Source organism: Pseudooceanicola onchidii, assembly GCF_004959925.1.
Taxonomy (GTDB): domain Bacteria; phylum Pseudomonadota; class Alphaproteobacteria; order Rhodobacterales; family Rhodobacteraceae; genus Pseudooceanicola; species Pseudooceanicola onchidii.
Genome location: NZ_SPUW01000003.1, coordinates 614,662 through 726,766, shown reverse-complemented (window position 1 = coordinate 726,766; position 112,105 = coordinate 614,662). Strand labels below are relative to the sequence as shown.

At 65.9% G+C, this 112,105-nt stretch carries 108 protein-coding genes and 4 tRNA genes (1 of these 112 cut by a window edge); 43 read left to right on the top strand and 69 right to left on the bottom strand.

Going from position 1 to position 112,105, the window contains the following annotated elements; genetic code table 11:
• From mazG to E4S58_RS16450, 5 genes are all read left to right on the top strand, one after another.
• Positions 1-324: the 3' end of a nucleoside triphosphate pyrophosphohydrolase gene (gene mazG, locus E4S58_RS16470; protein WP_136637532.1), read on the top strand. It extends 501 nt beyond the left edge of the window; only the last 324 of its 825 coding nucleotides appear in the window; the start codon falls outside the window, past its left edge; it ends in the stop codon at positions 322-324.
• A 77-nt stretch (positions 325-401) separates the two neighbouring features.
• The gene (locus E4S58_RS16465; RefSeq protein WP_136637531.1) at positions 402-1,415 is read left to right on the top strand and encodes a Fe(3+) ABC transporter substrate-binding protein; all 1,014 of its coding nucleotides are present in this window, start codon (positions 402-404) and stop codon (positions 1,413-1,415) included.
• 160 nt (positions 1,416-1,575) lie between these two features.
• Complete coding sequence (locus tag E4S58_RS16460; protein ID WP_136637530.1) at positions 1,576-2,514, top strand: nucleoside hydrolase; 939 nt, start codon at positions 1,576-1,578, stop codon at positions 2,512-2,514.
• Entirely contained in the window at positions 2,511-2,957 is a 447-nt protein-coding gene (locus E4S58_RS16455; protein WP_136637529.1) for a GNAT family N-acetyltransferase, read from the top strand. Before E4S58_RS16460 ends, E4S58_RS16455 begins: the two co-directional genes overlap by 4 nt.
• Before the next feature lie 40 nt (positions 2,958-2,997).
• The gene (locus E4S58_RS16450; RefSeq protein WP_136637528.1) at positions 2,998-4,404 is read left to right on the top strand and encodes a protein adenylyltransferase SelO; all 1,407 of its coding nucleotides are present in this window, start codon (positions 2,998-3,000) and stop codon (positions 4,402-4,404) included.
• Positions 4,405-4,475: 71 nt separating this feature from the next.
• Here E4S58_RS16450 and E4S58_RS16445 read toward each other — a convergent pair whose 3' ends face one another.
• Together E4S58_RS16445 and E4S58_RS16440 are read right to left on the bottom strand one after the other, a co-directional pair.
• Positions 4,476-5,354, bottom strand: coding sequence for a DMT family transporter (locus tag E4S58_RS16445; RefSeq protein ID WP_240789579.1), 879 nt, complete (start codon positions 5,352-5,354; stop codon positions 4,476-4,478).
• A gap of 40 nt (positions 5,355-5,394) precedes the next feature.
• Positions 5,395-6,039, bottom strand: coding sequence for a DUF2238 domain-containing protein (locus E4S58_RS16440; protein ID WP_136637527.1), 645 nt, complete (start codon positions 6,037-6,039; stop codon positions 5,395-5,397).
• 29 nt (positions 6,040-6,068) lie between these two features.
• On the opposite strand from E4S58_RS16440, the gene E4S58_RS16435 reads away from it, so the two are divergent.
• From E4S58_RS16435 to E4S58_RS16420, 4 genes are all read left to right on the top strand, one after another.
• The gene (locus E4S58_RS16435; RefSeq protein ID WP_136637526.1) at positions 6,069-6,788 is read left to right on the top strand and encodes an endonuclease/exonuclease/phosphatase family protein; all 720 of its coding nucleotides are present in this window, start codon (positions 6,069-6,071) and stop codon (positions 6,786-6,788) included.
• Positions 6,785-7,312 (top strand): DUF1697 domain-containing protein, encoded by a 528-nt coding sequence (locus E4S58_RS16430; RefSeq protein ID WP_136637525.1) that lies wholly within the window; start codon positions 6,785-6,787, stop codon positions 7,310-7,312. Before E4S58_RS16435 ends, E4S58_RS16430 begins: the two co-directional genes overlap by 4 nt.
• A gap of 187 nt (positions 7,313-7,499) precedes the next feature.
• Positions 7,500-8,870, top strand: a complete 1,371-nt coding sequence (locus tag E4S58_RS16425) for a M20/M25/M40 family metallo-hydrolase (protein WP_136637524.1) — start codon at positions 7,500-7,502, stop codon at positions 8,868-8,870.
• Positions 8,871-8,934: 64 nt separating this feature from the next.
• The gene (locus E4S58_RS16420) at positions 8,935-9,342 is read left to right on the top strand and encodes a hypothetical protein (protein WP_136637523.1); all 408 of its coding nucleotides are present in this window, start codon (positions 8,935-8,937) and stop codon (positions 9,340-9,342) included.
• A gap of 22 nt (positions 9,343-9,364) precedes the next feature.
• On the opposite strand, the gene E4S58_RS16415 is transcribed toward E4S58_RS16420, so the two are convergent.
• Positions 9,365-9,441, bottom strand: a tRNA-Asp gene (locus tag E4S58_RS16415).
• A gap of 143 nt (positions 9,442-9,584) precedes the next feature.
• Positions 9,585-9,661, bottom strand: a tRNA-Asp gene (locus tag E4S58_RS16410).
• Between the two features lie 157 nt (positions 9,662-9,818).
• Here E4S58_RS16410 and E4S58_RS16405 point away from each other — a divergent pair.
• The 5 genes from E4S58_RS16405 (at position 9,819) to cydX (ending at position 16,123) form a co-directional block, all read left to right on the top strand.
• A complete protein-coding gene (locus E4S58_RS16405) occupies positions 9,819-11,444 on the top strand; it encodes an ABC transporter ATP-binding protein/permease (RefSeq protein ID WP_136637522.1) in 1,626 nt (541 codons plus the stop codon).
• The gene (cydC, locus tag E4S58_RS16400) at positions 11,441-13,087 is read left to right on the top strand and encodes a thiol reductant ABC exporter subunit CydC (protein WP_136637521.1); all 1,647 of its coding nucleotides are present in this window, start codon (positions 11,441-11,443) and stop codon (positions 13,085-13,087) included. The genes E4S58_RS16405 and cydC overlap by 4 nt, the downstream gene beginning before the upstream one ends.
• Before the next feature lie 104 nt (positions 13,088-13,191).
• The gene (locus tag E4S58_RS16395) at positions 13,192-14,805 is read left to right on the top strand and encodes a cytochrome ubiquinol oxidase subunit I (protein WP_136637520.1); all 1,614 of its coding nucleotides are present in this window, start codon (positions 13,192-13,194) and stop codon (positions 14,803-14,805) included.
• 5 nt (positions 14,806-14,810) lie between these two features.
• Complete coding sequence (gene cydB, locus E4S58_RS16390; RefSeq protein WP_136637519.1) at positions 14,811-15,974, top strand: cytochrome d ubiquinol oxidase subunit II; 1,164 nt, start codon at positions 14,811-14,813, stop codon at positions 15,972-15,974.
• Positions 15,975-15,985: 11 nt separating this feature from the next.
• Positions 15,986-16,123, top strand: coding sequence for a cytochrome bd-I oxidase subunit CydX (cydX, locus tag E4S58_RS16385; RefSeq protein ID WP_136637518.1), 138 nt, complete (start codon positions 15,986-15,988; stop codon positions 16,121-16,123).
• Positions 16,124-16,140: 17 nt separating this feature from the next.
• Here the strand turns inward: cydX and E4S58_RS16380 are convergent.
• Positions 16,141-16,216: transfer RNA gene (locus E4S58_RS16380), tRNA-Val, on the bottom strand.
• 46 nt (positions 16,217-16,262) lie between these two features.
• On the opposite strand from E4S58_RS16380, the gene E4S58_RS16375 reads away from it, so the two are divergent.
• On the top strand, positions 16,263-17,045 hold the full coding sequence (locus E4S58_RS16375) for an HAD-IIB family hydrolase (protein WP_136637517.1): 783 nt from the start codon (positions 16,263-16,265) through the stop codon (positions 17,043-17,045).
• Positions 17,046-17,058: 13 nt separating this feature from the next.
• Positions 17,059-18,279: a glycosyltransferase family protein gene (locus E4S58_RS16370; protein WP_136637516.1), complete on the top strand. Its 1,221-nt coding sequence runs from the start codon at positions 17,059-17,061 to the stop codon at positions 18,277-18,279.
• Positions 18,280-18,282: 3 nt separating this feature from the next.
• Here E4S58_RS16370 and E4S58_RS16365 read toward each other — a convergent pair whose 3' ends face one another.
• Positions 18,283-18,918 carry a TetR/AcrR family transcriptional regulator gene (locus tag E4S58_RS16365; protein WP_136637515.1) on the bottom strand — a complete coding sequence of 212 codons (636 nt, stop codon included), beginning with the start codon at positions 18,916-18,918 and terminating at the stop codon, positions 18,283-18,285.
• 97 nt (positions 18,919-19,015) lie between these two features.
• A complete protein-coding gene (locus E4S58_RS16360; protein WP_205965405.1) occupies positions 19,016-20,761 on the bottom strand; it encodes an alpha-amylase family glycosyl hydrolase in 1,746 nt (581 codons plus the stop codon).
• A 226-nt stretch (positions 20,762-20,987) separates the two neighbouring features.
• On the opposite strand from E4S58_RS16360, the gene paaI reads away from it, so the two are divergent.
• From paaI to paaZ, 9 genes are all read left to right on the top strand, one after another.
• Positions 20,988-21,419, top strand: coding sequence for a hydroxyphenylacetyl-CoA thioesterase PaaI (gene paaI / locus E4S58_RS16355; protein WP_136637514.1), 432 nt, complete (start codon positions 20,988-20,990; stop codon positions 21,417-21,419).
• Positions 21,416-22,708 (top strand): phenylacetate--CoA ligase PaaK, encoded by a 1,293-nt coding sequence (gene paaK / locus E4S58_RS16350; RefSeq protein ID WP_136637513.1) that lies wholly within the window; start codon positions 21,416-21,418, stop codon positions 22,706-22,708. The genes paaI and paaK overlap by 4 nt, the downstream gene beginning before the upstream one ends.
• Complete coding sequence (locus tag E4S58_RS16345; RefSeq protein WP_136637512.1) at positions 22,689-23,540, top strand: PaaX family transcriptional regulator; 852 nt, start codon at positions 22,689-22,691, stop codon at positions 23,538-23,540. The genes paaK and E4S58_RS16345 overlap by 20 nt, the downstream gene beginning before the upstream one ends.
• Positions 23,541-23,785: 245 nt before the next feature.
• On the top strand, positions 23,786-24,757 hold the full coding sequence (gene paaA, locus E4S58_RS16340; RefSeq protein ID WP_136637511.1) for a 1,2-phenylacetyl-CoA epoxidase subunit PaaA: 972 nt from the start codon (positions 23,786-23,788) through the stop codon (positions 24,755-24,757).
• A 4-nt stretch (positions 24,758-24,761) separates the two neighbouring features.
• The gene (paaB, locus tag E4S58_RS16335; protein ID WP_136637510.1) at positions 24,762-25,058 is read left to right on the top strand and encodes a 1,2-phenylacetyl-CoA epoxidase subunit PaaB; all 297 of its coding nucleotides are present in this window, start codon (positions 24,762-24,764) and stop codon (positions 25,056-25,058) included.
• The gene (gene paaC / locus E4S58_RS16330) at positions 25,058-25,798 is read left to right on the top strand and encodes a 1,2-phenylacetyl-CoA epoxidase subunit PaaC (protein WP_136637509.1); all 741 of its coding nucleotides are present in this window, start codon (positions 25,058-25,060) and stop codon (positions 25,796-25,798) included. Before paaB ends, paaC begins: the two co-directional genes overlap by 1 nt.
• Before the next feature lies 1 nt (position 25,799).
• Positions 25,800-26,282, top strand: a complete 483-nt coding sequence (paaD, locus tag E4S58_RS16325; RefSeq protein ID WP_205965404.1) for a 1,2-phenylacetyl-CoA epoxidase subunit PaaD — start codon at positions 25,800-25,802, stop codon at positions 26,280-26,282.
• Complete coding sequence (locus E4S58_RS16320) at positions 26,282-27,349, top strand: ferredoxin--NADP reductase (protein WP_136637507.1); 1,068 nt, start codon at positions 26,282-26,284, stop codon at positions 27,347-27,349. Before paaD ends, E4S58_RS16320 begins: the two co-directional genes overlap by 1 nt.
• A 39-nt stretch (positions 27,350-27,388) precedes the next feature.
• On the top strand, positions 27,389-29,374 hold the full coding sequence (paaZ, locus tag E4S58_RS16315; protein ID WP_136637506.1) for a phenylacetic acid degradation bifunctional protein PaaZ: 1,986 nt from the start codon (positions 27,389-27,391) through the stop codon (positions 29,372-29,374).
• A gap of 384 nt (positions 29,375-29,758) precedes the next feature.
• Here the strand turns inward: paaZ and E4S58_RS16310 are convergent.
• Together E4S58_RS16310 and E4S58_RS16305 are read right to left on the bottom strand one after the other, a co-directional pair.
• Positions 29,759-29,833 (bottom strand) — tRNA-Val (locus tag E4S58_RS16310).
• Positions 29,834-29,846: 13 nt separating this feature from the next.
• Positions 29,847-30,305 carry an HU family DNA-binding protein gene (locus tag E4S58_RS16305; RefSeq protein ID WP_136637505.1) on the bottom strand — a complete coding sequence of 153 codons (459 nt, stop codon included), beginning with the start codon at positions 30,303-30,305 and terminating at the stop codon, positions 29,847-29,849.
• A 244-nt stretch (positions 30,306-30,549) separates the two neighbouring features.
• Between E4S58_RS16305 and E4S58_RS16300 the strand changes: the two genes are divergently transcribed.
• A complete protein-coding gene (locus E4S58_RS16300; RefSeq protein WP_136637504.1) occupies positions 30,550-30,732 on the top strand; it encodes a hypothetical protein in 183 nt (60 codons plus the stop codon).
• Positions 30,733-30,799: 67 nt separating this feature from the next.
• Here E4S58_RS16300 and lon read toward each other — a convergent pair whose 3' ends face one another.
• The 7 genes from lon to E4S58_RS16265 all read right to left on the bottom strand — a co-directional run bounded on the left by lon (position 30,800) and on the right by E4S58_RS16265 (position 40,167).
• On the bottom strand, positions 30,800-33,217 hold the full coding sequence (gene lon, locus E4S58_RS16295; protein ID WP_136637503.1) for an endopeptidase La: 2,418 nt from the start codon (positions 33,215-33,217) through the stop codon (positions 30,800-30,802).
• A gap of 326 nt (positions 33,218-33,543) precedes the next feature.
• Positions 33,544-34,545, bottom strand: a complete 1,002-nt coding sequence (locus E4S58_RS16290; protein ID WP_136637502.1) for an ABC transporter substrate-binding protein — start codon at positions 34,543-34,545, stop codon at positions 33,544-33,546.
• A gap of 13 nt (positions 34,546-34,558) precedes the next feature.
• Positions 34,559-35,407 (bottom strand): ABC transporter permease, encoded by an 849-nt coding sequence (locus E4S58_RS16285; protein ID WP_136637501.1) that lies wholly within the window; start codon positions 35,405-35,407, stop codon positions 34,559-34,561.
• Positions 35,408-35,582: 175 nt separating this feature from the next.
• Positions 35,583-36,500, bottom strand: a complete 918-nt coding sequence (locus tag E4S58_RS16280; protein WP_136637500.1) for an ABC transporter permease — start codon at positions 36,498-36,500, stop codon at positions 35,583-35,585.
• Positions 36,501-36,605: 105 nt separating this feature from the next.
• Positions 36,606-37,388: an ABC transporter ATP-binding protein gene (locus tag E4S58_RS16275; protein WP_338101531.1), complete on the bottom strand. Its 783-nt coding sequence runs from the start codon at positions 37,386-37,388 to the stop codon at positions 36,606-36,608.
• A complete protein-coding gene (hydA, locus tag E4S58_RS16270) occupies positions 37,389-38,849 on the bottom strand; it encodes a dihydropyrimidinase (protein ID WP_136637499.1) in 1,461 nt (486 codons plus the stop codon).
• A 67-nt stretch (positions 38,850-38,916) separates the two neighbouring features.
• Complete coding sequence (locus E4S58_RS16265) at positions 38,917-40,167, bottom strand: Zn-dependent hydrolase (RefSeq protein ID WP_136637498.1); 1,251 nt, start codon at positions 40,165-40,167, stop codon at positions 38,917-38,919.
• A 197-nt stretch (positions 40,168-40,364) separates the two neighbouring features.
• Between E4S58_RS16265 and E4S58_RS16260 the strand changes: the two genes are divergently transcribed.
• Together E4S58_RS16260 and E4S58_RS16255 are read left to right on the top strand one after the other, a co-directional pair.
• Positions 40,365-40,988, top strand: coding sequence for a TetR family transcriptional regulator C-terminal domain-containing protein (locus E4S58_RS16260; RefSeq protein ID WP_136637497.1), 624 nt, complete (start codon positions 40,365-40,367; stop codon positions 40,986-40,988).
• 126 nt (positions 40,989-41,114) lie between these two features.
• Entirely contained in the window at positions 41,115-42,332 is a 1,218-nt protein-coding gene (locus E4S58_RS16255) for an MFS transporter (protein ID WP_240789577.1), read from the top strand.
• A gap of 139 nt (positions 42,333-42,471) precedes the next feature.
• Here E4S58_RS16255 and preA read toward each other — a convergent pair whose 3' ends face one another.
• The 5 genes from preA to E4S58_RS16230 form a co-directional block, all read right to left on the bottom strand.
• Positions 42,472-43,776, bottom strand: a complete 1,305-nt coding sequence (gene preA / locus E4S58_RS16250; RefSeq protein ID WP_136637496.1) for an NAD-dependent dihydropyrimidine dehydrogenase subunit PreA — start codon at positions 43,774-43,776, stop codon at positions 42,472-42,474.
• A 16-nt stretch (positions 43,777-43,792) separates the two neighbouring features.
• The gene (locus E4S58_RS16245; protein WP_169052696.1) at positions 43,793-44,629 is read right to left on the bottom strand and encodes a class I SAM-dependent methyltransferase; all 837 of its coding nucleotides are present in this window, start codon (positions 44,627-44,629) and stop codon (positions 43,793-43,795) included.
• An 87-nt stretch (positions 44,630-44,716) separates the two neighbouring features.
• Complete coding sequence (locus E4S58_RS16240; protein ID WP_136637494.1) at positions 44,717-46,051, bottom strand: NAD(P)-dependent oxidoreductase; 1,335 nt, start codon at positions 46,049-46,051, stop codon at positions 44,717-44,719.
• A 185-nt stretch (positions 46,052-46,236) separates the two neighbouring features.
• Positions 46,237-46,557 (bottom strand): H-NS histone family protein, encoded by a 321-nt coding sequence (locus E4S58_RS16235; protein WP_136637493.1) that lies wholly within the window; start codon positions 46,555-46,557, stop codon positions 46,237-46,239.
• A 214-nt stretch (positions 46,558-46,771) separates the two neighbouring features.
• Entirely contained in the window at positions 46,772-48,928 is a 2,157-nt protein-coding gene (locus E4S58_RS16230; protein ID WP_136637492.1) for an anthranilate synthase component I, read from the bottom strand.
• A 308-nt stretch (positions 48,929-49,236) separates the two neighbouring features.
• Between E4S58_RS16230 and E4S58_RS16225 the strand changes: the two genes are divergently transcribed.
• On the top strand, positions 49,237-50,250 hold the full coding sequence (locus tag E4S58_RS16225) for a ketopantoate reductase family protein (RefSeq protein WP_136637491.1): 1,014 nt from the start codon (positions 49,237-49,239) through the stop codon (positions 50,248-50,250).
• 175 nt (positions 50,251-50,425) lie between these two features.
• Here E4S58_RS16225 and ileS read toward each other — a convergent pair whose 3' ends face one another.
• The 5 genes from ileS to E4S58_RS16200 all read right to left on the bottom strand — a co-directional run bounded on the left by ileS (position 50,426) and on the right by E4S58_RS16200 (position 56,890).
• Entirely contained in the window at positions 50,426-53,341 is a 2,916-nt protein-coding gene (ileS, locus tag E4S58_RS16220) for an isoleucine--tRNA ligase (RefSeq protein ID WP_136637490.1), read from the bottom strand.
• 346 nt (positions 53,342-53,687) lie between these two features.
• Entirely contained in the window at positions 53,688-54,011 is a 324-nt protein-coding gene (locus tag E4S58_RS16215) for a DnaJ family domain-containing protein (protein WP_136637489.1), read from the bottom strand.
• Positions 54,008-55,027 carry a YcjF family protein gene (locus E4S58_RS16210; RefSeq protein ID WP_136637488.1) on the bottom strand — a complete coding sequence of 340 codons (1,020 nt, stop codon included), beginning with the start codon at positions 55,025-55,027 and terminating at the stop codon, positions 54,008-54,010. The genes E4S58_RS16215 and E4S58_RS16210 overlap by 4 nt, the downstream gene beginning before the upstream one ends.
• The gene (locus E4S58_RS16205; RefSeq protein ID WP_136637487.1) at positions 55,017-55,466 is read right to left on the bottom strand and encodes a GNAT family N-acetyltransferase; all 450 of its coding nucleotides are present in this window, start codon (positions 55,464-55,466) and stop codon (positions 55,017-55,019) included. The genes E4S58_RS16210 and E4S58_RS16205 overlap by 11 nt, the downstream gene beginning before the upstream one ends.
• A complete protein-coding gene (locus tag E4S58_RS16200; RefSeq protein ID WP_136637613.1) occupies positions 55,463-56,890 on the bottom strand; it encodes a YcjX family GTP-binding protein in 1,428 nt (475 codons plus the stop codon). The genes E4S58_RS16205 and E4S58_RS16200 overlap by 4 nt, the downstream gene beginning before the upstream one ends.
• Before the next feature lie 197 nt (positions 56,891-57,087).
• Between E4S58_RS16200 and truA the strand changes: the two genes are divergently transcribed.
• The 4 genes from truA (at position 57,088) to E4S58_RS16180 (ending at position 61,650) form a co-directional block, all read left to right on the top strand.
• Positions 57,088-57,855: a tRNA pseudouridine(38-40) synthase TruA gene (gene truA, locus E4S58_RS16195; protein WP_136637486.1), complete on the top strand. Its 768-nt coding sequence runs from the start codon at positions 57,088-57,090 to the stop codon at positions 57,853-57,855.
• A gap of 365 nt (positions 57,856-58,220) precedes the next feature.
• The gene (cobA, locus tag E4S58_RS16190) at positions 58,221-59,081 is read left to right on the top strand and encodes a uroporphyrinogen-III C-methyltransferase (protein ID WP_136637485.1); all 861 of its coding nucleotides are present in this window, start codon (positions 58,221-58,223) and stop codon (positions 59,079-59,081) included.
• A gap of 4 nt (positions 59,082-59,085) precedes the next feature.
• On the top strand, positions 59,086-60,369 hold the full coding sequence (locus E4S58_RS16185; RefSeq protein ID WP_136637484.1) for a cobyrinic acid a,c-diamide synthase CobB: 1,284 nt from the start codon (positions 59,086-59,088) through the stop codon (positions 60,367-60,369).
• A 57-nt stretch (positions 60,370-60,426) separates the two neighbouring features.
• Entirely contained in the window at positions 60,427-61,650 is a 1,224-nt protein-coding gene (locus tag E4S58_RS16180; RefSeq protein WP_136637483.1) for an MFS transporter, read from the top strand.
• Between the two features lie 307 nt (positions 61,651-61,957).
• Here the strand turns inward: E4S58_RS16180 and E4S58_RS16175 are convergent, their stop codons facing one another.
• From E4S58_RS16175 to E4S58_RS16155, 5 genes are all read right to left on the bottom strand, one after another.
• Positions 61,958-62,734 (bottom strand): squalene/phytoene synthase family protein, encoded by a 777-nt coding sequence (locus E4S58_RS16175; RefSeq protein ID WP_136637482.1) that lies wholly within the window; start codon positions 62,732-62,734, stop codon positions 61,958-61,960.
• Positions 62,727-63,701, bottom strand: a complete 975-nt coding sequence (locus tag E4S58_RS16170) for an alpha/beta hydrolase (RefSeq protein ID WP_136637481.1) — start codon at positions 63,699-63,701, stop codon at positions 62,727-62,729. Before E4S58_RS16170 ends, E4S58_RS16175 begins: the two co-directional genes overlap by 8 nt.
• Before the next feature lie 71 nt (positions 63,702-63,772).
• Positions 63,773-65,389, bottom strand: coding sequence for a citramalate synthase (gene cimA / locus E4S58_RS16165; RefSeq protein ID WP_136637480.1), 1,617 nt, complete (start codon positions 65,387-65,389; stop codon positions 63,773-63,775).
• Positions 65,390-65,732: 343 nt separating this feature from the next.
• Complete coding sequence (gene cysS, locus E4S58_RS16160; RefSeq protein ID WP_136637479.1) at positions 65,733-67,145, bottom strand: cysteine--tRNA ligase; 1,413 nt, start codon at positions 67,143-67,145, stop codon at positions 65,733-65,735.
• A 233-nt stretch (positions 67,146-67,378) separates the two neighbouring features.
• Positions 67,379-68,125 carry a metallophosphoesterase family protein gene (locus E4S58_RS16155; RefSeq protein WP_136637478.1) on the bottom strand — a complete coding sequence of 249 codons (747 nt, stop codon included), beginning with the start codon at positions 68,123-68,125 and terminating at the stop codon, positions 67,379-67,381.
• 78 nt (positions 68,126-68,203) lie between these two features.
• On the opposite strand from E4S58_RS16155, the gene E4S58_RS16150 reads away from it, so the two are divergent.
• Complete coding sequence (locus tag E4S58_RS16150; protein WP_136637477.1) at positions 68,204-68,551, top strand: MmcQ/YjbR family DNA-binding protein; 348 nt, start codon at positions 68,204-68,206, stop codon at positions 68,549-68,551.
• 19 nt (positions 68,552-68,570) lie between these two features.
• Here the strand turns inward: E4S58_RS16150 and map are convergent, their stop codons facing one another.
• Positions 68,571-69,317 carry a type I methionyl aminopeptidase gene (map, locus tag E4S58_RS16145; protein WP_136637476.1) on the bottom strand — a complete coding sequence of 249 codons (747 nt, stop codon included), beginning with the start codon at positions 69,315-69,317 and terminating at the stop codon, positions 68,571-68,573.
• A gap of 212 nt (positions 69,318-69,529) precedes the next feature.
• Here map and E4S58_RS16140 point away from each other — a divergent pair, with 212 nt between their 5' ends.
• Entirely contained in the window at positions 69,530-70,348 is an 819-nt protein-coding gene (locus tag E4S58_RS16140; protein WP_136637475.1) for an isocitrate lyase/PEP mutase family protein, read from the top strand.
• A 57-nt stretch (positions 70,349-70,405) separates the two neighbouring features.
• On the opposite strand, the gene E4S58_RS16135 is transcribed toward E4S58_RS16140, so the two are convergent.
• Together E4S58_RS16135 and E4S58_RS16130 are read right to left on the bottom strand one after the other, a co-directional pair.
• A complete protein-coding gene (locus E4S58_RS16135) occupies positions 70,406-71,032 on the bottom strand; it encodes a VPLPA-CTERM sorting domain-containing protein (protein ID WP_136637474.1) in 627 nt (208 codons plus the stop codon).
• A 402-nt stretch (positions 71,033-71,434) separates the two neighbouring features.
• The gene (locus E4S58_RS16130) at positions 71,435-73,207 is read right to left on the bottom strand and encodes a VPLPA-CTERM sorting domain-containing protein (RefSeq protein WP_136637473.1); all 1,773 of its coding nucleotides are present in this window, start codon (positions 73,205-73,207) and stop codon (positions 71,435-71,437) included.
• A 213-nt stretch (positions 73,208-73,420) separates the two neighbouring features.
• Between E4S58_RS16130 and E4S58_RS16125 the strand changes: the two genes are divergently transcribed.
• Positions 73,421-73,849 (top strand): DUF4174 domain-containing protein, encoded by a 429-nt coding sequence (locus E4S58_RS16125; protein WP_240789576.1) that lies wholly within the window; start codon positions 73,421-73,423, stop codon positions 73,847-73,849.
• Between the two features lie 151 nt (positions 73,850-74,000).
• Here the strand turns inward: E4S58_RS16125 and E4S58_RS16120 are convergent, their stop codons facing one another.
• The 5 genes from E4S58_RS16120 to E4S58_RS16100 form a co-directional block, all read right to left on the bottom strand.
• Positions 74,001-75,335, bottom strand: coding sequence for a pyruvate dehydrogenase complex dihydrolipoamide acetyltransferase (locus E4S58_RS16120; protein WP_136637472.1), 1,335 nt, complete (start codon positions 75,333-75,335; stop codon positions 74,001-74,003).
• A gap of 12 nt (positions 75,336-75,347) precedes the next feature.
• The gene (locus E4S58_RS16115) at positions 75,348-76,724 is read right to left on the bottom strand and encodes a pyruvate dehydrogenase complex E1 component subunit beta (protein ID WP_136637471.1); all 1,377 of its coding nucleotides are present in this window, start codon (positions 76,722-76,724) and stop codon (positions 75,348-75,350) included.
• Position 76,725: 1 nt separating this feature from the next.
• Positions 76,726-77,112: a VOC family protein gene (locus E4S58_RS16110; protein WP_136637470.1), complete on the bottom strand. Its 387-nt coding sequence runs from the start codon at positions 77,110-77,112 to the stop codon at positions 76,726-76,728.
• 1 nt (position 77,113) lies between these two features.
• Positions 77,114-78,151, bottom strand: a complete 1,038-nt coding sequence (gene pdhA / locus E4S58_RS16105; RefSeq protein WP_136637469.1) for a pyruvate dehydrogenase (acetyl-transferring) E1 component subunit alpha — start codon at positions 78,149-78,151, stop codon at positions 77,114-77,116.
• A 202-nt stretch (positions 78,152-78,353) separates the two neighbouring features.
• Positions 78,354-78,653, bottom strand: a complete 300-nt coding sequence (locus E4S58_RS16100; protein WP_136637468.1) for an FtsB family cell division protein — start codon at positions 78,651-78,653, stop codon at positions 78,354-78,356.
• Between the two features lie 304 nt (positions 78,654-78,957).
• Here E4S58_RS16100 and E4S58_RS16095 point away from each other — a divergent pair, with 304 nt between their 5' ends.
• Complete coding sequence (locus E4S58_RS16095) at positions 78,958-79,617, top strand: VPLPA-CTERM sorting domain-containing protein (RefSeq protein ID WP_136637467.1); 660 nt, start codon at positions 78,958-78,960, stop codon at positions 79,615-79,617.
• Positions 79,618-79,699: 82 nt separating this feature from the next.
• On the top strand, positions 79,700-80,095 hold the full coding sequence (locus E4S58_RS16090) for a VOC family protein (RefSeq protein WP_136637466.1): 396 nt from the start codon (positions 79,700-79,702) through the stop codon (positions 80,093-80,095).
• 204 nt (positions 80,096-80,299) lie between these two features.
• Here E4S58_RS16090 and E4S58_RS16085 read toward each other — a convergent pair whose 3' ends face one another.
• The gene (locus E4S58_RS16085; protein ID WP_136637465.1) at positions 80,300-81,193 is read right to left on the bottom strand and encodes a fructose bisphosphate aldolase; all 894 of its coding nucleotides are present in this window, start codon (positions 81,191-81,193) and stop codon (positions 80,300-80,302) included.
• Positions 81,194-81,296: 103 nt separating this feature from the next.
• Entirely contained in the window at positions 81,297-82,493 is a 1,197-nt protein-coding gene (locus E4S58_RS16080; protein WP_136637464.1) for a phosphoglycerate kinase, read from the bottom strand.
• 259 nt (positions 82,494-82,752) lie between these two features.
• On the opposite strand from E4S58_RS16080, the gene E4S58_RS16075 reads away from it, so the two are divergent.
• Positions 82,753-83,259, top strand: coding sequence for a peptidylprolyl isomerase (locus E4S58_RS16075; RefSeq protein WP_136637463.1), 507 nt, complete (start codon positions 82,753-82,755; stop codon positions 83,257-83,259).
• A complete protein-coding gene (locus tag E4S58_RS16070) occupies positions 83,252-83,812 on the top strand; it encodes a peptidylprolyl isomerase (RefSeq protein ID WP_136637462.1) in 561 nt (186 codons plus the stop codon). Before E4S58_RS16075 ends, E4S58_RS16070 begins: the two co-directional genes overlap by 8 nt.
• Positions 83,813-83,881: 69 nt before the next feature.
• On the opposite strand, the gene E4S58_RS16065 is transcribed toward E4S58_RS16070, so the two are convergent.
• The 19 genes from E4S58_RS16065 to E4S58_RS18055 all read right to left on the bottom strand — a co-directional run bounded on the left by E4S58_RS16065 (position 83,882) and on the right by E4S58_RS18055 (position 99,820).
• Positions 83,882-84,742, bottom strand: a complete 861-nt coding sequence (locus E4S58_RS16065) for an NYN domain-containing protein (RefSeq protein ID WP_169052695.1) — start codon at positions 84,740-84,742, stop codon at positions 83,882-83,884.
• A gap of 186 nt (positions 84,743-84,928) precedes the next feature.
• Entirely contained in the window at positions 84,929-85,732 is an 804-nt protein-coding gene (gene cysE / locus E4S58_RS16060) for a serine O-acetyltransferase (RefSeq protein WP_136637460.1), read from the bottom strand.
• A 92-nt stretch (positions 85,733-85,824) separates the two neighbouring features.
• Positions 85,825-89,703 (bottom strand): baseplate multidomain protein megatron, encoded by a 3,879-nt coding sequence (locus tag E4S58_RS16055; RefSeq protein ID WP_136637459.1) that lies wholly within the window; start codon positions 89,701-89,703, stop codon positions 85,825-85,827.
• A gap of 3 nt (positions 89,704-89,706) precedes the next feature.
• Complete coding sequence (locus tag E4S58_RS16050; RefSeq protein WP_136637458.1) at positions 89,707-90,144, bottom strand: NlpC/P60 family protein; 438 nt, start codon at positions 90,142-90,144, stop codon at positions 89,707-89,709.
• Positions 90,141-91,022, bottom strand: coding sequence for a DUF2163 domain-containing protein (locus E4S58_RS16045; RefSeq protein WP_205965403.1), 882 nt, complete (start codon positions 91,020-91,022; stop codon positions 90,141-90,143). Before E4S58_RS16045 ends, E4S58_RS16050 begins: the two co-directional genes overlap by 4 nt.
• Positions 91,022-91,654 carry a DUF2460 domain-containing protein gene (locus E4S58_RS16040; RefSeq protein WP_136637456.1) on the bottom strand — a complete coding sequence of 211 codons (633 nt, stop codon included), beginning with the start codon at positions 91,652-91,654 and terminating at the stop codon, positions 91,022-91,024. The genes E4S58_RS16045 and E4S58_RS16040 overlap by 1 nt, the downstream gene beginning before the upstream one ends.
• A gap of 209 nt (positions 91,655-91,863) precedes the next feature.
• Positions 91,864-92,526, bottom strand: coding sequence for a phage tail tape measure protein (locus E4S58_RS16035; RefSeq protein ID WP_136637455.1), 663 nt, complete (start codon positions 92,524-92,526; stop codon positions 91,864-91,866).
• Positions 92,523-92,711: a rcc01693 family protein gene (locus E4S58_RS16030; RefSeq protein WP_136637454.1), complete on the bottom strand. Its 189-nt coding sequence runs from the start codon at positions 92,709-92,711 to the stop codon at positions 92,523-92,525. The genes E4S58_RS16035 and E4S58_RS16030 overlap by 4 nt, the downstream gene beginning before the upstream one ends.
• Entirely contained in the window at positions 92,708-93,031 is a 324-nt protein-coding gene (locus E4S58_RS16025; protein ID WP_136637453.1) for a gene transfer agent family protein, read from the bottom strand. Before E4S58_RS16025 ends, E4S58_RS16030 begins: the two co-directional genes overlap by 4 nt.
• Positions 93,031-93,444 (bottom strand): phage major tail protein, TP901-1 family, encoded by a 414-nt coding sequence (locus E4S58_RS16020; protein WP_136637452.1) that lies wholly within the window; start codon positions 93,442-93,444, stop codon positions 93,031-93,033. Before E4S58_RS16020 ends, E4S58_RS16025 begins: the two co-directional genes overlap by 1 nt.
• 22 nt (positions 93,445-93,466) lie before the next feature.
• Positions 93,467-93,877: a DUF3168 domain-containing protein gene (locus E4S58_RS16015; RefSeq protein WP_136637451.1), complete on the bottom strand. Its 411-nt coding sequence runs from the start codon at positions 93,875-93,877 to the stop codon at positions 93,467-93,469.
• Positions 93,874-94,209, bottom strand: coding sequence for a head-tail adaptor protein (locus E4S58_RS16010; protein ID WP_136637450.1), 336 nt, complete (start codon positions 94,207-94,209; stop codon positions 93,874-93,876). The genes E4S58_RS16015 and E4S58_RS16010 overlap by 4 nt, the downstream gene beginning before the upstream one ends.
• Positions 94,206-94,802 carry a head-tail connector protein gene (locus E4S58_RS16005; protein ID WP_136637449.1) on the bottom strand — a complete coding sequence of 199 codons (597 nt, stop codon included), beginning with the start codon at positions 94,800-94,802 and terminating at the stop codon, positions 94,206-94,208. Before E4S58_RS16005 ends, E4S58_RS16010 begins: the two co-directional genes overlap by 4 nt.
• A gap of 132 nt (positions 94,803-94,934) precedes the next feature.
• Positions 94,935-96,137 (bottom strand): phage major capsid protein, encoded by a 1,203-nt coding sequence (locus tag E4S58_RS16000; protein WP_136637448.1) that lies wholly within the window; start codon positions 96,135-96,137, stop codon positions 94,935-94,937.
• 32 nt (positions 96,138-96,169) lie between these two features.
• Positions 96,170-96,697 (bottom strand): HK97 family phage prohead protease, encoded by a 528-nt coding sequence (locus E4S58_RS15995; protein WP_136637447.1) that lies wholly within the window; start codon positions 96,695-96,697, stop codon positions 96,170-96,172.
• Between the two features lie 45 nt (positions 96,698-96,742).
• Positions 96,743-96,982: a GTA head formation protein, RCAP_rcc01685 family gene (locus E4S58_RS15990; protein ID WP_136637446.1), complete on the bottom strand. Its 240-nt coding sequence runs from the start codon at positions 96,980-96,982 to the stop codon at positions 96,743-96,745.
• Entirely contained in the window at positions 96,975-98,141 is a 1,167-nt protein-coding gene (locus E4S58_RS15985; RefSeq protein WP_136637445.1) for a phage portal protein, read from the bottom strand. The genes E4S58_RS15990 and E4S58_RS15985 overlap by 8 nt, the downstream gene beginning before the upstream one ends.
• Positions 98,142-98,199: 58 nt before the next feature.
• Positions 98,200-99,459, bottom strand: a complete 1,260-nt coding sequence (locus E4S58_RS15980) for a DNA-packaging protein (RefSeq protein WP_240789575.1) — start codon at positions 99,457-99,459, stop codon at positions 98,200-98,202.
• Positions 99,460-99,478: 19 nt separating this feature from the next.
• Positions 99,479-99,820, bottom strand: coding sequence for a hypothetical protein (locus E4S58_RS18055; protein ID WP_136637444.1), 342 nt, complete (start codon positions 99,818-99,820; stop codon positions 99,479-99,481).
• 314 nt (positions 99,821-100,134) lie between these two features.
• Between E4S58_RS18055 and E4S58_RS15970 the strand changes: the two genes are divergently transcribed.
• Complete coding sequence (locus tag E4S58_RS15970) at positions 100,135-100,872, top strand: VPLPA-CTERM sorting domain-containing protein (RefSeq protein WP_136637443.1); 738 nt, start codon at positions 100,135-100,137, stop codon at positions 100,870-100,872.
• A 136-nt stretch (positions 100,873-101,008) separates the two neighbouring features.
• On the opposite strand, the gene mltG is transcribed toward E4S58_RS15970, so the two are convergent.
• The 5 genes from mltG to E4S58_RS15945 all read right to left on the bottom strand — a co-directional run bounded on the left by mltG (position 101,009) and on the right by E4S58_RS15945 (position 107,395).
• Entirely contained in the window at positions 101,009-102,166 is a 1,158-nt protein-coding gene (mltG, locus tag E4S58_RS15965) for an endolytic transglycosylase MltG (protein ID WP_136637442.1), read from the bottom strand.
• Positions 102,167-103,429, bottom strand: a complete 1,263-nt coding sequence (fabF, locus tag E4S58_RS15960) for a beta-ketoacyl-ACP synthase II (protein ID WP_136637441.1) — start codon at positions 103,427-103,429, stop codon at positions 102,167-102,169.
• Positions 103,430-103,785: 356 nt separating this feature from the next.
• On the bottom strand, positions 103,786-104,835 hold the full coding sequence (gene speB, locus E4S58_RS15955) for an agmatinase (RefSeq protein WP_136637440.1): 1,050 nt from the start codon (positions 104,833-104,835) through the stop codon (positions 103,786-103,788).
• A 160-nt stretch (positions 104,836-104,995) separates the two neighbouring features.
• A complete protein-coding gene (locus E4S58_RS15950; RefSeq protein ID WP_009805175.1) occupies positions 104,996-105,229 on the bottom strand; it encodes an acyl carrier protein in 234 nt (77 codons plus the stop codon).
• 348 nt (positions 105,230-105,577) lie between these two features.
• Positions 105,578-107,395, bottom strand: coding sequence for an ABCB family ABC transporter ATP-binding protein/permease (locus E4S58_RS15945; protein ID WP_136637439.1), 1,818 nt, complete (start codon positions 107,393-107,395; stop codon positions 105,578-105,580).
• 78 nt (positions 107,396-107,473) lie between these two features.
• Between E4S58_RS15945 and E4S58_RS15940 the strand changes: the two genes are divergently transcribed.
• Positions 107,474-107,806, top strand: coding sequence for an ArsR/SmtB family transcription factor (locus E4S58_RS15940; RefSeq protein ID WP_136637438.1), 333 nt, complete (start codon positions 107,474-107,476; stop codon positions 107,804-107,806).
• A 30-nt stretch (positions 107,807-107,836) separates the two neighbouring features.
• On the opposite strand, the gene E4S58_RS15935 is transcribed toward E4S58_RS15940, so the two are convergent.
• Positions 107,837-110,131, bottom strand: a complete 2,295-nt coding sequence (locus E4S58_RS15935; protein WP_136637437.1) for a LysM peptidoglycan-binding domain-containing protein — start codon at positions 110,129-110,131, stop codon at positions 107,837-107,839.
• A gap of 124 nt (positions 110,132-110,255) precedes the next feature.
• Between E4S58_RS15935 and E4S58_RS15930 the strand changes: the two genes are divergently transcribed.
• Entirely contained in the window at positions 110,256-110,819 is a 564-nt protein-coding gene (locus tag E4S58_RS15930; RefSeq protein ID WP_136637436.1) for an LOG family protein, read from the top strand.
• A gap of 6 nt (positions 110,820-110,825) precedes the next feature.
• On the opposite strand, the gene E4S58_RS15925 is transcribed toward E4S58_RS15930, so the two are convergent.
• From E4S58_RS15925 to E4S58_RS15915, 3 genes are all read right to left on the bottom strand, one after another.
• A complete protein-coding gene (locus E4S58_RS15925; protein WP_136637435.1) occupies positions 110,826-111,224 on the bottom strand; it encodes an ester cyclase in 399 nt (132 codons plus the stop codon).
• A gap of 146 nt (positions 111,225-111,370) precedes the next feature.
• Positions 111,371-111,820 (bottom strand): host attachment family protein, encoded by a 450-nt coding sequence (locus E4S58_RS15920; RefSeq protein WP_136637434.1) that lies wholly within the window; start codon positions 111,818-111,820, stop codon positions 111,371-111,373.
• Positions 111,820-112,047 carry a hypothetical protein gene (locus tag E4S58_RS15915; protein ID WP_136637433.1) on the bottom strand — a complete coding sequence of 76 codons (228 nt, stop codon included), beginning with the start codon at positions 112,045-112,047 and terminating at the stop codon, positions 111,820-111,822. Before E4S58_RS15915 ends, E4S58_RS15920 begins: the two co-directional genes overlap by 1 nt.
• Between the last annotated feature and the right edge of the window lie 58 nt (positions 112,048-112,105).

The window sequence follows — 112,105 nt, the reverse complement described above, 5'->3', positions numbered from 1 at the left end:
GACTGGCCTTCGACCAACGAGGTGCTGGCGAAGATCCAGGAGGAAGCCGCCGAACTGGTCGAAGCGCGCGACACCCTGGGCCTTGACGAGATCGAGGACGAGATGGGGGATCTGCTGTTCGTCATGGCCAACCTCGCCCGCCACATGAAGGTCGATCCCGAAGCCGCCCTGCGCCGCGCCAATGCGAAGTTCACCCGCCGCTTCGCCGCGATCGAGGCCGGGCTGGCAGCGCGCGGCAAGTCACCCGCCGACAGCACGCTGGATGAGATGGACGCGCTGTGGAACGAAGCCAAGGCTACGGAAAAAGCCCGCACAGGTTCTTGAGCAAAGAAATCAGGTATTGACCCGACAAAAACCGTCAGCTTTAAGCGCCGCAAAGTGTCAACCCTGAGGAGACCTCCATGACCTTTTCGTTGCGCAATTCCGTCTTCGCAGCCACCGCTGCCCTGACCGCCCTGCCCGCCATGGCGCAGGAAGTGAACCTCTATTCCTATCGCCAGCCCGAACTGCTGGCCCCGCTGACCGACGCCTTCACCGAAGAGACCGGCATCAAGGTCAACGTCGCGCACCTTGAAAAGGGCATGGTCGAACGCCTGCAGGCCGAAGGCGACCGGTCGCCCGCCGACCTGGTCTTCACCGTCGACATCTCGCGCCTCTCGGCCGTGGTCGAAGCCGGGCTGACCCAGCCGGTCACCTCGGACGTGCTGACCGCCAACGTGCCCGCCGCCTACCACGACCCCGAGGGCCAGTGGTGGGGCCTGACGACCCGCGCCCGGATCGTCTATGCCTCCAAAGACCGTGTCGCTGACGGCGAAGTCACCACCTACGAAGACCTGGCCGACCCCAAGTGGAAGGACCGGATCTGCATCCGCTCGGGCACCAACGCCTATAACGTCGCGCTGGTCGCGGCGATGATCCACCACCACGGTGAAGAGGCCGCGAAGACCTGGCTGGAAGGCGTGAAGGCGAACCTCGCCCGCAAGCCGCAGGGCAACGACCGCGCGCAGGTCAAGGCGATCTGGGCCGGCGAATGCGACATCTCGGTCGGCAACACCTACTACATGGGCAAGATGCTGGAAGACGAGGAACAGAAGGCCTGGGCCGACAGCGTCCGCATCGTCTTCCCGACCTTCGAAAACGGTGGCGCGCACGTCAACATCTCGGGCGTGGCGATGACCAAATCCGCCCCGAATCGCGACAACGCCCTCAAGCTGATGGAATTCCTTGTCTCGCCCAAGGCGCAGGAGATCTACGCCGCCGCGAACTACGAATACCCGATCGCACCGGGCACCGAAGCCATCGACCTGGTGAAGAACTGGGGCGAATTCACCGCAGACGACACCAACCTGATGGACCTGGCACAGCTGCGCCCGCAGGCGCTGCAACTGATCCAGTCGGTTGATTTTGACGGCTGATCTCGTCGGCTGAGTCCGATCCATCGAGCCCTTGGCAAGGCGCGTGCCCGGCACGCGCCTTTTTGCGTGCCCGGTGGCCCCTTGCCTGACCCGGCAACACCCATGGACATCCGCGCCGCCCCGGGCCACTTTGCAGCCCGCAACTTAAAGAAGGCCGCCAATGCCCCGCAAGATCATCATCGACACAGACCCCGGTCAGGACGACGCCGTCGCCATCCTCCTCGCGCTTGCCAGCCCCGAAGAGATCGAGGTGCTGGGCATCACCGCCGTGGCGGGCAACGTGCCACTGGATCTGACCGAGAAGAACGCCCGCATCATCTGCGAACTGGCGGGCCGCACCGACACCAAGGTCTATGCCGGGTGTGACGTGCCGCTGCAGCGCAAGCTGGTCACGGCGGAACATGTCCACGGCAAGACCGGGCTGAACGGCCCCAAGCTGCCCGATCCCAAGATGGAGCTGCAGGAAAAGCACGGCGTCGACTACATCATCGACACCCTGCGCGACCATGACCATGGCACCGTCACCCTGTGCCCCCTGGGCCCGTTGACGAACATCGCGTCCGCTTTCAAGCGCGCGCCGGATATCATTGAAAAGGTGCAGGAAATCGTCCTGATGGGCGGCGCCTATTTCGAGGTCGGCAATATCACCCCGGCGGCCGAATTCAACATCTACGTCGACCCCGAGGCCGCCGCGATCGTCTTCCGCTCGGGCGCGCCGATCACCGTGATGCCGCTGGATGTGACGCACAAGGCGCTGGTCACACCGGCCCGCAACGATGCCTTCCGCGCACTTGGCACCAAGGTCGGTGTCGCCGTGGCCGAGATGACCGATTTCTTCGAACGCTTCGACAAGGAGAAATACGGATCCGACGGCGCGCCCCTGCACGATCCCTGCGTCACCGCCTACCTGATCCGGCCCGAACTGTTCACCGGCCGCAAGATCAACGTCGAGATCGAGACGATCTCGGACCTGACCCTCGGCATGACCGTCGCCGACTGGTGGGGCGTCACCGACCGCCACAAGAACGCGATGTTCATGGGCGATATCGACGCGCAGGGATACTTCGACCTCCTGACCGAAAGGCTGGCCCGCCTGTGACCGCGCTGACCCTCGCCAAGCCCGACGACCTCGATCGCCTGCTGCCGCTGGTGCGCGCCTTCCACGAAGAAGGCGCCATCGACGTGACCGAAGACGACCGGGTCGCGGGTCTCACGCCCCTGCTGGAAGGCTCGCCCTACGGCGGTGTCTGGCTGATCGGCCCGCCGCGCTCTCCGATCGGCTATATCGTGATCAGCTTCGGCTGGGCGGTGGAATTCGGCGGCATGGACGGCTTCGTGGACGAACTCTACATCCGCCCCTCGGTCCGCGGCCGCGGCATCGGCACCGAGGTGATGACCAACCTGCCGAAACAGCTGTCGAAAAACGGGCTGCGCGCCATCCATCTCGAGGTCTCTCGCGTCGCCGTGCGCACGCAGGAGGCCTACAAGCGCGCCGGTTTCAAGCCCCGCGCCGACTACATGCTGATGACCCGCAAGCTCTAAGGGGCTGGACCCGGGGGTCCTGCGCCCCTACCTCTGGCGCATGACCCTGACCATCCCCTTCGACAACACCTACGCCCGCCTGCCCGGTACGCTCTTCACCCGGCAGGCGCCGACCCCCGTGCCCGCCCCCCGCCTGCTGGCCTGGAACGACGCCCTGGCCGATCAGCTGGGCATCACCGGCACCCCTGACGCAGCCGTCCTGGCGGGCAACACCATCTCCGAGGGCGCCGATCCGCTGGCGCAGGCCTACGCCGGGCACCAGTTCGGCGGGTTCTCTCCGTCGCTCGGCGATGGTCGCGCGGTCCTGCTGGGCGAGGTGATCGACCAGACCGGCCAGCGGCGTGACATCCAGCTCAAGGGCTCGGGCCGCACGCCCTGGTCGCGCGGCGGCGATGGTCGCGCCTGGATGGGCCCGGTGCTGCGCGAATACGTGGTGTCCGAGGCGATGCACGCCATGGGCATCCCCACCACCCGCGCCCTCGCCGCCACCGCGACCGGAGAGGACATCCTGCGCGAAACGCCCCTTCCCGGCGCCGTGCTGACCCGGGTGGCCGCGTCGCACCTGCGCGTGGGCCATTTCGAATACTTCGCAGCCCGTGGCGACACGGACTCGCTGCAGGCGCTTTTCAACTATGCCGTCGACCGCCACGACCCGGGCGCGACCGACCCGCTGAGCTTCCTGAAGGGCGTCATAGCCCGCCAGGCCCGCCTGGTCGCGCAATGGATGGGCGTAGGCTTCATCCATGGCGTGATGAACACCGACAACACGTCGATCAGCGGCGAAACCATCGACTACGGCCCCTGCGCCTTCATGGACGGCTACAACCCCTCAACCGTGTTCAGCTCGATCGACAGAAACGGGCGCTATGCCTATGACAATCAGGCGAAAATCCTGCCGTGGAACATGGCGCAACTGGCCTCGGCCCTTCTGGCGCTGATGCCTGACCCCGAGGCCGCGATCCCACCCTTCACCGAAGCCGTGCACGCCATGCCCGACCTGATCGAGGCCGAACGCCTGCGCACCTTCGCGGCAAAGATCGGCATCGCAAGCCCGCGCGCCGGTGACACCGCCCTGATCGACGACCTGCTGGCGCTGATGGCAGCAGGCCGGTCAGATTTCACCAACACCTTCCGCGCCCTGCCCAGCAACGACGCCAAGGACCATGTCGCGGACCGGGACGCCTTCCTCGACTGGGCCGACCGCTGGCACGCCCGGCTTGAAAGCGAACCCGACGCCGCCGCGCTGATGGCCCGGACGAACCCGGCCGTGATCCCGCGCAACCACCGGATCGAACAGATGATCACCGCCGCCGTGGCGGGCGACATGGCGCCCTTCCAGACACTGATGACCGCTCTGGCCACGCCCTATCAATACCCGGTCGACCAAAGCCTCACCCGGCCTCCGTCACAGGACGAAGTGGTGACCGCAACCTTCTGCGGCACCTGAAAAATCCCGCCTTCTTCTGGTCGAAAATACCTTCGGGGGTCCGGGGGCAGACAGCCCCCGGGCAGCGGGCCTCAGCGCGCCCGGCGGTTGATCAGCAGGATGCCCGCCGACACGAAGCTTAGCGCCAGCAGGACCGACAGGTGCAGCTCCTCGCCCAGCACGGCCCAGCCCATGAAGACCGCCAGGACCGGCGTCAGGAAGGAAAAGCTCGCCACGATGGCGGCCGGGTAGGTCTTCATCAGGTAGAACCACCCCAGGAACCCGAAGCTTGCCACCAGGAAGACCTGGTAGCCCATCAGCCAGATGTGTTCCGTCCCGAAATCGCGCAGCAACGGCCCGAACAGCGGCGCCACGGCAAGCAGGGCGACGGCCGAGAACGACAGCTGCCACAGCTGCTGCGCCTCGGGAGGGGCCTCGGAAATCCGGGTGATCCGCACGATCAGCGCGATGGTGGCCCAGCCGATCGCCCCCAGCCAGGCCAGCAGGTCACCCGCAAGGCTTGCCTCTCCGCCCGGCCGGTCCAGCAGCACGATGACCACACCTGCAAAAGCGCAGATCAGCCCCGCGATCTTCACCGGGGTCAGCCGTTCGCCCGGGATCAGGAAATGCGCCGCCAGGCTCAGATGCATTGGCATCGTGTAGAAGATGATCGAGGCCCGGGCGACGGTCGTCATGTCCAGCGCGTTGAAAAGCCCGATGAATTCCAGCGAAAAGGCCACACCCATGGCCAGCCCGGGCCAAAGGTCACGCCTGAGCGACCCGAACCCGATCCCCCGCACCAGCATCCAGATCAGGATGATCGCGCAGGCAAACAGTGATCGAAGCCCCGCCTGAAACACGGGCGACAGCCCGGTCGAGGTCAGCTTCATCACGATCTGGTTGCCCGCCAGCACGGTGGTAAACAGCAGAAGTCCGGCAAACCCCGGCAGGTCGAGCGCATCTTTTCTCATGCCGCGCAGTCCATGCCCGACCATACGCCACCGTCAACGGCTATCTGCGCCACTTTCGGAAGAACCGGGGATTGCGCCGAACGAAGTCTTCGATCACCCCCGTCATCCCGCCCAGCTGCTGCCCCCTGAGATAGGCGTATCCAGCACCCGCCCCGATCATCGCGCCGATGCAGTCGACGATCAGATCGCCCATGGTGTCCATCAGCCCCGATTTCTGCATGTTCATCCCAAAGAGCTGGTCCATCGTGAACTCGAAGATCTCCCAGATCGCGCCGATCGCCACCGCAAAACAGAAGGCAAAGACCGCGATGGCCGACGGCGGCGCGGCGAACCGGTCACCCTGGAACATCATGAAGACAAGCACGAACCCGATCAGGCCGAACCCCACGGCCGACCCGCCGTGCATCATCATGTCCCACCACCAGAGCTTGTTGTAGAAGTCATAGACCTCGCCCAGGAACACCGTGCCCGCGATGAAGACGACGACGGCCAGCACGAATCCCTTGGGCACCTCGATCGCGGCCCATTTGGCCACCAGCGCCGGCGCCATCGACAGGGCCAGCGTCACCAGCGCGATGAAGGCCAGCGAAAACCGCAACTCGACGATGGCCAAAGTCGCATCGGCGACCAGGGCTATCCATATCGCCTTGGTCAAAAGCGTCTGTTCGCGAAAGAAGGGTGACAAGGGGCGCTCCTGGATCAATCTATACCCTTATGAAAGCGCGCCACCTCACGATAGCAACCTGGAACCTGCAGAAATGTGTCGGCATGGACCTGCGCCGCAATCCAAGCCGCAGCCTTGACGTGCTGGCCGACACCGGTGCCGCGCTGGCCGTGTTGCAGGAGGTCGACAAGCGCCTGCCGCCCCGGCCCGCCGCCCTGCCGCGCGCCATGGCCGAGGCCGCGGACTGGCGGGTTCTGGACGTGTCGCCCCTTGGCCCCGGCGGACCGTCGCTTGGATGGCACGGCAACACCATCCTCGCCCGCCCGGGGATCGACATCGAGACGTTGGATCACATCGACCTGCCCGGCCTGGAACCCCGTGGTGCGATCCGGGCCGACCTGACGACCCCGATCGGCCCGCTGCGGGTGATCGGCACCCACCTGGGCCTGATCCGGCGCGACCGCATCCGGCAGATGGCCACCCTGTCGCGCTGGCTGACCACGATGCCCCCCCGCCCGACGGTGCTGGCGGGGGACCTGAACGAATGGGGCACGATCTCGGTGCTGGCCCATGCCATGCCGCAGCTGCGCGTGCTCGACAGCCCCCGCACCTACCCCGCGCCCCGCCCGCTTGGGCGGCTTGACCGGTTTGCCCTGTCGCCGGAGCTGACGGCTTCCGCGCCGCGCACGCACACCGCGCAACCCGCCCGGATAGCATCGGACCACCTGCCGCTGCTGGTAAAGCTCAGCCAAAGGGACAAGGCACCATGACCCGCTGGATCGTCCTGCTGCGCGGCATCAACGTCGGCGGTCACGGCAAGACCCCGATGGCCGTCCTGCGCGAGGCCCTGACCGAGGCCGGAGCCGAACAGGTCGCCACCTATATCCAGTCCGGCAACCTGGTCTTCGACCACCCCGGCCCCGACCCCCGCGCCATGGCCGACTGGACCTCTGCCCTGATCGAGAAGCACTTCCACCACCGCCCCCCCGCGCTGGCCTTCACGGCCCAAGAGATGTCAGAGATGGACGCCGCAAACCCCTTCCCGGACGACGCCGATCCACGGCGCCTGCACTATCACCTGTTCCGCGATCCGCCCGCAGCGGACGCGCTGTCCAGGCTCACCCCCCTTCTCTATCACGGGGAAGAGCTGCGCCTGTCGGATCACTGCCTCTATCATTGGCCCCCCGCCGGGATCGGCACATCCAAGGTCGCCCAGAAAATCGCCACGGCCCTTGGCGTGACCACGACGGCGCGCAACAGGCGCACCATCCGCGCGCTGTGCGACATGGCGTGATTGGCCTGCGGCCAATGCCTCCGGCGGGGATATTTGAAGCAAAAAGAACTGCGCACCCCAATTCTTCTTGCCGAAAATATCCCGGGGGAGCCGCAGAGCGGCGGGGGCAGAGCCCCCTTTGCATCCGCCCCACTGGACACCGCCTTGGCCGCTGGTACGCTTCGCGCGAAAGATCAAAGGAGCTTCCATGTCCCTCGACGCCACCCTCGCCCGCATCGACGCCGATCTGGGCGCCGCGACCGATCGCCTGATCGACCTGCTGCGCATCCCGTCGATTTCGACCGACCCGGCCTTCAAGGCCGATTGTGACCGTGCCGCCGACTGGCTGGTCGCGGATCTGCAATCGCTTGGCGCCACCGCCGAAAAGCGCCCCACGCCCGGCCACCCGATGGTCGTGGGCCATATCGGCGAAGGCAGCCCGCACCTGCTGTTCTACGGCCACTACGACGTGCAGCCGGTCGATCCGCTGGACCTGTGGGACCGTGACCCGTTTGACCCGCAGCTTGAGGACACGCCGGCGGGCAAGGTCATCCGCGGCCGCGGGTCCTCGGACGACAAGGGGCAGCTGATGACCTTTGTCGAAGCCTGCCGCGCCTGGATCGCCGAGAATGGCCAGCTGCCCTGCAAGATCACCTTCTTCTTCGAGGGCGAAGAGGAATCCGGCTCGCCCTCTCTCATCCCCTTCATGAAGGACAACGCCGACGAGCTGAAGACCGACATCGCGCTGATCTGCGACACCGGGCTCTTTGGCGACAGCACCCCCGCCATCGTAACCATGCTGCGCGGTCTGCTGGGCGAAGAACTGACGATCACCGCCGCCTCCAAGGACCTGCATTCCGGCATGTACGGCGGCCCGGCGATGAACCCGATCCGCGTGCTGTCACGCATCATCGCGGGCCTGCACGACGACCAGGGCCGCATCACCGTGCCGGGCTTTTACGACGGCGTGCCCGAGCTGCCCGACGAGATCCGCGCCCAGTGGCAGAACCTGGCCTTCGACCACGCGTCCTTCCTGGGTGACGTGGACCTGTCGGACCCGGCCGGCGAACAGGACCGCACCCCGCTTGAGATGATCTGGTCGCGTCCCACCTGCGAGGTCAACGGCATCAAGGGCGGCTACACCGGCGACGGCTTCAAGACCGTTCTGCCGTCCAAGGCCAGCGCCAAGATCAGCTTCCGTCTTGTCGGCCAGCAGGATCCCCATGCGATCCGCGAAAACTTCCGCGCCTATGTCGAAAGCCAGTTGCCCGCCGACTGCGAAGTTGACTGGCATGGTCACGGCGCCAGCCCCGCCAGCCAGATGCAGATCGACCACCCGGCCTTCGAAGCCGCCCGCCTGGCCTTGTCGGACGAATGGCCGAACCCGGCGGCCTATGTCGGCTGCGGCGGGTCGATCCCGATCGCGGGCTATTTCAAGTCGATCCTCGACACCGACGCCATGCTGATCGGCTTTGGCAAGGATGACGACCAGATCCATTCCCCGAACGAAAAGTACGACCTGTCGTCCTTCCACAAGGGCATCCGCAGCTGGGCACGAATCCTCGACGCGTTAAGCTGAGGCAAGGCCGGGTTAAGCTCTCTGTGGCATCCTCCCTGACGGTCGCACGCAACGGGAGGGTGCCATGGCCCTTGATATCGAGGCGGAAATTCATGCCCGCATTGCGGCGATGGAGGCCGAACCCCAGGCCTCGGTCGCCCCGGAAGACGTCCGGCGCGAGATCCTGTTCGTGCACGACGCCGTGCACACCACCGGCGTCGAATCGCGCGGTGGCCTGCGGCCGCTGACCCAGATCGAACTCTCCGGCATCGCCACACCGTCGTCTTTCGCCCGGCGCGGCATCCTGCGCTTCCGCGCCACGGCTGACCTGAAACCGCCCTATTACAACGATCTGGACCGCACGATCCGCGTCTGGCTGGACATCAGCCATCTCGATCACGTGCTGTATCAGCTGAACCACCGCAAACGCTATCTGTGGATCGGAATCTGGCCTGACGGCTACACCTATGCCGACCTGCACAGCAGGCCCTGATGTGGGTATGGGGGGGGGAAAGTGGCGCGGTTGACGGGGCTCGAACCCGCGACCCCCGGCGTGACAGGCCGGTACTCTAACCAACTGAGCTACAACCGCGCGTGAGGGGCGGGATAGGCCAAGGCCCCGGCCCCGTCAAGTCAGAAATCACCCCTTGATCGCCAAGATCTTCCGGCACCGGGAAAATCCCCCGGAAACGCAAAAGGCGCCCTCCCGAAGGAAGGCGCCTTTCATTCCGTCAGTGGCGCGGTTGACGGGGCTCGAACCCGCGACCCCCGGCGTGACAGGCCGGTACTCTAACCAACTGAGCTACAACCGCGCATCTGACGTGGCGGTGGTACTAGAAGGGGACGCGGGCCTCGTCAAGCGGGTTTTGCACATCGCGCGCAACTTCCTGTCGATTGGCCGGTGTGACGCATTTGCGCCCGGGGCGGGGCACAGTATCTTCGCCGTGCAGTGCAACGACAGGCCCCCGATTGATCACCCCCCCGACACCCCAGACGCCCTCGGGCCGGGCCGCCCCCTGGGGGCCGGTCTTCGCGGTACTGGCCGGGCTGGTCTGGCCCTGTCAGGCCGCCGTGATCGCCTGGACGCTCGGCGGCTGGATCATTGGCACCGCCGCCCTGTCGCCCTGGGTCGCGGCGCTGGCCGTGGTCGCCCTGACGGGGTTGCGGGTGGTGCTGGACGCCGCCGCGCATCTCCGCCTGTCCGCCCAGGCCGAGGCCCGGATCGCGGCCCTGCGCGAGGCGATCATCACGACGGAAAGCTCGGCGGCCGATGCATCAAACCTGGGCGGCGGTGGCGCGACCGCCGCACTGGCCTGCGAGAAGGCCGAGGCGCTGCGGCCCTACCTGCTTCGCTACCGGCCCGCGCGTTGGCGGGTGGCGGTGGTGCCGCCGGTGATCCTTGGGCTGACGGCCTGGCACAGTTGGGCGATCGGGGTGGTTCTGCTTGTCGCGGGCCCCTTGATTCCGGTCTTCATGGCCCTTGTCGGCTGGGCCGCCCGAAGCGCCAGTGAACGGCAGATGGAGGAGATCGGCAGCCTGAGTGACCTGCTGGCCGACCGGCTGGCGGCGCTGGCGGACTTGCGGCTGATCGGCGCCGGGCCGGCATTGGTCGACGGGTTCGCCGACGCCTCGGACCGGCTGCGCGACCGCACCATGGCGGTGTTGCGCGTGGCCTTCCTGTCGTCGACGGTGCTTGAGCTGTTCTCGGCGCTCGGCGTGGCCATGGTGGCGATCTGGACCGGCTTCACCCTTCTCGGAGAGCTGGACTGGGGCGCCTGGGGCCGCGACCTGTCGCCTGCCGCCGGGATCTATCTGCTGCTGCTCGCCCCCGAATTTTTCCAGCCGCTGCGCGATCTGGCCGCCGCCTGGCATGACAAGGCCGCGGCAGAGGCCGTTGAGGCCGACCTTGCCCGCTGGACCGACCAGTCCAGAGAACAGAGGCTGGGCACCGGGGCTTGCGTCGCGCCCGGCCGAATGCCCCGACTGTCTACGCGCAACCTTACTGCGCGGGGTATCCGTTATCCCGACATCGACCTTGGCCCCGGGCAGTCCCTGGCCATCACCGGGCCAAGCGGCAGCGGAAAGACGACCTTGCTGCGCCTGCTGGCGGGGCTGGAGGGGCCGGACAGTGGGCAGATCCTGCTGGATGGACAGCCGCTTGTTCACGCGACTGCGGACCTCTGGCGCGCGCAGATCGGATGGATGCCGCAAGCGCCGCACTTCCTGAACCAAAGCCTGCGTCACAACGTGACCTTCGGCCCCCCGATTTCGACCGAAACCGCCATAGCGGCCCAGCTGACCACGGTGATCGCCCGCCTTCCCCGCGCCGACCAGACCCTGCTTGGCGCGCGCGGCGCCGGTCTCTCGGGCGGAGAGGCAAGACGCGTGACCCTGGCCCGCGCGCTGCACGGCACCCCCGGGGTGATCCTTGCCGACGAGCCGACCGCAGATCTGGACGCCGAGACCTCCGCCGCCGTCACACGGGCGCTGCTGGGCTACGGCCGTGCCGGCGGGACATTGATCGTGGCCACGCATGACATGCAGCTGGCCAGCCAATTGGACCGGACGGTCCAGCCGATCGGGGACCGCCCATGATCCCCCTTCTGCGCATCCTCAACCGCATTGCGCGGCAGGAACGTCGGGCGCTGCTGCAGGGCCTGGCGCTTTCGGCGCTTGTCCTGGGGATGGGGGTCGCGCTGCTGGGCATCTCGGGGTGGTTCATCACGGCCACGGCGCTGGCGGGGCTCGCAGGCATTGGCATCCTGTTCAACGTGTTCATGCCCTCGGCCGCGATCCGCCTTCTGGCGCTTGGCCGCACCGCCGCACGCTATGGCGAGCGGGTGCAGACCCACGACGCCACGCTCAGGGCCCTGTCGCGGCTGCGCATCGACCTGCTGCGGGGGCTGATGACGCGCCCGCAGCGCCGCCTGGAACGGATCCGCGCCGCCGCCATGATCAACCGGATCACCGCCGACATCGACGCACTGGACGGGGCGCTGCTGCGCCTGATCCTGCCCGCGCTGGCGGGCTGGGGGGTGATCGCGCTCACAACCCTGGTGCTGTGGCTGCTGGTGGATCCGCGCCTGGCGCTGGCGGTCGGCCTGTGCCACCTGGTCCTGCCCACGGTGATCTTCGGCCTTGGGCAACGGCTGGCCCGTCGCCCTGCCCGGCAGACCGAGGCCGCGCTGCAGGCCGGACGCAGCCGCCTGATCGACCTGATCGCGGGGCGGGACGATCTGACGGTCTATGGCCAGCTTCAGCGCAGCGCAGATCATTGCCGCGACGCCTTCCGGCGCCATGCCCTCCACCTGCGCAGGCTGGATCGGCTTGAGCGGCGGATGGGCGGCGCGCTCGACCTGTCGACCGGGCTGGCGGTGGCGCTGGCCATCGGCATCGGCGGGCACCTGGTGACGCAGGGCACGTTGGACCCGGCCCGCGCCGCCATCGCGATCTTTGCCGCCCTCGCGCTTGGCGAAGCCACCGCCCCCGTCCGTCGCGCCCTGTCCGAGGTCGGACGGATGACCCAGGCCGCGCGCCGCATCTGGCCCGACCTGCCCGCGCCGCCCGTCGTATCCTCCGCCCCCTTGCCCACGGGAACCTTGCACCTGCAAGGCGTGACCTACCGAATCCCCGGCTCGGGCCGCGACGTGATCGCCCCAGTAGACCTCACCCTCGCCCCCGGAGACTGCGTTGCCCTGACCGGCCCAAGCGGCAGCGGCAAGAGCACACTTCTGCTGCTTGCCGCGGGGGCGCTTCAGCCGACGACTGGGACGATCACCTTGGGCGGTCGTCCACTGACCGACTGGTCCGCCGATGCCCTGACCGGGCCGATCACCCTGGTGCCGCAGCGCCACGCCCTGATCGGCGGCAGCGTGGCCGACAACCTGCGCCTTGCCGCACCCGGGGTCGGGGACGCCGCGCTTTGGCACGCGCTTGAAATCACCTGCCTCGCCCAGACGCTGCGCGACCGGGACGGGTTGGACACGCGGCTTGGGTTTCGCGGCGCGGGCCTTTCGGGGGGCGAGGCGCGCCGCCTTGTGCTGGCCCGCGCCGTGCTGCGCCGCCCGCAGATCCTGCTGCTGGACGAACCGACCGAAGGGCTTGAGGACGCGCTGGCCGACACCGTCTTGCACAACATCCGCCGCGCCCTGCCCGACGTCGCCATCCTCATCGCCGCACATCGCGCCGCCGACCGGAATGTCGCGGAACGAAGTGTCGCGTTGAAGCCGCCCGTCTGAACCCGCAGGATAATCCATGTGCCAGACTCGCGTTTGGCCTGTTATGGTCCTGACCGCAGACCCGCGCGGTCGGACACGTGGTGAAACCACAAGGGAGCCCCAGGATGGACTTCGACATCGTTGACCTGTCGCGCCTGCAATTCGCGTTGACGGCCATGTACCACTTCCTTTTCGTGCCGCTGACGCTTGGCCTGTCGATCCTCGTCGCGATCATGGAAACCGTCTACGTCATGACGAACCGCCCGATCTGGCGGCAGATGACCAAGTTCTGGGGCACGCTTTTCGGCATCAACTTTGTCCTGGGCGTCGCGACCGGCATCACCATGGAATTCCAGTTCGGCATGAACTGGTCGTATTACTCGCACTACGTGGGCGATGTCTTCGGCGCGCCCCTGGCGATCGAAGGGCTGATGGCCTTCTTCATGGAGGCGACCTTTGTCGGTCTCTTCTTCTTCGGCTGGGACAAGCTGTCGAAGGTCGCGCATATGATCGTCGCCTGGCTGGTCGCCATCGGGTCGAACTTCTCGGCGCTGTGGATCCTGATCGCCAACGGCTGGATGGTGAATCCGGTCGGCGCCGAATTCAACCCCGACACCATGCGGATGGAGATGACGTCCTTCTTCGACGTGGTCTTCAACGAAGTCGCGCAGGCGAAATTCGTGCACACCGTCTCGGCCGGGTACGTGACGGCGGCGATCTTCGTGCTTGGCGTCTCGGCGCTCTACCTGCTGTGGGACCGGCATCATGAACTGGCCCGCCGGTCCATCGCGGTCGCCTCGTCCTTCGGACTGGCGGCGGCGCTGTCGGTCGTCGTTCTGGGCGACGAATCGGGCTATTCGGCCAGCCACACGCAGAAGATGAAGCTCGCCGCGATCGAGGCGATGTGGGAAACCCACCCCGCGCCCGCGCCCTTCACGCTGATAGGCGTGCCCGACCGCGCGGCGCGCGAAACGCACTATGCCATTGAAATCCCTTACGTGATGGGTCTGATCGGCACGCGCTCCCTGACCGAGGTGATCCCGGGCATCAACCAGCTGGAAGAGGAATCGGTCCAGTACATCCGCGACGGCATCATCGCCTATGACGCGCTGATGACCATCCGCGAGAAGCGCGACGAAACACCGGATGAGATCCGCGCCACCTTCGACATCTATTCCGAACACCTTGGTTACGCGCTGTTGCTGAAGAAATACGTCGACGACCCGCGCGAAGCGACCGAGGAGCAGATCCTCATGGCCGCCGAGGACACGATCCCCGGGGTCTGGCCGCTGTTCTGGGCGTTCCGGATCATGGTCGTGCTGGGCTTTACCTTCATCGCGGTGATGCTGTTCTTCTTCGTGCGCGCCAACTTCTACGGAATGCGCTTTCCGCGCTGGTCTCTTTACGGCGCGGTCGCGGTCATCCCTGCCCCCTGGATCGCGGCCGAGATGGGCTGGATCGTGGCCGAATACGGCCGCCAGCCCTGGACGGTCGACAGCGTGCTGCCGACGGCGCTGTCGGCCTCGCACCTGACGGTGATGGACCTGCTGATCACCATCGCGGGCTTCATCCTGTTCTACACCATCCTCTTCGTGATCGAGGTCAGGCTGATGGTGAAATACATCCGCAAGGGCCCGACCCAGGATGTCGAGGAATCCGAAGACTGGATGCGGCGCCACAAGGCGCGGCTGCAATCGATGCCGGGCGAACCCACGGCCTCGGCCACCCCGGCGGAGTAAGCGACATGATCCTGTCCGAGTTCATTGATTTCGACACCCTGCGCCTGATCTGGTGGGTGCTTCTGGGCGTGCTGCTGATCGGCTTTGCCCTGACCGACGGCTTCGACATGGGGGTCGGCGCGCTTTTGCCTTTCGTCGCGAAGACCGACGTGGAACGTCGCGTGGTCATCAACACCATCGGCCCGGTGTGGGAGGGCAACCAGGTGTGGTTCATCCTGGGCGGCGGCGCGATCTTTGCCGCATGGCCGCCACTTTATGCTGTCAGCTTCTCGGGCTTCTACCTGGCGATGTTCGCGATCCTGGCCGCGCTGATCGTCCGGCCCGTGGCCTTCAAGTACCGGTCCAAGCGCGAAGACCCGACCTGGCGCACAAGATGGGACTGGGCGCTTTTTTGCGGCGGTGCCGTGCCCGCGACGCTTTTCGGTGTCGCGGTCGGCAACGTGCTGCTGGGCGTGCCCTTCTACCTGACGCCGGACCTGATGCCGATGTACGACGGCAACTTCGCGACCAAGTTCCTCGGCCTGCTGCGCCCCTTCGCGCTGCTGGCGGGGATCGTGTCGATGTCGATGCTGCTGATGCACGGCGCCGCCTGGCTGTCGGTGAAGACCGAAGGCGTCATCAAGGACCGTGCGCGCCGCATCGGATCCATCGCGGGGCTGGTCGCGGCGGCGGGCTATGCGCTTGGCGGGGTCTGGCTGGCCATCGGGATCGACGGCTATGCACTGGCCAGTGAACCGGTGACCGACGGCCCGTCCAATCCGCTGTATTCGCAGGTCATCCGCGGCGGCAGCTGGCTTGTCGCCTATTCCGACCGGCCCTGGATCTGGGTCGCCCCCATCATGGGCTTTGCGGGCATCGCCCTCGCGGTCCTGGGCCTGCGCGCGGGCCGCGAGGTCACGACGCTGCTCTTCTCGAAGATGGCAATCCTTGGGATCATCTCGTCCGTGGGGCTGGTGATGTTCCCGTTCATCCTGCCGTCGAACGTGGCGCCGGACAGCTCGCTCACCGTCTGGGATGCCTCGTCCTCGCATCAGACGCTCTTCACCATGCTTGTGGCGACGGCGATCTTCCTGCCGCTGATCCTGATGTACACCGCCTGGGTCTACCGCGTCCTCTGGGGCAAGGTGACCGAGGACGACGTGACCGACAACGCCGAAACCCTGTACTAGGAGCCCCAGCCATGTGGTATTTCGCCTGGATCCTCGGCCTGCCCCTCGCCGCGCTTTTCGCCGTGCTCAACGCCATGTGGCTAGAATTGCGCACCGACGCCCACCTGGCCGAAGAAGGCGACAGGGAACGCGAGGCGGCCGGAAAGTAAAGCTAATACTGGGGAGGTGGTGGGTGATGAGAGACTCGAACTCCCGACATCTTCGGTGTAAACGAAGCGCTCTACCAACTGAGCTAATCACCCGTCCGGCTGCCCATAGCAAAAGCCGTGCCATCCCCGCAAGGCCCTAATGCAAAAGCCCCCCCTTATCGTCTTTACCGACCTCGACGGCACGCTGCTGGATCACCATGACTACAGCTGGCAGGCCGCCGCACCCGCGCTGGATCGTCTGAAGGCGCATGGCATTCCGCTGGTCATCGCGTCGTCCAAGACCGCCGCCGAAATCGCCCCCCTGCGGGCCGAGCTTGGCTTTGCCCATTGCCCCGCCATCGTCGAAAACGGCGCGGGGTTCCTGGCGGGCGACAGCAATCCGACGGACGACACGGGCAGCTATCCCCGCCTGCGCGCCGCGCTCGACACCCTGCCCGCGCCCCTGCGCAAGGCGTTCCGGGGGTTCGGGGACATGTCGGATGCCGAGGTCGCCTCGATCACCGGGCTGTCGCGCAAGGCCGCGCGGCTGGCGCAGACGAGAGCCTTTTCCGAACCGGGACTGTTTGAGGGCGACGAACCCGCACTTCAGGCCTTTGTCGAGGCGCTGAGCGCCCAGGGCATCAAGGCTCGGCGCGGCGGGCGGTTTCTGACCCTGTCCTTCGGCGGCACCAAGGCTGACCGCATGGCCGATATCGGCGCGGAGTACGGCGCGCCCTATTCGATCGCGCTTGGCGATGCCCCGAACGATGTCGAGATGCTGGAGGCCGCCGATCATGGGGTCGTCATCGCCAACCCGGCTGGCCCGCCGCTGCTGCCTTTGCCAAGCGAAGCGGCAGGTGGCATCAGCCGCAGCGAAAAACCGGGCCCAAGCGGTTGGAACGACAGCATCCTCAGGCTACTTTCCGATAAAGGACTGACCTGACAGGAGAGCATCGGTGGCGGATTTTCATCAGAACGGCAATATCGCCACCCTTCACAACCTGCGCACCCGGACGACCGAAGACCTGACGAACGAGCTGGTCAGCTTCTCGGCCACCCGCAAGATCAGCCTGATCCTGCCCTCGCTCTATTCCGAACTCGAAGGCGAGGCTCTACCGAAGATCCTCGATGAGCTGGCGCAGGTGCCCTATCTGCACCGCATCGTCATCGGCCTCGACCGCGCGGATGAGGCCCAGTACCGCCACGCGCGCGACTTCTTCTCGGTCCTGCCGCAGAACCATGTCGTCATCTGGAACGACAGCCCCCGGATGAAACAGATCGAGGCGCGGCTGGATGGCCTGGGCCTTGCGCCTTCGGAACCCGGCAAGGGCAAGAACGTCTGGGGCTGCCTTGGTTTCCTGCTGGCCTGCGCCGACAGCGACGTGGTGGCGATCCACGACTGCGACATCGTCACCTATGAAAAGGACATGCTGGCACGGCTGGTCTACCCGGTGGTCAACCCGAACTTCCCCTACCAGGTGGCCAAGGGCTATTACGCCCGTGTCGGCGGCGGCAAGATCAACGGCCGGGTCGCGCGGATGCTGGTCTCGCCCCTGCTGATCGCGCTGAAGAAGGTGATCGGGGACCGCGACTACATCGATTACCTGCGGGCCTTCCGCTATTCACTGTCGGGCGAATTCGCGATGCGGACGTCGATCCTGGCCGACCTGCGCATCCCCTCGGACTGGGGCCTTGAAATCGGCGTTCTGTCCGAAGCCTGGCGCAACCTTGCCCCCAAGTCGGTCTGCCAGGTCGAGATCTGCGATCACTATGACCACAAGCACCAGGATCTCTCGGTCGAGGACAAGTCGACCGGGCTGTCGCGCATGTCCATCGACATCTGCAAGGCGATCTTCCGCAAGCTGGCCGCCGATGGCACCGTCTTCAACGAAGAGGTGTTCCGGACGCTGAAGGCGACCTACTACCGTTCGGCCCTCGACCTGCTGGAAGGGTATTACAACGACGCCAAGATGAACGGTCTGACGGTCGATCGCCACACCGAGGAACGCACGGCCGAACTGTTCGCCGAGAACATCATGGAGGCCGGGCGCGTCTTCCTCGACAACCCGTCCGAGACCCCCTTCATCCCGACCTGGAACCGCGTGCATTCCGCCGACCCCGGCCTGATGACCGACATGCTCAAGGCCGTGGCGGCGGATCTGAAGGATTACGCCTGACCCCTAACCGTCGCGGCGCCAGGGCTTTTCCAGTGTGGCAGGCTGCGGTGTCGCAAGGTACGACTGGATCAACTGGTCGATCGCCCGCCGCGCCAGCCGTCCGTGGTCGGCGGTGTAGCCAAGGGTCGACACAAAGCTCCAGTGCGCGTGCATCATCGACACGAACAGATACGACAGTTCTTCGCAGGCGGCGGGCGACAATTGCGGATGCGTGATCGCCAGCTCGTGCACGATCACTTGCCCAAGCGTCTGATATTGCGTCCGCATCCGGTCACGCACCACATCCGAGCCCACGGAATAGGCGACCATGGAATCATAGGCTTCAAGGTGCGGCGGCATGGGGTGGCCTTCGGTCAGCCCGAAGAAGAAATCGAGGAAGAAATCCAGCCGCTCGACCTCGCGGATCTCGACGATGCCCGACACCAGCATGCGCTGATAGACCGTCGCCAGATGGTCGCACATGTCTGCCATCAACGCATCCATGTCGCTGTAGTAGTACCGCAGCAATTGCCGGGAAATCCCTGCATTCCTTGCCACATTTTCGAATGACAGCGCCTGCAACCCCGACTGCGACAGCACCGTCGCAGCCGCCTCCAGGATCTGCGCTTTCTTCTCCGGCGATTGCGACCGTTTAGCCAACCGTGACCTCCCACTCCGCCAACGGGCGGATAACCCATGGGATCAGACTAGCGTCACTTGGGCATTATGTGAATGAACTTGGGATCCGGGCCGCGCCTCAGCCCCGGTTCGAGATCCACCGGCACTGGTATGGCGCAAAGTGAATGGGCGCGTCCGAGGCCTCGACCGGCTCTCCATTCAGCAGGTCGATCCAGTCTTCACCTTCGATCAGATTGATCGCGAACGGATCGATCACGACCTCCTGGTCCGACACGTTGTGCAGGGCAAAGATCGACTGGTCCCGATCCAGGCTTTGCCGCCACAACCCGAAGATCCGGTCGTCCAGCTGCAGTGTGAACTGCGTCGCGTTCGGATGGAAGGCGCGCTGGCGGCGGCGGATGTCGATCCGGTCCTTCAGCGCCTCAAGCACGATGTGCTGCGGCGTCGTCCTGTCGGCGATCCGCTGTTGCAGCGCGCCGTAGTCCCACCTGTGCCGGTTGATCGCACGGTTGTGGCCCGATTTCTCGACACCGTCGTAATCGTTCGGCGTGGCCAGCAGAGCGTGGATGTAGAAGGCCGGGATGCCTTCCAGCGCCATCACCAGCGTCTGGCTGGCCAGGAACCGGTCGATCTGATGCTGATCCTCGCCCGCGAAGGTGCCCTTCATCGCCTCGAACCAGGTGATGTTCAGCTCATACGGGCTTTCGCCGCCACCGGGCAGCGCCCGCATCGACACCAGACCGCCAAAGGCGCGCACCGTATCGATGACCCTCCCGATCTCCTCGGGCTTCAAGGTGCCTTCGGCGGGGCGCATCCCGATCCCGTCGTGGCTGGCGGTAAAGTTCAGATAGGCGCACCCCAATTGCGCGGGCGGCATCGCCCCCTGCCAGCGGATCAGGTTCTTCGCCGTGCCCGACATCATTGCGTGCAGCACCAGCGGCGGAAGCGAGAAGTTGTAGACCGCGTGTGCCTCGTTCCGGTTGCCGAAGTAGCTCAGGTTCTCGGCATTGGGCACATTGGTTTCGGTCAGCAGGATCACCGGCTCGGACGCGTAATCCGCCAGAAGCCGCATCAGCCGCACGATGGCATGGGCCTGCGGCATATGGATCGACTTGGTGCCCACCTCTTTCCAGATGAAGGCCACCGCATCCAGCCGCAGGATCCGCACCCCGTTGTCGATATGCAACCGCATGACGCGCAGGAATTCCAGCAGCACCTCGGGGTTGGCAAAGTTCAGGTCGATCTGGTCGTGGCTGAAGGTGCACCAGACGTGGCGCGTGCCGTTTGCTGTCTCGACCTCGCGCAGCAGGGGCTGGGTCCGGGGGCGCACCACGTCCGACAGGTCATCCTCGGGAGAGGCCTCGAAGAAGAACCCGTCATAGGGTTCGTGCCCCTGAAGATATTCGGTGAACCAGTGCGAGGCCGAGGACACGTGGTTCAGCACCAGGTCCGACATCAGAAGGAATTCCGATCCGATCCGCCGGATGTCTGCCCAGTCGCCCAGCACCGGGTTGACCGCACGGTAATCGGTCACCGCAAAGCCGTCGTCCGAGGTGTAAGGAAAGAACGGCAGGATATGCACGCCGTTGACCACCCCCGCCATTTCCCGGTGCAGGAAGTCGCGCAGCAGGTCCAACGGCTTGTGCTGCCCGTCGACGATCGAATTGCCGTAGGTGATCAGCAGCGCGTCCCGCTCGGACCACTGGCGGTTGCCCGGCACCCGGCCCCGGCGGCGATGCGTGGTGCCTTCGGGCCAGAAGGCCTCGGCGATACGGTCGGCCAGCGCCTGTGCCTCCGCGTCGGGATAGATCTGCGCGATCAGCGTCAGCAGTCGGGCGCGGAAGGTGGCGTCGATCTCGAACATGGATCCTCGGGCGTTTTCCTCAGTTTTCAGATCACTCGCCCGGGTGCAAGGGCTTGACCCGCCGAAGGTGCCCGGAAATCCCCCTGCCCGCCCGCCTGCCGCGAAAATCCGCGCTTGTCCCGCCCCGGGTCCGCGCGTCGCGATTGACCTGACCCCGGGCTTATGCAAAACATTTTTCCGGCGCACAGCAAAAACCTGTGCCGCTTTGACATCAGGGAGGACACGGATGTCGCAGTCACAAGCCGAACGATCGGCCGCAGCGATGTGGGCCAACGACCGCGCCAGCCAGGGGCTGGGCATGCAGATCGCCGAGGTCACGCCGGGCCGCGCCGTCCTGACGATGTCGGTGCGCGAGGATATGGTGAACGGGCTGGATGTCTGCCACGGAGGCTTCATCTTCACCCTCGCCGACAGCGCCTTTGCCTTCGCCTGCAACAGCTACAACCAGCTGACCTTCGCCCAGCACTGCGCCGTCACCTTCCATGCCCCCGGACGGCTTGGCGACACGCTGACCGCCACCGCGCAAGAGGTCACGCGCCAGGGCCGGTCGGGCCTTTATGACGTCACCGTCACCGATGGCAGCGGCGCGCTGATCGCCACCTTCCGGGGCCATTCGCGCACCGTCAAAGGCCAGCACTACCAGGAGGACACCGAATGACCGCGCTCAGCCCAAGGGGCGTGCCCCTCGACCCGATCGAAACCGCGTCGCGCGATGAAATTTCGGCGCTTCAGCTGGCCCGGCTCAAGACGACCCTCAGCCGCGCCTACGAAGGATCGCCTGTCTACCGCGCCAAGTTCGACGCGGCGGGTGTCCACCCCGACGACCTGCACAGCCTGGCCGACATTGCCAAGTTCCCCTTCACGGTGAAGCAGGATCTGCGCGACAACTACCCCTGGGGCATGTTCTCGGTCCCGCGCGAAAAGCTTGCCCGCGTCCATGCCTCCTCGGGCACGACCGGAAAGCCGACCGTCGTGGGCTACACCCGCAACGACATCGACATGTGGGCCGAGGTCGTCGCGCGATCGATCCGTGCCTCCGGCGGCGCCCCCGGCGACGTCTGCCATATCGCCTATGGCTACGGGCTCTTCACCGGCGGGCTTGGCGCGCATTACGGCGCCGAACGCCTTGGCTGCACGGTCGTTCCGGTATCGGGGGGCATGACAGAACGCCAGATCACCCTGATCGAGGATTTCGAGGCCTCGATCATCATGGTCACGCCGTCTTACATGCTGTCGATCCTCGACGCCTTCCGTGCCGCCGGGAAAGACCCCCGCAAGACCAGCCTCAGGGTCGGCATCTTCGGCGCGGAACCCTGGACCAACGCCATGCGGAGCGAGATTGAGGAGGCCTTCGGCATCGACGCCGTCGACATCTTCGGCCTGTCCGAAATCATCGGCCCCGGCGTCGCCTGCGAATGCGTGGAAACCAAGGACGGGTTGCACATCTGGGAAGACCACTTCTACCCCGAGATCGTGAACCCCGAGACCGGAGAGCCCGTCGCCGACGGCGAGATGGGCGAACTGGTCATCACCTCGCTGACCAAGGAGGCCTTCCCGATCATCCGCTACCGCACCCGCGACCTGACCCGGCTGCTGCCCGGCACCGCCCGCACCATGCGACGGATGGAAAAGGTGACCGGCCGGTCCGACGACATGATCATTCTGCGCGGCGTCAACGTCTTCCCCACCCAGATCGAGGAACAGATCCTCAAGGTGCAAGGCCTTGCCCCGCATTACGAAATCCACCTGGGCCGCGACGGCCGCATGGACACGATGCTGGTGAAATGCGAAGCCCTTGGTGCCGCTGACGGGCTCGACCGCGACCTGGCGCATCACATCAAGTCGGTCATCGGCATCTCGGCCCGGGTCGAGGTCACCGGCCCCGGCACGCTGTCGCGGTCCGAGGGCAAGGCGAAACGGGTCTTCGATGCACGCCCCTCCCGCTGACAGAACAGCCAGTCTGGCACAGGCGCTCAACGTCTCGGCCGGGGCCTTCATCGTCACGCTCTACGGCGATGTCGTGGCCCCGCGCGGGGGTGAGCTCTGGATGGGCAATATCATCGAGGTCTGCGAAGGCGTGGGCATCGGCGAAAGTCGGGTCCGCACCGCCGTCAGCCGCCTAGTGACCGGCGGTCAGCTCGTCGGCGTCAAGGAAGGGCGGCGCAGCTACTACCGCCTGTCCCCTTCGGCAGAACGGGAATTCCAGCGCGCCGCCCGCCTGATCTATGCGCCCCCCCGGGCCGAACCGCTGCGCGGCTGGCACATGGTGATCCTGCCCGTGGGCGAAGACCGCGACCCCCTGCTGGCCCGCCTCGCCGCCCTGCGCTTCGGCCTGGCGCTGCCGCACCTGGCCATCCGGCCCGACCGGGGCGAACCGCTGCCCGACCTCGGCGCGCCGCACTTCCGCGCCACGACCGAAGACGACCTGACCGCGCTGGCCGCCCAAGCCTGGGATCTGCCCGCCCTGCACGACGAGATGACCCGCTTCCTTTCGGCCTTTGACGGGCTGGGCGCCGACGGCCCCGAAGCGCTTGGCCTGCGCCTGCTGCTGGTCCATGCCTTCCGCCGGATCGCCCTGCGCGACCCTGCCCTGCCCCTCGGTATCCTGCCCGAGGGCTGGCCCGCCCCCGATGCGCGCGCGCTCTTCGCCCGGCTCTACCTTGCGCTGTCGCCAGCCGCCGATGCCGCCGTCGCCGCCGGGTTCAAGGACCGCAACGGTCCGCTGGCCGTCGATCAGGCCCGCATGGCCCGCCGCATCGCGGACCTCGCCGAGGCCTGACACCACACCTTTCTTTTTGCCCCAAATATCCCCGCCGGAGGCAGATCCCACCCCGCCGCAAAACCGGACCCCCGGGGGGGGGGCTGCCCACGGTCGACACCACACCGACAATACTCGCCCCAACCCGGGCTCGGCGGATCCGAAATCCATCGGCGACAGATCGCGCAGCCGCCTCAAAGCATCACACAACAATTGACCTGCACTTCAATCTGTGATGTATTGACCCCAGTCGAGGAGGACACCCCATGTACGCCCAGATGGTTGAAAGCGGTCAGGCCGGAACCACCGACCAGGACCGCGCCTTTCAGGACAAGATCGACCGCAACGTGCGGATCGAACCGCGCGACTGGATGCCCGAGGGCTATCGCAAGACCCTGCTGCGCCAGATCGGGCAGCACGCGCATTCCGAAATCGTCGGCCAGTTGCCCGAGGGCAACTGGATCACCCGCGCGCCCTCGCTCCAGCGCAAGGCGATCCTGCTGGCCAAGGTGCAGGACGAGGCCGGGCATGGCCTCTACCTCTATTGTGCCGCCGAAACGCTTGGCAAATCGCGCGACGAGATGACTCGCGAACTGCTGGCCGGGAAGGCCAAGTATTCCTCGATCTTCAACTATCCCACGCTCACCTGGGCCGACATCGGCATGGTGGGCTGGCTGGTCGACGGGGCCGCGATCATGAACCAGGTGCCGTTGCAGCGCTGCTCATACGGGCCCTACAGCCGCGCGATGATCCGCATCTGCAAAGAGGAATCCTTCCACCAACGCCAGGGTTTCGACATCGTCCGCACCCTGATGGAGGGCACCGAGGACCAGAAGAAGATGGCGCAGGATGCCTTCAACCGCTGGTGGTGGCCCGCGATCATGATGTTCGGCCCGCCGGACGGGGACTCGGTTCATTCCGAACAGTCGATGAAATGGGGCATCAAGCTGAATTCAAACGATGAACTCCGCCAGAAGTTCGTCGACCAGACCGTCCCGCAGGCCGAATGGCTGGGGCTCAACGTGCCCGACGCCGACCTGAAATGGAACGAGGAGCGCCAGTCCTACGACTTCGGCACCCCTGACTGGGACGAGTTTTTCGCCGTCATCAAGGGCAACGGCATCTGCAACCGCGAACGGCTGGACGCCCGGAACAAGGCCTGGGACGACGGCGCGTGGTTCCGCGACGGGCTGATGGCCCATGCCGAGAAAAACACTCATAAAATCGCTGCGGAGTAGTTCCATGAGCCCCACATCGAAAACGGAATTTCCCCTCTGGGAGGTCTTCATCCGGGGCCAGCACGGCCTTGCGCATCGCCACGTCGGATCGCTGCACGCGCCCGACGCTGAACTGGCCATGAAGAACGCCCGCGACGTCTACACCCGCCGCAACGAAGGCGTGTCGATCTGGGTTGTGCCCTCGGCGGCGATCGCCGCGTCGGACCCGTCCGAGGCCGAACAGAACTTTGCCCCGTCGGAGTCGAAGATCTACCGCCACCCCACCTTTTTCGACATCCCCGACGACATAGGCGCGATGTGATGACGCCCTTTGCGACCTTCTGCCTGCGGATGGGAGACAATGCCCTGATCCTCGGCCAGCGCACCGGCGAATGGTGCGGCCATGCGCCTGTGCTGGAAGAGGATATCGCCTTTGCCAACATGGGCCTCGACCTGATCGGCCAGACCCAACAGTGGTTCGGGATGATCGCCGAGGAGCTGGGCCAGAGCCCCGACAAGCTCGCGTTTTTCCGGGGTGAACGAGAGTACCTGAACACCCTGCTCGTCGAACAGCCCAACACCGATTTTGCCCATGCGCTGATGCGGCAGTACCTGTTTGACGCCTGGCACCTGCCGATGCTGGAAGGGCTGGTGACGTCCTCAAACCAGCAGATCGCGGAGCTCGCCGCCAAGGCGGTCAAGGAGGTGCGCTATCACATCGACCGCTCGCGCGACCTGATCATCCGGCTGGGCGACGGGTCCGACGAAAGCCACAGGCGGATGCAGGATGCGCTCGACTGGCTCTGGCCCTTCACCGCCGATCTGCTGGCCCGCGACGACGCGGACGCGGCACTGGTGGCCGAGGGGGTGATCCCCGAGGGCGAGCGGATCGCGACGCGGTTCGCGCAGGAGACGGCCGAGACCTTTGCCAAGGCCACCCTGACCGCACCCGAAGGTCCGCGCCGGACCGGGGGCCGCACCGGCAACCATTCCGAACACATGGGCTACCTGCTAGCCGTGATGCAGTCCGTGCCGCGCGCGCACCCGGATGCGCGCTGGTAGGATGCTGGCCCTTTCGGACGCCAAGGCGCTGGTCGCCACCCTGCCCGACCCGGAGATCCCGGCGGTGTCGCTGGTCGACCTCGGCATCGTGCGCGACGTGGCCTATGACGACGACACGCTGGTCGTCACGGTCACGCCGACCTACACCGGATGCCCGGCCACGGCGGTGATCGCGCTGGATATCGAAACCGCGCTGCTGCGACAGGGCGCCGAGAAGGTGCGCATCAACACGCAGATGTCCCCTGCCTGGACCACCGACTGGATCACGGCAGAGGGGCGCGAAAAGCTGCGCGCCTATGGCATCGCGCCGCCCACCATGGCGGCGGCCAATTGCGCCGGCATGCTCTCGGCCCAATCCCCCGACTGCCCGCTCTGCGGCAGCGCCGATACCGCGCTGATCGCGGGGCGCGGATCCACCCCCTGCAAGGCGCAGTTCCGCTGCAACGCCTGCCTGGAACCCTTCGACTATTTCAAGGCGATATGATGGACCAGTTCTACCCCCTCACCGTCACCGACATCCGCCACGACACCCGCGACGCGGTGGTCGTTTCGCTGGCTCCGCGCCCCGAGGATGCCGCGCATTTCGCCTATAGGCCCGGCCAATACCTGACCTTCCGCCGTGACTTCGACGGAGAGGAGTTGCGCCGCAGCTACTCCATCTGCGCCACGCCGACCGAGGGCCTGCGCGTCGGGATCAAACGGGTCGCGGGCGGGGCGTTTTCCTCCTTTGCCAAGGAAGACCTGCACATCGGTGACGTGGTCGACGTCATGCCACCGCAGGGCCGGTTCACCGCGCCAGAGGCGCCGACGGGCCACTACCTGTTGATCGCCGGCGGGTCTGGCATAACGCCCGTTCTGTCCATCGCGAAGACGTTGCTTGAAACCTCGGACGCCCGCGTCACCCTGATCTACGGCAACCGCGACACGGCCTCGATCATGTTCAAATCCGAGATCGCAGAGCTGAAGGACCGCTTCCTCACCCGCCTTTCGATCGTGCATGTCTTCGACGGCGAGGATCAGGAGATCCCGCTGTTCTCCGGCCAGATCACCGAAGCCAAGGCGAAGGACCTGTTCACCGGCTGGGTGCCAGTCGACGGGCTGACCGCCGCCTATCTGTGCGGGCCGAAGCCGATGATGGATGGCGTCGCCTCTGCCCTCGCCGCTGCGGGGCTGTCGAAGGACCAGATCCATTTCGAACTGTTCCTGAGCGACCAGCCCGGCCGCGCCGCCCGCCGTGCCGAGGCCGAAGCCGCGAAGGCCAGCGGCGACATGGTGCAGGCCACCGTCATCATCGACGGCCATGCCCACAGCTTTGACATGCCGCGCCGCGGACAATCCGTTCTGGAGGCCGCGCGGGAACATGGGCTGGACGCGCCCTATTCCTGCAAGGCCGGGGTCTGTTCGACCTGCATGTGCCGCCTGAAGTCGGGCGAGGTCGAGATGATGCAGAACTATGCGCTTGAGGATTACGAGGTCGAACGCGGCCTTGTCCTCAGCTGTCAGGCCATTCCGATGACCGACAAGATCACCGTGGAATACGAGAGCCACTGACACCCGCCGCGCCCTAATTCGCAAACGGGAGGAGACCCCATGCGCCGCCTTGAGCATTTCATCACCGGGGCATGGACCCCGGCCACCGGCACCGGCACGCCCCTGCACGACGCCTATAGCGGCGATATCATCGCGGAAACCGGCGACACGCCCCCCATGGCCCCGGTGCTGGACTATGCCCGCACCACCGGCGGCCCGGCCCTTCGCGCCATGACACCACATGCCCGCGCCCTGATGCTGAAAGCCATCGGGCAAAAGCTGATGGAGCGGAAGGAAGAGCTTTATACGCTGTCGACCTCGACCGGCGCGACGCGGTCCGACAGCTGGGTCGATATCGACGGCGGCATCGGCACGCTTTTGACCTATGCCTCGCGCGCGCGGCGCGAACTGCCGAACCAGAACGTCATGAAGGATGGCGCGCCAGAGGTCCTGTCGAAGGACGGCACCTTCCTGGGCCAGCACATCCGCGTTCCGCGCGAAGGCGTGGCGGTGATGATCAACGCCTATAACTTCCCCGTCTGGGGGATGCTGGAAAAGCTTGCTCCGGCCTGGATCGCCGGAATGCCCGTTCTGGTCAAACCCGCACGGCAGACCTCCCATCTGACGGAACTCTGCGTGCGGATGATGCTGGACACCGGGCTGGTGCCCGAGGGCGCGGTACAGCTGATCTGTGGCGGTGCGGGCGACCTGCTGGATCACCTCACCGCGCAGGACATGCTGTCCTTCACCGGCTCTGCCACCGTGGCGCGGCAGCTGCGTGCCCACCCGACCGTCATCGCCAATTCGGTGCCCTTCAACGCCGAGGCGGACAGCCTGAACGCCGCGATCCTTGGGCCGGACGTGACGCCGGATGCGCCCGAGTTCGACCAGTTCGTCAAGGAAGTGCACCGCGAGATGACCGTGAAGGCCGGGCAGAAATGCACCGCCATCCGCCGTGTCATCGTGCCCGCTGCGGTGCTGGACGCCGTGCAGAAAGCGCTGGTCGACCGGATCAACCTGACCAAGCCCGACGACATGGGGCGGCTGGTCTCGGCCGCGCAATGCGCCGATGTGCGTGCCGCCGTCGATCAGCTGGAAGCCGAGGCCAACATCGTCACCGGCGGCGCCCCGCGCGGCACCTGGCATCCGCCGACCCTGCTGCGCTGCGACACGCCGCTGACCGCCAAGGCCCCGCACGAGGTCGAAGCCTTTGGCCCGGTCGCGACGCTGATGCCCTACGGAACCGGCGCAGAAGCGATCCAGATCGCCAACAAGGGCGGCGGGTCGCTGGTCGCCTCGGTCTTTACCGACGACCCGGATGTTGCGCGCGAGATCGGGCTGGGGATTGCGCGGCTCAACGGGCGGATCCATTTCGGCAACCGGGCGTCCGCCAAATCCTCGACCGGCCATGGCTCCCCCCTGCCCGTGCTGATCCACGGCGGCCCGGGCCGCGCGGGCGGCGGAGAGGAGCTGGGCGGGATGCGCGCGGTGCATCACCATATGCACCGGGTGGCCATTCAGGGCACGCCCGACCAGATCACCGCCGTCACCGGCGTCTGGGCGCCGGGGGCGGCCACACGCGATGACCGGCACCCGTTCCTGAAATCGCTGGCGGAACTTGAGGTCGGTGACACGATCCGCACGGCATCGCGTGTCGTGACGCTGGACGACATCGAACATTTCGCCAACTTCACCGGCGACACCTTCTATGCCCACATGGACGAGGACGCGGCCAAGCGGAACCCGTTCTTCCCCGGCCGCGTGGCCCACGGCTACCTGATCGTCAGCTTCGCGGCAGGTCTATTCGTTGAACCGTCCGAAGGGCCGGTTCTGGCGAACTACGGGCTGGATTCCCTGCGGTTCATGGCCCCCGTGTCACCGGGGGATGCGCTGTCGGTGATCCTGACGGCGAAAGAGATCACCCCGCGCGAGGGCGAGCCCCATGGCGAGGTTCGTTGGGATTGCACCGTGTTGCGCGACGGAGAGGCGGTGGTCGCGCAATACGACGTGCTGACACTGTTGGCGAAAGAGCCTAGGGAGTTGTGAGGCGCGGCGAGTATTAGCGGCGAAGGCGTCGCAGCAGGCATTTCAACAGCGCCCGGCACGGAATCAAGGGCCGCAGGCCCGCCGTGCCAGCGCCGGACCGGCCCCATGGGTCGGCGCTTTGTCGACGCATGGACATAGCTCATTTGGAAGATGTGTTTGGCAGCCATAAAGTGCTCTTGACCAAGGTCAGCAGCGCCGCCCCCGGTCCGGCGCTGGCACTGCTCATCGCTAATTCACGACGCCGGGGTCCCCGCGAAGGGAATTTCTCACCTGCCAAACAAAACCGAAGTCGCCGAAGACCGTAGGGTGCGTGCTGGCACGCACCGCCGAGGACCCGACCCCGCACCGCGAGCCAGAACTGTTCAAATACAGAATGAAGGAAAATGGTGGGTGATAAGGGATTTGAACCCCTGACATCTTCGATGTGAACGAAGCGCTCTACCACTGAGCTAATCACCCATTGGGCCGCTCTTTAGCCCCCCTTGGCGTCCTCTGCAACCCTCTGATTGCCGTCTTCACCGTCCAATTTCTGGCGCAGCCGCAGCTCGGTGATCCGCTGGCCGTTCTTCAACTGGGACCGCTTGATCTTGACCTTGCCCAGCCCCGGCAGATTGACCTCGCGCCCCTGAGCAAGCGCCGTGCCCAGAACCGCCAGGGCGGACTCGATGGCGGCCTTGGCGGCAGGCTTTTTCAGATCGCCGGACCCCGCGGCGACCTCGACCAGTTCGCGCAGTTTCAACGTGTCCAGATCGGTGGCAACGGCAGGCGGCATCGCCCGTACCGGCCCACCCGAGGCCGCGACGGGCACCTGCGCGGCATAGGTTTCGACAATCGCTGCCGCCTGCGCCGCCTTGCGCGCCGCGTCGCGGGCCTTGGCCTGGGGCGTCTGATCGTCAGTGTCGTCACTCGGGTCGGTCGGTATGTTGGCCATTGGGCTCTCTTGCTCTGGGTACCTTCCGACTACAGGAAGGCCCTGCGCATTGCCAGCTTTGGCCGCGACGGTGACCCGTGCCGGTCCAGCCCGGGGCGCACAATTGGACAGACTGCCCATTCTGATATCGCTCAAATTGATTGACCTAAGGTCATCAGCCCGAAAAACTGGCCCGGTTTGCAACACAAGGGCGCGGCGACAGTGACTGCCCTGTCGTCCCCATTTGCCCAAGAGGAGTTATCAGATGAAGACATTCGTACTGGCCGCCTGCACCGCCGGTCTGCTTGGCACTGCGTCCCATGCCGGGTCCTACAGTGAGCCGATGATCGAAGCCCCGGTGATCGTCGAGGAAACCACTTCCTCGTCGTCCGGGATCACGCTGGTGATGATGATCGCGTTGATCGTGGCCGTCGGCGCGGCGGGCTAAGCCCCCGCAGCACGAAAAAGCGCGCCCCGGTGTCCCGGGACGCGCCTGATAGTCGTGCCAGATCGGGTCAGTGAGCCGGACGGCCCGCTGCCACGGCGGCTTCGGCTGCGGCGGCCGCACGGGCGGCGGCTGCGGCGTCCTCGGCCTCCTGATCCCATTCGATCGCCTGCGGCTGGTCGACCAGCGCCAGCTTCAGCACATCGCGGACATGGGTGACCGGGATGATCTCAAGCCCTTCCTTCACGTTGTCCGGGATATCCGCCAGATCCTTCTCGTTCTCTTCGGGGATCAGCACCGTCTTGATGCCGCCGCGAAGCGCCGCGAGGAGTTTCTCTTTCAACCCGCCGATGGCCGAGGCATTGCCGCGCAACGTGACCTCGCCGGTCATGGCGATGTCCTTGCGAACCGGGATCTGCGTCAGCACCGACACGATGGCCGTAACCATCGCCAGACCGGCCGAGGGCCCGTCCTTGGGCGTGGCCCCGTCCGGCACGTGGACATGGATGTCCATCAGGTCGAACTTCGGCGGCTTCACCCCGATCTCGGGCGCAATTGAGCGCACGTAGGACGAGGCCGCGTCGATCGATTCCTTCATCACGTCGCCCAGCTTGCCGGTGGTCTTCATCCGACCCTTGCCCGGCAGGCGCAGCGCCTCGATCTGAAGCAGGTCACCCCCGACAGAGGTATAAGCCAGCCCGGTCACAACACCGATCTGATCTTCCTTCTCGGCCAGACCGTAGCGGTACTTCTTCACGCCCAGGAAATCATCGAGGTTCTCGGCAGTGACCGAAACGGCCTCATCCTCGCCCTTGATGATCTTGGTGACGGCCTTCCGTGCAATCTTGCCCAGTTCCCGTTCAAGGTTCCGGACACCGGCCTCGCGGGTATAGCGGCGCACGATTTCGGTCATCGCCCCGTCGTCGATCGAAAACTCACCCTTGCGCAGCCCGTGGTTCTTGACCTGCTTGGGCAGCAGATGGGTCTTGGCGATCTCGATCTTCTCGTCCTCGGTGTAGCCCGCCAGCGGAATGATCTCCATCCGGTCCAGAAGCGGCCCGGGCATGTTGTAGGAGTTCGCCGTGGTCAGGAACATTACGTTCGACAGGTCGTATTCCACTTCGAGATAGTGATCGACGAACGTGCCGTTCTGTTCCGGATCAAGCACTTCCAGCATCGCCGAGGCCGGGTCGCCACGGAAATCCTGACCCATCTTGTCGATCTCGTCGAGCAGGATGAGCGGGTTCGTGGTCTTCGCCTTCTTCAGCGCCTGGATGATCTTGCCGGGCATGGAGCCGATATAGGTCCGGCGGTGGCCGCGGATCTCGGACTCGTCACGCACGCCGCCAAGCGAGATGCGAATGAATTCGCGCCCCGTGGCTTTGGCGACCGACTTGCCGAGAGAGGTCTTGCCGACACCCGGAGGGCCGACAAGGCACATGATCGGCCCCTTCAGCTTCTTGGAGCGTTGCTGAACCGCCAGATACTCGACGATCCGCTCCTTGACCTTCTCAAGACCGTAGTGATCCGCGTCCAGAACATCCTGCGCAGAATGCAGGTTCTTCTTCACGCGCGACTTCACGCCCCACGGGATCGACAGCATCCAGTCAAGGTAGTTGCGCACCACCGTGGCTTCGGCCGACATGGGCGACATGTTCTTGAGCTTCTTCAGCTCGGCCTCGGCCTTTTCGCGGGCTTCCTTCGACAGCTTCGTCTCGGCAATCTTGGACTCCAGCTCGGCAATCTCGCCTTCGCCGTCCTCGCCGTCGCCCAGTTCCTTCTGAATGGCCTTCATCTGCTCATTCAGATAGTACTCGCGCTGCGTCCGCTCCATCTGCGACTTGACGCGAGTCTTGATCTTTTTCTCGACCTGCAGAACGGACATTTCGCCCTGCATCAGGCCATAGACCTTTTCCAGCCGTTCGCTGACCGACAGCGTCTCAAGAAGCTCCTGCTTCTGTTCGACCTCGATGCCGAGGTGACCGGCGACCAGATCGGCCAGCTTTTCCGGCTCCATCGTCTGGGACACGGCCGTCAGGGCTTCTTCGGGGATGTTCTTCTTGACCTTGGCATAGCGTTCGAATTCCGCGCCGATGGTGCGGGTCAGCGCCTCGATCGTCTCTTCGTCGCCCAGAACTTCGTGCAGGTATTCCGCCCGCGCTTCGAAGTAGTTGGGGTTGTCGAGGAATTCGAGGATCTGCACGCGGCTGGTGCCTTCGACCAGCACCTTCACGGTGCCGTCGGGCAGCTTGAGCAGTTGCAGAACGTTTGCCAGAACGCCAGCGTCATAGATGCCGTCAGCCTGGGGGTCGTCTTCCGCCGGGTCGATCTGGGAAGACAGCAGGATCTGCTTGTCCTCGGCCATGACCTCTTCAAGCGCACGGACGGATTTGTCGCGGCCCACGAACAGCGGCACGACCATGTGGGGGAAGACCACGATGTCGCGCAGCGGCAGGACGGGATACGAAGGGTTCAGAGGCTCTTGCATGCTCTTTCCTTATCTTGGGCAAAGCCCTCGGCCCCAGAATTGGCAGCACATGGACTTTCCTGTTCACGCAAATTGAATCTGGGGTGCCTGTTCACGGATTCAACCACTTCCCGTTAGTGTGACCCTCCGCCCCCCCGACCACAAGCGTGATATCGGATAGGATTGTCGAAAAAGGTGCACAAAACTGTGGATCAAACGCCGTTTTCCGCCAGATTTTAACCCCACGGAAAGCAGAACGGCGCGCCGCCCTGCGACGCGCCGTCGTTAATTAATTTGCCCGTCGATCGGGCAAAGGCACCGGGCGCCAGGGCGCCCGGCCCGTCCGATCACTTCAGCGCTTCGTCCGTGATCTCATGCGTCCAGGCCCCTTCGGGTGCCTTCGAGATCACCGGATCCGACCCGCCACCCAGCAGGGTGTCGACCGTCCGCTGGTAATCCGCCTCGTCGAGCGCGCCGTTGGATCCGGCGGTCAGCTTGGCGATTTCACCCATCATGCGCTTCTGGTGCGCTTCGGTCTGGGCGCCGGTCTCGTCGTACTCAAGCACGATCTCGGCGGCCTCGTCGGGGTTTTCCTCGGCGTACTTCCAGCCTTTCATCGAAGCGCGGACGAACTTGACCATCTTCTCCTTGAACATCGGATCGGCAAGGTTCTCTTCCAGCACATAGATGCCGTCCTCAAGGGTCGCGACGCCCATGTCCTCGTACTTGAAGGTCACCAACTCGTCCTCGGACACACCGGCATCCAGCACCTGGCCATATTCGTTGTACGTCATGGTCGAGATGCAGTCGGCCTGCCGCTGGATCAGCGGATCGACGTTGAAGCCCTGCTTGAGAACCGTGACGCCGTCCTCGCCACCTTCGGTCGAAATGCCTTCCTGGCTCATCCAGGACAGGAAAGGATATTCATTGCCGAAGAACCAGACGCCGATGGTCTTGCCCTTGAAATCCTGCGGCCCGGTAATCCCGGTGTCCTTCCAGCAGGTCAGCATCAGGCCGGACGATTTGAACGGCTGCGCGATGTTCACCACCGGCAGACCCTTTTCCCGCGCGGCCAGCGCCGAGGGCATCCAGTTCAGCATGGCATCGGCGCCACCACCGGCCAGAACCTGCGGCGGTGCGATGTCGGGACCGCCGGGCAGAACTGTGACGTCCAGCCCTTCTTCCTCGTAGAACCCTTTTTCAAGCGCGACGTAATAGCCCGCGAATTGGGCCTGCGTCACCCACTGCAGCTGCAGCTTGACGGAGTTGTCGGAATGGCTCGCCGCGAAGGCGGGCGCCGAAAGCGCAAGGGCGATCGCCGTCGCCGCGCCGGTCAGAAATGTCTTCATGTTTAGCTCCCTGTTATTGCCCCCGTTGCGAGGGGTGCCAGAACGTGACCTTGCGTTCGATGAAGGCCACGACACCGTAGAAGGCAGACCCGGCGATGGCGGCCACGACGATTTCCGCCCAGACCATGTCCAGCGCCAGCTGTCCCACGGATGTTGATATGCGAAAGCCCATCCCGACAATCGGAGAGCCGAAGAATTCGGCCACGATCGCCCCGATGAGCGCCAGCGTTGATGAAATTTTCAGCCCGTTGAAGACGAAGGGCATGGCGGCGGGCAGGCGCAGCTTCCACAGTCCCTGCCAATAGCTGGCCGCCCAGGTCTTCATCTGGTCGCGCTGCATCTGCGTCGTCTCCTGCAGCCCGGCGGTGATGTTCACCAGCATCGGGAAGAAGACCATGACAACGACGACGGCGGCCTTCGACTGCCAGTCGAACCCGTACCACATGACAAGGATCGGCGCCGTGCCCACGATCGGCAGCGCGGCCACGAAATTGCCCACGGGCATCAGGCCGCGGCGCAGGAAATCGCTGCGGTCGACCAGAATGGCCGTTCCGAAGGCGGCAAGGCAGCCGATCACATAGCCCGACAGCGCACCCTTCACGACCGTCTGCACGAAATCCGCCCAGAGGATCGGAAGGCTGCCCGCGAACCGTTCGGCGATCATCGTCGGCGGCGGCAGGATCACCAGCGGCACGCCCAGGCCCCGCACGATAAGCTCCCACATCACCAGAAGCGTCAGGCCAAAGATCGCCGACACGCCCAGTTTGGCGGCCTGCGTCTGCGAGCCCGGGCCATTGGCGATGCGCACGTTCAGCCACCACGCGGCGGCCCAGAGGAGGAAGGCAGCGATGACGAGGGTCATTGGGATCCTCCAACGGCAACATGGAAGACGTGAGGGCAGCGCCGACCCGAGGGTGGCGCGAAAGCGCCGCCCTGGGGGGCGGGTCGGCGCTGCCCGGCGTGACCGCCGGGCGGGACACAAACCAGAGGTGGCTTGCAGTCAACCGTAGTGGCTGGGGATTTAGGCGCGCAACGTTTCACCGTCCCACCCCCATGCGTTTCAACGTCACCCGTTCCAGCCCGGCCACGATTGCCACAAGCGCCGCCGCCAGGATCGCGGTGGCAAAGAGCGCAGACCAGATCTGGATGGTCTGGCCATAATAGCTGCCGGTCAGCAAACGCGCGCCAAGGCCGCGCACCGCACCCGTTGGCAGTTCACCCACGATGGCCCCCACGAGCGAGGCCGCGATGCCGATCTTCAGGGACGCAAAGAGATAAGGCACCGAGGCCGGCATCCGCAGTTTCCAGAACGTCTGGTTCGACGACGCGCTCCAGGTCCGCATCTGGTCCAGCTGCATGGCCGAGGGCGAGCGCAGCCCCTTCACCATGCCCACGACCACCGGGAAGAACGACAGATAGGCCGAGATGATCGCCTTGGGCAGCAGCCCCTGCACCCCGATCGAATTCAGCACCACGATGATCATCGGCGCGATGGCGAGGATCGGGATGGTCTGCGAGGCAATCGCCCAAGGCATGACGCTCATGTCCATGGCGCGTGAATGCACGATGCCGACGGCCAGCATCACCCCCGCCACCGACCCGATGACAAAGCCCACGAGCGTGGCCGACAGGGTGATCCAGCCGTGAAAGATCAGGCTGCGCTTCGAAGTGATCTTCTTCTCGACCGTGGTCTCCCACAGCTCGACCGCCACCTGGTGCGGTGCAGGCAGCCGCGGCTTGTCCTGCGCAAAGGTATCGCCCCAGACATGGGTATTGCCGAGCGCCAGCCGCACCGCGCCCATGTCCCGCCGCACTGCAGCCCCTTCGGGGCTGACGGCGACACCGGCGCGTTCGGCATCGGTCAGCGCGGTGTGGATGTTCATCGGCACGCAGGCGACGTACCAGAGCGCAACGATCGCCGCGACGACGATCAGGACCGGGCCCAGCATTCTCATCGACGCGCCTCCTGATCTTCACCTTGCTTCAAATACTCAGCTTCCGCCCGTCCCACGGACACCGCCATGAGTATTTCTGGCAAGATGAAGCAAGGGGACGGAGCGTCAGTCATAGGCATGCCCTGCCCTGAGGCCTTCGCGCACGCGATGTGCGATTTCCAGGAATTCCGGCGTGTCGCGGATGTCGAGCGGCCGGTCCTTCGGCAGCGGGCTGTCGATCACATCGGTGATCCGGCCCGGACGCGGTGACATGACCACGATCTTGGTCGAGAGATACACCGCCTCGGGGATCGAATGGGTGACGAAGCCGATGGTCTTGCCGGTGCGCGCCCAGAGCTTCAGAAGCTCTTCGTTCAGGTGGTCGCGTACGATTTCATCCAGCGCCCCGAAAGGTTCGTCCATCAGCAGGATGTCCGCGTCAAACGACAACGCCCGCGCGATCGAGGCACGCTGCTGCATCCCGCCCGACAGCTGCCAGGGAAACTTGCCGCCAAAGCCCGCAAGGTCGACCAGCTCAAGCACCTTTTCGACCCGCTGCGCCTGTTCGGCCTTGGAAAAGCCCATGATCTCAAGCGGGAGCTTGATGTTGCCCGCGATCGTCCGCCACGGATAAAGCCCCGCCGCCTGGAAGACATAGCCATAGGCCCGCGCCAGCCGCGCGTCTTCGGGCGTCATGCCATTCACCGTGAGCGTGCCGCCCGTCGGCTGTTCGAGCGCCGCGATGCACCGCAGGAAGGTGGTCTTGCCACAGCCCGAGGGGCCGATGAAGCTGACAAAATCCCCCTTGTCGATATCGAGGTCCACGCCCTTGAGGGCATGGACCGGGCCGTCGTTGGTCTGGAATGTCAGATCGAGGCCCTTGGCCTGGATCACAGGAGTTGCAGTCACTTAGATCCCCGCCGGAATGTTCATCGGATCACGCGCGACCGAGCGCGGCGAGTTCAGCTCTTTCCACTTCGACAGCGCCTTCGCGGCCGAGGAAAACGGCTTGCGCGGAACGAACCGTCCGCGACCGGGCTGGGGCTGCGAATTCTGTCCCCAGGCCCAGATGACCTCGCCCCGGCTGAGGGTGAAGCGTGGCTGTGCCGTCACCTCGTAGCCCTCGAAGACGTTGTAATCCAGAATGGAATGGTGGTTCGAGGCCGAGATGGTCTTGGAAATCGACGGATCCCAGACCACGACATCCGCATCCGCCCCGGGCACGATGGCACCCTTCTGCGGATACATGTTCAGGATCTTCGCGATATTGGTCGAGGTCACGGCGACGAATTCCTCGGGCGTGAGCCGCCCGGTCTCGACCCCTTGGGTCCAGAGCACGCCGAGGCGCTCTTCCAGACCGTTCGTTCCGTTCGGGATCTTGGTGAAATCCCCGACGCCCATCCGTTTCTGTTCGGACGAAAACGCCGCGTGGTCCGTCGCGACCACCTGCAGCGAGCCAGACTGCAAGCCGGCCCAGAGCCCGTCCTGATGCTCCTTGCCCCGGAAGGGCGGCGACATCACACGGCGCGCCGAATGCAGCCAGTCCTCAGACAGGTATTCGTCGTCATCCAACGTCAGGAACTGCGCCAGCGGTTCGCCATAGACGCGCATGCCCTTCTGACGGGCCCGGCGGATCGCCTCATGCGCCTGTTCGCAGCTGACATGAACGATATAGAGCGGCGTGCCTGCCGCATCCGCAATCGTGATCGCCCGGTTCGCCGCCTCGCCCTCGAACTCCGGCGGGCGCGATCGCGCGTGCCATTCCGGCCCGGTCTTGCCCTCGGCCAGGAACTTCTTCTGCATCAGATCGACCAGATCGCCGTTCTCCGCATGCACCATCGGCAGCGCACCCAGCTCGCGGCAGCGCGAGAACGACGCGAACATCTCGTCATCCTCGACCATCAGCGCGCCCTTGTAGGCCATAAAATGCTTGAACGAATTCACGCCCGCGTCGACCGCATCCTTCATCTCGGCGAAGATGGTCTCGTTCCAGCCGGTGATCGCCATGTGATAGCCGATGTCGGAACAGATCTGCGGCGCCGATTTCCGGTGCCATTCCTGGATCGCGTTCTTGATCGACCCGTCCTCGCCCGGCAGGCAGAAGTCGATCAGCATCGTCGTGCCGCCACAGGCCGCGGCCCATGTGCCGGTCTCGAATGTCTCCGCCGCAGTCGTCCCCATGAAGGGCATCTCCAGATGCGTATGCGGGTCAATGCCGCCGGGGATGACATAGGCCTCAGAGGCATCGATCACCTCGTCGCCTTTCAGGTTCTCGCCGATCTCGACGATGGTCTCGCCCTCGATCAGCACATCCGCCTTGATCTGGCGATCCGCCGTGACGACCGTGCCGCCCTTGATGACCTTGCTCATGAAAACTCTCCCTGACCTGTTCTTCTTCTGGTCATAAATACCTCGGGGGTACGGGGGCTGGCCCCCGTTACTCCACGATCTCCGCCGTCTCGACCACGGCATGCAGAAGAACATCCGTTCCGGCTGTTGCCCAGTCCTTCGATATCTCTTCCGCCTCATTATGCGACAGACCGTCGACGCAAGGACACATGATCATCGCCGTCGGCGCGACCTGGTTGATCCAGCAGGCATCATGCCCCGCGCCCGAGATGATGTCGCGATGCGAATAGCCCAGCCGTTCCGCCGCAGTGCGCAGTGCGGCGACACAGCCCGCATCGAATTCGACCGGATCGAACCCGCCGACCTTTTCGAACTCGACGCTCAAGCCCATCTCGTCGCAGATCGCCTGCCCCTCTTTCCGAAGCCGCGCCTCCATGTCCTCGATCACCGCAAGGTCGGGCGATCGGAAGTCGACCGTGAAGACCACCTTGCCGGGGATCACGTTGCGCGAATTGGGGAAGACGTCGATATGGCCCGCCGCGCCAACCGCATGGGGGGCATGGCTCCAGGCGATTTCGTCCACCAGCTGCAGCACCTTGGCCATGCCGAGGCCCGCGTTCCTGCGCATCGGCATCGGGGTCGAGCCGGTATGCGCGTCCTTGCCGGTGATCGTCACCTGCGTCCAGCTGAGCCCCTGTCCATGGGTCACGATGCCCACGTCCTTGCCCTCGGCCTCGAGGATCGGGCCCTGTTCGATGTGCAGCTCGAACATCGCGTGCATCTTGCGGCTGCCGACAGGCTCATCCCCTTCCCAGCCGATGCGCTTCAGCTCATCCCCGAACCGCTTGCCCTTGGCATCGACACGGTCCTTGGCCCAGTCTTCGGTGTGCACGCCCGCAAACACGCCTGACGACAGCATCGCCGGGGCATAGCGGGTGCCTTCCTCGTTGGTCCAGTTGGTCACCACGATCGGGTGCCTGGTCTTCACGTCCAGATCGTTCAGCGTGCGGACAACCTCGAGCCCGCCCAGAACGCCAAGCACGCCGTCGTACTTGCCGCCCGTGGGCTGGGTATCGAGGTGCGACCCGACATAGACAGGCAGCGCATCCGGGTCCGTACCTGCGCGCATGGCGAACATGTTGCCCATGGTGTCCAGCCCCATCTCGCAACCTGCCGCCTCGCACCACGACTGGAACAGAGCGCGGCCCTCGGCGTCGGCATCGGTCAGGGTCTGGCGGTTGTTACCCCCCGCCACGCCCGGCCCGATCTTGGCCATTTCCATCAGGCTGTCCCACAGACGGTCACCGTTGATCTTCAGGTTTTCCCCGGGGGCTGGCATGGGCGGCTCTCCTGCGCTTGCTGGCATTTTGACCAATCGGTCAAAGCCGAAGCTATCAGAGGCCCGGGACCAGTCAAGAATTTCACCAATTTACCGCCGCAACAGTCCCGAAAGCCGACCATTTTTTGGTCAAGGCTGGACCTGCGGCCCGATATGGCGAACACTGGGTACATGATTTGCAAGGCCGGGGCAGGCTCATGAAAGACAGCGTAGCGGGCCAGACCCGGATCCAGCGAAACAAGATCGCCACGATCACCGAAGCCGCGCTTGATGTCTTTTCCACCTATGGATTCCGCGGCTCTACCGTCGATCAGCTGGCCCGGGCCGCCAACCTGTCGAAACCCAATCTGCTGTATTACTTCCCCAGCAAGGAAGCGATCCATACGCATCTGTTGAACGGCCTGCTCGACATCTGGCTTGCCCCGATGCGCAAGATCGACGCGGGCGGCGATCCGCTGGACGAGATCCTGACCTACGTGCGCGCGAAACTGGCGATGAGCCGCGACATGCCGCGCGAAAGCCGCCTGTTCGCCAACGAGGTGCTGCAGGGCGCGCCGCACACCCGCGACACGCTGTCGTCGGACCTCAAGCCGCTGGTCGACGAAAAGGCGGCGATCATCCGCGGCTGGATGGACCAGGGCGCGCTCAAGCCTTCGGATCCGCATCACCTGATCTTCTCGATCTGGTCGCTGACGCAGCATTACGCGGATTTCGAGGTACAGGTCGGCGCGGTGCTGGGGCCCGAGGTGCCGGACCCCTTCCCGGCGGCCGAGGATTACCTGGTCACGCTCTTCACCCGGTTGCTGTCGCCCGACGCCTGAACGTCGCATTTCTGCAAACCCGCCCGCCCCGCTTTGCCGCTTGCATTGGCGCGCAGAGCCGTTAGGTCTGCCCATAGGGAGGCGACCGGACGGAGCCACCCGTCCCCCCAAATTCCGGATCGACAGATGTCAGACCAGACAGCGGAGATGACCTCTCGCCAGACCACCGCGACCCGCCCGGACGTCAGCGCCGGCATGGTGATCTTTGCCCTCGCCATGGGCGGTTTTGCCATCGGGGTGGCCGAATTCGCCTCCATGGCGTTGCTGCCCGATTTCGCGGCCGAACTGGGCGTGACGGAGGCCCGTGCCGCCGATGCCATCAGCGCCTATGCGCTTGGCGTGGTGGTCGGCGCGCCGATCCTGTCGGTGGCGGCCGCCCGGATGCGCAAACGCCGCCTGCTGGTCTGGCTGATGATGGCCTTCGCCGCCTTCAACGCCCTGGCCGCCATGGCCCCGACCTTCGGCCTCTTCACCGCCGCGCGCTTTGCCTCGGGCCTGCCGCACGGCGCCTACCTGGGCGTCGCGGCCCTGGTCGCGGCCTCGGTCGTGCCGCGCCACAAGCGGGCCACCGCCGTCTCGCGCGTGTTCCTCGGGCTGACGATCGCCACCACCATCGGCGTGCCCGTGGCCAGCATCATGAGCACCTACCTCGGCTGGCGCTCAAGCCTCTACATGGTCAGCGCCCTCGCCCTGGCCTGTGCGCTCGCGGTCTACCTCAAGGCGCCGCGCACGCCGGCGGACGCCAAGGCCAACCCGCTGACCGAACTGGGCGCGCTTGGCAACCGACAGGTCTGGCTGACGCTGCTGACCGGCGCGATCGGGTTCGGCGGCTTCTTCGCGGTCTATACCTACATCGCCTCGAACGTGCAGACGACGCTTGGCGGGGACGAGACCGCCGTGGCCCTGATGCTGATGATCGCGGGCGTGGGCATGACCGTCTTCAACCTCGTGATGGGTGCGCTGGCGGACCGCAACATGAACCGCACCGCGATCCTGTCCTTCGGCGGCGGGGCGCTTGTGCTGGGTCTCTATCCGATGCTCGCCGGGGTCAGCCTCTGGACCATGGCCCTGCCCGTCGCGCTGATGGGCGTGCTGGGCGGTGTGTCGACGGTGATGCAGACCCGGCTGATGAACGTCGCGGGCGAGGCACAGCAGCTGGCCGCCTCGCTCCACCACGCCGCCTTCAACTTCGCCAATGCCCTCGGCCCCTTCCTGGCCGCGCGGGTCGTGGCGGGCGGGCATGGCTTTCCGGCCTCGGGCTATGTCGGTGCGGCGCTGGCGGTGGCGGGGTTGCTTTTGTACCTGCTGACCGTGGCCGACGCGAAACGGCGCGGGCTGGAATGAAAAAGGGGGCTGTCTGCCCCCTCGCGGCCCCTGGCCGCTCACCCCCGAGGATACCTGACCAGGGGAAGGCGGGCCGCCTGCTTCCTCTGGTTGTCATATTCCGGGGGAGTCCGCAGGACGGGGGCAGAGCCCCCTTTGCTTACTCTGCCGCCTTCACCGCCATCGGGTTGTTGGGATGCTGCGTCCAGTTGGCGTAATCCCCGACCTCGACACCGGTGCGCGGATCGACCGCGCCCTTGTCCATCTCGACCATGGTGATGCAGTCCTCGACCGGGCAGACGTTGACGCAGAGATTGCAGGCCACGCATTCCTCGTCGATGACCTCGAAGACGCGGCCCTCTTTCATCGCGATCGCCTGGTGGCTGGTGTCCTCGCAGGCGGCATAGCAGCGGCCGCAGCTGATGCAGGCGTCCTGGTCGATCTTCGCCTTGGTGACGTAGTTGAGGTTCAGGTACTGCCAGTCGGTGACATTGGGCACCGCCTTGCCGATGAACTGGTCGGTGGAGGTATAGCCCTTTTCGTCCATCCACTGCGACAGGCCCGAGATCATTTCCTGCACCACCTTGAAGCCATAGGTCATGGCCGCCGTGCACACCTGCACGTTGCCGCAGCCCATGACCATGAATTCCGCCGCATCGCGCCAGGTGGTGATGCCGCCGATGCCGCTGATCGGCAGGCCGTGCGTCGCCGGGTTGCGGGCGATTTCCGACACCATCGACAGTGCAATGGGTTTCACCGCCGGGCCGCAGTAGCCGCCGTGCGAGCCCTTGCCGTCGATCGTCGGTTCCGGCGCCATCAGGTCCAGATCCACGTGGGTGATCGAGTTGATCGTGTTGATCAGCGACACTGCGTCGGCACCACCGGCCCGCGCGGCCTCGGCCGGTTTGCGGATGTCGGTGATGTTGGGCGTCAGCTTCACGATCACCGGGCGGTCGTAGTACATCTTGCACCATTCGGTGACCATCTGGATGTATTCCGGCACCTGCCCCACGGCCGCGCCCATGCCGCGTTCGCTCATCCCGTGCGGGCAGCCGAAGTTCAGCTCGATCCCGTCGCAGCCGGTTTCCGCCACGCGCGGCAGGATCGCCTTCCACGAGGCCTCGTCACAGGGGACCATAATCGAGGCGATCAGCGCGCGGTCGGGGTAATCCTTCTTCACCCGCGTCATTTCCTCGAGGTTCACCTCGAGCGGGCGGTCGGTGATGAGCTCAATATTATTGAGCCCCAGAAGCCGCCGGTCCGCCCCCCAGATCGCGCCATAGCGCGGTCCGTTGACGTTGACGACCGGCGGGCCTTCGGCGCCAAGCGTCTTCCACACGACCCCGCCCCAGCCTGCGTCAAAGGCGCGGCGGACGTTGTATTCCTTGTCCGTCGGCGGGGCCGAGGCCAGCCAGAACGGGTTGGGGCTTTTGATGCCCAGGAAGTCAGTCGTGAGATCGGCCATGGCGCGGCTCCCCTAGCTAGTCCGGTTTTCTGAGAATGAGTTCGGTCGGTGCCGCCTGCCCTGCGGCGATGGCGGCGTTGAAGTTGCCCATGCGTTCGGGCGCACTCGGGCCCATCATCACATGCGGCCCAAGCGGCGGCGGGCCGTTTTCGGCCAGCTGCGCCTTCATCTTGGCGGTAAAGTCCTGCGCGAACTGCGAACGATCGCGCGCGGCGACGGTGGTGAACCCGGCCTTGGCCCCCAGATTCTGGTAGGCTTCAAGCGGTTCAAGGAACGAGGTTTCGGGCAGGCTGGACCAGGGCAACGGATAGGATGGCTGACCGTCACCCGCACCGCGCATCACGTCGAAGATCGCGAAATGCCCGCCGGGTTTGAGCACGCGGAAGGCCTCTGTCATCAGGGTGGCCTTGTCCGCGATGTTCATGCCGACGTGCAGCAGCGTGGCCAGGTCCTGCGATGCGTCGTCCAGCGGCAGGTCGGTGCCGCTGCCGATGCGAAAGTCGGTCAGCTTCGACAGGCCGCAGCGTTCCGACAGCTCCTCGGCCAGTTCGACGAATTCAGGCGTGAGGTCCACCCCGGTGACATGGGCGCCATGGTGATGCGCCAGCTTGCGCGCCGGACCACCGACGCCGCAGCCGATGTCGACCACCTGCATCCCCCGGGTCAGCGGCACCTGCGCCAGCAGATCATCGGTCGCCACCCCGCCGCCGGTGTGGAATTCATCGCCGTTCTCGATATCGGCGAAATGAAGGTTGTCGGGATCGGCCCCCTTCTTGCGGATGCCGGCCATGAAAGCGTCGCGCAGCGTGCCGGTGGTATAGTGGTGATGAAGCGCGGAATGAATGTCGGTCATTGTGATCTCCCCCTCAAAAGATTTGGGGAAGATATCACAAATGGGCCTATTCGCCTTGCCCGGAATGACCGCCGCGCCAATCATCGCCTAGGCCATCAGCGCCGCGTGGATGTCCTCGGCCGCATCACGGCCCTCGGCCACGGCCGTCACGGTCAGGTCATCCCCGCCCAAGGCACAGTCGCCCCCGGCCCAGACACCCGCCACCGAAGTCCGCCCGGCCCCCGTCACCGCGATCTTGCCGCCCGCGATCTCAAGCGCCTCGGGCGCGCCCTCAAGCGTCTGGCCGATGGCGCGGAAGCATTGATCGGCGGGGATGCGGACTGTCTCTCCGGTCCCTGCCAACCGGCCGTCGCGATCTTCGGTATATTCGAATTCGACCGCCTCGAGCTTGCCGTTGCCATGCAGCGCGACGGGCTGGACGTTGGTCAGGATGTGCACGCCCTTTGCCGTCGCCAGCTCCTGCTCGAAGACCGAGGCCGCCATGCGGTCCTGGCCGCGCCGATAGGCGATCGTGACGGTCTGCGCGCCCAGCAGCTTGGACTGCACGGCCGCATCCACTGCCGTCATGCCGCCGCCGATGACGACCACGTCACGGCCCACGGGCAAGGTGGCCAGATCGTCGGCCTGGCGCAGATCGGCGATGAAGGACACCGCATCAAGGCTGCCCGCCATGTCGTCACCCGTAAGCCCAAGCGCGTTCACGCCCGCCAGACCCATGCCAAGGAAGACCGCGTCGTGATCGGCCTTCAGGCCTTCAAGCGTCACGTCACGCCCCAGCACGGATCCCGTCTGGATCGTGATGCCGCCGATTTCCAGCAGCCAGTCGACCTCGGCCTGGGCGAAGCCGCCGGTGCTTTTGTAGCTGGCGATGCCGTATTCGTTCAGACCGCCGGGCTTTTCGCGGGCGTCGTGGATCACCACGTCATGCCCTTTCATTGCCAGCCGGTGTGCACAGGCCAGACCGGCAGGCCCCGCGCCGACAATCGCCACACGCTTGCCCGTGGGGGCCGCGCGGGTGAAGGGATGCACGTCGCGCGCCATCATGCGGTCGGTGGCATAGCGTTGCAGGCGCCCGATCTCGACCGGCTTGCCTTCGGCCACTTCGCGCACGCAGACCTCTTCGCAGAGCGTTTCGGTCGGGCACACGCGGGCGCACATGCCGCCAAGGATGTTCTGTTCGAAAATCGTCTTCGCCGCCGCTTCGGGCGTGCCGGTCGCGATCTGGCGGATGAACAGCGGAATATCGATCGAGGTCGGGCAGGCCTCCATGCAAGGGGCGTCGTGACAGAAATAGCAGCGGTCGGCGGCGACATGCGCCTCGTGCGGCTCATACGGCGGATGCAGATCGCTGAAATTGCGATCGAGGTGGGCCTCATCCAGTCGGCCGGCGGCAATTCCGTCAGTGCGTGGCGAAGGGGTCATTTCTGTCTCCGGCTGTCGCGTTGTCCCCTCAGCGTGGCACGGAATAAAATTTTATCAAATGGTAAATTTTTGAGAGGCCCTCATTTTCGTTCACCGAAGGGGGCCGAAAGATGAAAAACCGGGCAGTCGTCGCGACGGCCCGGTTTCTGGAAAATCGGTGTGATTTCAGTTGTGTCTGGGCAGGCTCAGCCTGCTTTGACGATCAGAAGATCGTCGGGGTTCGTGCCGCCACCGACAAGGTCCTTGTACCAGTCGGGCTGGCGTCCACGGCCGCTCCACGTCAGGGTGCTGTCGTCGGGGTGGCGGTATTTCGGCGGGTTCACCTTGCGGCCACGGCCCGTGGCGCCGGTCAGGTCATTCAGGGAAAACCCCAGCTCGGCGGCCTTGGCTTCCAGTTCCGCCAATGCAGCCTTTTTCTTCCGGTCTTCGTAATTGCGGATCGCGGAATCCGCATCCTTGCGAAGTTTCTTCAGTTCATCGAGAGACATCGAATCGAGATCGACCATGAGTGTCAGTTCCTTTATGCGTCGATACGGCCCGGAGGATGGGCCTGATAAAACCACCGATCATTCTTGGCAAAAACACCTAATAAGCGGTTAAACGCCATTCAATCTCGTATTTTGTGTCAGCACGCGATCTTGAATAAAAAAGTGACCGCCCCGTCGCAAAAACGGAGCGGTCATTAACCAAATGGCCAAAAAACCTACCTGAAAGAATAGGCTATTTATTGCCGATCCCAAGCTGGCTAACGACATTTTCGATCATGCGCAGCCCGGCATCCTGTCCCAGAGACATGATCGATTCCGGATGGAATTGAACCGCGGCCACCGGAAGATCGCGATGTTCGACGCCCATGACGATCCCGTCCGGGGTCGAGGCGGTAACGCGCAGCACCTGCGGAATTGTATCCGCGCGGGCGTGCAGGGAATGGTACCGACCAATCGTGATCGTTTCGGGCAGGCCGTCGAAAACAACGCCCGGGTCGGTCACGTTAATGCGCGACGGCTTGCCATGCATCGGGACCGACAGCTGACCAAGGGTCGCGCCGAAATATTCCGAAATCGCCTGCAGGCCCAGGCAAACGCCGAACAGCGGCAGCCTGCGATCCAGAACCTTGCCGATCGTCGCATTGCAATCGAAATCACGCGGATTGCCGGGCCCCGGCGACATGACCACCAGATCGGGGCGGAATTGATCGAAGACCTGATCCGAAACCGGCGTCCGGGTCGTCAGCACCTCGGCCCCGGTCTGCCGGAAATAGTTGGCCAGCGTGTGCACGAAGCTGTCCTCGTGATCGACCAGCAGGATCCGCCGCCCCTGCCCGCGCGCCACGCGCCAGCCATCGCCCGCACCGTCATTGGCCCGCACGTCACCGCGGATCGCCGCCCGCATGGCGCTGGCCTTCAGCTCCGTCTCGGCCTCTTCCTCGTCTGGATCACTGTCGTAAAGCAGCGTCGCACCCGCCCGGACCTCGGCCACGCCATCCTTGATGCGGATGGTGCGCAGCGTCAGGCCGGTGTTCATGTCACCGTCGAACCCCATGGCCCCGACCGCGCCACCATACCAGAACCGCGTTGATTTCTCGTGCTTTTCGATGAACCGCATCGCCCAGAGCTTGGGCGCCCCGGTCACCGTCACCGCCCAGGCGTGGCTCAGGAAGGCGTCAAAGGCATCCATCCCCTCGCGCAGCCGCCCCTCGATATGATCGACCGTGTGGATCAGGCGTGAATACATCTCGATCTGGCGCCGCCCGATGACCCGGACCGAGCCGGGATCGCAGACGCGGCTCTTGTCGTTGCGGTCGACGTCCGAACACATCGTCAGCTCGCTCTCGTCCTTCTTGGATTGCAGCAGCTTGAGGATCTGTTCGCTGTCCTCGATCGCATCGGCACCACGCTTGATGGTCCCGGAAATCGGGCAGGTCTCGACCCGCCTGCCGGTCACGCGCACGAACATCTCGGGGCTGGCGCCCACCAGGTATTCACGATCGCCAAGGTTCATGATGAACCCGAAGGGCGCGGGGTTGATCTTCTTCAACCGCTTGAAAATGGCCGACGGACTGTCCTTGCAGGGCTCGTAGAACACCTGCCCCGGCACGACCTCGAACAGGTCGCCGCGCATGAAGCTTTTCTTCGCCTCGCGCACCAGTTCGGCGTATTCCCCCGGCGCGTGATCGCCGCGCGGCACATCCTGGCGCCCCCGTTCGAATGGCACGGCCTCACCGCCCCCGGACAGGCCGACGGTGGTCAGATCGCCATCGGTGAAATCGTACTGGTACCGGATCGCCGTCGTTGAATAGTGGTCGGCCACCAGCAGGTCATCGGCCAGAAACAGCACCAGGTCGCGCTGATCCGCCGGCCGGTCCAGGTGAAACTCGATCGGTTCGAACTGGAATGCCAGATCATACCCGAAGGCACCGTAAAGCCCCAGGTGGTGATCCTCGTCCGATTTGAAATGCGCGACCAGCGCGCGCAGAACCGAGAAAACCGAAGGCGCGCGCGACCGTTCCTCCTCGTCATAGACGCGATCCGGCGTCACGACACGCAGCTCAATTTCCGCGGCACCTGTATTCATCTCGGCCACTTCAGGAATGGCCTTCAGCGCGCCCTGCATCATGTGCAGCAATACGCGGCCGCGGTCATTCAACGCGGCAATCCGCATCTGCCGCCCGCGCGCTTCGATCATCACGGGCGGTTCAGAAAATCCGAATTCCCAACGCGTATAGCGACCGGGATATTCGTAATTCGAGGAAAACAGCGCCCCGCGATGCGCATCAAGCTGTTCGGCCAGCCGGTCGGTGTCGCCATGGTATTCGGCAGGAATTTCGCGTCGCGACACGGTCAGCCCGCCGTCGGTCCGGTACGTCAGATCAGTCATCTGGATCTCGTCTTTGAAGGGCGGCGCACCATCGGGGGGCCGCAGGCAACAGGATTGGGGTCAGTCGGCGGTCACGCCGCGCCATCGCCCTTCGATCTGATTGTCCTGCCACAGGATGCCGGTCATGGCATGGTCCCCTTCGTCAACGCCATTCGCTTACCAACCGCACCGACCAATGTAAATGCCCCACGCCGTCCCGCCCGGCCCCCGCCCTTCCCCTGGTCCCATATCCCGGGAGGTGCGGAGGGCTGGCCCTCCGCGCGGCGCTCCCGTAACGTCCGCGCAACACAAATCAGACGGATCCCCCCATGACACTGCCTCCCCTGCCCGACCGCCCGCTCGACATCTGCATCTACGGCGCGGGGGCGATCGGCGGCGTGATCGGCGCGCTTCTGTCAAGGGCTCAGGGATCCGGCGACATTGGCCGCGTGACCCTGATCGCACGCGGAGACCATTGCGCCGCGCTGCAGACCGGCCTGCGCCTGCGCAGCCCCGACGGCACGATCGACACCATTGCGGCAACGGTCACCGACGATCCGGCCAGCCTGCCGCCGCAGGACGTGGTGATCACCGCGCTCAAGGGCCACCAGATCCCGCCGCTGGCCGATACGCTTGCCGCGCTTCTCGCCCCGCACGGGCGCATCCTGCCGGTCGTGAACGGCGTGCCGTGGTGGTATCCGCTGCCCGACGGCCAGGGCGGCACCAAGGGCGCGGACGAGGTCGACCCCGGCGGTGCCCTCTGGACCAAGATCGGGCCGGACCGGGCCATCGGCGCCATCGCCTATCTCGGCGCCTCCGTCCCCGAGCCGGGGCTGATCTCCTACGACATCGAAGGCTACCTCGACCTCGGTCGCCTGCCCGGCCAGGACCGCACCGACGTGGCCCGCATCGCCGCGCTTCTGGAAAGCGCGGGCTGGCTGATCCGACAGACCGAACCCTTCCAGAACGCGCTCTGGACCAAGATGATGTCGAACTGTTCGCTCAACGCGGTCTCGGCCATCACGCGCAGCCCCAACGGCACCAACCTGCAGGCCAAGCCGCTTTATGATTTCACCGGCGCCATCATGGAGGAGGTCCGCGCCATCGCTGCCGCCGAAGGGGCCGAGATCGCGATGACCACCGAAAAGCGCCTGTCGCTGGCCATGCGCAACGGCGGGTTCAAGACCTCGACCCTGCAGGACCTGGAAAAGGGCCGCCCGATGGAGATCGAACCGATCTTCGCCGCCGCCGCCTCGGTCAGCCATGCGCGCGGCGTACCCTGCCCGATGCTGGACCTCGCCGTCGAAATCCTGCGCCACGTCGAACGGTCGCGGGATCTGTGATCCCACGTCCTGCCCCGACTCCAATTTCTTTTTGCCCAAAATATCCCGGAGTCCGGGGCAGCGCCCCGGCGCGCGACGCCGCCGCACTGTCCATATCATGCGCCCCAAGAAAAAGGCCGCCGGATCCCCCCGGCGGCCTAAAATCTCTTACCCCTTTCAGGCGCTAAGCCACACCTCAGTCCAGCGCCGCGTCGCAGCGCCCGCAGACGCCCTCATGCGCATGGGTTCCGACGTCCGGCAGGATCTTCCAGCAGCGCTGGCACTTCTCGCCTTCGGCCTTTTCGAACACCACGGCAATGCCCGGCACTTCGGGCAGGCGGTAGGCTTCGGCCGGGGCCGGATCGCCTGTCAGCGCGATGTCCGAGGTGATGCAGACATCCTCGAAGGCCACCGATTGCAGCGCCGCCAGGACCTCCGGATCCTCGACATGCACCACCGGCGCGGCCTCGAGCGAGGCGCCGATCACCTTGTCGACCCGCTGCACCTCAAGCGCCGCGGTCACGACGCGCCGCGCCGCGCGGACCTTGGCCCATTTCGCCGCCAGCGCCGCGTCACGCCAACCGGCGGGCGTGTCGGGGAAATCGACCATGTGAACCGAGGATTGATCGCCCGGGAAGCGTTCCAGCCAGACCTCCTCCATCGTGAAGGTCAGGATCGGCGCCAGCCAGGTCACCAGCCGGTGATAAAGCAGATCCAGAACCGTCCGCGCCGCGCGGGCCCGGTCGGTGTCGCCGTCACAATAAAGCGCATCCTTGCGAACGTCGAAGTAGAAGGCCGAGAGCTCCACCGTGGCAAAGTTGAAGACCGCCTGGAACAGCCCCTGGAAATCGAACTCGGCATAGCCCTTGCGCACGACCTCATCCAGTTCGGACAGGCGGTGCAGCACCCAACGTTCCAGTTCGGGCATATCCGCCGGGGCCACCCGGTCTTCCTCGCGGAAATCACCAAGCGAGCCGAGCATGAACCGCATCGTGTTGCGCAACCGGCGATAGCTGTCCGCCACGCCCTTCAGGATCTCCGGCCCGATCCGCTGATCCGCCGAATAGTCCACCTGCGCCACCCAGAGCCGCAGGATATCCGCGCCGTACTGCTTCACCACCTCTTCGGGCACGATGGTATTGCCAAGCGATTTGGACATCTTGTTGCCCTTCTCGTCCAGCGTGAAGCCGTGGGTGACCACGTTGCGATAGGGCGCGCGGCCCTTGGTGCCGCAGGCCTGAAGCATGGACGAATGGAACCACCCGCGATGCTGGTCGGTCCCTTCCAGGTAGACATCCGCGATCCCGTCCGGCGCCCCGTCCGCGCGGTCGCGCAGCACGAAAGCATGGGTCGAGCCGCTGTCAAACCACACGTCGAGCACGTCGAAGACCTGTTCATAGGCCTCCGGGTCCGCCGCATCGCCGATGAAGCGGTCCTTGGCGCCCTCGACATACCAGGCATCCGCGCCCTCGGCCTCGAAGGCCTCCGCGATGCGGGCGTTCACGGCATCGTCGCGCAGCAGGTAATCCGGATCGGTCGGCAGCGCGCCCTTCTTGACGAAACACGTCAACGGCACACCCCAGGCCCGCTGGCGCGACAGCACCCAGTCGGGACGGGATTCGATCATCGAATACAGGCGGTTACGGCCCGATCGCGGCCACCAGGTGACCAGCTCGTCAATCGAGGTCAGTGCGCGTTCGCGGATCGTCTTGCCATGGGTGTCATCGCCGCCCACGGGCTTGTCGATGGCGGCAAACCACTGCGGCGTGTTGCGATAGATCACCGGCGCCTTCGACCGCCAGGAATGCGGGTAGGAATGCTTGATCTTGCCGCGCGCCAGCAGCCCGCCGACCTCGATCAGCTTGTCGATCACCGCCTTGTTGGCATCGCCCTCACCGCCCTTGCGGTTCAGGATGTACTTGCCACCGAAGAACGGCAGATCGGCGCGGAAAGACCCGTCGTCCATCACGTTGTAGGTGATGACCTGTTCCAGCATCCCGAGATCCCGGTAAAGCTCGTATTCCTCCATCCCGTGGGACGGCGCGCAATGCACGAACCCGGTGCCCTCGGTGTCGGTCACGAAGTCGGCGGCGCGGAAATCGCGGATGTCGTCCCATTCGCCGTTCCCGCCTTCGGCCCCGGCCAACGGGTGCTGCAGCTTGATCTTCGCCAGGTCGTCTTGCGTCACGTCGCACAGGCGGCGGTACATGCTGTCGTCCAGCCGCGCGCGACCAAAGACATCCGCCGCCCGGTCATCGGCAAGGATGTAGCGATCGCCGATGTTGGCCCAGCATTCCTCGGGCCGCCCGGTGACCTCGTAGAGGCCATAGGAAATGCCCTCGCCGTAGACCACGGCCTTGTTCGACGGCATGGTCCAGGGGGTCGTCGTCCAGATCACCACATGGGCTGAATCCAGCGTCGCATCGCCGCTGTCCACGACCTTGAACTTCACCCAGACGGTAAAGCTCTCCTTGTCGTGGTATTCGACCTCGGCCTCGGCCAGCGCGGTCTTCTCGACCGGCGACCACATCACGGGCTTGGACCCCTGGTAGAGCGCGCCGTTCATGAGGAACTTCATGAACTCTTCCGCGATCACCCGCTCGGCGTGGAAATCCATCGTCAGGTAGGGATCGGCCCAGTTGCCGGTGATGCCCAGCCGCTTGAATTCCGAGCGCTGCACGTCGATCCAGCTGTCGGCAAAGGCGCGGCATTCCTGGCGGAAGTCGATGACCGGCACCTCGTCCTTGTTCTTGCCCTTCTTGCGGTACTGTTCCTCGATCTTCCATTCGATCGGCAGACCGTGACAATCCCAGCCCGGCACATAGCGCGCGTCAAAGCCCATCATCTGGTGCGAGCGCACGATCATGTCCTTGAGGATCTTGTTCAGCCCGTGACCGATGTGCAGGTTGCCGTTCGCATAGGGTGGGCCGTCGTGCAGGATAAAGGGCGTGCGGCCCTCTTTCTCGCGCAGGCGGTCATAGACCCCGATCTCTTCCCAACGGGCCAGCCACTCGGGCTCGCGCTTGGGCAGGCCCGCGCGCATCGGGAAATCGGTTTTCGGCAGGTTCAGGGTGTCTTTGTAGTCGGGGGTATTGGGCGTCTCGGCGCACATGTCGTGTGATCCGTTTCAGGTCGTGATGAGGGGGTCAGATCGGCGCGGGGAACCCATGCGCCTTGTCCCGGCGTCTCTGGTCAGAGAGCCGGGCATGTAATTCGAATGATGATCGCGAAACAGCCCATCATGCCCGCCTTATAGGCCCGCCCCCCGCAAGGGTAAAGCGGCGAAACGCCCCGCCCCGACACAGCCCGCGCCCGGCTTCTTCTGGTCCGAAATACCTCGGGGGAGTCGCGGCACGCGACGGGGGCAGCGCCCCCGCGCCGCCGACGTCGCGCAAAAGACCCATGGCGTCGCCGCGCGGTCTGTATTGCCGCACCGCCATACGGACCAGACACCCCGCCTACGACATGAACTTCTTCCGCGCCTCCCGCGCGATCGCATGCTTCAACGACAGCTCTGCCAGCCGGCGCATCGCCTCGGGCTTCTCGTCCTCCGACGCCGCGGTGTAGTCCGCCTTGGCGACCTCAAGCTCTTTCGCCAGCTTGAACTCCTCGGGCAGCGCCCCCGCCTCGGCCATGATCCGCATCGCCACGGCCACCGCCGGGTCCGAGGCATCGGCAACCCGGTCCGGCAAGGGCTCCCCCTCGCCTTCCAGCCCCGAGAGCTGCCCCTCGGCCTCGGCCTTGCGCATCAGTCGCTCGATATGTCGGCTCAGCCAGCTCATGGCGCGGCCTTGTCATCGCCGAACAGCCCGGTCAAGGCGCGGCGCAGCACCGCCGTCACCCGGGGCCTGCGCCCCTCGGCAAAGGGCATGGGCCGACAGACCTCCATCGCCGCGACCCCGACCCGCGCGGTCAGTGCGCCGTTCACCACGCCCTCGCCAAACCGCCGCGACAGCCGCGCCAGCACGTTGCCGCCCAGCACCGATCCGATCATGTCGTCGCCCACCGCCACCGCGCCCGTGGCGACCAGATGCGTCATCACCGCCCGTGTCAGGCGCAAGGATCCCAGCGTGCCCGACCGCCCGCCATAGACCTCGGCGATGCGCCGGATCATGCGGATGTTGCTGGTCATCGCGGCGATCACATCGGCAAAGGCCAGTGGCACCAGCGCGGTGACCGTGGCCACCTGCCGCGCCGCCGCCTCGACCTCGCGCAGGGCCAGTCGGTCGAGCGGCGCCAAAAGCTCCGCCTCGGCCAACGCCAGCACCCCCGGCGCATCGAACTGGTCGTCCTTGCGTTCGACAAACCGGGCGTGGTGCCACTCCAGCTCCGCCCGTCCGCGATACATGGCATCCAGCTGCCCGGCGAAATCCCGCGCCTTTGTCAGGTCCTCCTCGACCACCGCTTCTTCGGCCAGCCGGTGCAGCCGGTCCATCCGGGCCAGCCGCGAAAAGGCCGCGACTTCCTTGACCACGATCGCCAGGGCCACCAGCACGAAGGCTCCGATCAGCGCGCCGACCGACCAGCCCAGCACCGGGTTCGCCGCGATCAGGGCCGTCACGTAGCTCCAGGCCGCGGTCGAGACCACGACCCCGATCACCGCCGTCAGTAGGCCCCAGAACCAGCGCGCCAGCCGCGAGGGACGCCGCGCTGCCAGCGTCGCCGCCAGCTGCATCGCCCGGCCCTGCGGTTCCTCGACTGCGCCGCGCACGTCCGGCACGGGCGGCGCCTCGGACGGGCTGGGTCCGGCCTCGTCCAGTTCGATCAGGACCGGCCCGCGCCGTGTCTCATCCGCCATGATGCGCTCCTTCCCAGACCATGAAGACATCCGGCAGGCCTTCGTCGTTCTGGCTGCCGTCCGTCCGGTCGACCTCGGCAAATCCGTGCCGCTGATAGAACCGCCGCGCACCTGTGTTCGCGACGAAAGTGTAAAGCTCAAGCCGCCCGCACACCGCCTGCGCCGCGCGCAACAGCGCCGCGCCGATGCCATGCCCCCGCGCCCCGCGCGCCACGTAAAGCGCGTGGATGTAATCCTCTTCCCGCGCCAGAAAGCCCCGCACCACCCCGTCGTCGGCCACCCAGACCAGCCCATGGTCGATCATCCGGCCGAAGAAATGAATGTTCTCGGCCTCGCTGTGCAGCACGGGCAGCCAGGTCTGGTCGCGCACCGATTGCGTCAGGATCGCCCCGATCTTGCCCGCGTCCAGCGGCTGGGCCTGGCGGATCGCAAGGCTCACAACCGGTCCCCCAGCAGAAACTGCGCCGCCCGGTCCAGCCGGATATGCGGTGGCCCCTCGCCCGGTTTCAGGCGCAGCACACCGGGCGCGAAACTCATCAGCGCATAGTCCCCGTCCAGCCAGGCCTCCTGCCCCTGCCGCGCCGGGTTCAGCAGGCGCGCCGGATCCTCGGGCAGCTCACCGGGATACATCGCCGCCTTGCGCCCGCGTGTGCCATCCGGCTCCAGCAGCGTGCCCCGCACGCAATCCAGCGCCCGCCCCTCGTGGGACAGCGTCTCCTCCACCGTCGCACGAAGCGAGGCGATCGCCATCGCCTGCGTCTCCGCCCCGGCAAAGCGCGCCCGGTCCACCGCATCGCGCACCAGCGCCTGCATGATCGCGCTCAGCGCGCCGTGCTGCGAATGATGCAGGTGATCGGCCTTGGTCGCGGCGAACAGGATCTTTTCGACCCGCTGCCCCAGCAGCAGCCGCGACAGAAACGAATTCCGCCCCGGGCTGAACGCCTCGAGGATATCCGACAGGGTCTGGCGCAGGTCCTCGACCGCGCGCGGCCCCTTGTGGATCGCGCCCAGGGCATCAACCAGCACGACCTGCCGGTCGATGCGGGAAAAATGGTCGCGAAAGAAGGGCTTGGCCACCTTGGACTTGTAGGCCTCGAACCGCCGCTCCATCTCACGATACAGGCTCTTGCGCCCCGGCTTGTCTTCGACCGGCAGCGGCGCAAAGGTCAGCGCAGGGCTGCCCGCCATCTCTCCGGGCAGCAGGAAGCGTCCCGGCGTCAGGTCCGAATAGCCCGCCTTGCGCGCGGCCTCCAGATAGCCGGTATAGGCACGCGCCAGCGCCTGGGCGTCCGGCTCCTCCCAGCTCTCCTTGCCATGGGCGGCCTGCGCGGCAGACAGGAACTCCGCCGCCTGCGCCCGATGTTCGATCCGCGCCAGCATGTCCAGCGACCATTCGGCATAGGACCGGTCCATCAAGCCCAGATCCAGCAGCCACTCGCCCGGATAGTCCACGATGTCCAGATGCACGACGCGCGGCCCCTGCATCCCCGACAAGAGCCCCGAAGGCCGGACCTTCAGCGACAGCCGCAGCTCGCTCACCGCCCGCGTGCTGTCGGGCCAATGCGGCGCGGCCGAGGTCAGCGCGGCCAGGTGGCTCTCATACTCGAACCGCGGCACGGTGTCGTCGGGCTGCGGCTGCAGGTAGGCGGTCACGATCCGCCCATCAGCCTGCGCCACCAGCCCGGTCATCCGCGCCCGGTCCAGCAGGTTGGCCACCAGCGAAGTGATGAACACGGTCTTGCCCGCCCGGGCCAGCCCCGTCACCCCCAGCCGGATCACCGGTTCGGAAAAGACGCCCGTCACGGTCTGCCCCACGGCCTCGACCTGCCGCACGACGCTGTCCGCAAAATCTCCGATGATCACTGCCAGGGTTCCCACTTGCCTTTGCCGACAATGTAGGCGCCCCCCCGCCCCGATGCCAGTGCAGAAGCCGATACCGGTCCCCATGGCCTCTCCCCCTTCATCTTGCCCAAAATACTCCGGGGGAGTCCGCAGGACGGGGGCAGCGCCCCCTTCCGCCCCCACTGGACCACGCCCTCCGCTCAGGCTAAACGCCGCCCATGCCCCGCTTTGCCCTCCAGGTCGAATACCACGGCGCCCCCTTCGCGGGGTGGCAGCGCCAGGCCGATCAACCTTCGGTGCAGGGCGCGATCGAGGCCGCGCTGGCGAAACTCGAACCCGGCCCCCACACGATCGCCGCCGCCGGGCGCACCGATGCGGGCGTCCACGCCACCGCGCAGGTCGCCCATACCGATCTGACCAAGGACTGGGATCCCTTCCGCCTGTCCGAGGCGCTGAATCACCACCTCAAGCCCGCGCCCGTCTCAATCCGTGCCTGTGCGCAGGTGGACGACGACTGGCACGCCCGCTTCTCGGCCCATGAACGCCGCTACATGTTCCGCCTGCTGATGCGCCGCGCGCCTGCCACCCATGATGCGGGCCTTGTCTGGCAGGTGCCGCAGCTGCTGGATGCGGACCTGATGCGCCAGGGCGCGGCGCATCTTGTCGGGCATCACGACTTCACCACCTTCCGGTCCGTCATCTGCCAGGCCAAAAGCCCGGTCAAAACACTCGACGAGATCCGGATCGAAGAGCACGAGGGCCTCTCGGGTCCCGAGCTCCGCTTCTACCTTCGCGCCCGGTCCTTCCTGCACAACCAGGTCCGGTCTATTGTCGGCACGCTGGAACGCGTCGGCGCTGGTTCCTGGCCGACCGAGCGGGTGCGCGAGGCGCTCGAGGCCAGATCCCGCGCCGCCTGCGGACCTGTATGTCCGCCACAGGGGCTGTACCTTGTTGGCGTGGGCTATCCCGACTATCCCTTCGCGTGACCTGAGGGACCAACAAGAGGGCAGCGGCCGACCGCGGGCTGCCGCTCCCGCCGCATTTGGTCTTCGCTTTATCTAACCGTGGAAGCCCCCCAATCAATCAAGGCACTTACGTCAACGAAGCGGCCGCCCATGGGGCGGTCGGCCGCTGCCCGGGCCGCTAGCGCGGCCGTATCGGGCTTGGGACAGAAATTGGGATTAGGGATGAGGCGAAAATAGGCTGGTGCCCCGCACCCACCAGGAACACCCGTCCACGCCGCGCCACGCAGGCGGGCAAGTGTTCCACGCGATGCGATCATGTCGGGAACGCCGTCCGAAACGCCGTCCAAACCCTTCCCACACCCCGCGAAAACCGCCATATACAGCGCATGACCGACTCTCTCGCCCTTCCTGCCGGCCCCATGGGCCAGTGGCCCACGCTCGAACCGGGCTGGGTCTGGCTGTGCGGCGCGGGCCCCGGGGATCCGGGCCTGCTGACCCTGCATGCGGTGAACGCGCTGCGGCAGGCGGACGTGGTGATCTATGACGCGCTGGTGCAAGAGGCGATCCTGGACTGGGCGCCGCAGGCCGAACACGTCTACGCGGGCAAGCGCGGCGGGAAACCTTCAGCAAAACAACGCGATATCTCTCTCCGGCTCGTCGATCTCGCACGCGAGGGCAAGCGGGTGCTGCGGCTCAAGGGCGGCGATCCCTTCGTCTTTGGCCGGGGCGGAGAGGAAGCGCAGACCCTGATCCAGCACGGCGTCAACGTCCGCATCATCCCCGGCATCAGCGCGGGCATCGGCGGGCTGGCCTATGCGGGCATCCCGGTGACGCACCGCGACGTGAACCAGTCCGTGACCTTCGTCACCGGCCACGACCAGTCGGGCGCGACGCCGCAAAGCCTCAACTGGAAGGCCATCGCCGAAGGCGCGCAGGTCCTGGTGATCTACATGGGGATGAAGCACGTCGCGCAGATTTCCGGCGCGCTGATGGACGCGGGCCGCCCGGCCGACGAACCCGTCGCCGTGGTCTGCAACGCCACGACCGACCGCCAGCAGGTGCTTGAGACGACGCTTGGCCGGATGGTCACCGACATCGACGCCGCAGGGCTGGAACCGCCCGCGATCCTCTGCGTGGGCCGGTCCGTTCTGATGCGTCAGGTGCTCGACTGGCAGGGCCTCGCCGCCGGAGAGGCCCCCCGCAACCTCGATCCGCTTGGACGCGGGCGCCCGGCCGAGGCCTCCTGAGCCGATGCCCGGGCTGATCCTCGCCGCGCCGACATCCGGCGCGGGCAAGACCACGGTCACGCTCGCCCTTCTGCGCCTGCTGAACCTGATGGGCCACCCGGTCCGCGCCGCGAAATCCGGCCCCGACTATATCGACCCGCGCTTTCACGAAGCCGCCTGCGAGGCGCCCTGCCTCAACCTCGATGCCTGGGCAATGACGCCCGACCGGATCCGGTCACTGGCGGCGGGGGACGAGCTTCTGGTGATCGAGGGCGCCATGGGCCTGTTCGACGGCGCGCCCCCCGACGGCAAGGGCGCGGTGGCGGACCTGGCCCGCATCCTTGATCTGCCGGTGGTGCTGGTCGTCGATGCCTCGCACATGGCGCAGTCGGTCGCGCCGTTGGTCGCCGGCTTCGCCGCGCATGATCCGGCGGTGCGGGTGGCGGGCGTCATCCTGAACCGCGTCGGATCGCCCCGCCACGCCCGGATGCTGCGCACCGCGCTCGCCCCGCTTGGCCTGCCCGTGCTGGCCGCCCTGCCGCGCCACCCCGACCTTGCCATGCCCTCGCGCCACCTGGGCCTTGTGCAGGCGGGGGAACGGCCCGATCTCGACCCCTTTCTCGACCGTGCCGCCGCCATCCTGGCCGAGGGCGTGCCGGGCGATGCGCCCCCCGATCTTGCCGCGCTGCTGGAGCTGGCAACGCCCCTGCCCGGCGCCTCAGACGCGCCCCGCATGACGCCGCCCGCACAGCGCATCGCGGTTGCCCGGGACGAGGCCTTTGCCTTTTCCTACCCTCACATGTTGGCCGACTGGCATGCGCAGGGCGCTGAAATCACGTTCTTTTCGCCGCTGAATGACGATCCGGTGCCGCGCGCGGGCTTTGTCTTCCTGCCCGGTGGCTACCCCGAGCTGCACGCAGGCCGGATCGCCAACGCGGGCCGCTTCTTGACCACCCTGCGCACCCATGGTGAACGCCTGCCGGTCTATGGCGAATGCGGCGGCTACATGGTGCTGGGCGATGTGCTGACCGATGCGGACGGTGTGCCGCACCAGATGGCCGGGCTGCTGAACCTCGCGACCTCGTTCAAGAAGCGCAAGATGCAGCTGGGATACCGCAGGGTGACGGCCACCAAGGGCCCCTTCACCGGCACCTTCCTGGCGCATGAATTCCATTACGCCACAACGCTTTATCAAAGCGGGGACAAGCTGTTTCAGGCCGAGGACGCCGAAGGCACCGACCTGCCCGCCATGGGCCTGCGCGAAGGCCGCGCTTACGGCTCTTTTGCACATATCATCGACCGGGCCTAAACACCTGCGCACAGCATGTATCTTGCGCCCCCTCGCGGCGCGGGATACGGCTTACGCATGAGCACATCTGAATACATTCCCGACGATGCCCGCGCCAAGCGCAACGTGATGGTCCTTGTGGCGGCGCAGGCCTTCCTCGGGGCGCAGATGCCGATGATTTTCACCATCGGGGGCCTTGCCGGACAGTCGCTGGCCTCGAACGCTTGTTTCGCGACCCTGCCGATTTCGATGATCGTTCTGGGATCGATGCTTTCGGCCACGCCGGTGTCGGCGATCATGCAGAAATACGGCCGCCGCGCCGGGTTTTTCCTGGGCACCCTGGGCGGCGCGATCGGCGGGATCATCGGGGCGATCGGGCTTTATCATGCCTCGTTCCCGCTGTTCCTTCTGGGGTCGTTCTTCACCGGCATCTACATGTCCGCGCAGGGCTTCTACCGCTTTGCCGCCGCAGACACGGCGTCCGACGCCTATCGGCCCAAGGCGATTTCCTATGTCATGGCGGGCGGGCTGCTGTCGGCGCTGATCGGACCGCAGCTGGTCAAGGTGACGGCCGACGCGATGGTCGTGCCCTTCATGGGCACCTACTTTGCCGTGGTCGCGGTCAACCTGCTGGGCGCGCTGCTGTTCTTCCGGCTCGACATCCCAAAACCGCCCGTCCCGTCCGAGAACGCCCCCAAGGGCCGCTCGCGCCGCGAGCTCATCACCACCCCGCGCATCGCCGCCGCGGTGATCTGCGCCATGGTGTCCTACGCGCTGATGAACCTTGTCATGACCTCGACCCCGCTGGCGGTCGTGGGCTGCGGATTTGACAAGTCGAACGCTGCCGACGTCGTGTCCTCGCACGTGCTGGCCATGTACATCCCCAGCTTCTTCACCGGCCACCTGATCGCCCGCTTCGGCGTTGAAAAGATCGTGGCGGCGGGTCTGGTCATCCTGGCGGGCGCGGGGGCCGTCGCCCTGCACGGGGTCGAGCTGGGCAACTTCTTCCTTGCGCTCGTCCTGCTGGGCGTGGGCTGGAACTTCGGCTTCATTGGCGCGACGACCATGCTGGCCGGATCGCACGAACCGCATGAACGCGGCCGGATGCAGGGCCTGAACGACCTGATCGTCTTCGGCGGCGTCACCGTCGCCTCCTTTGCCTCGGGCGGGCTGATGAACTGTTCCGGCGGCACCGCGCAGGACGGCTGGACGGCGGTGAACCTGGCCATGGCGCCCTTCCTGGTGCTGGCAGGCGGCGCGCTGATCTGGCTGGTCATGCGGCCCAAGGAACAGGTGGCCTGAGGCGCCAAAGCCGCGCAGAGGGCCACGCCCGGCGCGAAACAGCGGCGAAGAGGGCCGCGCCCGATCAAGGGAGGGATCGGGCGTGGCCCGGGGCTGGTCGACACGCGCGAAACAGCGGCGTAGCCGCCGCGCATCGCCGGGCCGCCCCCCGGCACGGCGATTGGGCACCGTCTGCGGAACGCTCGTACAGCGCGCTACCATGGCCACCATAAAGTGCTGCTTACCGACCCGTTGATCGCCGCACCGCGGCCCGACAACACGCGGCTTGTTCCTGTTATCCTGACGTTAGGGCAAGGCCCCGACGACCTTAGAAAATCCGCCCCGTCCCCGCCGTCAGCGCCAGCCGGACCCGGGCCGCGAACTGCCCCGGCTCCAACCTGTCCTCCATGACGCGCTGCGGGTCGGACACCGCGCGGCGCAGCACCCCGCCGATCCCGGCCAGCGGATAAAACGCCGCCCGGGCCGAGGCCGGAACCCCGGACCACCCGGCCCGAACCTCGCGCAGCGCCGCCAGCCCCTTGTCCGCCAGCTGCGCCGCCATCGCCGCATCCAGCCCGGCCAGGGGCTGCCGCCCCGCGCGGTCCAGTGCCGGAACCGCCATCAGCCAGTTCGCCACGCCAAGCGCCCGGCCCGCCGCCATGGCCAGCGTCTCACCCCCGCCCAAGCGCCGCGCCGCGACCTCGATCAGCCCGCCCGACGTCGCCTCGAGGTAGGCCCAGAACGCGGCCTCATCGGCAAAGGCCTCGCCGTCGACATCCCGCTCGCGCGCCGCGATCAGCCGGTCCAGCACCCGGGCATCCTCGGCCCGGATGGCCAGCGCCAGCGGTGTCACCACCTCGTGCCGCCGGATCAGCCCGCCTGCCGCGATCTCCTCCAAGGCGTCGCGCCACCATTGCAGCCGCATCCGTGCGATCATCGGCTCCTGCGTCACCCAGGGCGCCCGTGCCACCTCAAGGTTGAAGGCATAGAGCGGGAAGAGCACCGGTCGCGCCGCCACCGGGGCGGCCATGGTGCAGCGGAACCGCACCGGGTCGCCCTTTTCCACAAGTGCCGCGCAGGCGGTGAAATCGAGCGGATCACTCATCCGCCAGAAACCCGGCCACGCGGGCAATCACCTGCGGGTCGTTCACCACATCCAGATGCCCGATCCCCGGCAGAACCTCGTACCGCCCGCGATCCGTGACCGCGCTGAACGCAGGCGCATAGCCCTCCGCCACGAAGGCCTCGTCCTCGGCCCCGGCGATCAGCAGAAAGTCAGGCAGCGCCGCCACGTCGGCCTGCCAGTCGCGGCGCGGCGCGTAACCCTGGTTGAGCCGCCAGCTATAGGCCGTCGTGGCCCGGTGCCCCTGCGGCCCGTCCAGCACCAACTGCGGCATGTTGAATTCCATCGCGACCAGATGATCCAGCGCATGGATGCCCACGCCATTCAGCATCGACAGCCCGACGATCCGCCGCATCAGCGGCCGCGCCCATCCGCCCGAATTCTTGCGCGTCATCGGCGCGTCATATTGCACGAAGGGCGCCAGCAGCACCGCCCGGTCCATCATCGGCCCGTAAGCACCGTTGGCAAACCGGATCACCAGACCTCCGCCAGAGGAATGGCCAAGCAGCACAACCTTTTGATTTTCATACCGAATGTAAAGCGTCAGCAGATCCACCAGATCGTCTTCCATCTGCCCGATGTAATCGACATCACCGCGCCGGTCCGGGGCCGCACCATGCCCGCGCAGGTCCGGCACCAGCACATCCGCCACGCGCGACAGCCCTGCGGCCATCGCATCGAACTGCCCGCCGTCCCAGCCCGAGCCATGGACCAGAACCACCAGCGGCGCACCCTCGGGGCCCGTCAGGTGCCGCACCAGCGTGGTCGATCCGTCGCGCAGGCGCGCCGTCGCCACCGGCAGCGGCGCCACGCCCCCGGTGATCCGGTCGAAATCCAGACCCGCCGCGCCGGACGGCCCCTTGGGCCGATCGCTCAGGATCAGGCCAAGAGCGATCGCTCCGGTGATCACCACCGAAATCCCAATGATTGTCAGAACTTTGAGAACCATTCCTGCCCCACTTCAGCAAGGACGCCAAAGCGCCCGGTTGGCGTCAAACCCGACACACCCGATACCGCACCCTAGCCCGCAGTTTCCCGCAGCAGCTTCCAGTTGATCGCATCCAGCAGTGCCTCGAAGGACGCATCCACTATGTTGGGGCTGACCCCCACGGTCGACCAGCGCCGCCCGGCGCGGTCTTCACTGTCGATGATGACGCGTGTCACGGCCTCGGTCCCGCCTTGGGTGATCCGCACCTTGAAATCGACCAGCCGCATGTCCGCGATCGCATCCTGGTACGGCCCCAGGTCCTTGGCCAGCGCCGTCGCCAGAGCGTTCACCGGCCCCCGGTCCGTCCCGGCCTCGTCCATCGATTCGCTGACCGACATCTTCTTTTCGCCGTCGATCTTCACGACGACCACGGCCTCGGACAGGCTGACCATCTTGTTGTACTTGTTCTTGCGCCGTTCGACCGTCACGCGATACCGCTTGACCTCGAAGAACTGCGGCGGGCCGTCCAGCACCTCGCGCGCCAGCATCTCGAACGAGGCCTGCGCGCTGTCGTAGGTGTATCCACGATCCTCGCGCGCCTTCACCTCGTCCAGGATCCGCGCCAGCGCCGGATCGCCTGCGGGCACAGTGATGCCCGCTTCGGCCAGGCGCTTGCGCAGGTTCGACTGCCCCGCCTGGTTCGACATCGGGATGATGCGTTCGTTGCCGACGACGGAAGGGTCGATATGTTCGTAGGTCGAGGGATCCTTGAGGATCGCGCTGGCATGCAGCCCCGCCTTGTGCGCAAAGGCCGAGGCGCCCACGTAAGGCGCCTGCTTCACCGGCACGCGGTTCAGGATGTCATCCAGCTGCCGCGACACCGAGGTCAGATCGGCCAGCGCCGCCTCGCTCACCCCGGTCTCGTAGAGGCTCCGGTAAGGCTCCTTCAGCAGCAGTGTCGGGATCAGCGTGATCAGGTTGGCATTGCCACAGCGTTCGCCCAGCCCGTTCAGCGTGCCCTGGATCTGCCGCACCCCCGCATCGACAGCCGCCAGCGATCCCGCCACCGCATTGGCCGTGTCGTTGTGCGTGTGGATGCCAAGGCGATCGCCCGGGATATCCGCCGCGATGACCTCCTCCACGATGCGTCCGATTTCCACCGGCAGGGTGCCGCCGTTGGTGTCGCACAGCACGATCCACCGCGCGCCCGCCTCCAGCGCCGCGCGCAGGCACTCCAGCGCGTAGCCCGGGTTTGCCTTGTAGCCGTCGAAGAAGTGTTCGGCATCGAACAGCGCCTCGCGGCCAAGCGTCACCAGATGCGCGACCGAGGCGCGGATGTTCTCGACATTCTCGTCCAACGTGATGCCAAGGGCGGTCGTCACGTGGAAATCATGCGTCTTGCCGACCAGGCAGACACTGCCGGTGCCCGCGTTGACGACAGCTGCCAGCACGTCGTCATTGTCGGCCGACCGGCCCGCGCGCTTGGTCATCCCGAAGGCCGCCATTTTCGCCCGCGTCTCGGGCGCCTCGGCAAAGAACGCGCTGTCGGTCGGGTTCGCACCGGGCCAGCCGCCCTCGATATAGTCGACGCCCAGCCGGTCCAGCATGGCGCAGATCTGGTGCTTTTCGGGGGCCGAGAACTGCACGCCCTGCGTCTGCTGCCCGTCGCGCAGCGTCGTGTCGTAGAGGTAGAGCCTCTCCCGCTTCATCCCCGGCTCCCCCGTTCTTCTCGTCCCAAATATTCCGGGGTCCGGGGCAGCACCCCGGCGGCGGCCGCCCTAAGGTCTTCCCATGCCCGATACGGCCGCAAAGCGGCCCGGGCAGCGCCCCATTGCACCGACAGGCGATTGCAAAGCAATCGGCCGAAAGGGGGCCGCACCCCGGGCGGGCGCTTCGTCATCGTCGGCGCGACGATAGATCGAGAGCTACCACGAAACGATAAAGCAAAGACCTCACTCGAACGAGCGCCCCCCCGCGGTCGGGCACTGCCCTCCGTCGCGCGAGCCGACATCCGTAGGGCGGGGTTCACCCCGCCATTCCCGTACCCACGCATCACAGCAACCCCTCCAGCTTCGAGGCATCGAACCCCGGCCCCGGAACCAACTCCACCCCGGATTTGGACATGCGCACCTCGACCCCTGCGGCGACGAGCGCGGATTTCAGGGCGTCGACCTTGGAGAAATCCTTGGTTTCCATTGCGGCCTCACGGGCCTCGGAAAGAGCGGTTTCAAAAGTTTTCAGACCAAAGATCGCGGACACAGCTTCATAAACGCCATCTTCCCATTCCGAGCCAAAGCCCAGCACCAAAAGAGACGCGAGTAGTTCTTCCTTCTCTCCGTTGGCGGCGAGCTGGTGCAGACGCGAAATAGCGAGTGGAGTGTTCATATCGTCAGCCAAGGCTTCCAAAACCGAATTCGGAGCGACTGAAGGTAGTTTGGAGCTTTCGACACCCTTAAGCATTTTCCGCCACTTCCGCAGCGTCGCCTCCGCCTCCGCCCGCTTCTTCTCGGTCCAGTCCATCGGCTTGCGATAATGCGTCCCGAGAAAGACAAACCGGATCACCTCGCCCGGCACACCCTGATCCAGCAGATCCCGCACGGTAAAGAAATTGCCCAAAGACTTGGACATCTTCTTCCCCTCGACCTGCAGCATCTCGTTATGCAGCCAGACGCGGGCAAAGCCGCCGCCGTCATGGGCACAGCACGACTGCGCGATCTCGTTCTCGTGGTGCGGGAACTGCAGGTCGATGCCGCCGCCGTGGATGTCGAACTCGGCCCCCAGCAGGTCATCCGCCATGGCAGAACATTCGATATGCCACCCCGGGCGGCCCCGGCCCCAGGGGCTGTCCCAACCGGGCAGGTCATCGGACGACGGCTTCCACAGCACGAAGTCCATAGGGTCTTCCTTGTAGGGTGCGACCTCGACCCGGGCACCGGCGATCATGTCATCGACCGACCGCCCCGACAGCGCGCCATAGGCCTCGTACGACCGCACCCGGAAAAGAACATGTCCCTCGGCGGCATAGGCGTGCCCCTTGGCGATCAGCCCTTCGATCATCGCCACCATCTGCGGGATGAAAGCGGTCGCGCGCGGCTCATGATCGGGCCGCAGCGTGCCAAGCGCGTCCATGTCGGCGTGATACCAGCCGATAGTCTCGTCCGTCCGCTCGGCGATCAGCTCTTCCAGCGTGCCGGGGGCGCCTGCCTCTTTCCGGTCCTGCGCGGTCTTGTTGATCTTGTCGTCGACGTCGGTGAAATTCCGCACGTAGGTCACATGGTTCTCACCGTAGACATGCCGCAGCAGCCGGTTCAGCACGTCAAAGACCACCACGGGCCGCGCGTTGCCCAGGTGCGCCCGGTCATAGACCGTCGGACCACAGACATACATCCGCACATTGTCCGGGTCGATCGGGGCAAAGACCTCTTTCTTTCGGGTCTTTGAATTGGTCAGGCGTATCTCGACCATGGCGGTCCCTCGCGGTTGGTCCGCGGGCGGCTTAGCAAGATCGTTGAACTTTGGAAACGAAGAAGCGGCCCGCGAGATGTCTCAGCAGGCGCAAATGCAGCAGATCATGATGCGTGCAGTCTTCATGGGAACCGGCATAGACCGGAACGCGCGGTCTGTGAAGCCCCTGCTTCTTTTTGCCGAAAATATCCCGGGGTGGCGACAAAGCCTGCTTTGTCGCAGGGGCAGCGCCCCTAATCCAGCCACCCCGTACCGACCACCCGCGCCCAGTCCTCGCGCCCATGCCCCCGCGCCTGACGCGCCGCCGCGGCCCAGTCATAGTTCACGTGGCGATGGAAGACCGACCACCCCGCGCCCTCGCGCTGCACAACGGCATAGGATGCGCGCGGCGTGCCGGTCTGGACGACATGTGGCGTGGGCGCGTCATCGGTGTAGCCCGGGCAGCCGACCGACCCGGGATTGACCAGAAGCCGCCCGCCCGACAGCTCAAGCACGCGCGGCAGATGGGTATGGGCGAACAGGATCAGCCCCGCGTCGATCCCCTCGGCCCGCGCCTCGATCATCGATCCGGGGGCCAGCCGGGGCGCGCCATTCAGGACCTCCTCGGTCCAGTAGGTGTTGTCGTCCTGCGGCGTGGCGTGGCAGGCATAAATCCCGTCCCAGGTCAGCTCAACCGGCAGGGTACGGATCCAGTCCCGCGCCGCCTCGGGCAGCAGCCCGTGGGTCAGCCGGTCGGTCGCCCCCATGTCCCCCGGTGCCATGTCGATCAGGTACCGGTCGTGGTTGCCGCGCACCGTCGGGATGTCCCGCCCGCGCAGCAGATCCCACACCCCCGCCGGATCCATCGGTCCGCTGAACACGTCGCCCAGGTTGACGATCCGCGTGATCCCCAGCCCGGCGATGTCATCCAGCACCGCCCGAAGGGCAAGCGCATTGCCATGGATGTCGGCGATGACGGCAAGGGGATCTGGCTGGCTCATCCCGCCATTCACACCCAAACCCGCCGATCCGCCAAGCGCGAACTTGCCAGCGCCGCCCCGACAGGTCAGATTTCCCGCATGAGCCGCGATTTCGTCCGTTCCATATGCCAAACCCTGCCCGGCGCCGAGGTCTCGGATCCCTGGGGCGGCGGCCATGACGCCTGGAAGGTCGGTGGCAAGATGTTCGCCTGCATCGGCGCGATGGATCAGGGCGTCGCGGTCAAGACCGCCGATCTCGACTTTGCCGCCATGATGATCGAGGCCGGCGATGCCCTGCGCGCCGCCTATTTCCACAAAAGCTGGGTGCTGCTGCCCTGGGGCACCGACGCGGCGCTGATGCGCGACCGGCTGATCGTGTCCTATGACATCATCCGGGGTGGGCTGACGAAAAAGGCGCAGGCCGCCCTGCCACCCCGCGCCGACTGACCCGCGCGGCCCAACCGCCTCAGCCCGGAAGCGTCACCACCATCGCCCCCCGGTCGGTCGCCACCACGGTATGTTCGTATTGTACCGTCGGCGCGGCAGGCTCGGCGTAAAGCGTCCAGCCATCCGCACCATCCGCCGCCCAAAGCCCGCCTTTCGACAGGAAGGGTTCTACCGTCAGCACCAGCCCGCGATTGATCCGCCGCCGGTCGCGGTTGGGCCAGGTCGCGATTTCCTCGGGGTATTCATGCAGCGACCGGCCGACCCCATGGCTCGCCAGGTTGCGGATCAGCGTATAGCCGCGCTTGGACGCGAACTGCCCCACGGCCTTCCCGATCCCCGCCAGCGGCCGGTCGGCGCGCACCTGCGCGATGCCGATCTGCATGGCCTTCTGCCCGTCCCGGCACAGCCGGTCGAGCGAGGGTTTCACCTGTCCCAGCCGGAAGGTCGCACCGGTGTCGGCAAAAAACCCGTTCTTGCTGGCCGAGACGTCGATATTCACCAGATCGCCCAGGGCCAGCACCCGGTCGCCGGGGATGCCATGGGCGATCTCCTCGTTCACGCTGATGCAGGTGGCGCCCGGAAAGTCATAGACCGCCTGCGGTGCGGATTGCGCGCCCTCGGTCTCAAGCCACTGACGGCCCAGGTCGTCCAGCTCACGGGTGGTCATGCCCGGCTCCATCGCCTGCGACATGCGCTGCAGCGTGTTGGCCACGATCCGCCCGATCTCCTTCAGGCCGTCGAGTTCGTCTTCATGGGTGATGGTCATGGCGCGCTCCTTGCGAAGGCGCCCGTATAGCGCAGCCGGTTGCCCATGTCCCTATCCCCTGATGCGCGCCCGTGCGTGCAGATCTGGGCCACCGCCACTTTCCCGCGCACCCGCCCCCGCAACGCTTCGGTCCCGGCCGAACCATCCCTCCGCCCCCTTGCCATTCGCCGCCGCGCCGCCAATCCTGCACCCCAGACGACAAGGAGCTTCCCATGCACGATCCCGGTCCCGCCTTCCGCGCCCTGCACCATCCCGGCAATCCCTTTGTCCTGGCCAATGCCTGGGACATCGGCTCGGCCCGCATGCTGGCGGCCATGGGGGCACAGGCGCTCGCGACCTCCTCATCCGCCTATGCCTTCACACTTGGCCTGCCCGACGGCGGCATCACCCGCGATCAGGCGCTGGCCCACGCCCAGGATCTGGTCGCCGCGACGCCCCTGCCCGTTTCGGGCGATTTCGAGGATGGCTTCGGCGAAGACCCTGACACGGTTGCCGAAACCGTCCGCCTCGCCGCCGAGATCGGCCTTGCCGGCATCTCGATCGAGGACAACCCGGCCCCGCCCGGCGCCCCCTATGACCGCGCGCTGGCCATCGAACGCATCCGTGCCGCCAGTGCCGCCGCCCGCGCCCTGCCGCGTGATTTCGTACTGGTGGCCCGCGCCGACGGCATCCTGAACGGTCACTACGGGATGGAGGAGGCCACGGCCCGCCTGCACGGTTTTGACGAGGCCGGGGCGGATTGCCTCTATGCCCCGATCCCGCCCAGCTTCGAGGATCTCGAGAAGATCTGCGCCATGACCGACAAGCCGGTGAACGCGCTGGCCTCCGGCCCCTTCGCCAGCTACACGCGCGACGATTTCGCCCGCATCGGCGTCGCCCGCATCTCGCTTGGCGGCGCATTGGCCCGGGCCGCACAGCGCCGGGTGATGGATGCCTTCTCCGAGATCATGGAAGACGGCAGCTTTGCCATGCTGAAAAAGACCGTCCCCGGCGCGAAGGTGGACGAGATGCTGCGGCAATACATGGTTTAATACGAAAAACCCGGCGCGGTGAAGCGCCGGGTTTTGAACGGTCAAAGGGGCGTGGTGTCAGCCGCGCAGCCGCCGCCGCGCCAGACCCAGACCACCAAGGGCCGAGAGCATGAGGACAGCCCCTGCGGGAAGCGGGACCTGTGCGCCCGTCTGCGGGGCTGAGTCGCTTAGGTTCACGCGCGCCCAAAGGGTGACATTCGTTGTAGAAATTCCCCCTGAAGTGTGACGATAAATTGTATCGATGTATCCGTCGCCCACACTGCCGTAGCCCTGCCACCCGGCCCACTGCTGTGATGCGGCGAGGAAAGCGTAAGACGCGTCTTTCTGAAGCGAGATGCCCGAAAATTCGAAAGAAAGAAAATTCCTCTCATTATTGGGAGCCGAGAACGTGAAAACAGAAGAGCCGAGACTCGACCCAATCCCGGCGTTCCATGAATAGAGCGTCATGGTAATCGTCGAGGTGCCTCGAAAGTTGGCGAAATATCCTTCGACGCTGGCTACATCGCCTGAAGCTTGCGCTGTGAATGCGAAGCCACTTTCCCACCCATTTCCAACAGTCCGATATCCGCTCACGGTAGGCGTGCCGTTTCCGGTGATATTGTCATAAGCCGTGGTCGCCGCAGCAACCGATTGCGCACACAGAAGCGCCAGCGCAGCGCCAAGCGCCAAAAGTGATTTCTTCATGTCTTTGTCCCCAATTCTTCAGGTCGGTCCCCACATCGGACCAATGTCATTTCGTGAAAACGTCGGCGCGGCGGCCAACAGACCAAAACTGATCTAGAAGGCGCAACCCTGAGCCCGAAGTCAACTTGCAAAACCCTTCAAGTTAAACAAGTTGCCTGGAAAATTGACCGCCGCAACCGCCCTGATTGTCATTGCGAACAATCCACTATCTCAAAACGGGAAAATCCGAGCTATTCGTGGCCTGAAGTTGCTGCCGGTCGTAACAATGCGACCTCCGCCACCTCGACCACAGGTCCCGTCGTGTCACCGCAACACGGATCCGGCCGCGATGCCGAACACTGCGCCCCCCACAAAACCCGACGCGCGGTCGCGTCGGGGTCTTTCACCTGAAACGCCGGTCAATCACCGCCGCAGCCGACGCATCACGCCCAGGCCACCCAGCCCCGACAGCATCAGCACCAGCCCCGCCGGCAGCGGCACGGCGGGCGTGCCGGGATCGCCGGGCAGGAAGCTTTCCAGCTCAAGGTTCGAATAGCTCTGCCCGCCGATCCAGAAATCCTCCCAGTCGGTCAGCCGCGCGGTCAGGCTCTGGTTGCCGTTGTCGAACGAAAAGTCCCAGATGTTGTTGTCAAAGCTCAGCCCCACCAGGTCGGCGATGGCGTAGAACGAGAAGGTGAAGGTGTCGAACCCGTCGCCGCCATCCAGCACCGCATTGCCCGCCAGCGCCCCGGTGTGGATCCCGTCCAGGGTCATGGTGTCATCGCCCCGGCCAAAGCTGGCCGCGCCGATCAGGTTCGCGCCGGCATACTGGGTAAAGACATCGTTGCCGTTGCCCAGGTCAAGGAACAGGCCACCGGTGCCCTGGATGGTGCCGTAGTTGTGGATCGTGACGCCACCGCTCACCGGGCGCGCGGCGATGCCCGTGACACCTTCGATCACGCCCCGGTTGCGGATTTCGACGGTGCCTGCTTCGTTGTCGGCACGCACACCAGCCGCCGTGGTCGACCAGATCTGCGCCCCCGTCTCGTTGGTCAGAAGCCCGCCTTTCATGTCGACACCATCGTTCGGCATGGTGCCGTAGCCCCCCATGCTGTGGATCGTCCCGGCATTGTAGATCTTGGCGTCACGATCGACGAGCAGCCCGTCGCCCTGCGCACGGATGATGCCGCTGCCGGAGTTGGTGATCAGCACGTCATCTTCGGCCCTGATACCGGCCGCGGTGCCGACGATCGTGCCCAGGTTCTCGACCTCTGAGAAATCGCCGACATCAATGCCATCCGCATCGCCGCCCGTCCCCTTGATCGTGCCTTCGTTGTGAACCTCGACCGCGTCGATCCCCTGGATCCCGTCGGAGTCAGCCCCGGTGGCCAGGATCTCGGCGCCGACCGCGTTCTTCACGCCCCCCTCCCGAAGGTAGAGAGCAGAGGCATCATTGCCATCAGACTTGATCGTACCACCGGTCTCGTTCCGGATGATCCCGCTGCCGGTCAGGGCTTCAACGACGTTGGCATTGTCGTTCAGGGTGCTCATCGTGCCGCTGTTGGTGATGTCATAATTGTCGCCGGTTTTGACAAGCGTCGAAACGACCCCGGTGGTTCTGAAGCGGCCTGCATTCGACAGGGTCAGACCCGAACCTGACACGATCCCCCGCGCGGCCGCGCCGGTGGTCTCCAACGTGCCGCCGACAAAGTTCGTCACGGAGGCCCCGACCCCAAGGTCGAACAGCGTGCTGCTGGCGCCGGTCGTCCCGAACGATCCGGTGTTCCTGATCGTGGCGACGTCTCCGGCAACCACCCCCTTTGCCGCAACGCCCGAGGTCCGGGTGTTGCTGCTGCTGTTCGAGAAATCGAGGGTGTTCCCGGCACTGATCAGGTGATTGCCGGGCTTGTTGGACCGGACCAGCGTGCCGCTTGCGAAGGACAGACTCACATCGTCCCTAAGGTCGAAGACCGGACCAGAGGCAGAGGCCGCCGCGTCAGTGACCTCCCCAGTGCCGCTGACCGTGATGGTCAGTCCATCGGTAAGGGCCGAGCCATCGCCAAACCCGTTATTGTCAGTGCCCGTACAGGACACATTGGAGCCGGTCTGGACGCATTGCGCCATCGCAGGCGAGGTTGTCAGCGAAAGAGGAAGGGCAAGGCCCAGGGACAATACAGAAGTCGTGAGGGAACGCATGAGGTGCTCCAAATGATCGTGAGTGAAAAACCGAAAGAACGAAAAAAGGTACGCAAATATGACGGTATGTTTTCAGACTGAAAACCTCGGCGCAAGACAACTTCGCCTCTCTAGGCAATGCTGCCCATGCCGCGGGCCGCTTCACCATGGCGTGACAGGCCGAACCCCGGACGCAGGCCCCACGTTGAACGGGCACCCCAGACCGGAGCCGACATGACCAGACTGACCCTCGCCGCCCTGACCGCCCTGATGCTGCCCGCCGCCGCGCAGGCGACCCAGCCGACCACCGGCAGCACCTTCCGCACCCTTGCCCCCGACCGATCCGACCTGGGCGATTTCCGCTGGTCTGACCGCCCCGTTCTGATCTTCGCCCCCGGCCAGGACGACCCGCAGTACCAGCAGGCCCTCGCCGCGCTCCGCCTGGCCGAGGCCGAGCTTGTGGATCGCCAGATTGTCGTCCTCACCGACGCCACGCCCGGTCAAGGCCAGTTGCGCGACGCGTTGGATATCGACGGCTTCACCATGCTGCTGGTCGGCAAGGACGGCGGGGTCAAACTGCGCTCGGACCAGGTCATCCAGCCCGAAGAGATCTTTGCCACCATCGACCGCATGCCGATGCGCCAGCGCGAGATGCAGGACTGACCCGCCCTCCTTCTTCTGGTCCCAAATACCTCGGGAGGTCCGGAGGGCAGCGCCCTCCGGCGCGCGCCGCTTGCGCCGCCGCACACCTGCCTCGCAAACAAGAACGCCCGGCCAAACAGACCGGGCGTTCTTTATCTTGAACCCGAAAGGATCAGGCCAGCATCGCCATCGGGTTTTCCAACCCGTCCACGATCGCCTGCAGCAATTCCGCCCCAAGCGCGCCGTCGATGACCCGGTGATCGACCGACAGGGTCACGGACATGACCGTCGCCACTTCGACCTGGCCATCCGCACCGACGACCGGCTTCTTCACGCCCGCGCCGACCGCGAGGATCGCACCATGCGGCGGGTTGATGACCGCGTCGAAATTGTCGATGCCGAACATGCCGAGGTTGGAAATCGCGAAGGACCCGCCCTGGTACTCATGCGGCGCCAGCTTCTTGTCGCGCGCACGGCCGGCCAGGTCCTTCATCTCGGACGACAGGGCCGACAGCGATTTCTGGTGCGCGTCCTTCAGCACGGGCGTGAAGAGCCCGCCCTCGATCGCCACGGCCACCGCCACGTCGGACGGTTTCAGCTTGAGGATCCGATCGCCGGCCCAGACGGCATTGGCATTGGGCACCTGCTGCAGTGCCAGCGCGCAGGCCTTGATGATGAAGTCGTTGACCGACAGCTTCACGCCCCGGCTTTCCAGCTGCTTGTTCAGCTGACCCCGGAACGCCATAAGCGCGTCCAGCTTGATGTCGCGGCGCAGGTAGAAATGCGGGATGGTCTGTTTGGCTTCGGTCAGGCGGGCCGCGATGGTCTTGCGCATCCCGTCCAGCTTGACCTCTTCGAAGTCCCGATCGCCGTACATCTTGAGCACGGTTTCCGTCGACGGCCCCGCAGGCATCACCGCCGCATCGGCCTTGGCCGCCGCAGGCGCCGCGGCAGGCGCGTCGGACTTGGCCGACGCTGCCGAGGGTTTCGCGCCCTCGACATCCGCCTTCACGATCCGCCCGTGCGGGCCGGATCCCGTCAGCGACGTCAGGTCGATCCCCTTCTGCGCCGCGATCCGGCGGGCCAGCGGCGAGGCGAAGATGCGCTCTCCGTCCTTCTTCGGTGCTGCGGGCGCGGCAGCGGTGTCCGCCGCCGGGGCCTTGCCCGCGTCGGACTTGCCCGCGTCGGCCTTGGGCGCCTCGGCCGCGGGCTTGGACGCCGCCGCAGGTGTGGCATCGGACGACCCTATGTCATCGGCGGACTCGCCCTCTTCAAGCAGGACCGCAATGGGCGAATTGACCTTCACCCCTTCCGACCCCTCGGGGACGAGGATCTTGCCGATCACGCCCTCGTCCACGGCTTCGAATTCCATCGTCGCCTTGTCGGTCTCGATCTCGGCCAGCAGGTCACCCGAGGACACGGTGTCCCCTTCCTTGACCAGCCACTTTGCCAGCGTGCCTTCCTCCATCGTGGGGGACAGCGCGGGCATCAGGATTTCCGTTGGCATCGCTACTCCCCCTTACCGATAGGTCACTTGCTTGACCGCCTCGATCACCTCGGCGGTGGTCGTCAGGGCCAGCTTTTCCAGGTTCGCCGCATAGGGCATGGGCACGTCCTTGCCGGTGCAGTTGATCACCGGGGCATCCAGGTAATCAAAGGCGTTCTGCATGATGTAGGCCGACAGGTGGTTGCCGATCGAGGCGACCGGGAAGCCCTCTTCGACCGTGACGCAGCGGTTGGTCTTCATCACCGACGCGATCACCGTGTCATAGTCGATCGGGCGCAAGGTCCGCAGGTCGATGACCTCGGCGCTGATGCCTTCCTCGGCCAGCTTGTCCGCCGCCTCCAGCGCATAGGTCATGCCGATGCCCCAGCTGACGATGGTCACGTCCTCGCCTTCGCGCCAGACCTTGGCCTTGCCGAAGGGAATGGTGAAATCCTTCATCACCGGCACGTCGAAGGACTTGCCGTACAGGATCTCGTTTTCCAGGAAGATCACCGGGTTCGGATCGCGGATCGCCTGTTTCAGCAGGCCCTTGGCATCGGCCGCTGAATAGGGCTGCACGACCTTCAGGCCGGGGATATGCGCGTACCAGGCACCGTAGTCCTGGCTGTGCTGCGCCGCCACGCGGGCCGCGGCACCGTTCGGGCCCCGGAAGACCATGGGCGCGCCCATCTGGCCACCGGACATGTACAGCGTCTTGGCGGCCGAGTTGATGATGTGGTCGATCGCCTGCATGGCGAAGTTGAAGGTCATGAATTCGACGATCGGCTTCAGCCCGCCAAAGGCCGCACCGACCCCGATGCCCGCAAAGCCGTGTTCGGTGATCGGCGTGTCGATGACGCGCTTGGATCCGAACTCGTCCAGCAGGCCCTGGGTCACCTTGTAGGCGCCCTGGTACTCGGCCACTTCCTCGCCCATGACAAAGACCGTCGGGTCGATCCGCATCTCTTCGGCCATGGCATCCCGAAGCGCCTCGCGCACGGTCTGGGTCTTCATCTCGGTGCCTTCGGGCCAGTCCGGGCTCTGGTCGGGCCTGGGCGCCTCGGGGGCCTTCGCCTGCGCCGGGGCCTTGGCCTCTGCGGCGGGTGCGGCCTCGGCCGACGCTTCGGCCTTGGGCGCCGGGGCCTCGCCGATGTCGTCCGCGCTCTCGCCCTCTTCCAGCATCACGGCGATCGGCGTGTTGACCTTCACCCCTTCCGACCCCTCGGCCACGAGGATCTTGCCGATGACGCCTTCATCGACGGCCTCGAATTCCATGGTGGCCTTGTCGGTTTCGATCTCGGCAATGATGTCGCCCGAGGACACGGTGTCCCCTTCCTTCACCAGCCATTTCGCAAGCGTGCCCTCCTCCATCGTGGGGGACAGCGCGGGCATCAGTACTTCTGTCGGCATCTCAGGCCTCCTCCAGCGGGGTGATCATCCCCACGATATTTCCTTCCCCATCCTCGACATAGGCACAGCGGCCCACGCCGGGATAATCCATCGGCGGCAACGCCTCGGCACCGCCGTTGTCCAGCGCCCAGGCATAGGTCTTGTCACAGTCCGCGACCTCGAAGGTCATGGTGCCGCCGCGCACGGGCGATCCGGCTTCGGGCGCGGGGCCGGTCCGCAGCATCATGCCGCCGGTCATGCCCTTGCCCATGCCGATCTCGGCGCCGTCGATCAGCGCATAGCCGATCTCCTCACCGCCCGGCATGGGGGTGAAGGACCAGTCGAACAGACCCTTGTAGAAGGCTTGCGCGCGGGCGCTGTCGGTCACATGTATCTCGAAGTGAGGCACCTCAGGCCTCCTCGGTCACATTGGCACCGTCCTGCGGCACTTCATCGGCGTAGATGTCGGTCCAAAGCTCTTCCAGCGGCGGCTCGGGGCTGTCCTTGGCGAATTCAGCCGACTTGTTGACGATGTCCTTGATCTCCTTGTCGATGGCCTTCAGGTCATCTTCCGAGGCATGGCCACCGTCCAGAAGCATCGTGCGGACACGTTCGATCGCGTCACGCTCTTCGCGCATCTTCTGCACTTCCTCGCGGGTCCGGTATTTCGCCGGGTCCGACATCGAATGCCCGCGATAGCGGTAGGTCTTGATCTCAAGAATATAGGGCCCCTTGCCCGACCGGCAGTGTGCCACGGCGGTCTCGCCCGCGGCCTTCACGGCCAGAACGTCCATTCCGTCGACCATTTCGCCGGGGATGCCGAAGCTTTCCCCGCGCTTGTAGATGTCGGGCGACGAGGTCGAGCGCTGCTGCGACGTGCCCATGGCGTACTGGTTGTTCTCGATCACGAAGACCACCGGCAGCTTCCACAGGGCGGCCATGTTGAAGGTCTCGTAGACCTGGCCCTGGTTTGCCGCGCCGTCGCCGAAATAGGTGAAGGTCACGCGGCCGTTCTCAAGATACCGGTCGGCAAAGGCCAGCCCGGCCCCAAGCGGCACCTGCGCGCCGACGATGCCGTGACCGCCGTAGAAATGCTTCTCTTTCGAGAACATGTGCATCGACCCGCCCTTCCCCTTGGAATAGCCGCCGATGCGTCCGGTCAGTTCGGCCATCACCCCGTCGGGGTCCATGCCGCAGGCCAGCATATGGCCGTGATCGCGATAGGAGGTGACGCGCTTGTCGCCCTCTTCCGCCGCGGCCTCAAGACCCACGACGACGGCTTCCTGGCCGATGTAAAGGTGACAGAAACCGCCGATCAGGCCCATGCCGTAAAGCTGGCCGGCCTTCTCTTCGAAGCGCCGGATCAGCAGCATGTCACGATAGTAGGACTTCAACTCATCCGCCGAGACATTGCTCTTTGCCGCGGCACTGGATTTGCGGGTCGCCATCTGGGCCTCCTCCCGTGCGATAGTTTAACGTTGAACTATCTCTTATCGCATTTCACGCGATCATGCGAGAGTGAATTTGACGTCACGTTCCGCACGCGGGCCCCGATGCCGGACCAGGCGGAAGATACAATCAGGATATGCAAAAAGGCGCCCGGTCAGGACGCCCCTGGGATCGACAGCCTTGAAGCCTATCCAGCGCGTTTCAGCGAATGACCATCTCGTCCGACCGCATGACGCCCAGCACATCCCGCGCCTGCTGGTCCAGAAGATCGAGGTCAAGGAAGTCATCCGACAGCCGCCGCGTCATGTTCTCCATCTCGGCGACCTCGGCCTCGAGCACCTTGAGCTGCTGCGCCAGCGCATCGCGATCCGCGGCGATCTCGGCGCGACGGAACAGACCCATCTCGCCCTGAACGGCCGAGAAGGTGAAATACAGACCCACACAGAAGACGCCTGCGAAATAGACCAGCCCGGTAAAGGCGGGCTTACCCACGTTGCTCATGATGACCTCACTCCGCCTCTTTCGGGCGGTGCAGGCATCATGGCACAGGTGGTTTGCGCTGTGAATCCCCTTTCCGGTTAACGCTAGGCAAAAGTGAGGTGCCTGATGTTTCGGCAACCGTCCTGCCTGCGCAAGTCGTGAGCCTGTCAGTAAAAAGTTGGGTTTCGGAAATGAAAGGCCGCACCAAGACGGTGCCCGCCGCCCAAAAAATGCCACAAACCCCTATTTTTCAGTACGGAATCGCGGGTAAATCAGTTATACTTTAACCGTGTGTTAATTATTACCTTTATGAGAGGAGTTTAACATGAAGACAATTAAGACACTTTTGGCTGCGGCCGTAGCGGCGGTGACTTTCGCCGGTATGGCAAGTGCAGCGACAATGAACGCGTACTTCACACTCGAGGTCGTTCAGCTCACCAACGCCGACGAAGCGGAATCCACGGCATCCTCTGCGGCTTTCACGGCAGCCTGGGGTGCTTCCGCGGTCAAGGGGACCGGTTACTACAATGGCGACCTCGATTTCCGCATCGGTTCCGGCAATAGTGGCTCGACCTACGTGGCAGACTTCCTGAACACCGGGTCGGCTGATTGGAGCACGGGGCTGTTGGACGCCGCAACGACCCTGCTGAGCAACACGGACGTCTTCCAGGGCACCGCGACGACCACTTTCTTCCGGTTCACCCTGGCCAACGTCGCAGCGGGTGATTTCGCGATCACCCATGATGACGGCATGTCCATCACGGGTCTTGGCGGCACCACTCAGCCGACAAGCGAAATCACGACCTTGCTGCCCGACTTCGCCGGCGGACCTTTCGAACTGATCTACGTTGCCACCAACGGCAACCCGTCGGTTCTTGAAGTCGACTACGAAGCTGCTGCCGTGCCGCTTCCGGCCTCCCTGCCTCTGCTCCTCGTGGGCTTTGGTGGTCTGGCTGCGCTGCGTCGCCGCAAGAAAGCCGCCTGATCCAGACATCTGGATACGGCGAGGAAAGGCCGCCTTCGGGTGGCCTTTTTCATGCCGCCCCGCCCCAAAGCAAAGCCATCCGATGCCGCAATCCATCGCCCATATCGCCCTTGTCGTGCGCGACTACGACGACGCGATCACCTGGTACACCCGGACGCTCGGCTTCACGCTGGTCAAAGACAGCTACCAGCCCGAGCAGGACAAGAGATGGGTGCTGGTCGCCCCGCCGGGCAGCACCGGCACGACGATCCTGCTGGCCCGCGCGTCGAAGCCGGAGCAGGAGCCCTTCATCGGCAACCAGGCCGGAGGCCGCGTTTTCCTGTTTCTTCAGACGGACGATTTCTGGCGCGATTACAACGCCTTCCTCGACCGCGGCGTGACCTTCGTGCGCGATCCGAAAGAGGCGCCTTACGGCACAGTCGCCGTCTTTCAGGACCTCTACGGCACGCTCTGGGATCTGGTGGAATTCAGCTCCTGAGGCACGGCGGATGGTGCGGCTGTGAAGACCGGCGCACGGATGCTCGTTGGTCGCGCGCGATTGCCTCAGCGCACGACGCCGGGGCTCCGCCCGTTCGCGCCTCGATTGATCCCCGGGTCAATCGCCGCTACGCGGACCGGCCAAACCCGGGGCTTCGCCTGTTCGAGGCTCAAACTCTCCACCGGAGAGTTTCCGGGACGCCTCTCACCCAGCCACAGATGCCTGATAGATCTCGTCGATGGTCGCGGCCAGCGTCGCGTCGAAATCGGCGTCCGACTGCTGGGCCGACAGGCCCTCGGTTAGCGCGCGCGAGAAAGACGCGATCATGCCGGTCTGCCGGGACAGGCGCGTGTTGGCCTCCTCGCGGGAATAGCCGCCCGACAGCGCCACCACCTTGATGACGCGCGGATGGTCCACCAGCACCTTGTACTGGTTCACGACCTCGGGCAGCGTCAGCTTCAGCATCACGTCCTGCCCGTCGTCCAGCGCGTCCAGCTGCGCCAGGATCGCGTCGCGCAGCAGGTCCTCGGCCTCGGCCTTGTCCTTGATCGTGATCGTCACCTCGGGCTCGATGATCGGCACCAGCCCATGGCCCAGGATCTGCTTGCCCACCTCGAACTGCTGCGCCACCACGGCCGCGATACCCTCGGGCGCGGCGGCAGAGATCACCGACCGCATCTTGGTGCCGAAGATCCCCTTGGACACGGCCTTTTCCAGCAGCGCGTCCAGATCGGGCATCGGCTTCATTACCTGCACGCCGCCCTCTTCGTCCGCCAACCCCTTGTCGACCTTGAGGAAGGGCACGACCTGCCGCTTGTCCCACAGGTATTGCGCCGTCGGGATGCCGTCGATGTCGCCGTCCATGGTGCGCTCGAACAGGATCGCGCCCACGACCTTGTCGCCGGTAAAGGCGGGCGACTTGATGATCCGCGCGCGCATCTCATGGATCAGTCCGAACATCTCGGCGTCGCTCGCATAGGCGTCTTCCTCGATCCCGTAGAGTTTCAGCGCCTTGGGGGTCGAGCCGCCCGACTGATCCAGCGCCGCGATGAAGCCCTGGCCCTCGGCGATCTGCGCCGTCTGCTGATCCTTGCTCATGATGTCCGTCCTTCGTCCTGTGATCGGGCGCACGGCCCCTTTGCCCCGAGACTAGGCCGCGCACCCTGCGCAGCGCCAGCCCGAAGCGGTTGTTTCGATGTCGTCAAGCGGCCGCCGACTGCGCCAGCGCCGCAACCCCGGGCAGATCCTTGCCTTCCATCCATTCAAGAAACGCGCCCCCGGCGGTGGAGATATAGGTGAACGTCTCGGCCGCGCCCGCGCCGTTCAGCGCCGCGACCGTGTCACCGCCCCCCGCGACCGAGATCAGCTGCCCCGCCTGCGTCAGCGCGGCGGCCCGGGCGGCGGCGGCGTTGGTGGCGGTGTCGAAGGGCGGGATTTCGAACGCGCCAAGCGGCCCGTTCCAGATCAGCGTCTTCGCCCCGCTCAGCACCGCGTCGATCTTCGCGACGGCCCGCGGCCCCGCGTCCAGGATCATCGCATCCTCGGGGCAGGCATCAGCCGCGACGACCTCGTTCTCGGCCCCGGCCTTGAATTCGCGCGCGACGACGACGTCCTCGGGCAGCACGATCTCGCAGCCCGCCGCCTGGGCCTTGTCCAGGATCGCGCGCGCGGTGTCGGCCAGGTCGTGTTCGCACAGCGACTTGCCCACATCGATGCCCTGCGCGGCAAGAAAGGTGTTCGCCATGCCGCCGCCGATCACCAGGTGATCGACCTTGGCCACCAGATTGCCCAGCAGGTCCAGCTTGGTCGACACCTTGGCGCCGCCCACCACGGCCACCACGGGCCGCTGCGGCTGGCCAAGCGCGGCCTCCAGCGCCTCAAGCTCGGCCTGCATCAGGCGACCCGCGCAGGACGGCAGGTGATGCGCCACGCCTTCGGTCGAGGCATGCGCCCGGTGCGCCGCGCTGAAAGCGTCGTTGCAATAGACATCCGCCAGACCGGCGAGCCGACGCGCGAACTCCGGGTCGTTCTTTTCCTCGCCGGGGTGAAAGCGGATGTTCTCCAGCAGCATCACCTCGGCGGTGTCCTGTTCCTCGGTATGGCGTTCGGCGGCCTCGAGCGTTTCGATGAAGGCCACCGGATGGCCCAGCTTCTCGCGCAGGACCGGCAACACCTGGCGCAGCGACATGTCCAGCACGACCTTGCCCTTGGGCCGCCCGAAGTGCGCCACCAGGATCGGGGTGCCGCCCTTGGCCAGGATATCCTCGACCGTGGGCACGATCCGTTCGATCCGCGTCGCGTCGGTCACCCGGCCCTTTTCGACGGGCACGTTGATGTCGACGCGCAGCAGCACGCGCTTGCCCGAAAGATCCATGTCGTCAATGGTTTTCCAGCCCATAGCCTGCCCTCACCCCTGTGCCGTTCCAAGTCCCGCGCCTTGTTGCGCGCGCAGCATGGGGCGTCAACACTGATAGCGTTACCGCGCGCATGCCGCGAAACAATGCACCGACCGGCACGACATTGGCATGACATCCGGTGCGACAGGCCCGAAGGGCGGTCCGGGGACCCCACCTCCTCACCCCCTCTTGACGCGCCGACACTTCCATTTTGCGCCAACCCCGCTTACACCAACCCCCGAACACGAAACGGAGGCACCCATGGCCGATATCAAAGACCCCGAAAACACCATCCTCGTCGAACTCAAGGGCGGCACCGTCACGATCGAGCTTCTGCCCGACGTCGCGCCCAAGCATTCCGAGCGGATGAAGGAACTGGCCCGCGCCGGCGCCTATGACAACGTCGCCTTCCACCGCGTGATCGACGGCTTCATGGCCCAGACCGGCGACGTCCAGCACGCCAACATGGAAAAGGACTACAACCCGCGCATGGCCGGCACCGGCGGCTCGGACATGCCCGACCTGCCTGCCGAATTCTCCAAGCTGCCGCACGACCGTGGCACCCTTGGCGCGGCACGCTCGCAGAACCCGAACTCGGCCAACTCGCAGTTCTTCATCAACTTCTCGGACAACCACTTCCTGAACGGCCAGTACACCGTCTACGGCCGCGTGACCTCCGGGATGGAACATGTCGACGCGATCACCCGGGGCGAGCCGCCCGCGAACCCCGATCGCATGATCTCGGTCAAGGTGGCCGCCGATGCGTAGCACCTTCGCCCTGATCGCGGCTCTGTCGGGCGCGCTGGCGGGGGCTCCGGCCCTGGCCACCGGGCTCGACATCGAAATCGCGGGTGAGGCCAACGGCGTCATCCACATCGACCTGGCCGAAGACGTCGCGCCCGGGCACGTCGCCCAGATCACCGCCCTGGCCCGGCAGGGGTCCTACGACGGCGTCTATTTCCACCGCGTGATCGACGGCTTCATGGCCCAGACCGGCGACGTGGAATACGGCCGCGTCGGCGGCGACATGCGCCGCGCCGGCATGGGCGGATCGCAGCTGCCGGATCTCAAGGCCGAATTCTCGGACGTGCCCTACGACCGCGGTGTCGTCGGCATGGCCCGGTCGCAAAGCCCCGACAGCGCCAATTCGCAGTTCTTCATCATGTTCGCCCCCGGCCATTTCCTGAACGGCCAGTACACGGTCGTCGGCCGCGTGACCGACGGGATGGAGATCGTCGACGCCATCAAGCGCGGCAAGGGCCAGAACGGATCGGTCGTCGGCGAACCCGACCGCATGGTCAAGGTCACCGTGACGGACTGATCGCTGCCATGCGACAGACCAAGAAACGCGCCTTACGGGGCGCGTTTTTTGTTGGCTTGGCCACCGACTCTACCTGCGCGCAGCAAGTACCTCGGCATGGTTGAATTCGGGGACGAAGAACCCCCGCCTTTTTCGCAGATTGCGCGCGGCACGACTGTCTCTGAACAGATCGTTCGACACGATATCAGCGTCCAATTTGGCAGCCGCTTCGATAATGCGGACATCCGCATTCACGCCCTTTGCGACAACTTCGACACGGGGCCGCCCGCCAAGTCGCGATCGGAGTTCAGCAGCACCGAGATAGCGCGTGCCCACCTTGTACCCGATGCTCGCATCGAACACGACGAGCGGTTTCAAACCCTCGTCTTTGAGGATGGCGATCACCGCCGACACGGATTTCAAACTGGGGCAGGTGTCCGCCCCCCAATGCGCCACGTTCGACCCGTCCACGATCACGCGCGGCCGACGCCAACGGCGGCGTCTAACGGGTGCGGCGACCACAGGCGTCGCTTCGCAGGCCGTGGCCTCCCACACGGTGCGGGTCCGGGTCTTGTAATAGGGGTTCCCGCGCGGGCCGGTCCCTGCCTGATACCGCGTTTTCTGCGTCTTTCGGGTTAGGTTGCACAACACGTTGGCCTGCACGAAAGTCCGCGCCGCCCGGACCGCCAAAATCGACTCGGCCCGCCCGCGCTCAGACGCGTCACAACTGACAGCACCAAGTTCTGTTAGCTCGTATCCATCCACCCGATCCTCAGCCGTGACCGCGAAAATCGCGCCACGCAGCATCAGGCGTTCGGCTTCGCGACGGTGGTCGTCAAGCCGGGATGCGCGCCGCTCCGCGTCGCCCCCCTTGCCTCGGCTGGTCCTGCCCCTGAGCAAGGCCGCGAGAAGCCCCAAACCGAAAATTGCGAGAGCAACGTAAAGAACCAAGGACCACCTCCCAGACATTTGCAAACGATCCACGACGTGTCGCAATAGGTCGAAAAAACCTGGCTAGCGACGCTGGAACCTGCAGCGCCCCAAATATCGCTCACAAAAAAGGCGACCCCAAGGCCGCCTTTCAAATCTCACCACATGCCGTAGGGTGCGTGCTCTGCACGCACCGCCGCGACCGTATTACCCCCCGAACAGGTGGTTCATCGACATCGCGGGCTGATCGCAGCCGGCCTCGCCCACGACCTTGGCAGGCACACCGGCGACCGTCTTGCAGGGCTCCACATCGTGGAGCACCACGGACCCGGCCGCTATCCGCGAACAATGGCCGATGCGGATGTTGCCCAGCACCTTGGCGCCCGCGCCGATCAGCACGCCGTCACCGATCTTGGGGTGGCGGTCGTCATCTTCCTTGCCGGTCCCGCCCAGGGTCACCGAATGCAGCATCGACACGTTGTTGCCGACCACCGCCGTCTCGCCGATGACGATGGAATGGGCGTGGTCGATCATGATCCCCTGCCCGATCCGGGCCGCCGGGTGGATGTCGATGCCGAACACCTCGGAGCTGCGCATCTGGAAGAAATACGCCAGGTCGCGGCGCCCTTCGGTCCACAGCCAATGCGCCACGCGATAGGCCTGAACCGCCTGGAACCCCTTGAAATAGAGCAGCGGCTGCAGAAACCGGTGGCAGGCCGGGTCGCGTTCGAAGGTGGCCACGATATCGGCACGCGCGGCATTGGCCAGCGTCGGGTCGGCGGCATAGGCCTCGTCGCAGATCTCGCGCAGAAGCTGTTCGGACATCTCGGAATTCGACAGTTTCATCGCGACGCGATAGGCCAGCGCGTTCTCGATCGACGGGTGATGCAGCAGCGCCGAATGGATCTGGCCGCCCAGCAGCGGTTCGTCGCGGATCGCCTGTTCGGCTTCCTGCGTCATCCGTTCCCAGACCGGGTCTACCTGGGCCACGCGGGGTTGGGTCTTGGCCATCGGGGATCCTTTCCGTTTCCGTCAGCCTAGCAGATAGGGGGTCCCACCCCAAACGCAATGACGTGATCTGGTTGATTTCGGATCGGAATAGGTCAGAGCCATTGCCGCGTCCACCCCCCGGCCCCGTATAGGGCCGAAATCTGGGCGACCTCGACCCGCAGACCAGGGGCGCCGCCGTCCTCGGCCTGCTGCGCGGCGGTGTAGGTCCAGCCGGGCGTGTCCAGCATGACCTCGCGCCGCAGCGCGGTGCCCTCCATGATCCGCAGAAGATAGCGCTCTGCCTCCTCGCCAAGCGGGATGTCGATCCCGTCCCAGCTGTCGGCGGCGATCCGGGACCGGCGAATCCAGCGCAGGTGCAGATCGTCCCCCTCGGGCGTGACGCGCAGGTGCACCGGCGACAGCGGCCGCAGCCCGAGGCCTGGAAAGGCGTGCACCGCGTGGCGATAGGATCCGTCGGCATAGTCGCGCCGCGCGGGCCCGATGCGATAGTGCCGCGCCAGCCCGCGCTGCGCCGCCGTCAGCCCAAGCTGCGTCGGCGCGCCGTCCATCAGCACCACGTAGGATCCGGCGGGCCAGACCGCAGGCATGGTCGCATCCGTGCCCAGCTGCCCCCGCAGCCGGTGCGAGATCAGCCAGACGCCATCGCCCGCAGGCACGGCATCGCGGAACTGCAGCAGCTCCCATCCCTCGGGCGTGCCGTCGCCTATGGCCATCAGGTTCCGGCCCGCCAGCAGCGCCGCTTCGGTGACCGAGGTGAGGCTGCCGCTGGTCAGGCGCAGGGCCAGAGGTTCCCCCCGGTCGATCCGGCCCATGGGCGCGGCAGAGAGCGGCGCTTGCGTCACGCCAATCACGGCCCGGCGGTCGATCACCTGATCTAGCGCGTAATCGGCATCGAGATCGCCCGAATAGACCGCCACCGTGCCGGGCCAGGGCTGGGCCGTCACCGCGACATGCGGTGCATGGGGCACCTCGTCCCCGCGCATCAGCGGCAGGTCCAGAAACAGCGGGAAGACCGGAACGGGCGGCACGAAGGCCTCGACCCGCGCCTTGGCCTCGACCAGGTCGACCGGGCGATAGGCCTCGGCCTCGATCCGTACGGCCTCGATCAACTGGCCCGCGCCCCGCTCGATCCGGTCGACACGATAGAGATCGCTCGTTCCGGTAATCCGCACAACATCCCCCGCGCCCAGATCCATGCGCGACGGCGGCAGCACGCAACGCAACGTGTCCCGCGCCGCCGACGCCTCGGCCAGCCAGCGTTCCACCACCTGCCGCCCCTCGCCGCGCAGCAGGACAAGCGGCAGCTCCTGCGCCGCGACGACATTGCTGTCCTCGCGCGGAAGGACGGCTTCCTCGGCGATGGTTTCGAAATTCGCCTCCGCTTCGATGAACCGCAGACGGACCCGGCCCGCCATCTCGGCCTCGCTGGCGCGGTGCTCTTCGACCGCGCCCTCCGTCTCGGGCGTGATGCAGACCGATCCGGCGTCGACCACCGCATCCACGCGACCGTCGCGCATGACAAACTGCAGCACACCCTCGCGGTCCACCGCGTCAAACCCATAGCGCAGCATCAGTGGCTGCAGCGCCGCGCGCCCGGTGCCCTGCGGTTCCTCATACCCCCAGACCACACCGTGCAAGCCGCTGACATCATAAGCCGCAACCCCGGCGCGCGCACAGATCTCGGCCACGACGCCGGCCAGCGACCGGGCTGAGGCGCGGCCGGTGATCCAATGCCCCCGCGCGTAATTTTCCCCGTCGCCCCACTGGTCGCGGGCGTTCGGAAACCAAGGGAAAGGGCGCGCGTCCCAGGCCCAGACATGGGCACGGTCCATGTCGATCATGGGCGCGTCATAGACGGCCGAGACGGGGTTCATGGCCGGATCACCCCAATAGGACAGCATCGCCCGCAGGTACTGCATGGCGATCACGTCATCCCGCCGCCCGGTCGAGAAATACGGCAGCGCGGATTCCGACGATTTCGGGTCGAGGAACTTGTTCGGCTGGTTCGTTCCCTTGTCGATGGCCGCGCAGCCCAGCTCGGTGAACCAGACCGGTTTCGACTGCGCCTCCCACGCCGTCGGCTCCAGCGCGCGGACCCCGCCGATGCGTTCGTAATGACGGTTCTGCCACCAGTTGCGGATGTCCTTCACCCGCCAGACCCAGGGCTCGCCCTCGCCATCCGTGATCGGCGTGCGGATCTGCGCCGCCCGGGCCGCGTCCGAATGATAATACCAGTCGTAAAGCTCGCCGCCCTCGATATTGGCCTTGAGGTAGCCAAGGTCATGCACCGCGCCCCAGTGGGCATCCGCGTGATCCTCGCCCTCGCGCCAGTCCGACAGGGGCAGGTAATTGTCGATCCCCACGAAATCGATGTTTGGATCGGCCCAAAGCGGGTCGAGCGGGAAATAGAGATCCCCGTCGCGCTGATAGCCGGAATATTCCGTCCAGTCCGCCGCATAGCCGATCTTTGCCTCGGGCAGCAGCGCCCGCACCTCAGCCGCCAGCGCGATCAGCTGCGCCACCGCCGGAAAGCCCTGATCATCGCGGATGCGGGTCAGGCCGACCATTTCCGACCCGATGCAGAACGCATCGACACCGCCTGCGGCGGCACAGAGCGCGGCCTGATGCAGAACGAACCGTCTATACGTCCACTCCGCCGGGCCGGTGTAGCTGACCGTGCCAGGGCCCACGGTAAAATCCGTGGCGCTTACGGTGCCAAAGAACGCCGCGACCTCTGCCGTGGTTGCCGCCGTCCCGTCCGGGCTGCCCGCCACGCCATGGGCCAGCGACGCGGTGATCCGCCCCCGCCATGGCAGAACGGGCTGGCCGTCATCGCCGCCGTAAGGGTCAGGCAGGTCATTTCCGGCCCCCTGCAGCATCAGGATGAACGGGTAATACATCACCTTCTGACCCCGGCCTGCCATCTCGCGCAGCGCCTCGATCACCGAGACATCGCAGGGCGTGCCGCCATAGATCGGGCGACCGTCCTTCTGCGCGATCTGCATCGCCGCGGCCCGCGGGACACCGGAGACCGTCCAGGGCATCGCCGCCCCGTCGCGGTCCCGCAGCTCCACCCCCGGACGGATCGTGCACGCGCCACACCGCAGGTCATCCCCGAACCAGCTGACGATCAGCGAGACATGATCGCAGCCGGGCAGAGACGCCTCCATCTGGTCCAGCGCAGTCGGGAAATCAGCCTGCCCGGAGGGGGAGCTGACATTCGCCGCCTCCACCCGCCCCGCGCCGTGATCGAAGGTCACCGGCGTGACCGCCAGCGCGTATTCACCCGATCCGGGCATCATCGCCACGGCGCGGATGGCGCGGGCGGGATCGTCGGGGGCGATGTCGGCGGGAGCCGGGCGTATCACCTCGAACCCGAACTGCGGCAGTCGGTTGCCATAGGCCGAGAGGTCCAGATCCTCGATCACCACATAGGCCGTGCCGCGATAGGCGGGCACGGCGACTGCGCCCTCGACCGCCTCCATCTTGGGGTCGGGCAGCTGGGCGTCGGACCCGGTGTAGACCCGCAGCGACAGGTCGGCCGACGCGATTTCGGTGCCATCGGCCCAGATGCGACCAACGCCCGAAATCTCGCCCTCGCACAGCGCGATCGCAACGCTGACCCGGTAGGAATAGTCGCGCCGCACCGGTTGACGCGGCGCGCCCTTGCCCCCGCCCGAGGTCGTGACGACCTCTTCGAACTGCGTGGCCCAGATGACCTGCCCGGCCACGCGGATCCGCCCGTGCACCCGCGCCACCGGATCGCCTTCGCCCGCGCCCATGAAGCGCAGGCGGTCGACGCGGCCGGTCTCAACCGGGTCGGACCCCTGCCCCATGATCCGCTGGTCGAGGGCCCGGCCCACCACCGCGCCGACGAACCGCCCCGCAACCACCGAGCTGAGCCCCAGGACCGTGCCGCCAAGCGACCCGCCGATGGCCGCTCCGGCGGCGGAAAGAACAAGCGTTGCCATGGATCAGGTCTCCGTCACGGGAAAGGTGAACCGCGCCACGACGCGCCGCGCCCAGGGGGCGGTCAGCGCGCTTTCAACGACCGCATGGCCGGAATAGGCGTGGATGAAGGTGGGGTGCGCACCGATATTTCCCAGCACGCCCAGATGCTTGGCGACACCCCGGTCACGCATGCGGAACAGAACCACCTGCCCCGGCGCGGGATCCGTCGCGGGAACCAGGTGGCGCAGGGCCGCCTGCCACAGCGCCTCTTCCCCCGAGGGTTCGGACCAGTCGCGCGAATAGGCCGGAATCGGTTCAGGCTCCGCCCCGCAACAGGTGCGCCAGACGCCGCGGATCAGGCCCAGGCAATCCGTGCCCACCCCCTGGTGCGAGGCCTGATGCAGGTAGGGCGTGCCGATCCACGCGCGGGCGGCCTGAACTGGGGATGTTTCGGGGGTCATCGGCGGCTGCCCCCCGTGCTCTGCCCGGCGGTCGAAGGCACGGCCTTGAGCCAGTCTTCGCCGGGGATGTCGGGAAAGCCACGGAAATTCAACAGGTTGTTGAACTTGTAGCGACAGGTGTCCATCCGCTTGTCACAGCCCGCCTCGATCCGGATCAGATCACCGGGGGCCAGCGGGGCGCGGATCGACTGCCAGAGGTCGAAATTCCGTACGCCCCCGTCTGTCACATCGCGCTTGATCGTGCCCGACAACCCCATGGCCGCGCCACCCAGAACGGACAATCTGCCACGTGTGAACCAATCGGGTTCGTGATCCGGCAGAGCCTCGACCGTAACCCGCGCGCCCACCACGGAAATCACCGGCACCTCGACCGCGTAGCCCGGCGCCGACAGGTCAAACCCGCAGGCCGCATCCCCCAATACGGCACCGCATGGTTTCTGATAAACCCGGCCCGTGGGCTGGTTCAGCGCCTCGGCCAATCCACGCAGTTCGGCCGTGAAGGCCCCGCCCGCGCGCCGTATCTCACCGATCGTTCCGCGAAAGATCAGCTGGTGCTGGTCGACCGCCTGCCAGTTCACCAGCCAACAGCGCACCTCGGCCCCATCATAGCGCCCGGCATCGATATCGCCCTCGCGAATGGCCGCATCGCTCAGCGCGCCGATCGCCTCTGAGTTGTCGACGGCCAGCCCCGTTCCCTGTTGCAGCGCCAGCGCCGAGAGCCCGCTGTCCGCGCGAAACCGGATGTTCTGAAACTCCAGATCCCGGTCATGGTCGGTGAACCCCAGCACCACGCCATCGCCGCGCGTGATCGCCCAGGCGTGGGCCACATGGGTCGTGCCGGTGGCCAGATGGGCGCGCAGTCCGTCGTGAAACGCCATCAGACCCGCACCTCGACCACCGGCACCGAGGGCACGTCGCCCGCCTGGAAGGACGCCACCGACATGGCGATGTGATCGGTGTCAAAGCGCACCGGCACGTCAAATTCGAACCCCGCCGTGACCTCGGCCTCCGGCGCGGGCGCCTCTGTCAGAACTACCGTTCCGGTGGTCAGGTCGACGGTATACCCCAGCCCTTCCTGCAGTTCGGCCCCGTTGACTCCGATCCGGACCGTGCCCGCGACCGGCTTGGTGATCCGGCGCGCATGCACCTGCTGGCCCGAGCGATAAAGCTTGGTCAGCTGGAAGGTCGTGGTCGTGCCGTCGCCCCGCGCAATCAATTGATCCGTATGGGCAATCTGACCGCTTGGCAGGCAGGAGGCATAATCCCCCCAGTCCTTCCAGCGAAACCCGTAAAGCTGTCCCTCGCGCGCCTCGAAGAACGCCAGCAGCGCCGCGATATCGTCAAGCGACCGCATCGACACCCCCGCATCATAGCGGCGGCGGGACTGGGACCAGGGGGCATTACGTTCCTCGAACCCGTTGGCGAGCGTGACGATGTCGGTGCGCCGTTCCGGTCCGCCGGTCGAGCCGAAGGAGAGCGCAGCGGGGAAGCGAATTTCGTGGAAAGACATGAGGTTGCTCCTGTTTGGGAGGGGCATCAGGGACGCGAGTTACGCAAATTGATCGAACGAAGTACGAAGGGCTGCGCCGACCCTCGGGGTGGCGCAAATGCGCCGCCCCAGGGGGGCGGGTCGGCGCAGCCCGGCGTGCCGCCGGGCGGACCTTATGGTCGAAGTCCCGACCATGTGCCTGTCGGCAAGTCGGCGCACATGCCCGAACATCACCGGTTCCGCCCCCCGCGCCCCAGCACCCGGCCCATCTGCGCGGCGATCTGGCTTTGCGACCGGCGAAAGCTTTCGGCATCCCGTGTCTGGATGTTCATCACGACCGTCACCGGCCGCCCGGCTTCGGCCCGCACGCCCAGCTTGCCATCGGGGCCGCGCGACAGGGGCATGATCGCCTCTGGCCCCGCCTCGCCCATCAGGCCCATGCCGCCGCGCATCGGAAAGGCGGTGGCCCCGCGCACGACACCGCCGTCGGCAAAGGGCATCACCCGGCCCTGCGACAGCGCCCCCCCTTTGGCAAAGGGCATAAGCCCTTGGAACAGCCCGCCGACACCCTGCGCCAGCATACCGCCGAAGTGATCGGTGACCGGCTTCACGGCGGCGGAATAGGCGGTGTTCACCACGGATCGTCCAACGATCCCAAGCACATCGGAAAACTTCGCCCCATCCATCACGGCCGCATCCAGCGCCCGGCGCAGCCCCCGCGACAGGCCCCGTTCCAACGTCTGAACATCCTTGCCCGTCTCGGCCAGCGCACCGCGCATCCGGCGCAATTCGCTGTCGAACCCGGCGACCATGCCGGTCGCGCCGCCAAGCGTGGTCTCAAGCGCCTCGACCTGGCCCTGCAGATCGCTAAAGCCTTCGATATCCTCGATCATTCCGTATCTCCTGTGTCCGGCCAGGCGGCCATGAGGCGGGCCAGCCCGGTGCGGGCCAGCGGTGCCGGGCCGCCCTCGCCCAGCATAAGCCGCAGTTCGGCCGGGGTGAGCGCCCAGAACTCGGCCGGGCGCAGGCCCAGGCCGGTGATCCCGGCGCGCATCAGACCCGGCCAGTCGATCCTCATGCCGCGTCCCCCGGCAGGGCAAAGGCGCCGGTCAACAGCGCCGCCGCCGCGCGAGAGGCCGCAACCGGCCCGCCCTCGATCTCCGCCGACAGCAGGTCAGCAGACCGACCGGTCCAGCCCCCGCCGCGCAGCCCCGCCACGATCAACGCCAGCACATCCCGCGTGGAAAACGACGACGTTTCAAAGCGTTCGACCAGTTCGACCAGCGACCCGGTCTGCAGCGTCGCCTCAAGCTCGGCCAGCGCGCCCAGGGTCAGCCGCATCACATGCGCCTGCCCGTCGATAACCAGCGTCACCTCGCCTGCATAGGGGTTGCCCATCAGATCGCCGTGAAGCTCAGCGCCCCGGCCGAGGCCAGCGCCATCTCATAGGTCGCCTCGCCGTCATGGGCGCCGGCATATTCGATCGAGGTCACCTGGAACGGTCCTTCGATGATGCCGAAATCGGGGATGATGACCTGGAACGCCGGCGTCTGGCCGTCAAAGAAGATCTGCCGCGCGCGTTCGTCGCTGTCGGCATCGCGGAACACGCCCGCCCCCGAAATCGCGGCCGAACGTACCCCGGCCCCGCCCAGCAGTTCGCGCCAGCCCCCGGTGCTTTCCAGGCTGGTGACATCCACCGCCTCGGCGTTGAAACTGACGCGGGTGGCGCGCAGGCCCGCCAGCGTCTGGAACTGCCCGTCGTCGGACATATCCACCTTGACCAAAAGGTCCTTGCCACTTTGGGCTGCCATTTTACGTCTCCTTCACAGGGGGTTAGATGTCTTCAAGCAGGGCGCGGAACGTCAGGTCGATGCGCCGCTGCTGCCCGGCCTCGTCGCGTCTGGCCTGAGCGCGCTGAAAGTTGAGCGTCACGATCCGCCCCCGGTCCAGCGGACCGAGCGGCGGCGCCAGCGCATCGGCGACGGCCCCCGCGACCACCTTGGCCTGCTGGAACCCCGCCGCGTCGGTGATGACCGACACGATGAAATCATGCCGCGCGCCCGAGACGCTGCGATCCGATCTTTCCTGCGCCTTTTCCGGGCCAAGCGAGACATAGAGCGACGGGATCGCCCCCACGGGCGGCGCGTCGAAGATCGCGGTGCCGACAAGGCCGGTCAGCGTCGCATCGGCCGACAGCGCGGCATAGACGGCCTTTTGCAACGCGGCAGAAAGCGCATAGGTCATGCCGCCACCTCTTCGGTCGCGAAACAGGTCAGGTAGTGGCCCCGGGGGTCGCGTTCGGCGACGGCCTCGATCCGGTAAAGCCTTGATCCTTCGCGGAAACGCTGCCCGGCCTCGGGGCGCGAGGGCGTGCCGAAGGGCGCGCCGCGCACGACGATCCGCCAGGTGACGCGGCCGGTGCCGATCAGCCCAAGCTCGGCCCCGCGCCCGGTGCGCGCGGTCACTTCGGCCCAGACCTCGCCCAGGGGCACCCAGGCTTCGGTGAAGCCGCCGGCGGCGTCGGGGACGCGCTGCGGATCTTCCAGCACCAGAAGACGATCCAGACGCGCGCTCATCCCAGGTCCCCCCGGAACAGCCGCATCGGGCGATAGCGTTGCAGCAGCGACGTGACGCCGAAGGGCATGCACCCCGTGCCAAGTGCCGTTGCCTCGCGGTTTTCGTAATAATGCGCGGCCAGAAGCATGACGGCCTGCGCCAGATCGGGCGGCAGATCGGACCAGGCGGGGCCGAAGCCGCCGGTGAACCGGACCCGCACCGACCCGTCGGCGGGCGGCATGGGAAGCCCCCGGGACCGCCCCCGCAACACCGGGAAATGCGTATCCTTTTCAAGCCGGTAGAGCAGCGGATCGACCGGCGTGGCATCGCCGTTGGCGTCCAGCAGCGCGACCTCGGTCACCGCGGTCACCGGGCCCACGGGCAGCGGTTCGCCATCGCGGCGGGTCCAGTGCGGAAAGCTCCAGGTCAGGTTGCGGGTCAGCAGCACCTTGCCGGTCCGCGCCTCGACCGAGGACAGGGCGGCGCGCAGGAACGATTCCAGCACCGCGTCCTGCACCGTGTCATTGGCGAACCCCCGTCCAAGCCGCAGGTGCGTCTTGAATTCCTCGACCGGCAGGGTGGCGGCCAGTATTTCCTCGTCTTCGATCAACATCCCCGAACCCCTTCTAACTGCGGCGAAATCTGGCGCGTGCCCGCCCGAACCGATACGGACGGAGGGAGCAGCTGGTCAGCCCGTGCGACCACGCGCCTGGCCGGGGCGCGCACGCCCCGACCGTCACGACCCTCAGGAGGCCGAGAACTTCAGCAGCTTGATCGCCGCGAAATCGGTGACATCCCCGCCGACGCGCTTGGTCGCGTAGAACAGAACGTGCGGTTTGGCGCTGAACGGATCGCGCAGCACGCGCAGGTCCGGACGTTCGGCCACGGTATAGCCCGCGTGGAAATCCCCGAAGGCGATGGCACAGGCGTCGGTGACCATGTCCGGCATGTCCTCGGCCACCAGAACCGGGTAGCCCAGCAGCCGCGCAGGTTCGCCCGCAGCCAGACCGTCGGACCACAGGAAGCGACCTTCGCCGTCCTTGAGCTTGCGCACGGCGCCGGCGGTCTTGGAATTCATAACGAACGTTCCGTTGGCGCGGTAACGGGCGCCAAGCGCATAGACGAGGTCAATGATCGCATCCGCCGGATCGGTCGCGGCAAAATCGCCGCCGACGCCCGTGGTGATGAAGCCGATGTTGCCCCAGCTCCAGCCGGTATCCACCACCTGGGGGTGTTCCAGAATGCCCGTGGGCTTGTCGGATCCGTCGCCTGTGATGAACGACGCGGCTTCGGACCGGGCGAACTTGTCGGCGATGCGTTCGGCCAGCCAGGCTTCGATGTCGAAGGCGCTGTCGTCGAGCAGCCGCTGAGACGCCTTGGGCAGCGCGGCGAGTTCAAAGAGCGGGATCGAGATGCGATCAACCTGGGCGGTCGCACTTTCGCTGACCGATCCGGTTTCCGTCACCCAGCCCGAACCGACCTCGGACTTGTCGACCAGCACGTCGTAGGACGAGGCTTCGACCTGCACGACATTGGCGACCTGGCGCAGCGAAGCGGCCGAATGCAGCACGCCCTGGATCGCGGCCGAGGTCTGCGGATCGACAAGGTAGCCACCATCGGCGGCGACAGAGGTGCTCATCGCCTTGCCTTCAAGCGTGAGGCCGCGCAGCGCGTCGTCATCGCCCGAACGAAGATAGGCGCCAAAGGCCTTCTGATGCGGCGCGCCCGTGTCGGCGTCGCGGGCCAGCGCGGGACGGGCCCCGGCGTGTGTCTTGCGGTCAAGCATGGTCATACGGCTTTCCTGTTGTTTCATCCGGTCTGTCATCTGGTCGCGGAACATCTTGAATTCCGTAACAAATCCCGCGACTGCGGTTTTCACCTCGGCCATCGGGGCGCTGCCGTCGGGCATGCCTTCTCCGGGCCGAGAAAAGCTCTCGGGTCGTTCCATCATCCATTCCCCGTTGACGGGTTGCGCCGGGCCTAGTGCCCCGACAGTTCCAGCCGCGCGTCGTCAAAGACCGCCGCCAATTCGCGCATCGTGTCGTCCAGGGCCGTGCCCTTGGCCGCCACCCGCGCACTGGGCAGCATCGGGAAGGTGACAAGCGACACCTCCCAGAGCTCCAGTTCCATGAGGAGGCGTCCGCCCCCGTCGTTCTTGCTGGACCGAACGGTCCGATAGCCGATCGACAGCCCGTCGATCGCCCCCGCCCGGATCAGCGCCGCGGCCTCGGTCGCGCGGGCCACACCGTCCAGCAGGCGGCCCTTGACGTAGAGCCCCTTCGCATCCTCGCGCACCTCGGACCACACGCCGATAGGTTGTGCCGGATCATGCTGCCAGAGCATCTTGACCGCGCGGCCCGTGGCGAGCGAGGCGGCATAAGCGCCCCTGGCGACGCGATCCCCGCCACGATCGGCGGCGTCGAAGATCGACGCATAGCCTTCGATCGAGAGGTCGTCACTGACCGTGATGGCACTTTCCGTGCCGCTGAATTTCCGTTCCAGATCCATTGGTTGGTCCCCCTCTCTCAGTTCTGGTGAGAGATAAACTCAGATTTAAGGCAAGCGCGCTAAGAGCGACTGGAAGCCTTCTGCAAGTATCACCGCAACGACTCCGTAGACGGTGAGCCAGAGGCGGCGTTCGACCCGTTCGATCACAACCTCCAGTCGCGCGATGCGGTCGTGCAATGCCTCGACCTGAAGCCGCGAGACACGTTCGTGGGCTTCCAGCCGCAGGGCGGGCGCGCAGTCGAACCGTTCGAACCCATAGCGGCGGATATCGGTCTGGTCAGTCATCCGAAGCCTCCGCCGGCAGGCCCAGAAGCGCGCGTTTTTCGGCGCGGGTCAGGAAATCGGCCCCGGCCACGCGAGCCCATTGCGCGTCACGTTCGGCGGACAGCGCAGGCACCTGGTCAAGGTCCGGGCGCAGGGTCAGCGCCTCTCCGGTATAGCCTTGCAGCCAGCCGGAAATCGCCGCCGTCACGCGGGTCGCCAGCGGCAGGACGGTCAGGCGGAAAAACGCGCGATGTGCCTCGGCATAGTTCGCATAGGTCGCGTCGCCGGGGATCCCCAGCAGCATCGGCGGCACCCCGAAGGCCAGCGCGATGTCGCGCGCGGCGGCTTCCTTGGTGCGGTGGAATTCCATGTCCGAGGGCGAAAATCCCATGGGTTTCCAATCCAGCCCGCCTTCCAGAAGCATCGGGCGGCCTGCGTTGCGGGCGCCCATGTGGTGCGCCTCCAACTCGTTGGAAAGACGGTCGAATTGTTCCGTCGTCATGGTCGCGCCATCAGGGCCGTCATAAACCAGCGCGCCCGAGGGCCGCGCCGCATTGTCCAAAAGCGCCTTGGACCAGCCCGAGGCGGAATTGTGCACGTCGATCGCCTGTGCGGCGGCCTGCAGCGCCGAGAACCCGTAGTGGTCGTCCTGCGGATGGAAGCTTTTGACATGCAGGATCGGGCTGCGGTCGGTGACGGCGAACCGGTGCTTGCGCCCGCCGACGGTGTAGTCATAGGCCATCGGCCAGCCATCCGCGCCGGGCACGACCGACATCCGGTCCGAGCGCAGCACGTGCAGTTCGACCGGCGCGCCCTCGTCGGCCGCCACGGCCTCGACATAGCCATTGCCGGTGAGGATCAGCTGGCCATAGAGCGCCTCGAACAGCTCGGCCCGGCCTTGGGCAGGATTGGGGCGTGCCAGCAGGTCGATCACCGGGTGGCTGTCATAGCGGGCGCAGTCGTCCTGGCAGATCAGCGGCAGGGCGGCGGCGGCCTCGGCGATCAGTTTGACCGCGCGAAAGCCGACGGGGTTGCCCGCGAACCCGGTGCGGGTCAGCGAGGCCACGTCGCGCGGCGACCAGACCACGCGCCCGGCCGAGTGATAGGAGATCACGGGCCCGGCGGCGCTGGCCTTCTGTTCGGGGGCGGCTTCCTTGCGGAAGTAGTCGATCATGCCCATTGGGGTCTCCTCGCTTTCGGTGAAGACAATTTGCCAAGAATTGGTAAACGGAGCCTTCCTAGACCGTTCGCACCCGGGGGTTTCCACGCAACGGGGCGGCGTCGATCATCAGGTCGGTCAAGGCCCAGACCAGCGCATCGAGCCGGTCGGGCGATCCCCTGCCCTCCCATCCCCTTGATGTCATGGCACAAAGCTGATCCTCCAGCGTGCCAAACCCGCGCAGGTGATGCACCCGGCCCTGTTCGTAAAGCGCGGCGACAGGTTCGGCCCGGGCCTCTTTCCCCTTGGACGCGCGCACCTTGCGCAGCGGCACCTGGGCGTCGATCTGGCGGATCACGGCCTCGACCAGGTCACCGCCCTGGTTGACCTCGGCCACGATGCGGTCGGCGCGGTGGCGGTGATAGGCCTCGACCGCCGCCTCGGCCCATTTCGCCGGGCTGGCGGCGGTGACAGAGGCGTCTTCCAGCACATAGGCCCGCCAGTCGCCGCGCGCGCCCGCCTGCACCACGCCCGCCACCACGATCCCGCATTCGTCGGACCCGGCATGGCCCGTCACCGGCGGGTCCACCGCCACGACGATCCGGTCCAGCATCGGTGCGTCGCTGACCCGCGCGGATTCGACCATGGCATGCGTCCAGAGCGCGCCCTCGGTCGCGTCCAGCATCACCCCGTCCAATTCCTGCCGCCCAAGCGCGGTGCCCGCATAGCGCGCCCGCACTTCGGCCAGGAAGGACGCGGCCAGGTTGGCGCGGTTCGCTTCGGTCGGGGCATGGGTGATGACGGTCGAGGGCAGCGCCATCAGGTCGCGCAGGATCGCCACGGGGCGCGGCGTGGTGGTCACGCAGACGCGCGGCGCATCGCCAAGGCGCAGGGCAAACTGCAGCATGTCCCAGGTGTCCTGCGCGCGTTTCCACTTGGCCAGTTCATCCACCCAGGCGGCGTCGAACTGCGGCCCGCGCAGGCCTTCGGGGTCATGGGCGGAAAAGGCATGGGCCTGCGCGCCATTGGGCCAGGTCAGACGTTTGCGCCCGGCCTCCCACTGGGGGCGGCGATCGGGGGGCGAACAGGCGAGGATCCCGCTGTCGCCAAAGATCATCACCTCGCGCACCTGGTCGATCGTCTCGCCGACCAGCGCCACGCGCGAGGCGCGCCCGGCATCAAGCGGCCGGTCCCCTTCGACCTGGGCGCGCACCCATTCGGCCCCGGCGCGCGTCTTGCCCGCACCACGCCCGCCCAGGATCACCCAGGACCGCCAATCGCCCTCGGGCGGCAATTGATGGTCCATCGCCCAGAATTCGAAAAGGAAAGGGAGAGCCATGAGCTCTCCCTCCGTCAGTTCATCCAGAAACAGGTCCTGCGCCGCAGCATCGACGGAGGCTATCCAGCTTGCACCCGATCTCAGCCCGGGCGACGCCAAGGTCAAATCCGCTGTCGCCTGCGATTCCAAGGTGTTTGCGTTGTTCTTCATGAACCCGTGCCTCCACGTCATATGCCAGTTTCAGGAAATTCCGGACGTCCCCGGCACAGCGCAATGCTTCGCGCGTGGCGGCGGGTTCGTCGCTTTGGACGTACCCCTGCATGGCGCGCAGATCGTCCTTGAGCCGTTTTAACTCTTCAACGATTTCCGCGATGTGACCGGAAAGGTCGGTGGTCTGGTGCTCTGCCTTGATGAGAGTCATTCTTGGTGCCCTTGTTGTTGTTTTTGATTGGCCCGTCCGTGGTTTAGGCACGAAAAAAGGCCCGCGAGGGCGATTGCCCCGGGGCCTTGCGGACGTGCCTGTCCAGCGTAGGGTTACTTATACGTTAATGCGTGCGGTCGGTCAAATTGGCGGTGCAGGGATGCGTACGGTGGGTGTTGCAAACGGCAACGCGACGCTTGAATAAGGTGCATTGCATTAATTCCGCGCCTGTTTCGTGAATGCGAGTTTGACCTGGTTCGAACTTTCGGATACGAAACGGTATATATTTTATTCATTGGTTTCGAGGAAACAGCATGTTCGATCCAAGACTTGTTACCGGGGCCGCCGCAATGGCCGCCCTTTTCGCCGCCGCGCCTGCTCATGCCGTGTCGGTCACTTTCGACCTCGCAGGGGCAAGCGGATCGTCCCTGACAACGCTGTCCAATACGGAAAGTTTCGGCACCAGTGGTGGGATCGGCCTCGAGGTCAAAGGCCTGACGACCAACAATGGCAATATCGGCGAAAGCACCACCGAGACCCTGCCCAACCGCAGCAATCGCAAAATCACGCAGAATGAAACCGGCATTGGTATTGAGGCGAAAGACGGTGAGGAACGGGAAGAAGACTTCCGCGTTGGCCGTCGCGATACGCTCAAGTTCACATTCTCGACCGAAGTCAAACTGACGAACTTTGTCGCCTATGAATTCGGGGCGGAAACCGAAAGCCTCGCTCTGTACAACCAGGACAAGTCCAAGATCATTTCCACGGACACCCCGAACGGCAATTTCCTGATCCAGCCGCAATCTACCGGTGGCGATTATTTCACCCTGGATCTGGCGTCTTACAATATTGTCGGATCGATCTTCTATCTTGTCGGGCTGAGCTGTTCGCCCTGCAACAATGACAACGCCGAAGACGACAAGGGCTTCATGGTGAAATCCGTCACCGCCAGCATGCCCGCCGTTCCCGTCCCCGCCGCCCTGCCGCTTCTGGTCGGTGGCCTGGCCGGCTTGGGCTTTGTTGCCCGCCGCAGGCGCAAGCCCGCGGCCTGACGTTCACACGGCAGTGAAAAAGAAAACGGGGCACTGCGAGGCCCCGTTTTTCATGTCGAGTGATCGGCCTGAAGCCTGATCGGATCGCCTGGGCGCTTCGGCTGGGGCGACAGTACCGCTCCCCCCCGCGGACCGCTCAGTTCCCCGCCCGCTCCGCCTCGATCTGGCGCCACCTGGCGACGTTGGCGTTGTGTTCGTCCAGCGTCTCGGCGAAGGCGTGGCCGCCCGATCCGTCCGCCACGAAGAACACATAGTCCGTCTCGGCCGGGTCCATCGCGGCCTCGATCGAGGCGCGGCCGGGGTTGGCGATCGGGGTCGGCGGCAGGCCGTCGATCTGGTAGGTGTTATAGGGCGTCGCGCGGTCCAGTTCGCTGCGGCGCAGGCCACGGCCCAGCACGCCTTCGCCGCCTGTGATGCCGTAGATCACCGTCGGGTCCGTCTGCAGGCGCATTCCGGTGTTCAGGCGGTTCACGAAGACCGAGGCCACCTGCCGCCGTTCCTCGGCCACGCCGGTTTCCTTTTCGATGATCGAGGCCATGATCAGCGCCTCTTCCGGCGTGTCATAGGGCAGATCATCCGTGCGGTTGGCCCAGGCTTCCGCCAGGATCTCGGCCTGGGCGCGCTGCATCCGGTCGACAAGCTCTCTCCGATCGGCGCCCACGCGCACCTCGTAGCTGTCGGGGGCCAACGACCCCTCGTCCGGCACCGGCCCGACCTCGCCGTCCAGCACGTCGACACGCGCCAGCGCATCGACCACCTGCCAGGAGGTCACGCCCTCGGCCACCACGACGCGATAGACGGTGTCGCCCCGGTCCCGCATGGCGGTGAATTCGGCGGGCTTCTCGGCATCCGAGGCCAGTTCGAATTCCGCCCGTTCCTCGTACCGGCCCGCGGCGGCATCGAATTCGCGCACCTCGGCCACGGCCGAGGTCACGCCGATGCGATAGATGATCTGGCTGCCGCAGGTGTTGGCGCCGCCCCGGGTGACGATATCCACGATCTCTTCCATCGAGGCATGCGGCGGCACCAGGAAGGATCCGGCCTTCAGCTGGTTGGTCTTCTTGGTGTAATCCGCCCCCAGGCGCAGGATGGTGCCGCTGGTGACGGCGCCCTTGTCCTCGAGGTCTTTCGACACGGCGGACAGGCGGCCACCCGACGGCACGCGGACGCAGATCGCCTCGGCCAGGGGGCCGTCGGCGGTGTACTGGTTCTTGCCCCAGATCACCACGCCCCCCGCCAGGAAGATGACGACGATCAGCAGCGTCAGCGCGTTAGAGGCGACGGCCTTCCACATTTAATCGCGCACCTTGCCAAAGATGATCGAGGCATTGGTGCCGCCGAACCCGAACGAATTCGACAGCGCCACGTTGATCTCGCGCTTTTCGGCGGTGTTGGGCGCAAGGCTCAGCTTCGGCTCGATCGCGGGATTGTCGAGGTTGATGGTCGGCGGGGCGACCTGGTCGCGGATCGCGAGGATCGAGAAGATCGCCTCGATCGCACCGGCCGCGCCCAGCAGGTGCCCGGTGGCGGACTTGGTCGAGGACATGGTGGCCTTGTCGGCCGCATCGCCCATCAGACGCTCCACCGCGCCCAATTCGATCGTGTCGGCCATGGTCGAGGTGCCATGCGCGTTGATGTAGTCGATATCTTCGGGCGTCAGCCCCGCGCGATTCAGTGCCGCCTGCATCGACCGATAGCCGCCGTCGCCGTCCTCGGACGGTGCGGTGATGTGATAGGCATCGCCCGAAAGGCCGTAGCCCAGGTACTCACCGTAAATCTTCGCACCGCGCGCCTTGGCGTGTTCGTATTCCTCAAGCACCACGACACCGGCACCTTCGCCCATGACGAACCCGTCCCGGTCCGCATCATAGGGGCGCGAGGCCTTGGTCGGGTCGTCGCCGTACTTGGTCGAGAGCGCCTTGCAGGCATTGAAGCCCGCGATACCGATCTCGCAGATCGCGGCCTCGGCCCCGCCGGCGACCATGACATCCGCATCGCCCCACTGGATCAGCCGCGCCGCATCACCGATGGCATGCGCGCCGGTCGAACAGGCGGTGACCACCGCGTGGTTCGGGCCCTTGAAGCCATAGCGGATCGACACCTGGCCCGAGATCAGGTTGATCAGCGCGCCGGGAATGAAGAAGGGCGACACCCGCCGGGGGCCCTTTTCGGCCATCATCAGCGTGGTCTGTTCGATGGACTGCAGCCCGCCGATGCCGGACCCGATCATGACGCCGGTGCGCAGCTGGCCCTCGTCATCCTCGGGCATCCAGTCCGCATCGCGCACGGCCTGTTCGGCGGCGGCGATCCCGTAAAGGATGAAGTCGTCGACCTTGCGGCGCTCTTTCGGCTCCATCCAGTCGTCGGGGTTGAAGGTACCGTCGGTGCCGTCGCCATAAGGCACTTCGCAGGCGTATTTCGTGGTCACACGCTCGGGATTGAAGCGGGTGATCGGACCCGCGCCGGATTTTCCGTCCAGAATACGGCTCCAGCTTTCCTCGACCCCGCAGGCCAGCGGAGTGACAAGACCAAGCCCGGTGACAACGACACGACGCATATATCCGCCCCTTCACATTTTTCGTCAGATGCTCTTACCCCGCGCGCCCGGCACGGGGCAAGGGGGCGCGGTCCGCCCATGGCACAAGTCTGCGCAATCTTTGCGCGAAGACGGGGGGCTGTCTGCCCCCCGACCCCCGAGGATATTTCTGGCAAAAAGAAAGCCCGCCCCGTCATCTTGCCCCAAGTACTCCGGGGGCGCCCGCAGGGCGGGGGCAGAGCCCCCTCAGTATCCATTTGCCGCCATCCGACGGCGGGGGCAGAGCCCCCTCAGCATCCATTTGCCGCCGTCAGGCGGCGGGGGCAGCGCCCCCTTCAGTATCCGATTGCCGCCATCCGGCGGCGGGGACAGAGCCCCTACCCCCGTGCCGTCGCGGCAAGACAGGCCAGTTCGAACAGCATCTGCGCGCCGGCCTGAGCGGTGTTGGACGTCGGATCATAGGACGGCGCGACCTCGACCACGTCGCCGCCCACCATGTTCAGCCCCTTGAGACCGCGCAGGATCGCCATGACCTCGCGCGGCGCCAACCCGCCCACCTCGGGCGTGCCGGTGCCCGGGGCGAAGCCGGGATCGAGGCTGTCGATATCGAAGCTGACATAGGTCGGCCCGGCGCCGATGACCTCAAGCGCCTTGGCGATGACCGCAGGCAGCCCCATCTCGCGCACCTCCTCGGCGTGGATCACCGTCATGCCGCTTTGGTACGAGAACTCCCACAGGTAATCCCCGCCGCCCCGGATACCGATCTGGATCGTGCGCGTCGGGTCCAGCGCGCCGTCAAGCACCGCCTGGCGGAACGGGCCGCCGTGGTGGAACTTGGCGCCCTCGTAGACGCCCGAGGTGTCGGCATGGGCATCGATATGCACCATGCCGACGGGCCCGTGTTTCCTGGCCAGCGCGGCGATGATGGGCCGGGAGATCGAATGGTCGCCGCCGACCGTCAGCGGCAGCAGACCTGCCGCGACAAGCTTGTCATAGAAGGCCTCGATATCCTCGTGGCAGGAGGTCAGGTCATAGCGCGACCGCATCGCAACATCGCCCAGGTCGGCAAACCGCCGGACCTGCAGGGGCGCGACGTCCGTGACGCGGTTCCAGGGGCCGATGCGTTCGATCTCGCGAACCGCCTTGGGGCCGCGGCGGGCGCCCGCGCGGTTGGTCACGCCCAGGTCCATCGGCACGCCGACCAGCGCGATGTCGATGTCCGTCACCGCATCGCCCGCCTCGATCTGCGCCATGATGTCGGGGCGATAGGGCGCGTCGAGCAAGGTCGACACGCCCGCGAAGGGCCAGGCGCGGCGGCCGCCTTCGCCGAACTGGGCATCCGCGACGGCCTTCAGGCGCGGGTCGTGGAAGGCCGTGCCCTTGTCGTTGCCATAAAGCGCGCGCAGTTCGTCGAGGGATTTTGCCATGGGTCTCTCCTGTTCTGCCGCTCAGAGAAGACCGGGGCCGCCCGGATGACAAGACCCGCCGCCGTCTGCGCAAAACAAAACCCCCCGTGCGCCTGCGCAAAATAAAACCCCCCGTGCGCCGCACGAGGGGTTTCAAAATCACCCAAGGGTGCCTGATGGATCAGGCGGCATCCTTGATGAATTTCACGGCGTCGCCGAACGTCTGGATGTTCTCGGCGGCGTCATCGGGGATCTCGATGCCGAATTCTTCTTCGAAAGCCATGACCAGCTCGACGGTGTCGAGGCTGTCTGCGCCCAGGTCATCGATGAACGATGCGTTCTCGGTCACTTTGTCCTCTTCCACACCCAGATGCTCAACGACGATCTTCTTCACGCGCTCTGCGACATCGCTCATGGGATTTCCCCTCATATCTCTTGGGCTCGCGGCCCGGTTCTGCCCTAGCCCCAATCAACGTGGTCGGGGTCGTGCTATGATGCCCTGTGCCAGGGCGGTTAACCCGCACTATGCGAGTGGCCGGACCACGAGAGGCGATCCAGCCGAACTGCGCCGCTCATATCACAAGCGACGCGGGACGCAAACGGTTTCGCCCCGCTGTCATAAAGGTGCGGCTGGCGGCAATTGCAATCCGAGAATCGCTTTTATTGCAAGAGGTCTGGTGCTGTACATCCCGCAAGTCGGCCCCTGCCTGACGTCATGTCAGGGCGGGACCGAAGGGCTCCGGCGCGTCTCAACGCGCAGACCTCACGCCGCCTCGGCCTCCTGACGGGCCCAGAGACCCGCGTAGCGTCCGGCCTTGGCCAGAAGCTCCGCGTGGGTGCCGGATTCGACGATTCTGCCGGCCTCAAGCACGATGATCCGGTCCGCATCGGCGATGGTCGACAGGCGGTGCGCGATGACCAGGACCGTGCGCCCTTCGCCCGCGCGATCAAGCGCCGACTGGATGCCGCGTTCGGTTTCGGTGTCGAGCGCCGAGGTCGCCTCGTCCAGCAGCAGGATCGGCGGGTTCTTGAGCAGCGTGCGCGCGATGCCGACGCGCTGCTTTTCGCCGCCTGACAGCTTCAGCCCACGTTCGCCCACGGTCGTGTCATAGCCATCGGGCAGCGACACGATGAAATCGTGGATCTGGGCGGCGCGGGCGGCGTCCTCGATCTGCTGCTGCGTGGCGCCGTCGCGGCCATAGGCGATGTTATAGCGGATGGTGTCGTTGAACAGCACCGTATCCTGCGGGACCACGCCGATCTGCGCGTGAAGGCTGTCCTGCGTGACGTCGCGCAGGTCCTGCCCGTCGATCCGGATCGCGCCACCGCCAACGTCGTAGAAGCGGAACAGTAGCCGCCCGATGGTCGACTTGCCCGAGCCGGAGGGGCCGACGATGGCGACCTTCTGCCCGGGCTCGACCGTGACGGACACGCCCTGCAAGATCGGACGTTCTGCATCATAGCCGAAGACCACGTCGTCCAGGTCGATGCGGCCGCCGGTCACGGAGATCTGGCGCGCACCGGGCTTGTCACTGATTTCGGCCGGTTGTTCGAGAAGATCGAACATTTCGCCCATGTCGACCAGCGCCTGCCGGATGTCGCGATAGACCGATCCGAGGAAGTTCAGCGGCATGGTGATCTGGATCATGTAGGCGTTGACCATGACGAAATCGCCAACGCTGAGCGACCCGTCCTGCACGCCATAGGCCGCCATTACCATGACCGCCACCAGCCCGCCGGTGATCAGGAAGCTTTGACCGAAGTTCAGGAAAGCCAGCGAATAGGCGGTCTTGAGAGCGGCGCCCTCGTATTTCTCCATCGCGCGGTCATAGCGGGCGGCCTCGCGCGCCTCGGCGCCGAAATACTTGACCGTCTCGAAGTTGAGCAGGCTGTCGATCGCCTTCTGGTTGGCGTCGGTGTCCTGGTCGTTCATCTCCTTGCGGAGCTTCACGCGCCATTCGGTCACCCGGAAGGTAAAAAGCACATAGGCGCTGACCACCGCGACGACGACCGCAAGGTACCAGAAATCGAAGGCGATCCAGAGCACGATCACCACCATCAGCAGTTCCAGAATGAGCGGTCCGATCGAAAACAGCAGGAAGCGCAGCAGGAAATCGACGCCCTTGACCCCGCGTTCGATGATCCGGCTCAGCCCGCCGGTGCGGCGCGTGATGTGATAGCGCATCGACAGGCGGTGCATGTGTTGAAAGGTCTCGAAGGCCACCTGCCGCAGGGCGCGCTGGCCCACGGGCGCGAAGATCACGTCGCGCAGCTGGTTGAAGCCCACGGTCATCAGCCGCGCCATGCCATAGACCACGGTCAGGGAAATCGCGCCAAGCGCCAGCATCCAGGCGGCCGTGTCGCCGTCGCCGGCCAGGGAATCCACCGCCGCCTTGTAGAAGAACGGCGTGCCGACCGCGATCAGCTTGGCCAGGATCAGCACGCCAAGCGCCATGACGACCCGGACCCGCACAGCGCGGTTGTCTGAGGGCCAGAGGTACGGCAGCGCCCGGCGGATGATCTGACCGCCGTTCTCGGGCATGTCGGTGGTGGTGAGTGTCGTCCGGCCCCGGCCTCGCATGGGCGTATCCTTCAAGCGGCTTGCCGGATGGGTCCGGCTGGCGTATCAATAGTTCAACGCTTCATGAGTAGTTGAACTATGGATCAGGCACAAGCCCTCGACGCCCTTTCCGCGCTGGCCCATGAGACGCGGCTGCAGATCCTGCGGCTGCTGGTCCCCTGCGGTCAGGATGGCCTGCCCGCCGGAGAGATCGGGGCCGCAGTCGACTGCGCGGCCTCGCGGCTGTCGTTTCACCTGTCAACGCTGGAGCAGGCCGGGCTGATCTCGGCCCGCCGGGACGGTCGGCGGGTGATCTATTCAGCGCGGCGGCAACAGCTGGGCGGGCTGATCCATTACCTTCTGAACGACTGCTGCGCGGGCGACCGCACGGTCAGCGCCATGTGCCGGGCCGAACTGGGGCTCTGCGGTTAGCGGAACGCCGGTTCTGGCGTCAGGCGCGGGTCAGTCCGGCAGGTTGAAGACCTGGCCGGGATAGATCAGGTCCGGATCGCGGATCAGGCCCCGGTTGGCATCGAAGACCCGGACATACATCAGCCCTTCGCCGTATTTCTCGCGCGCGATGGCCCAGAGCGTCGATCCCTTCTCCACGGTGATCTGCGTCACCCCGGCGTAGGTCGAGGCCGTGACGGGTGCGGTCGTTTCGGCCGGGGCGGCGGCGGTTTGCGCGGTGGTCGGCGTGGTCGATTGGGCCACGGTCGGCTGGGCGGTGGCGACCGCCGACGGGGCCGCAGCGCTGCTGGACTCGGTCTGTGCCGGGGTGGGCGCGCCCGTGACCGTGGGTTCCGGCGTCGGGGCTGTTGTGGCGGAGGGAGCCTGGGTCCCCGCCGTGGTTGCGGCGGCGGCGGGAGCCTCGGTCTCCGTCGGAGCGGCCGGGACGGCGGTTCCGGCGATTTGCTCGGGCGTCGCGGTCGCATCGGACGTGGCATCGGGTGCCGGGTCCGAGCCGGGCGTTGCATCGGGTGATGCGGAAGACGCGGCGGCTTGCTGGTTGTCCGAGGTGTCCGTCTGAGCGTCGTCGGCGGCTGCCGTCGGGTCCGTCGCCGCGACCTGCGTCCCGGCGGCTTGGGACGTGTCGGCGGCATCGGTCGCGGGTGAGCTCTCTGTGCCAGACGCCACGGGACCGGGATCGGCATCTACCGTAGCACTCGGCACGGGGGTTGCTGCGGTGTCCGGGGTCGCCTGCGCGACCTCGGCCTGAGCGGAAGCGTCCGGCGTGGTGTCCGTGTTGCTCACCATCTGGGTGTCGGCCTGACTGTCGTTGCCGATCGTTGCGTCCGCAGTCTGCGTTTCCCCGGCGGCCGTAGCGTTGCCGGTCGCGGCGTCACTGGCCTGCATGTCCCCGGTGTCCGTACTGGCCCCTGCATCCACTGCAGTGTCGGCCGAGGCCATCACGTCGGGCTGCTCCTCTGCGCTGTCCGGCGCAGTGTCGCTGTCGATGGAGGTAACTTGGAGAGGGGTTGTCGAGGCCTCGGACGTCGTTGACGTGTCCGAAGCCATTGCCACTGTCGCGTCGGTGGCGTTGGAAACGGTCGCTGCGTCAGCCACGACTTCCTCGGACATTTCGGACAGTGCCGCGACGGCGCTTCCGGTGCCTTCCGTAGGCGATCCAGCCCCAACCGAGCCGGTTGCGTCGGAAGTTGCGACCTGCTCGGGCGCGGGTGTCGTCTGATCCGTCGTCTCTGTCCCAGTGGCGGCGGCGGTCTCGGTCGTCACGGCCTCCGCCCCACCCGCAACGTCAGGCGCCGATGTGGTCGCATCCGCCACCGAAGACGCCGACGAGGCCACTGCCTCGCCCTGCCCGTCCACAGCGCCATCAGCCACCGCACTTGGCACGCCTTCGCGTTCGAATACCGTCTCAAGCCGTGACCGGACCGAGCCGTCGGCGGCCAGTTCGTCCAGCCGCAGGGTCTGTTCCCCGGAACCTGCCGCGTCGATCCGTGCCGTCCAGGTGCCGTCGTCGCCGACCTCCACCAAGGCCACGGCGGTGTCGTCCAGATACACCCGCACCTGCCCGCCCGGCTGACCGCGTCCCGTCAGCTCAACCGCGCCCGTCGCGCCATAGCTGAGCGTCTGCAGCGCGACCTCGTCGCCCTCGGGCACCGGGGCCTGCAGGACCTTCACGCCCTCCTCGTCCGACAGAAGAACCGTCGGCGCGTCGCCCGTGTCGGCCTGCGCCACGGCCTGCGGATCGAAACCGGGCGTCGGGCCCAAAATCACGTCATCGGTCGAGCTGACGCCGCCCATGCGCAGCGTCACCACGCGCGACTCGGCGCTTGGCGGGATGTCGAGGAAGGCGGCGAACTTGCCGTCCGATCCGGCGACCTCGCTTCCGACGACCACGCCGTCGATCAGCAGTTCAACCGTTTCGCCGGGTGCCGCGACACCGGCGATCAGGGCCGAACCGTCAGGCTCCATCCGCACAAGATCAAAGCTGGGGGTCGGTTGCGCGACGGCGTCCTCGGCCTGATCGGGGGCCTGCGCTGCGGTCTCGTCCACCGGCGGCTCCGCCGTGGTCTGATCCCCCGCAACCTTTTGCGAAGGCTTGGCATTATCGGCATTGGGCGCACTGTCTGAATTGGCAGCCACGGTGTCCGAGGCCGTGACCTCGGCGATTTCCTCGACCTCGGCCAGCGGATCGAAGACCCCGCCGACCCACAGCCCGACCGCGATCACCACGACCGTCACTGCCCCGCCGATGACCAGCCCGCCGCTGGATCCATTACCCTGTGCCGCCACCCTATCGTCCCCTGCTGTTTTCCACCGGGGTTCTCTGGCCTCCGGGGTTAAGCAGGTATATCAACCGGATAAATCCCGGTCAAAACCAAAACCCGCGAAGCGGTTGTTCGGAAAGGCAACTTCCATGACCCACCCCACATCGACCCGTTCCGTCTGCGTCTATTGCGGATCCCGCCCCGGTGCCGACCCGGCCTATGCGCAGGCCGCGACCACCCTGGGCACCGCGCTGGCGGGCGAAAGCTGGCGGTTGGTCTACGGTGCGGGGGATGTCGGGCTGATGGGCCTTGTGGCGCGCGCCGCGCAGGAAGCGGGCGGTGAGACCTTCGGCGTCATCCCGACCCACCTTCTGGACCTCGAGGTCGGCAAGCGCGACCTGACCCGGTTCATCGTGACCGAGAACATGCACGAGCGGAAGAAGGTCATGTTCATGAACTCTGACGCGGTGGTCGTTCTGCCCGGCGGCGCAGGCACGCTGGACGAGTTCTTCGAGATCCTGACCTGGGCGCAGCTGGGCCTGCACGACAAGCCGATCGTCCTGGTCAATACCGGCGGCTTCTGGGATCCGCTGGTGGCGCTGGTCGATCACGTGATCGACCAAGGTTTCGCCGCGCCGTCGCTGAAGGACTTCATCACTGTGGCCGACACGCCCGACGCGGTGATGACGACGCTGCGGACGCGCCTGGCCTGACCGCGATCACAGCGGCGACGCGATCTGATCGGCCACGGCGGTCTTGTCGATGACGGACCAGACGCGGCTGATCCGGCCATCCATGATCTGGTAGAAGACGTTTTCCGCGAACCGCACGCGCCGCCCGTTGACCGGCAGGCCAAACAGCTGCCCGACCGGGGTGCACTCAAAGTCCAGCCGGGCGGCGACCAGCGGCGGGTCGCAGGCCAGCTGCGCGATGGTAAAGCGCAGGTCCGGGATCGCCTTGAAATCCCCGACCAGCATGGCCCGGTAGCCGTCCAGCCCGATGCCATCGCCGTTATAGGTGACATCCCCGGCCACGAAGCGATGCAGGCGGTTCCAGTCCTGCTCATTCAGGCAGGCGATATAGCCGTTGTAGAGGGTCTTCAGATCATCTCGGGTCATGGCGGCTCCTTTCGTTGCCCCCGGCCTAGCACGATCGATGCGCCCCGGCAGCCGCAGAACTGGCCGAATAATCGGGCGCAGACCGTGAAACAGCCCCCGGCGGGTCGCTGGGGGCTGTTCAGGCGTCATCTTGCAAGGCCGAGGTGTCAGGCGGCGTCCTTGCGCAGCATCGCCTCGATCTCGTCAATCGGGTGGTTGGTCAGGGTCTTCGGCACCTCTCCGATGACCTTGTCAGCCACTTCCTTGTGCAACTTCTGCCGCAGCTCTCCGAGTGTCTTGGGCGGGGCGATCAGGACGATCTTGTCGAATTTGCCCTTGTGCGCCTGCGCGTAAAGAAGATCCGCCAGATCATCGGCAAACCGTTCCTTCGCCAGCTCGTGCCAGTCGGTGTCATCCACCGCAGATTTCTGGCCCGGCCCGGTGTCGTGCATCCGTCCGGGGCGGTTGGCGGACTGGTCGATGTCCTTCGGATTGTCCTGCTCTTCCTTGCGCACGACTTCGAGGTTGGGATCCGCCTCGTCGGTGATATTGCGCAGGAACAGGGCCTTTTCGCCGTCGGCAACCAGCACCCATGCGTCGTTTGGAACCTGTGTCATCACACCTTCTCCTTGTCGCCAGAGCTGTCCTGATCCTGAGCCAGCACCCGCGTCGCCCCGGCCGAGGTCTCATCCAGCCGCTTGCGGTCGTCCCGCGAGCCGACCTTGCGCTGGATGTTGCCACCCTTGGCGCCCTGCTGGTCCGGAGCTTCGAGATTTTCGGGCTTGTCACCGAGAATCTCCTCGGTCTCGCGGTGGCCATCCTGTGATCTGTGACGATCAGCCATGATCATGTCCTCCTTCATGCGTATCGGTTTGACCGGGTGTGCCCCCGGCCCTCTGCCC

Bases quoted from the DNA above. Each gene is read 5' to 3' on its own strand.
- E4S58_RS16465 (WP_136637531.1), top strand. From the start codon at position 402: ATGACCTTTTCGTTGCGCAATTCCGTCTTCGCAGCCACCGCTGCCCTG.
- E4S58_RS16460 (WP_136637530.1), top strand. From the start codon at position 1,576: ATGCCCCGCAAGATCATCATCGACACAGACCCCGGTCAGGACGACGCC.
- E4S58_RS16450 (WP_136637528.1), top strand. From the start codon at position 2,998: ATGACCCTGACCATCCCCTTCGACAACACCTACGCCCGCCTGCCCGGT.
- E4S58_RS16445 (WP_240789579.1), bottom strand. From the start codon at position 5,354: ATGAGAAAAGATGCGCTCGACCTGCCGGGGTTTGCCGGACTTCTGCTG.
- E4S58_RS16435 (WP_136637526.1), top strand. From the start codon at position 6,069: ATGAAAGCGCGCCACCTCACGATAGCAACCTGGAACCTGCAGAAATGT.
- E4S58_RS16430 (WP_136637525.1), top strand. From the start codon at position 6,785: ATGACCCGCTGGATCGTCCTGCTGCGCGGCATCAACGTCGGCGGTCAC.
- E4S58_RS16425 (WP_136637524.1), top strand. From the start codon at position 7,500: ATGTCCCTCGACGCCACCCTCGCCCGCATCGACGCCGATCTGGGCGCC.
- E4S58_RS16420 (WP_136637523.1), top strand. From the start codon at position 8,935: ATGGCCCTTGATATCGAGGCGGAAATTCATGCCCGCATTGCGGCGATG.
- cydC (WP_136637521.1), top strand. From the start codon at position 11,441: ATGATCCCCCTTCTGCGCATCCTCAACCGCATTGCGCGGCAGGAACGT.
- E4S58_RS16395 (WP_136637520.1), top strand. From the start codon at position 13,192: ATGGACTTCGACATCGTTGACCTGTCGCGCCTGCAATTCGCGTTGACG.
- cydB (WP_136637519.1), top strand. From the start codon at position 14,811: ATGATCCTGTCCGAGTTCATTGATTTCGACACCCTGCGCCTGATCTGG.
- cydX (WP_136637518.1), top strand. From the start codon at position 15,986: ATGTGGTATTTCGCCTGGATCCTCGGCCTGCCCCTCGCCGCGCTTTTC.
- E4S58_RS16375 (WP_136637517.1), top strand. From the start codon at position 16,263: ATGCAAAAGCCCCCCCTTATCGTCTTTACCGACCTCGACGGCACGCTG.
- E4S58_RS16360 (WP_205965405.1), bottom strand. From the start codon at position 20,761: ATGTTCGAGATCGACGCCACCTTCCGCGCCCGACTGCTGACGCTGATC.
- paaI (WP_136637514.1), top strand. From the start codon at position 20,988: ATGTCGCAGTCACAAGCCGAACGATCGGCCGCAGCGATGTGGGCCAAC.
- paaK (WP_136637513.1), top strand. From the start codon at position 21,416: ATGACCGCGCTCAGCCCAAGGGGCGTGCCCCTCGACCCGATCGAAACC.
- E4S58_RS16345 (WP_136637512.1), top strand. From the start codon at position 22,689: ATGCACGCCCCTCCCGCTGACAGAACAGCCAGTCTGGCACAGGCGCTC.
- paaA (WP_136637511.1), top strand. From the start codon at position 23,786: ATGTACGCCCAGATGGTTGAAAGCGGTCAGGCCGGAACCACCGACCAG.
- paaB (WP_136637510.1), top strand. From the start codon at position 24,762: ATGAGCCCCACATCGAAAACGGAATTTCCCCTCTGGGAGGTCTTCATC.
- paaC (WP_136637509.1), top strand. From the start codon at position 25,058: ATGACGCCCTTTGCGACCTTCTGCCTGCGGATGGGAGACAATGCCCTG.
- paaD (WP_205965404.1), top strand. From the start codon at position 25,800: ATGCTGGCCCTTTCGGACGCCAAGGCGCTGGTCGCCACCCTGCCCGAC.
- E4S58_RS16320 (WP_136637507.1), top strand. From the start codon at position 26,282: ATGGACCAGTTCTACCCCCTCACCGTCACCGACATCCGCCACGACACC.
- paaZ (WP_136637506.1), top strand. From the start codon at position 27,389: ATGCGCCGCCTTGAGCATTTCATCACCGGGGCATGGACCCCGGCCACC.
- E4S58_RS16305 (WP_136637505.1), bottom strand. From the start codon at position 30,305: ATGGCCAACATACCGACCGACCCGAGTGACGACACTGACGATCAGACG.
- E4S58_RS16300 (WP_136637504.1), top strand. From the start codon at position 30,550: ATGAAGACATTCGTACTGGCCGCCTGCACCGCCGGTCTGCTTGGCACT.
- lon (WP_136637503.1), bottom strand. From the start codon at position 33,217: ATGCAAGAGCCTCTGAACCCTTCGTATCCCGTCCTGCCGCTGCGCGAC.
- E4S58_RS16290 (WP_136637502.1), bottom strand. From the start codon at position 34,545: ATGAAGACATTTCTGACCGGCGCGGCGACGGCGATCGCCCTTGCGCTT.
- E4S58_RS16285 (WP_136637501.1), bottom strand. From the start codon at position 35,407: ATGACCCTCGTCATCGCTGCCTTCCTCCTCTGGGCCGCCGCGTGGTGG.
- E4S58_RS16280 (WP_136637500.1), bottom strand. From the start codon at position 36,500: ATGAGAATGCTGGGCCCGGTCCTGATCGTCGTCGCGGCGATCGTTGCG.
- hydA (WP_136637499.1), bottom strand. From the start codon at position 38,849: ATGAGCAAGGTCATCAAGGGCGGCACGGTCGTCACGGCGGATCGCCAG.
- E4S58_RS16265 (WP_136637498.1), bottom strand. From the start codon at position 40,167: ATGCCAGCCCCCGGGGAAAACCTGAAGATCAACGGTGACCGTCTGTGG.
- E4S58_RS16260 (WP_136637497.1), top strand. From the start codon at position 40,365: ATGAAAGACAGCGTAGCGGGCCAGACCCGGATCCAGCGAAACAAGATC.
- E4S58_RS16255 (WP_240789577.1), top strand. From the start codon at position 41,115: ATGTCAGACCAGACAGCGGAGATGACCTCTCGCCAGACCACCGCGACC.
- preA (WP_136637496.1), bottom strand. From the start codon at position 43,776: ATGGCCGATCTCACGACTGACTTCCTGGGCATCAAAAGCCCCAACCCG.
- E4S58_RS16245 (WP_169052696.1), bottom strand. From the start codon at position 44,629: ATGACCGACATTCATTCCGCGCTTCATCACCACTATACCACCGGCACG.
- E4S58_RS16240 (WP_136637494.1), bottom strand. From the start codon at position 46,051: ATGACCCCTTCGCCACGCACTGACGGAATTGCCGCCGGCCGACTGGAT.
- E4S58_RS16235 (WP_136637493.1), bottom strand. From the start codon at position 46,557: ATGGTCGATCTCGATTCGATGTCTCTCGATGAACTGAAGAAACTTCGC.
- E4S58_RS16230 (WP_136637492.1), bottom strand. From the start codon at position 48,928: ATGACTGATCTGACGTACCGGACCGACGGCGGGCTGACCGTGTCGCGA.
- E4S58_RS16225 (WP_136637491.1), top strand. From the start codon at position 49,237: ATGACACTGCCTCCCCTGCCCGACCGCCCGCTCGACATCTGCATCTAC.
- ileS (WP_136637490.1), bottom strand. From the start codon at position 53,341: ATGTGCGCCGAGACGCCCAATACCCCCGACTACAAAGACACCCTGAAC.
- E4S58_RS16215 (WP_136637489.1), bottom strand. From the start codon at position 54,011: ATGAGCTGGCTGAGCCGACATATCGAGCGACTGATGCGCAAGGCCGAG.
- E4S58_RS16210 (WP_136637488.1), bottom strand. From the start codon at position 55,027: ATGGCGGATGAGACACGGCGCGGGCCGGTCCTGATCGAACTGGACGAG.
- truA (WP_136637486.1), top strand. From the start codon at position 57,088: ATGCCCCGCTTTGCCCTCCAGGTCGAATACCACGGCGCCCCCTTCGCG.
- cobA (WP_136637485.1), top strand. From the start codon at position 58,221: ATGACCGACTCTCTCGCCCTTCCTGCCGGCCCCATGGGCCAGTGGCCC.
- E4S58_RS16185 (WP_136637484.1), top strand. From the start codon at position 59,086: ATGCCCGGGCTGATCCTCGCCGCGCCGACATCCGGCGCGGGCAAGACC.
- E4S58_RS16180 (WP_136637483.1), top strand. From the start codon at position 60,427: ATGAGCACATCTGAATACATTCCCGACGATGCCCGCGCCAAGCGCAAC.
- E4S58_RS16175 (WP_136637482.1), bottom strand. From the start codon at position 62,734: ATGAGTGATCCGCTCGATTTCACCGCCTGCGCGGCACTTGTGGAAAAG.
- E4S58_RS16170 (WP_136637481.1), bottom strand. From the start codon at position 63,701: ATGGTTCTCAAAGTTCTGACAATCATTGGGATTTCGGTGGTGATCACC.
- cimA (WP_136637480.1), bottom strand. From the start codon at position 65,389: ATGAAGCGGGAGAGGCTCTACCTCTACGACACGACGCTGCGCGACGGG.
- cysS (WP_136637479.1), bottom strand. From the start codon at position 67,145: ATGGTCGAGATACGCCTGACCAATTCAAAGACCCGAAAGAAAGAGGTC.
- E4S58_RS16155 (WP_136637478.1), bottom strand. From the start codon at position 68,125: ATGAGCCAGCCAGATCCCCTTGCCGTCATCGCCGACATCCATGGCAAT.
- E4S58_RS16150 (WP_136637477.1), top strand. From the start codon at position 68,204: ATGAGCCGCGATTTCGTCCGTTCCATATGCCAAACCCTGCCCGGCGCC.
- map (WP_136637476.1), bottom strand. From the start codon at position 69,317: ATGACCATCACCCATGAAGACGAACTCGACGGCCTGAAGGAGATCGGG.
- E4S58_RS16140 (WP_136637475.1), top strand. From the start codon at position 69,530: ATGCACGATCCCGGTCCCGCCTTCCGCGCCCTGCACCATCCCGGCAAT.
- E4S58_RS16135 (WP_136637474.1), bottom strand. From the start codon at position 71,032: ATGAAGAAATCACTTTTGGCGCTTGGCGCTGCGCTGGCGCTTCTGTGT.
- E4S58_RS16130 (WP_136637473.1), bottom strand. From the start codon at position 73,207: ATGCGTTCCCTCACGACTTCTGTATTGTCCCTGGGCCTTGCCCTTCCT.
- E4S58_RS16125 (WP_240789576.1), top strand. From the start codon at position 73,421: ATGACCAGACTGACCCTCGCCGCCCTGACCGCCCTGATGCTGCCCGCC.
- E4S58_RS16120 (WP_136637472.1), bottom strand. From the start codon at position 75,335: ATGCCAACGGAAATCCTGATGCCCGCGCTGTCCCCCACGATGGAGGAA.
- E4S58_RS16115 (WP_136637471.1), bottom strand. From the start codon at position 76,724: ATGCCGACAGAAGTACTGATGCCCGCGCTGTCCCCCACGATGGAGGAG.
- pdhA (WP_136637469.1), bottom strand. From the start codon at position 78,151: ATGGCGACCCGCAAATCCAGTGCCGCGGCAAAGAGCAATGTCTCGGCG.
- E4S58_RS16100 (WP_136637468.1), bottom strand. From the start codon at position 78,653: ATGAGCAACGTGGGTAAGCCCGCCTTTACCGGGCTGGTCTATTTCGCA.
- E4S58_RS16095 (WP_136637467.1), top strand. From the start codon at position 78,958: ATGAAGACAATTAAGACACTTTTGGCTGCGGCCGTAGCGGCGGTGACT.
- E4S58_RS16090 (WP_136637466.1), top strand. From the start codon at position 79,700: ATGCCGCAATCCATCGCCCATATCGCCCTTGTCGTGCGCGACTACGAC.
- E4S58_RS16085 (WP_136637465.1), bottom strand. From the start codon at position 81,193: ATGAGCAAGGATCAGCAGACGGCGCAGATCGCCGAGGGCCAGGGCTTC.
- E4S58_RS16080 (WP_136637464.1), bottom strand. From the start codon at position 82,493: ATGGGCTGGAAAACCATTGACGACATGGATCTTTCGGGCAAGCGCGTG.
- E4S58_RS16075 (WP_136637463.1), top strand. From the start codon at position 82,753: ATGGCCGATATCAAAGACCCCGAAAACACCATCCTCGTCGAACTCAAG.
- E4S58_RS16070 (WP_136637462.1), top strand. From the start codon at position 83,252: ATGCGTAGCACCTTCGCCCTGATCGCGGCTCTGTCGGGCGCGCTGGCG.
- cysE (WP_136637460.1), bottom strand. From the start codon at position 85,732: ATGGCCAAGACCCAACCCCGCGTGGCCCAGGTAGACCCGGTCTGGGAA.
- E4S58_RS16055 (WP_136637459.1), bottom strand. From the start codon at position 89,703: ATGGCAACGCTTGTTCTTTCCGCCGCCGGAGCGGCCATCGGCGGGTCG.
- E4S58_RS16050 (WP_136637458.1), bottom strand. From the start codon at position 90,144: ATGACCCCCGAAACATCCCCAGTTCAGGCCGCCCGCGCGTGGATCGGC.
- E4S58_RS16045 (WP_205965403.1), bottom strand. From the start codon at position 91,022: ATGGCGTTTCACGACGGACTGCGCGCCCATCTGGCCACCGGCACGACC.
- E4S58_RS16040 (WP_136637456.1), bottom strand. From the start codon at position 91,654: ATGTCTTTCCACGAAATTCGCTTCCCCGCTGCGCTCTCCTTCGGCTCG.
- E4S58_RS16035 (WP_136637455.1), bottom strand. From the start codon at position 92,526: ATGATCGAGGATATCGAAGGCTTTAGCGATCTGCAGGGCCAGGTCGAG.
- E4S58_RS16030 (WP_136637454.1), bottom strand. From the start codon at position 92,711: ATGAGGATCGACTGGCCGGGTCTGATGCGCGCCGGGATCACCGGCCTG.
- E4S58_RS16025 (WP_136637453.1), bottom strand. From the start codon at position 93,031: ATGGGCAACCCCTATGCAGGCGAGGTGACGCTGGTTATCGACGGGCAG.
- E4S58_RS16020 (WP_136637452.1), bottom strand. From the start codon at position 93,444: ATGGCAGCCCAAAGTGGCAAGGACCTTTTGGTCAAGGTGGATATGTCC.
- E4S58_RS16015 (WP_136637451.1), bottom strand. From the start codon at position 93,877: ATGACCTATGCGCTTTCTGCCGCGTTGCAAAAGGCCGTCTATGCCGCG.
- E4S58_RS16010 (WP_136637450.1), bottom strand. From the start codon at position 94,209: ATGAGCGCGCGTCTGGATCGTCTTCTGGTGCTGGAAGATCCGCAGCGC.
- E4S58_RS16005 (WP_136637449.1), bottom strand. From the start codon at position 94,802: ATGTTGATCGAAGACGAGGAAATACTGGCCGCCACCCTGCCGGTCGAG.
- E4S58_RS16000 (WP_136637448.1), bottom strand. From the start codon at position 96,137: ATGGAACGACCCGAGAGCTTTTCTCGGCCCGGAGAAGGCATGCCCGAC.
- E4S58_RS15995 (WP_136637447.1), bottom strand. From the start codon at position 96,697: ATGGATCTGGAACGGAAATTCAGCGGCACGGAAAGTGCCATCACGGTC.
- E4S58_RS15990 (WP_136637446.1), bottom strand. From the start codon at position 96,982: ATGACTGACCAGACCGATATCCGCCGCTATGGGTTCGAACGGTTCGAC.
- E4S58_RS15985 (WP_136637445.1), bottom strand. From the start codon at position 98,141: ATGGGCATGATCGACTACTTCCGCAAGGAAGCCGCCCCCGAACAGAAG.
- E4S58_RS15980 (WP_240789575.1), bottom strand. From the start codon at position 99,459: ATGGCTCTCCCTTTCCTTTTCGAATTCTGGGCGATGGACCATCAATTG.
- E4S58_RS18055 (WP_136637444.1), bottom strand. From the start codon at position 99,820: ATGACTCTCATCAAGGCAGAGCACCAGACCACCGACCTTTCCGGTCAC.
- E4S58_RS15970 (WP_136637443.1), top strand. From the start codon at position 100,135: ATGTTCGATCCAAGACTTGTTACCGGGGCCGCCGCAATGGCCGCCCTT.
- mltG (WP_136637442.1), bottom strand. From the start codon at position 102,166: ATGTGGAAGGCCGTCGCCTCTAACGCGCTGACGCTGCTGATCGTCGTC.
- fabF (WP_136637441.1), bottom strand. From the start codon at position 103,429: ATGCGTCGTGTCGTTGTCACCGGGCTTGGTCTTGTCACTCCGCTGGCC.
- speB (WP_136637440.1), bottom strand. From the start codon at position 104,835: ATGGCAAAATCCCTCGACGAACTGCGCGCGCTTTATGGCAACGACAAG.
- E4S58_RS15950 (WP_009805175.1), bottom strand. From the start codon at position 105,229: ATGAGCGATGTCGCAGAGCGCGTGAAGAAGATCGTCGTTGAGCATCTG.
- E4S58_RS15945 (WP_136637439.1), bottom strand. From the start codon at position 107,395: ATGCGAGGCCGGGGCCGGACGACACTCACCACCACCGACATGCCCGAG.
- E4S58_RS15940 (WP_136637438.1), top strand. From the start codon at position 107,474: ATGGATCAGGCACAAGCCCTCGACGCCCTTTCCGCGCTGGCCCATGAG.
- E4S58_RS15930 (WP_136637436.1), top strand. From the start codon at position 110,256: ATGACCCACCCCACATCGACCCGTTCCGTCTGCGTCTATTGCGGATCC.
- E4S58_RS15925 (WP_136637435.1), bottom strand. From the start codon at position 111,224: ATGACCCGAGATGATCTGAAGACCCTCTACAACGGCTATATCGCCTGC.
- E4S58_RS15920 (WP_136637434.1), bottom strand. From the start codon at position 111,820: ATGACACAGGTTCCAAACGACGCATGGGTGCTGGTTGCCGACGGCGAA.
- E4S58_RS15915 (WP_136637433.1), bottom strand. From the start codon at position 112,047: ATGGCTGATCGTCACAGATCACAGGATGGCCACCGCGAGACCGAGGAG.